This is a genomic window from Ruegeria denitrificans, from assembly GCF_001458295.1.
In the GTDB taxonomy this organism is placed as follows: Bacteria; Pseudomonadota; Alphaproteobacteria; order Rhodobacterales; family Rhodobacteraceae; genus Ruegeria; species Ruegeria denitrificans.
Window position 1 is genome coordinate 1 of record NZ_CYUD01000009.1, and the last position, 111,135, is coordinate 111,135.

121 protein-coding genes and 1 pseudogene (1 of these 122 only partly in view) are annotated in these 111,135 nt (G+C 58.8%); 56 read left to right on the top strand and 66 right to left on the bottom strand.

Annotated elements, in window-relative coordinates; translation table 11 throughout:
• From RUE5091_RS23440 to RUE5091_RS14100, 5 genes are all read left to right on the top strand, one after another.
• Positions 1-181, top strand: a 181-nt coding sequence (locus tag RUE5091_RS23440) for a hypothetical protein (RefSeq protein ID WP_207383739.1), incomplete at its 5' end; no start/stop codon positions are given.
• Between the two features lie 211 nt (positions 182-392).
• Positions 393-1,043: a histidine phosphatase family protein gene (locus RUE5091_RS14085; RefSeq protein ID WP_058282578.1), complete on the top strand. Its 651-nt coding sequence runs from the start codon at positions 393-395 to the stop codon at positions 1,041-1,043.
• Between the two features lie 17 nt (positions 1,044-1,060).
• Positions 1,061-1,675, top strand: coding sequence for a glutathione S-transferase family protein (locus tag RUE5091_RS14090; RefSeq protein ID WP_058282789.1), 615 nt, complete (start codon positions 1,061-1,063; stop codon positions 1,673-1,675).
• A gap of 14 nt (positions 1,676-1,689) precedes the next feature.
• Complete coding sequence (locus tag RUE5091_RS14095; protein ID WP_058282579.1) at positions 1,690-2,742, top strand: saccharopine dehydrogenase; 1,053 nt, start codon at positions 1,690-1,692, stop codon at positions 2,740-2,742.
• A gap of 3 nt (positions 2,743-2,745) precedes the next feature.
• A complete protein-coding gene (locus tag RUE5091_RS14100; RefSeq protein WP_058282580.1) occupies positions 2,746-3,891 on the top strand; it encodes a saccharopine dehydrogenase family protein in 1,146 nt (381 codons plus the stop codon).
• Positions 3,892-3,942: 51 nt separating this feature from the next.
• Here RUE5091_RS14100 and RUE5091_RS14105 read toward each other — a convergent pair whose 3' ends face one another.
• The 5 genes from RUE5091_RS14105 to RUE5091_RS14125 all read right to left on the bottom strand — a co-directional run bounded on the left by RUE5091_RS14105 (position 3,943) and on the right by RUE5091_RS14125 (position 7,039).
• Positions 3,943-5,001, bottom strand: a complete 1,059-nt coding sequence (locus RUE5091_RS14105) for a tetratricopeptide repeat protein (RefSeq protein WP_131726318.1) — start codon at positions 4,999-5,001, stop codon at positions 3,943-3,945.
• A gap of 163 nt (positions 5,002-5,164) precedes the next feature.
• Entirely contained in the window at positions 5,165-5,365 is a 201-nt protein-coding gene (locus tag RUE5091_RS14110; protein ID WP_058282582.1) for a DUF1127 domain-containing protein, read from the bottom strand.
• 34 nt (positions 5,366-5,399) lie between these two features.
• Positions 5,400-5,636, bottom strand: a complete 237-nt coding sequence (locus RUE5091_RS14115) for a DUF1127 domain-containing protein (RefSeq protein ID WP_058282583.1) — start codon at positions 5,634-5,636, stop codon at positions 5,400-5,402.
• Positions 5,637-5,861: 225 nt separating this feature from the next.
• A complete protein-coding gene (locus RUE5091_RS14120) occupies positions 5,862-6,179 on the bottom strand; it encodes a DUF3775 domain-containing protein (RefSeq protein WP_058282584.1) in 318 nt (105 codons plus the stop codon).
• 86 nt (positions 6,180-6,265) lie between these two features.
• On the bottom strand, positions 6,266-7,039 hold the full coding sequence (locus RUE5091_RS14125; protein ID WP_058282790.1) for a DUF1365 domain-containing protein: 774 nt from the start codon (positions 7,037-7,039) through the stop codon (positions 6,266-6,268).
• A gap of 146 nt (positions 7,040-7,185) precedes the next feature.
• Between RUE5091_RS14125 and RUE5091_RS14130 the strand changes: the two genes are divergently transcribed.
• The 3 genes from RUE5091_RS14130 to RUE5091_RS14140 are packed head-to-tail and all read left to right on the top strand — an operon-like array spanning position 7,186 to position 8,963.
• A complete protein-coding gene (locus RUE5091_RS14130; protein ID WP_058282585.1) occupies positions 7,186-7,842 on the top strand; it encodes a sigma-70 family RNA polymerase sigma factor in 657 nt (218 codons plus the stop codon).
• 10 nt (positions 7,843-7,852) lie between these two features.
• Positions 7,853-8,503 carry a ChrR family anti-sigma-E factor gene (locus RUE5091_RS14135; RefSeq protein ID WP_058282791.1) on the top strand — a complete coding sequence of 217 codons (651 nt, stop codon included), beginning with the start codon at positions 7,853-7,855 and terminating at the stop codon, positions 8,501-8,503.
• Positions 8,504-8,558: 55 nt separating this feature from the next.
• Positions 8,559-8,963, top strand: a complete 405-nt coding sequence (locus RUE5091_RS14140; RefSeq protein ID WP_058282586.1) for a hypothetical protein — start codon at positions 8,559-8,561, stop codon at positions 8,961-8,963.
• A 3-nt stretch (positions 8,964-8,966) separates the two neighbouring features.
• Here RUE5091_RS14140 and RUE5091_RS14145 read toward each other — a convergent pair whose 3' ends face one another.
• The 6 genes from RUE5091_RS14145 to RUE5091_RS14170 form a co-directional block, all read right to left on the bottom strand.
• The gene (locus tag RUE5091_RS14145; RefSeq protein WP_058282587.1) at positions 8,967-10,196 is read right to left on the bottom strand and encodes a DNA recombination protein RmuC; all 1,230 of its coding nucleotides are present in this window, start codon (positions 10,194-10,196) and stop codon (positions 8,967-8,969) included.
• Between the two features lie 52 nt (positions 10,197-10,248).
• The gene (gene mutL / locus RUE5091_RS14150) at positions 10,249-12,111 is read right to left on the bottom strand and encodes a DNA mismatch repair endonuclease MutL (RefSeq protein ID WP_058282588.1); all 1,863 of its coding nucleotides are present in this window, start codon (positions 12,109-12,111) and stop codon (positions 10,249-10,251) included.
• A gap of 283 nt (positions 12,112-12,394) precedes the next feature.
• Entirely contained in the window at positions 12,395-13,324 is a 930-nt protein-coding gene (locus tag RUE5091_RS14155) for a metal ABC transporter permease (RefSeq protein ID WP_058282589.1), read from the bottom strand.
• A complete protein-coding gene (locus tag RUE5091_RS14160; protein WP_058282590.1) occupies positions 13,321-14,526 on the bottom strand; it encodes a metal ABC transporter permease in 1,206 nt (401 codons plus the stop codon). The genes RUE5091_RS14155 and RUE5091_RS14160 overlap by 4 nt, the downstream gene beginning before the upstream one ends.
• A gap of 3 nt (positions 14,527-14,529) precedes the next feature.
• Entirely contained in the window at positions 14,530-15,333 is an 804-nt protein-coding gene (locus RUE5091_RS14165; protein WP_058282792.1) for a metal ABC transporter ATP-binding protein, read from the bottom strand.
• Positions 15,334-15,336: 3 nt separating this feature from the next.
• Positions 15,337-16,290, bottom strand: a complete 954-nt coding sequence (locus tag RUE5091_RS14170) for a metal ABC transporter solute-binding protein, Zn/Mn family (RefSeq protein ID WP_058282793.1) — start codon at positions 16,288-16,290, stop codon at positions 15,337-15,339.
• Between the two features lie 198 nt (positions 16,291-16,488).
• Here RUE5091_RS14170 and deoC point away from each other — a divergent pair, with 198 nt between their 5' ends.
• Genes deoC through RUE5091_RS14185 form a run of 3 tightly spaced genes read left to right on the top strand, consistent with a single transcriptional unit; the run spans position 16,489 to position 20,672 of the window.
• Positions 16,489-17,487, top strand: coding sequence for a deoxyribose-phosphate aldolase (gene deoC, locus RUE5091_RS14175; protein ID WP_058282591.1), 999 nt, complete (start codon positions 16,489-16,491; stop codon positions 17,485-17,487).
• A gap of 11 nt (positions 17,488-17,498) precedes the next feature.
• Positions 17,499-19,832, top strand: coding sequence for an aldehyde dehydrogenase family protein (locus tag RUE5091_RS14180; RefSeq protein WP_058282592.1), 2,334 nt, complete (start codon positions 17,499-17,501; stop codon positions 19,830-19,832).
• Positions 19,833-19,856: 24 nt separating this feature from the next.
• A complete protein-coding gene (locus RUE5091_RS14185; RefSeq protein WP_058282593.1) occupies positions 19,857-20,672 on the top strand; it encodes an SDR family oxidoreductase in 816 nt (271 codons plus the stop codon).
• A 22-nt stretch (positions 20,673-20,694) separates the two neighbouring features.
• Here the strand turns inward: RUE5091_RS14185 and RUE5091_RS14190 are convergent, their stop codons facing one another.
• The 7 genes from RUE5091_RS14190 to RUE5091_RS14220 all read right to left on the bottom strand — a co-directional run bounded on the left by RUE5091_RS14190 (position 20,695) and on the right by RUE5091_RS14220 (position 29,162).
• Positions 20,695-22,005: a M16 family metallopeptidase gene (locus tag RUE5091_RS14190; RefSeq protein WP_058282594.1), complete on the bottom strand. Its 1,311-nt coding sequence runs from the start codon at positions 22,003-22,005 to the stop codon at positions 20,695-20,697.
• Positions 22,002-23,342 carry a M16 family metallopeptidase gene (locus RUE5091_RS14195; protein ID WP_058282595.1) on the bottom strand — a complete coding sequence of 447 codons (1,341 nt, stop codon included), beginning with the start codon at positions 23,340-23,342 and terminating at the stop codon, positions 22,002-22,004. The genes RUE5091_RS14190 and RUE5091_RS14195 overlap by 4 nt, the downstream gene beginning before the upstream one ends.
• A gap of 82 nt (positions 23,343-23,424) precedes the next feature.
• Positions 23,425-23,943: a DUF3035 domain-containing protein gene (locus tag RUE5091_RS14200; RefSeq protein WP_058282596.1), complete on the bottom strand. Its 519-nt coding sequence runs from the start codon at positions 23,941-23,943 to the stop codon at positions 23,425-23,427.
• A gap of 50 nt (positions 23,944-23,993) precedes the next feature.
• The gene (lspA, locus tag RUE5091_RS14205) at positions 23,994-24,464 is read right to left on the bottom strand and encodes a signal peptidase II (RefSeq protein WP_058282597.1); all 471 of its coding nucleotides are present in this window, start codon (positions 24,462-24,464) and stop codon (positions 23,994-23,996) included.
• Entirely contained in the window at positions 24,464-26,053 is a 1,590-nt protein-coding gene (purH, locus tag RUE5091_RS14210; protein WP_058282598.1) for a bifunctional phosphoribosylaminoimidazolecarboxamide formyltransferase/IMP cyclohydrolase, read from the bottom strand. The genes lspA and purH overlap by 1 nt, the downstream gene beginning before the upstream one ends.
• Before the next feature lie 22 nt (positions 26,054-26,075).
• Complete coding sequence (locus RUE5091_RS14215; RefSeq protein WP_058282599.1) at positions 26,076-27,815, bottom strand: heparinase II/III family protein; 1,740 nt, start codon at positions 27,813-27,815, stop codon at positions 26,076-26,078.
• Between the two features lie 90 nt (positions 27,816-27,905).
• The gene (locus tag RUE5091_RS14220) at positions 27,906-29,162 is read right to left on the bottom strand and encodes an RsmB/NOP family class I SAM-dependent RNA methyltransferase (RefSeq protein WP_058282600.1); all 1,257 of its coding nucleotides are present in this window, start codon (positions 29,160-29,162) and stop codon (positions 27,906-27,908) included.
• 89 nt (positions 29,163-29,251) lie between these two features.
• Between RUE5091_RS14220 and RUE5091_RS14225 the strand changes: the two genes are divergently transcribed.
• Positions 29,252-29,446 carry a DUF1674 domain-containing protein gene (locus RUE5091_RS14225; protein WP_058282794.1) on the top strand — a complete coding sequence of 65 codons (195 nt, stop codon included), beginning with the start codon at positions 29,252-29,254 and terminating at the stop codon, positions 29,444-29,446.
• A gap of 4 nt (positions 29,447-29,450) precedes the next feature.
• Here RUE5091_RS14225 and RUE5091_RS14230 read toward each other — a convergent pair whose 3' ends face one another.
• A complete protein-coding gene (locus tag RUE5091_RS14230; protein WP_058282601.1) occupies positions 29,451-30,305 on the bottom strand; it encodes a LysR family transcriptional regulator in 855 nt (284 codons plus the stop codon).
• A gap of 99 nt (positions 30,306-30,404) precedes the next feature.
• On the opposite strand from RUE5091_RS14230, the gene tmpA reads away from it, so the two are divergent.
• From tmpA to RUE5091_RS14250, 4 genes are all read left to right on the top strand, one after another.
• The gene (tmpA, locus tag RUE5091_RS14235) at positions 30,405-31,541 is read left to right on the top strand and encodes a 2-trimethylaminoethylphosphonate dioxygenase (protein WP_058282602.1); all 1,137 of its coding nucleotides are present in this window, start codon (positions 30,405-30,407) and stop codon (positions 31,539-31,541) included.
• Positions 31,538-32,128, top strand: coding sequence for a (R)-1-hydroxy-2-trimethylaminoethylphosphonate oxygenase (gene tmpB, locus RUE5091_RS14240; RefSeq protein ID WP_058282603.1), 591 nt, complete (start codon positions 31,538-31,540; stop codon positions 32,126-32,128). The genes tmpA and tmpB overlap by 4 nt, the downstream gene beginning before the upstream one ends.
• Positions 32,125-32,793 (top strand): ureidoglycolate lyase, encoded by a 669-nt coding sequence (locus RUE5091_RS14245; RefSeq protein WP_058282604.1) that lies wholly within the window; start codon positions 32,125-32,127, stop codon positions 32,791-32,793. The genes tmpB and RUE5091_RS14245 overlap by 4 nt, the downstream gene beginning before the upstream one ends.
• Positions 32,794-32,890: 97 nt before the next feature.
• On the top strand, positions 32,891-33,748 hold the full coding sequence (locus RUE5091_RS14250; RefSeq protein WP_058282605.1) for a hypothetical protein: 858 nt from the start codon (positions 32,891-32,893) through the stop codon (positions 33,746-33,748).
• Between the two features lie 6 nt (positions 33,749-33,754).
• Here RUE5091_RS14250 and dapB read toward each other — a convergent pair whose 3' ends face one another.
• Positions 33,755-34,564, bottom strand: a complete 810-nt coding sequence (dapB, locus tag RUE5091_RS14255) for a 4-hydroxy-tetrahydrodipicolinate reductase (protein ID WP_058282606.1) — start codon at positions 34,562-34,564, stop codon at positions 33,755-33,757.
• A gap of 89 nt (positions 34,565-34,653) precedes the next feature.
• Here dapB and rbfA point away from each other — a divergent pair, with 89 nt between their 5' ends.
• The 6 genes from rbfA to rpsO all read left to right on the top strand — a co-directional run bounded on the left by rbfA (position 34,654) and on the right by rpsO (position 38,801).
• Entirely contained in the window at positions 34,654-35,049 is a 396-nt protein-coding gene (rbfA, locus tag RUE5091_RS14260) for a 30S ribosome-binding factor RbfA (protein ID WP_058282607.1), read from the top strand.
• Positions 35,046-35,789 (top strand): phosphodiester glycosidase family protein, encoded by a 744-nt coding sequence (locus RUE5091_RS14265; RefSeq protein WP_058282608.1) that lies wholly within the window; start codon positions 35,046-35,048, stop codon positions 35,787-35,789. The genes rbfA and RUE5091_RS14265 overlap by 4 nt, the downstream gene beginning before the upstream one ends.
• 54 nt (positions 35,790-35,843) lie before the next feature.
• Positions 35,844-36,749 (top strand): tRNA pseudouridine(55) synthase TruB, encoded by a 906-nt coding sequence (gene truB, locus RUE5091_RS14270; protein ID WP_058282609.1) that lies wholly within the window; start codon positions 35,844-35,846, stop codon positions 36,747-36,749.
• Between the two features lie 21 nt (positions 36,750-36,770).
• A complete protein-coding gene (locus RUE5091_RS14275; RefSeq protein ID WP_058282610.1) occupies positions 36,771-37,274 on the top strand; it encodes a DUF1643 domain-containing protein in 504 nt (167 codons plus the stop codon).
• 94 nt (positions 37,275-37,368) lie between these two features.
• Positions 37,369-38,388, top strand: a complete 1,020-nt coding sequence (locus RUE5091_RS14280; RefSeq protein ID WP_058282611.1) for a calcium-binding protein — start codon at positions 37,369-37,371, stop codon at positions 38,386-38,388.
• 143 nt (positions 38,389-38,531) lie between these two features.
• Positions 38,532-38,801, top strand: coding sequence for a 30S ribosomal protein S15 (gene rpsO / locus RUE5091_RS14285; RefSeq protein WP_058282612.1), 270 nt, complete (start codon positions 38,532-38,534; stop codon positions 38,799-38,801).
• Positions 38,802-39,026: 225 nt separating this feature from the next.
• Here the strand turns inward: rpsO and RUE5091_RS14290 are convergent, their stop codons facing one another.
• Positions 39,027-39,497 (bottom strand): aminoacyl-tRNA deacylase, encoded by a 471-nt coding sequence (locus RUE5091_RS14290; RefSeq protein WP_058282795.1) that lies wholly within the window; start codon positions 39,495-39,497, stop codon positions 39,027-39,029.
• A 347-nt stretch (positions 39,498-39,844) separates the two neighbouring features.
• The gene (locus tag RUE5091_RS14295; RefSeq protein WP_058282613.1) at positions 39,845-41,446 is read right to left on the bottom strand and encodes a BCCT family transporter; all 1,602 of its coding nucleotides are present in this window, start codon (positions 41,444-41,446) and stop codon (positions 39,845-39,847) included.
• 714 nt (positions 41,447-42,160) lie between these two features.
• On the opposite strand from RUE5091_RS14295, the gene RUE5091_RS23850 reads away from it, so the two are divergent.
• From RUE5091_RS23850 to RUE5091_RS14305, 3 genes are all read left to right on the top strand, one after another.
• On the top strand, positions 42,161-42,439 hold the full coding sequence (locus tag RUE5091_RS23850) for an excalibur calcium-binding domain-containing protein (RefSeq protein WP_370732349.1): 279 nt from the start codon (positions 42,161-42,163) through the stop codon (positions 42,437-42,439).
• Positions 42,440-42,625: 186 nt separating this feature from the next.
• Positions 42,626-44,776, top strand: coding sequence for a polyribonucleotide nucleotidyltransferase (gene pnp / locus RUE5091_RS14300; RefSeq protein ID WP_058282614.1), 2,151 nt, complete (start codon positions 42,626-42,628; stop codon positions 44,774-44,776).
• 124 nt (positions 44,777-44,900) lie between these two features.
• Positions 44,901-45,239 carry a putative quinol monooxygenase gene (locus RUE5091_RS14305; RefSeq protein WP_058282615.1) on the top strand — a complete coding sequence of 113 codons (339 nt, stop codon included), beginning with the start codon at positions 44,901-44,903 and terminating at the stop codon, positions 45,237-45,239.
• 53 nt (positions 45,240-45,292) lie between these two features.
• Here RUE5091_RS14305 and RUE5091_RS14310 read toward each other — a convergent pair whose 3' ends face one another.
• Positions 45,293-45,928: a DUF1326 domain-containing protein gene (locus tag RUE5091_RS14310; protein WP_058282616.1), complete on the bottom strand. Its 636-nt coding sequence runs from the start codon at positions 45,926-45,928 to the stop codon at positions 45,293-45,295.
• A 239-nt stretch (positions 45,929-46,167) separates the two neighbouring features.
• Between RUE5091_RS14310 and RUE5091_RS14315 the strand changes: the two genes are divergently transcribed.
• The 4 genes from RUE5091_RS14315 to RUE5091_RS14330 all read left to right on the top strand — a co-directional run bounded on the left by RUE5091_RS14315 (position 46,168) and on the right by RUE5091_RS14330 (position 48,628).
• A complete protein-coding gene (locus RUE5091_RS14315) occupies positions 46,168-46,440 on the top strand; it encodes a PepSY domain-containing protein (RefSeq protein ID WP_058282617.1) in 273 nt (90 codons plus the stop codon).
• 23 nt (positions 46,441-46,463) lie between these two features.
• Positions 46,464-46,985 carry a helix-turn-helix transcriptional regulator gene (locus tag RUE5091_RS14320; protein ID WP_058282618.1) on the top strand — a complete coding sequence of 174 codons (522 nt, stop codon included), beginning with the start codon at positions 46,464-46,466 and terminating at the stop codon, positions 46,983-46,985.
• 150 nt (positions 46,986-47,135) lie between these two features.
• Positions 47,136-47,825 (top strand): outer membrane protein, encoded by a 690-nt coding sequence (locus RUE5091_RS14325; protein WP_165590785.1) that lies wholly within the window; start codon positions 47,136-47,138, stop codon positions 47,823-47,825.
• A 71-nt stretch (positions 47,826-47,896) separates the two neighbouring features.
• Positions 47,897-48,628: a glycosyltransferase family 25 protein gene (locus RUE5091_RS14330; protein ID WP_058282796.1), complete on the top strand. Its 732-nt coding sequence runs from the start codon at positions 47,897-47,899 to the stop codon at positions 48,626-48,628.
• Between the two features lie 71 nt (positions 48,629-48,699).
• On the opposite strand, the gene RUE5091_RS14335 is transcribed toward RUE5091_RS14330, so the two are convergent.
• Positions 48,700-49,350, bottom strand: a complete 651-nt coding sequence (locus RUE5091_RS14335) for a peroxiredoxin (RefSeq protein ID WP_058282620.1) — start codon at positions 49,348-49,350, stop codon at positions 48,700-48,702.
• Positions 49,351-49,532: 182 nt separating this feature from the next.
• Between RUE5091_RS14335 and RUE5091_RS14340 the strand changes: the two genes are divergently transcribed.
• Positions 49,533-50,972, top strand: coding sequence for an aldehyde dehydrogenase family protein (locus RUE5091_RS14340; RefSeq protein ID WP_058282621.1), 1,440 nt, complete (start codon positions 49,533-49,535; stop codon positions 50,970-50,972).
• Between the two features lie 53 nt (positions 50,973-51,025).
• Here RUE5091_RS14340 and RUE5091_RS14345 read toward each other — a convergent pair whose 3' ends face one another.
• Complete coding sequence (locus tag RUE5091_RS14345; protein WP_058282622.1) at positions 51,026-51,877, bottom strand: methylated-DNA--[protein]-cysteine S-methyltransferase; 852 nt, start codon at positions 51,875-51,877, stop codon at positions 51,026-51,028.
• 132 nt (positions 51,878-52,009) lie between these two features.
• On the opposite strand from RUE5091_RS14345, the gene RUE5091_RS14350 reads away from it, so the two are divergent.
• The 3 genes from RUE5091_RS14350 to RUE5091_RS14360 are packed head-to-tail and all read left to right on the top strand — an operon-like array spanning position 52,010 to position 54,482.
• Complete coding sequence (locus RUE5091_RS14350) at positions 52,010-52,810, top strand: methyltransferase domain-containing protein (protein WP_058282623.1); 801 nt, start codon at positions 52,010-52,012, stop codon at positions 52,808-52,810.
• Between the two features lie 41 nt (positions 52,811-52,851).
• Complete coding sequence (gene nth, locus RUE5091_RS14355) at positions 52,852-53,496, top strand: endonuclease III (protein ID WP_058282624.1); 645 nt, start codon at positions 52,852-52,854, stop codon at positions 53,494-53,496.
• On the top strand, positions 53,493-54,482 hold the full coding sequence (locus RUE5091_RS14360) for an adenosine kinase (protein ID WP_058282625.1): 990 nt from the start codon (positions 53,493-53,495) through the stop codon (positions 54,480-54,482). The genes nth and RUE5091_RS14360 overlap by 4 nt, the downstream gene beginning before the upstream one ends.
• A gap of 9 nt (positions 54,483-54,491) precedes the next feature.
• Here RUE5091_RS14360 and RUE5091_RS14365 read toward each other — a convergent pair whose 3' ends face one another.
• From RUE5091_RS14365 to RUE5091_RS14385, 5 genes are all read right to left on the bottom strand, one after another.
• Positions 54,492-55,328, bottom strand: coding sequence for a DUF547 domain-containing protein (locus tag RUE5091_RS14365; protein ID WP_058282626.1), 837 nt, complete (start codon positions 55,326-55,328; stop codon positions 54,492-54,494).
• Complete coding sequence (locus RUE5091_RS14370; protein ID WP_058282627.1) at positions 55,325-56,698, bottom strand: radical SAM protein; 1,374 nt, start codon at positions 56,696-56,698, stop codon at positions 55,325-55,327. The genes RUE5091_RS14365 and RUE5091_RS14370 overlap by 4 nt, the downstream gene beginning before the upstream one ends.
• A gap of 71 nt (positions 56,699-56,769) precedes the next feature.
• Positions 56,770-57,480: a glutathione S-transferase family protein gene (locus tag RUE5091_RS14375; protein ID WP_058282628.1), complete on the bottom strand. Its 711-nt coding sequence runs from the start codon at positions 57,478-57,480 to the stop codon at positions 56,770-56,772.
• A gap of 64 nt (positions 57,481-57,544) precedes the next feature.
• On the bottom strand, positions 57,545-58,084 hold the full coding sequence (sigZ, locus tag RUE5091_RS14380) for an RNA polymerase sigma factor SigZ (protein ID WP_058282629.1): 540 nt from the start codon (positions 58,082-58,084) through the stop codon (positions 57,545-57,547).
• A gap of 6 nt (positions 58,085-58,090) precedes the next feature.
• Positions 58,091-58,576, bottom strand: coding sequence for an RNA pyrophosphohydrolase (locus RUE5091_RS14385; RefSeq protein ID WP_058282630.1), 486 nt, complete (start codon positions 58,574-58,576; stop codon positions 58,091-58,093).
• A gap of 137 nt (positions 58,577-58,713) precedes the next feature.
• Here RUE5091_RS14385 and RUE5091_RS14390 point away from each other — a divergent pair, with 137 nt between their 5' ends.
• Both RUE5091_RS14390 and RUE5091_RS14395 read left to right on the top strand, forming a co-directional pair.
• Positions 58,714-60,741, top strand: a complete 2,028-nt coding sequence (locus RUE5091_RS14390; protein WP_058282631.1) for an NADPH-dependent 2,4-dienoyl-CoA reductase — start codon at positions 58,714-58,716, stop codon at positions 60,739-60,741.
• Positions 60,742-60,836: 95 nt separating this feature from the next.
• Complete coding sequence (locus RUE5091_RS14395) at positions 60,837-61,748, top strand: AEC family transporter (protein WP_058282632.1); 912 nt, start codon at positions 60,837-60,839, stop codon at positions 61,746-61,748.
• Between the two features lie 24 nt (positions 61,749-61,772).
• On the opposite strand, the gene RUE5091_RS14400 is transcribed toward RUE5091_RS14395, so the two are convergent.
• Entirely contained in the window at positions 61,773-62,213 is a 441-nt protein-coding gene (locus tag RUE5091_RS14400) for a DUF4399 domain-containing protein (RefSeq protein ID WP_058282633.1), read from the bottom strand.
• A gap of 228 nt (positions 62,214-62,441) precedes the next feature.
• On the opposite strand from RUE5091_RS14400, the gene RUE5091_RS14405 reads away from it, so the two are divergent.
• A complete protein-coding gene (locus RUE5091_RS14405) occupies positions 62,442-63,353 on the top strand; it encodes a LysR family transcriptional regulator (protein ID WP_058282634.1) in 912 nt (303 codons plus the stop codon).
• A gap of 24 nt (positions 63,354-63,377) precedes the next feature.
• The gene (locus tag RUE5091_RS14410) at positions 63,378-64,703 is read left to right on the top strand and encodes a methyltransferase family protein (RefSeq protein WP_058282635.1); all 1,326 of its coding nucleotides are present in this window, start codon (positions 63,378-63,380) and stop codon (positions 64,701-64,703) included.
• Positions 64,704-64,877: 174 nt separating this feature from the next.
• On the opposite strand, the gene RUE5091_RS14415 is transcribed toward RUE5091_RS14410, so the two are convergent.
• Genes RUE5091_RS14415 through RUE5091_RS14435 form a run of 5 tightly spaced genes read right to left on the bottom strand, consistent with a single transcriptional unit; the run spans position 64,878 to position 68,561 of the window.
• Positions 64,878-65,597 carry an SDR family NAD(P)-dependent oxidoreductase gene (locus tag RUE5091_RS14415; protein WP_058282797.1) on the bottom strand — a complete coding sequence of 240 codons (720 nt, stop codon included), beginning with the start codon at positions 65,595-65,597 and terminating at the stop codon, positions 64,878-64,880.
• Between the two features lie 48 nt (positions 65,598-65,645).
• Positions 65,646-66,548 carry an OmpA family protein gene (locus RUE5091_RS14420; RefSeq protein ID WP_058282636.1) on the bottom strand — a complete coding sequence of 301 codons (903 nt, stop codon included), beginning with the start codon at positions 66,546-66,548 and terminating at the stop codon, positions 65,646-65,648.
• Positions 66,545-67,117, bottom strand: coding sequence for a peroxidase-related enzyme (locus RUE5091_RS14425; RefSeq protein ID WP_058282637.1), 573 nt, complete (start codon positions 67,115-67,117; stop codon positions 66,545-66,547). The genes RUE5091_RS14420 and RUE5091_RS14425 overlap by 4 nt, the downstream gene beginning before the upstream one ends.
• Complete coding sequence (locus RUE5091_RS14430) at positions 67,114-67,842, bottom strand: GNAT family N-acetyltransferase (RefSeq protein ID WP_058282638.1); 729 nt, start codon at positions 67,840-67,842, stop codon at positions 67,114-67,116. The genes RUE5091_RS14425 and RUE5091_RS14430 overlap by 4 nt, the downstream gene beginning before the upstream one ends.
• Complete coding sequence (locus RUE5091_RS14435; protein WP_058282798.1) at positions 67,839-68,561, bottom strand: competence/damage-inducible protein A; 723 nt, start codon at positions 68,559-68,561, stop codon at positions 67,839-67,841. Before RUE5091_RS14435 ends, RUE5091_RS14430 begins: the two co-directional genes overlap by 4 nt.
• Positions 68,562-68,613: 52 nt before the next feature.
• Between RUE5091_RS14435 and sfsA the strand changes: the two genes are divergently transcribed.
• Positions 68,614-69,312 carry a DNA/RNA nuclease SfsA gene (gene sfsA, locus RUE5091_RS14440; RefSeq protein WP_058282639.1) on the top strand — a complete coding sequence of 233 codons (699 nt, stop codon included), beginning with the start codon at positions 68,614-68,616 and terminating at the stop codon, positions 69,310-69,312.
• A 114-nt stretch (positions 69,313-69,426) separates the two neighbouring features.
• Positions 69,427-70,569, top strand: coding sequence for an amidohydrolase (locus tag RUE5091_RS14445; protein ID WP_058282640.1), 1,143 nt, complete (start codon positions 69,427-69,429; stop codon positions 70,567-70,569).
• A 37-nt stretch (positions 70,570-70,606) separates the two neighbouring features.
• On the opposite strand, the gene RUE5091_RS23610 is transcribed toward RUE5091_RS14445, so the two are convergent.
• From RUE5091_RS23610 to RUE5091_RS14455, 3 genes and pseudogenes are all read right to left on the bottom strand, one after another.
• The gene (locus RUE5091_RS23610; RefSeq protein WP_058282641.1) at positions 70,607-70,879 is read right to left on the bottom strand and encodes a hypothetical protein; all 273 of its coding nucleotides are present in this window, start codon (positions 70,877-70,879) and stop codon (positions 70,607-70,609) included.
• Positions 70,880-70,929: 50 nt separating this feature from the next.
• Positions 70,930-71,082: pseudogene (locus tag RUE5091_RS23855) on the bottom strand (sulfotransferase); the annotation flags it as partial.
• Positions 71,083-71,352, bottom strand: coding sequence for a sulfotransferase family protein (locus RUE5091_RS14455; RefSeq protein WP_082643669.1), 270 nt, complete (start codon positions 71,350-71,352; stop codon positions 71,083-71,085).
• Between the two features lie 432 nt (positions 71,353-71,784).
• Here RUE5091_RS14455 and map point away from each other — a divergent pair, with 432 nt between their 5' ends.
• On the top strand, positions 71,785-72,597 hold the full coding sequence (map, locus tag RUE5091_RS14460) for a type I methionyl aminopeptidase (protein WP_058282643.1): 813 nt from the start codon (positions 71,785-71,787) through the stop codon (positions 72,595-72,597).
• Here map and RUE5091_RS14465 read toward each other — a convergent pair.
• The 4 genes from RUE5091_RS14465 to RUE5091_RS14480 form a co-directional block, all read right to left on the bottom strand.
• Positions 72,585-72,764, bottom strand: a complete 180-nt coding sequence (locus RUE5091_RS14465) for a hypothetical protein (protein ID WP_058282644.1) — start codon at positions 72,762-72,764, stop codon at positions 72,585-72,587. The genes map and RUE5091_RS14465 overlap by 13 nt on opposite strands.
• 24 nt (positions 72,765-72,788) lie before the next feature.
• Positions 72,789-73,424 (bottom strand): HAD family hydrolase, encoded by a 636-nt coding sequence (locus tag RUE5091_RS14470; protein WP_058282645.1) that lies wholly within the window; start codon positions 73,422-73,424, stop codon positions 72,789-72,791.
• An 86-nt stretch (positions 73,425-73,510) separates the two neighbouring features.
• Positions 73,511-74,068, bottom strand: coding sequence for a 16S rRNA (guanine(966)-N(2))-methyltransferase RsmD (gene rsmD / locus RUE5091_RS14475; protein ID WP_058282646.1), 558 nt, complete (start codon positions 74,066-74,068; stop codon positions 73,511-73,513).
• Positions 74,065-75,276 (bottom strand): NAD(P)/FAD-dependent oxidoreductase, encoded by a 1,212-nt coding sequence (locus RUE5091_RS14480; RefSeq protein WP_058282647.1) that lies wholly within the window; start codon positions 75,274-75,276, stop codon positions 74,065-74,067. Before RUE5091_RS14480 ends, rsmD begins: the two co-directional genes overlap by 4 nt.
• Positions 75,277-75,375: 99 nt before the next feature.
• On the opposite strand from RUE5091_RS14480, the gene RUE5091_RS14485 reads away from it, so the two are divergent.
• The 4 genes from RUE5091_RS14485 to RUE5091_RS14500 all read left to right on the top strand — a co-directional run bounded on the left by RUE5091_RS14485 (position 75,376) and on the right by RUE5091_RS14500 (position 76,897).
• Positions 75,376-75,861, top strand: coding sequence for a peroxiredoxin (locus tag RUE5091_RS14485; protein ID WP_058282648.1), 486 nt, complete (start codon positions 75,376-75,378; stop codon positions 75,859-75,861).
• 104 nt (positions 75,862-75,965) lie between these two features.
• Positions 75,966-76,211: a glycine zipper 2TM domain-containing protein gene (locus tag RUE5091_RS14490; protein ID WP_058282649.1), complete on the top strand. Its 246-nt coding sequence runs from the start codon at positions 75,966-75,968 to the stop codon at positions 76,209-76,211.
• Positions 76,212-76,222: 11 nt separating this feature from the next.
• A complete protein-coding gene (locus RUE5091_RS14495) occupies positions 76,223-76,570 on the top strand; it encodes an EF-hand domain-containing protein (RefSeq protein ID WP_243470790.1) in 348 nt (115 codons plus the stop codon).
• A gap of 15 nt (positions 76,571-76,585) precedes the next feature.
• Positions 76,586-76,897: a hypothetical protein gene (locus RUE5091_RS14500; RefSeq protein ID WP_058282651.1), complete on the top strand. Its 312-nt coding sequence runs from the start codon at positions 76,586-76,588 to the stop codon at positions 76,895-76,897.
• Here the strand turns inward: RUE5091_RS14500 and RUE5091_RS14505 are convergent.
• Genes RUE5091_RS14505 through RUE5091_RS14520 form a run of 4 tightly spaced genes read right to left on the bottom strand, consistent with a single transcriptional unit; the run spans position 76,894 to position 79,636 of the window.
• Positions 76,894-77,187 (bottom strand): 4a-hydroxytetrahydrobiopterin dehydratase, encoded by a 294-nt coding sequence (locus RUE5091_RS14505; protein ID WP_058282652.1) that lies wholly within the window; start codon positions 77,185-77,187, stop codon positions 76,894-76,896. The genes RUE5091_RS14500 and RUE5091_RS14505 overlap by 4 nt on opposite strands.
• A complete protein-coding gene (locus RUE5091_RS14510; RefSeq protein WP_058282653.1) occupies positions 77,184-78,371 on the bottom strand; it encodes a GNAT family N-acetyltransferase in 1,188 nt (395 codons plus the stop codon). Before RUE5091_RS14510 ends, RUE5091_RS14505 begins: the two co-directional genes overlap by 4 nt.
• 45 nt (positions 78,372-78,416) lie before the next feature.
• Entirely contained in the window at positions 78,417-79,184 is a 768-nt protein-coding gene (locus tag RUE5091_RS14515; protein ID WP_058282654.1) for a glycerophosphodiester phosphodiesterase family protein, read from the bottom strand.
• Positions 79,181-79,636, bottom strand: a complete 456-nt coding sequence (locus RUE5091_RS14520; protein WP_058282655.1) for a RidA family protein — start codon at positions 79,634-79,636, stop codon at positions 79,181-79,183. The genes RUE5091_RS14515 and RUE5091_RS14520 overlap by 4 nt, the downstream gene beginning before the upstream one ends.
• 337 nt (positions 79,637-79,973) lie before the next feature.
• Between RUE5091_RS14520 and RUE5091_RS14525 the strand changes: the two genes are divergently transcribed.
• Positions 79,974-80,744, top strand: a complete 771-nt coding sequence (locus RUE5091_RS14525; RefSeq protein ID WP_207383740.1) for an MlaA family lipoprotein — start codon at positions 79,974-79,976, stop codon at positions 80,742-80,744.
• Positions 80,734-81,342 (top strand): MlaC/ttg2D family ABC transporter substrate-binding protein, encoded by a 609-nt coding sequence (locus tag RUE5091_RS14530; protein ID WP_058282656.1) that lies wholly within the window; start codon positions 80,734-80,736, stop codon positions 81,340-81,342. The genes RUE5091_RS14525 and RUE5091_RS14530 overlap by 11 nt, the downstream gene beginning before the upstream one ends.
• A gap of 59 nt (positions 81,343-81,401) precedes the next feature.
• On the opposite strand, the gene RUE5091_RS14535 is transcribed toward RUE5091_RS14530, so the two are convergent.
• The 4 genes from RUE5091_RS14535 to RUE5091_RS14550 are packed head-to-tail and all read right to left on the bottom strand — an operon-like array spanning position 81,402 to position 85,569.
• Complete coding sequence (locus RUE5091_RS14535; RefSeq protein ID WP_058282657.1) at positions 81,402-82,499, bottom strand: ABC transporter ATP-binding protein; 1,098 nt, start codon at positions 82,497-82,499, stop codon at positions 81,402-81,404.
• A gap of 3 nt (positions 82,500-82,502) precedes the next feature.
• Positions 82,503-83,402 (bottom strand): carbohydrate ABC transporter permease, encoded by a 900-nt coding sequence (locus RUE5091_RS14540; RefSeq protein ID WP_058279072.1) that lies wholly within the window; start codon positions 83,400-83,402, stop codon positions 82,503-82,505.
• Positions 83,395-84,267, bottom strand: coding sequence for a carbohydrate ABC transporter permease (locus tag RUE5091_RS14545; protein ID WP_058275014.1), 873 nt, complete (start codon positions 84,265-84,267; stop codon positions 83,395-83,397). The genes RUE5091_RS14540 and RUE5091_RS14545 overlap by 8 nt, the downstream gene beginning before the upstream one ends.
• 57 nt (positions 84,268-84,324) lie before the next feature.
• On the bottom strand, positions 84,325-85,569 hold the full coding sequence (locus tag RUE5091_RS14550) for an ABC transporter substrate-binding protein (RefSeq protein ID WP_058282800.1): 1,245 nt from the start codon (positions 85,567-85,569) through the stop codon (positions 84,325-84,327).
• A 218-nt stretch (positions 85,570-85,787) separates the two neighbouring features.
• Here RUE5091_RS14550 and RUE5091_RS14555 point away from each other — a divergent pair, with 218 nt between their 5' ends.
• Both RUE5091_RS14555 and RUE5091_RS14560 read left to right on the top strand, forming a co-directional pair.
• Entirely contained in the window at positions 85,788-86,525 is a 738-nt protein-coding gene (locus tag RUE5091_RS14555; protein ID WP_058282801.1) for a response regulator transcription factor, read from the top strand.
• Complete coding sequence (locus RUE5091_RS14560) at positions 86,522-87,973, top strand: sensor histidine kinase (RefSeq protein WP_058282658.1); 1,452 nt, start codon at positions 86,522-86,524, stop codon at positions 87,971-87,973. The genes RUE5091_RS14555 and RUE5091_RS14560 overlap by 4 nt, the downstream gene beginning before the upstream one ends.
• Positions 87,974-87,977: 4 nt before the next feature.
• On the opposite strand, the gene fliP is transcribed toward RUE5091_RS14560, so the two are convergent.
• From fliP to fliF, 4 genes are read right to left on the bottom strand one after another with little or no spacing between them, the layout of a single operon-like run.
• The gene (gene fliP, locus RUE5091_RS14565; RefSeq protein WP_058282659.1) at positions 87,978-88,709 is read right to left on the bottom strand and encodes a flagellar type III secretion system pore protein FliP; all 732 of its coding nucleotides are present in this window, start codon (positions 88,707-88,709) and stop codon (positions 87,978-87,980) included.
• On the bottom strand, positions 88,709-88,996 hold the full coding sequence (locus RUE5091_RS14570) for a FliM/FliN family flagellar motor switch protein (protein ID WP_058282660.1): 288 nt from the start codon (positions 88,994-88,996) through the stop codon (positions 88,709-88,711). Before RUE5091_RS14570 ends, fliP begins: the two co-directional genes overlap by 1 nt.
• On the bottom strand, positions 88,989-89,585 hold the full coding sequence (locus RUE5091_RS14575) for a FliH/SctL family protein (RefSeq protein ID WP_058282661.1): 597 nt from the start codon (positions 89,583-89,585) through the stop codon (positions 88,989-88,991). The genes RUE5091_RS14570 and RUE5091_RS14575 overlap by 8 nt, the downstream gene beginning before the upstream one ends.
• Complete coding sequence (gene fliF / locus RUE5091_RS14580; protein WP_058282802.1) at positions 89,585-91,174, bottom strand: flagellar basal-body MS-ring/collar protein FliF; 1,590 nt, start codon at positions 91,172-91,174, stop codon at positions 89,585-89,587. The genes RUE5091_RS14575 and fliF overlap by 1 nt, the downstream gene beginning before the upstream one ends.
• A gap of 119 nt (positions 91,175-91,293) precedes the next feature.
• On the opposite strand from fliF, the gene RUE5091_RS14585 reads away from it, so the two are divergent.
• From RUE5091_RS14585 to RUE5091_RS14605, 5 genes are read left to right on the top strand one after another with little or no spacing between them, the layout of a single operon-like run.
• Positions 91,294-91,791: a flagellar basal body-associated FliL family protein gene (locus tag RUE5091_RS14585; RefSeq protein WP_082643675.1), complete on the top strand. Its 498-nt coding sequence runs from the start codon at positions 91,294-91,296 to the stop codon at positions 91,789-91,791.
• Positions 91,792-91,800: 9 nt separating this feature from the next.
• On the top strand, positions 91,801-92,313 hold the full coding sequence (locus tag RUE5091_RS14590; protein WP_058282663.1) for a hypothetical protein: 513 nt from the start codon (positions 91,801-91,803) through the stop codon (positions 92,311-92,313).
• Positions 92,310-92,885, top strand: a complete 576-nt coding sequence (locus RUE5091_RS14595) for a MotE family protein (protein ID WP_058282664.1) — start codon at positions 92,310-92,312, stop codon at positions 92,883-92,885. The genes RUE5091_RS14590 and RUE5091_RS14595 overlap by 4 nt, the downstream gene beginning before the upstream one ends.
• A gap of 38 nt (positions 92,886-92,923) precedes the next feature.
• Complete coding sequence (gene motA / locus RUE5091_RS14600) at positions 92,924-93,793, top strand: flagellar motor stator protein MotA (protein WP_058282665.1); 870 nt, start codon at positions 92,924-92,926, stop codon at positions 93,791-93,793.
• Positions 93,790-95,934, top strand: a complete 2,145-nt coding sequence (locus RUE5091_RS14605; protein WP_058282666.1) for a hypothetical protein — start codon at positions 93,790-93,792, stop codon at positions 95,932-95,934. The genes motA and RUE5091_RS14605 overlap by 4 nt, the downstream gene beginning before the upstream one ends.
• Positions 95,935-96,000: 66 nt before the next feature.
• Here RUE5091_RS14605 and RUE5091_RS14610 read toward each other — a convergent pair whose 3' ends face one another.
• From RUE5091_RS14610 to betB, 3 genes are all read right to left on the bottom strand, one after another.
• Positions 96,001-97,344 carry an MmgE/PrpD family protein gene (locus tag RUE5091_RS14610; protein ID WP_058282667.1) on the bottom strand — a complete coding sequence of 448 codons (1,344 nt, stop codon included), beginning with the start codon at positions 97,342-97,344 and terminating at the stop codon, positions 96,001-96,003.
• Positions 97,341-99,782, bottom strand: coding sequence for a GcvT family protein (locus RUE5091_RS14615; protein WP_058282668.1), 2,442 nt, complete (start codon positions 99,780-99,782; stop codon positions 97,341-97,343). Before RUE5091_RS14615 ends, RUE5091_RS14610 begins: the two co-directional genes overlap by 4 nt.
• A 146-nt stretch (positions 99,783-99,928) precedes the next feature.
• Positions 99,929-101,383: a betaine-aldehyde dehydrogenase gene (gene betB, locus RUE5091_RS14620; RefSeq protein WP_058282669.1), complete on the bottom strand. Its 1,455-nt coding sequence runs from the start codon at positions 101,381-101,383 to the stop codon at positions 99,929-99,931.
• Positions 101,384-101,565: 182 nt separating this feature from the next.
• Between betB and RUE5091_RS14625 the strand changes: the two genes are divergently transcribed.
• On the top strand, positions 101,566-101,895 hold the full coding sequence (locus RUE5091_RS14625; protein WP_058282670.1) for a hypothetical protein: 330 nt from the start codon (positions 101,566-101,568) through the stop codon (positions 101,893-101,895).
• A gap of 4 nt (positions 101,896-101,899) precedes the next feature.
• Here RUE5091_RS14625 and RUE5091_RS14630 read toward each other — a convergent pair whose 3' ends face one another.
• Positions 101,900-102,403, bottom strand: coding sequence for a potassium channel family protein (locus tag RUE5091_RS14630; protein WP_058282671.1), 504 nt, complete (start codon positions 102,401-102,403; stop codon positions 101,900-101,902).
• A gap of 75 nt (positions 102,404-102,478) precedes the next feature.
• A complete protein-coding gene (gene trhO, locus RUE5091_RS14635) occupies positions 102,479-103,384 on the bottom strand; it encodes an oxygen-dependent tRNA uridine(34) hydroxylase TrhO (RefSeq protein ID WP_058282672.1) in 906 nt (301 codons plus the stop codon).
• Positions 103,385-103,476: 92 nt separating this feature from the next.
• Between trhO and pncA the strand changes: the two genes are divergently transcribed.
• Complete coding sequence (pncA, locus tag RUE5091_RS14640; protein WP_058282673.1) at positions 103,477-104,070, top strand: bifunctional nicotinamidase/pyrazinamidase; 594 nt, start codon at positions 103,477-103,479, stop codon at positions 104,068-104,070.
• On the opposite strand, the gene RUE5091_RS14645 is transcribed toward pncA, so the two are convergent.
• Entirely contained in the window at positions 104,067-104,603 is a 537-nt protein-coding gene (locus tag RUE5091_RS14645) for a hypothetical protein (protein WP_058282674.1), read from the bottom strand. The two genes, pncA and RUE5091_RS14645, sit on opposite strands and share 4 nt — an antisense overlap.
• A 166-nt stretch (positions 104,604-104,769) precedes the next feature.
• On the opposite strand from RUE5091_RS14645, the gene pncB reads away from it, so the two are divergent.
• Positions 104,770-106,062 carry a nicotinate phosphoribosyltransferase gene (gene pncB / locus RUE5091_RS14650; RefSeq protein ID WP_058282675.1) on the top strand — a complete coding sequence of 431 codons (1,293 nt, stop codon included), beginning with the start codon at positions 104,770-104,772 and terminating at the stop codon, positions 106,060-106,062.
• A 3-nt stretch (positions 106,063-106,065) separates the two neighbouring features.
• Here pncB and RUE5091_RS14655 read toward each other — a convergent pair whose 3' ends face one another.
• The 5 genes in view from RUE5091_RS14655 to RUE5091_RS14675 are tightly spaced (at most 40 nt apart) and all read right to left on the bottom strand, a layout consistent with a single transcriptional unit that may run on beyond the window.
• Positions 106,066-107,517 carry an aldehyde dehydrogenase family protein gene (locus tag RUE5091_RS14655; protein WP_058282676.1) on the bottom strand — a complete coding sequence of 484 codons (1,452 nt, stop codon included), beginning with the start codon at positions 107,515-107,517 and terminating at the stop codon, positions 106,066-106,068.
• 31 nt (positions 107,518-107,548) lie between these two features.
• Positions 107,549-109,147 carry an ABC transporter ATP-binding protein gene (locus tag RUE5091_RS14660; RefSeq protein WP_058282677.1) on the bottom strand — a complete coding sequence of 533 codons (1,599 nt, stop codon included), beginning with the start codon at positions 109,145-109,147 and terminating at the stop codon, positions 107,549-107,551.
• Positions 109,144-109,959, bottom strand: coding sequence for an ABC transporter permease (locus RUE5091_RS14665; protein WP_058282678.1), 816 nt, complete (start codon positions 109,957-109,959; stop codon positions 109,144-109,146). Before RUE5091_RS14665 ends, RUE5091_RS14660 begins: the two co-directional genes overlap by 4 nt.
• Positions 109,956-110,903: an ABC transporter permease gene (locus RUE5091_RS14670; RefSeq protein WP_058282679.1), complete on the bottom strand. Its 948-nt coding sequence runs from the start codon at positions 110,901-110,903 to the stop codon at positions 109,956-109,958. Before RUE5091_RS14670 ends, RUE5091_RS14665 begins: the two co-directional genes overlap by 4 nt.
• 40 nt (positions 110,904-110,943) lie before the next feature.
• A protein-coding gene (locus RUE5091_RS14675) for a ligand-gated ion channel (RefSeq protein ID WP_058282680.1) crosses the window boundary here: on the bottom strand, positions 110,944-111,135 show its end. It continues 876 nt past the right edge of the window; only the last 192 of its 1,068 coding nucleotides appear in the window; its start codon lies beyond the right edge, outside the window; its stop codon occupies positions 110,944-110,946.

The following is a 111,135-nucleotide window of genomic DNA, read 5'->3' on the forward strand; positions in this document are numbered from 1 at the left end:
GCTTACCTCCCAACTCAACATGGAGATCGTAAAGGGGGGTGCGTTTCGGTTCGGTGCTCATAATCAGGGCCTTTCCAATGCTGTATTTAAAGATCGCCGTGTGGTCTGCAAAGGCAACCCTTCAACCAATCGATACCAAGGTTCCCAGGACACTGTTACGAGTCAACAGGATTTGGAGTGATAACAGGCACAAAGCGTATACAGCCGCATGCAGCGGCCATGTATCCTATAGGAAACAATTTTCCGTTAGGCAACATTGGAGGCTTGTTATTCCGCTATCGGCTGCACGCTGATCAAACCCTTGCGGACGGCCGGTTTTTGCCCGCCCCCTGACAAACGCCTCTGGCCCCGGCCCGAATCCTGCCCTAAGACTTCGCCCAAGAGGAACCGCAATGTCACATATTACACTGGTGCGTCACGGCCAGGCCAACACCACTGCACGAGATGAAGAAAGCTATGACAAGCTCAGCGATCTGGGCCATCAGCAGGCCCGCTGGTTGGGGGCACACCTGCGAGACACGCGCGCGCATTATCCAAGGGTCTATTGCGGCACCTTGCAGCGACATGCGGAAACCGCGGCCAGTATGGGCCTGCCTGATCCAATCCAAGACGCCCGCCTGAATGAGATCGAGTATTTCACCATCGCGCAGCTGTATGAACAGCAGCACGGCGTGGCGATCCCCACCGACAGAGAAGGCTTTGTCGAGCACCTGCCCCGCACCTTTGCCGCCTGGGCCCGGGGAGAGATCACGGACACGCCCGAAACCTTTGCGGAGTTTGAAACCCGTGTCTCGGACGCGCTGCGCGAGATTGGAACCGAGGGCGGGCCGGCCATCGTTGTAACCTCGGGCGGGTTGATTTCGATGGTGGTGCGGCAGGCAATGGGGCTGGATATCCCTGCGATGGCGCGCGTGGCGCTGGCCATCATGAACACGTCACTGCACCGATTGCACCCGATCGGCCCGCAGCTGAGCCCGGTTCTGTTCAACGCGGTGCCACATCTGGAAGCGCCGGACCGGCAATTCGCGCAAACCCACCTGTAACCTCGGAGACCCATATGATGCAGCTATACTATGCCCCCCGCACAATCTCGGTCGCCGTTGCCATCGCATTGGAAGAGGCCGGGCTGGAATACGAAGCGATCCAACTGGACTTTGCCGGGGGTGAACAGACAAAACCGGCCTATAAGCAAATCAACCCCAAGGGCCGCGTTCCGGCATTGGTGGTTGAAGGCGGTATTCTGACCGAAACTGGCGCTTTGTTAGAATATATCGCGGCCAAGGCACCCGAAGCCGGGTTGGTGCCCACTGATATGGTCATGGCCGCCCGGATGCGCGAGGTGACGTTTTACCTGGCCTCGACTATGCATGTGAACCACGCGCACAAGCTGCGCGGGGCCCGCTGGGCCGATAAGAAATCCAGCTGGAAAGACATGACGAGCAAGGTTGCACAGACGATGACTGCGTCCTGCGACTACATCTCCTCTAACGGGCTGCGCGGGCCCTTTGTTCTGGGCGAGGCGGTCTCGCTGGCGGACGCTTATCTCTATGTGGTTTGCAGTTGGCTGGAAGTCGACGGCGTCGACGTCTCGGCCTTTCCCAAAATTCTGACCTTCCGCTCGGCGATGGAGGCACGTTCTTCGGTTCAGGCGGTGCGGGCCGCCGGAATGCTCTGACAAAAGGATAACGCATGACACATCTCTGGGTCCGGGCAGAACAGCGCCCGAATGAGGAACGGGTCGGGCTGACCCCCGAAGGCGCCGCCGATTTGATCGCCGCAGACATTCGCGTAACGGTCGAGGACTGCCAGACCCGCGCCATCCCGATTGACGGCTACAGGGCCGCCGGGTGTGAGATCGCGGTCGAGAATTCCTGGCCCGACGCACCACTGGAGGCGGTCATCTTCGGCCTGAAAGAGCTGCCCGAAGATGGCACGCCCCTGCCCCACCGCCACATTATGTTCGGCCACGCCTATAAGGGCCAGCATTCGGGCCGTGCACTGTTGCAGCGGTTTAAGGCCGGGGGTGGCACGCTGTATGATCTGGAATATCTGGTGGCTGAGGATGGCCGCCGGGTTGCGGCCTTTGGGTATTGGGCGGGGTATGCCGGTGCGGCGGTGACGCTCAAAACATGGGCGGCACAGCAACGGGGGCAGGAATGTCCGCCCGTTGGTGTTTATCCGGGTAAGGATACGCTGAACGCGGAATTGCTAGCAGAGTTGGACGCCACCGGCTCCCGCCCCAGTGCCATCGTCATCGGTGCATTGGGTCGCGTAGGCACGGGGGCCGCTGATATGTGCGAGGCGATGGGCGTTCAGGTGACCAAATGGGATATGGCCGAGACCGCCTGCGGCGGGCCGTTCCCGGAAATCCTTGACCACGACCTGTTCCTGAACTGCATCTTCGCCCGCCCCGGCACCCCGGTCTTTGTTCCGCAAGAGTCATTGACCGCGCCGCGCAAGTTGACTGCCATCGGCGATGTGGCCTGCGACCCCGACAGCGACTACAACCCGGTGCCCGTTTATGACCGTGCCACCACCTGGGACGCCCCTGCCCTACGTGTGGCGGCTGATCCGGTGATGGACGTGATGGCCATCGACAACTTGCCCTCGATGCTGCCGGTCGAAAGCTCGCAAGACTATGCCGCGCAATTGCTGCCCTCGCTGCTGACCCTGACCAATCTAGATTCCGGTGTATGGGGCCGGGCGGCGGTGACCTATAACACTCATATCGAAGGACTCTGAGCGATGACGATTCATTGGTGTGGCACCGGCCTGTCGGCCATCCCTGGCCTGCGCCGCCTGATCGAAGGCGGGCATAAGGTCACCGTCTGGAACCGAACCATCGACAAGGCCAAGGCCGAGGTTGGAGACCTGACGGACGACATCCGCACCTTCGACATCGAAGCGCTGGGTGTGGTTCTGGTAAAGGGCGACGTGATCGTTTCAATGCTGCCGGGTGACTGGCACGTACCGCTGGCCAAACTGGCCATCGCGAAAGAGGCCAATTTCGTCTCGTCCTCTTACATCGCGCCCGAGATGCGCGCACTGGACGACAAAGCCCGCGAAGCCGGCGTGGCGCTGGTCAACGAGGTTGGCCTGGACCCGGGCATCGACCACCTGATGGCCCATGCGCTGGTCGATGACTACCGCGCCTCGGATGTGTTCGATGCACAGAACCACCTGAGTTTCATTTCGTATTGCGGTGGTATCCCGAAGAACACCAACCCGTTCCGCTACAAATTCAGCTGGTCGCCGCTTGGTGTGCTCAAGGCGCTGCGTTCGCCGTCCAAATCGATCCGCGACTATGCTCCGTTGGACGTGGCCCGCCCCTGGGACGCGATCACCAGCTATATCGCGCCGCTGCCGACACCGGAAAGCTTTGAAGTTTACCCCAACCGCGACTCGATCCCGTTCATGGAGCAGTACCACTTTGAAAAGCACTGGCCGGTCAAGGAATTTGTCCGCGGCACCCTGCGCTTGAACGGTTGGGCCGATGCGTGGTCAGAAGTGTTCCGCGAAATCGAAACCCTGTCGGGGCCTGAAGGTGACGCGCGCCTAAAAGAGATGTCGGACCAGTTCTGGGAGGAAAACGCCTATGACGAGGGCGAACCCGACCGCGTGGTCCTGTGCGTTGGGCTGAAGTCGGAAAAAGACGGCATCCCAGTTTGGCACAGGACCTATGTGATGGACGCCTGGGGCGACGCACGCGGCACCGCCATGGCGCGACTGGTGTCGATCCCGGTATCGCTGGCGGTCGAGGCCGTCCTGAACCGCGCCATCCCCGCTGGCGTTCACGCCGCCCCCAGTGACCCGAAACTGGTACAGGACTGGATGGCCGAAATCGACACGCTGGCCCAGCATCTGCAGGTGGTGGATCACACACAAGCCTGAGCCTTGCTAACACAAGTTAAAAGGGAACCGGCTCAGGGATCAGAGCCAAATCTATTGAGCCAGAACCATATGTGCTTTTTGCATTAGGTTCTGGCGAATCTGACTTGGAAATACGCGCTCGATACCTTGCTCCACCTCCAGCTCAAGAGCGTTTTTCGCTCGCCCTATCTGCGCTTCATGAATGCACGCCATCGCACCGTCTAAGCCGATGAACCTTTCAGCATCTGACTCTTTTGTATTTTTCTCCAAATCCGTCATCGCTCGGTAGAATGCAAAATAGACGCCGCTTTGCAGGGGGGGCGTTCCATACAAATATTGTTGAAGGTCAGCATATCCATTCCCCAAGGCCCGCTGTGATTCCCAATCTGGAAAGATCGTAGTGAGGTATGGGAACACCTCGTCGCAGCTCAACTCTGCTGACTGCCTTTGAATATCAGAGAAAAGTAGGGGGCATTCTGTACCAGCTGATCTGCAAGCCTTAAAAAACTTGCGATAACTGTATTTGTCGCTGATTTTAAGTTCCAGCGACTTTGCAAACGACTCGGCAGCAGCTGCGTAATTATTTTCGCGCAATTGCAATCGGCCCGATTGGCGATAGATCCAAAAGCGGTCCGGGTGACGCTTCTTCAATTCGTCAATAAAATGATACGCGTTTGAGATTTCATTGCCATGAATCAATAGTTCCAATTTCATTCTTTGGCTGTAGTCGTCTTCAGGTGAACGTTCTAAAGCAGTGTCAATTGCGGCACGGGCAGCGGAATAATCTTTCATCTGTACGAATACGTGACTCTTAAGCGCCCAAGACGTCGCACCGTCGGGATAAGCAGAGATCGCACTTTGTGCGTCTTCCAACGCGTCTGGCAACTTCTTCAGGGCCAGATTGGCCCTGCTTCTGTTCCGATAAGTCAAAGACAGAAGATCGTCCGACATAGGCCAGTTGTGGATCAACCGATCACAGGCTTGAATTGCGTCCAACGGGTCGGGTCTTGGGCTGTCACAAATTCCATAATCCGCAGCAAATTCGGCCTTTTTCTGCTTTTGCTGGAACAACAAAAAGGCCGCTGCCAAAATCAGGCACGCAGCCACCAGCCTTATTATTCGTCCGCTCAATAGCCTGCCTTTGAATACGCAACAATCAACTTAAACGCGTACTTTCTGCCATGATGGCCAACTTATTGCCAGATACATTATCAGAGGGCAGAACAGGCGACACAAAGGTTATAAAGCCATCCCGAAACATCGAGATGGCTTTGGTTCTTTGCAGTGCAAACTTTCAGATATAGCGCTCGATGACGTTTTCGATATCGCTGCGGTTGATACCCAACTCGGCCAGTTCGTTATCGGACAGGCTGTTCAGTTCCTGTGCGGCACGCACAATGTTCGAACTGATCGCCTGCAACCGCATTGCCCGGTCGAATAACAACACCGAACTGGCGTTAATCGACATATCTTGGTTTGATCTTACATCCAGCATTCTTTCCTCCATGAACTCTGAAATGGCGCGCAGATCAGTGCACTTTCTGCGCGTAGGGTTGATTGTGATAAACGCTCTGATAGGCGCGTTGCTTGATCTCGCTGCGCGGAATGCCAATGTCTTCCAGTTGCCGGTCACTGAGCTTTTCCAGCGCCCGAACGGATTGGGCAAAGATATCACGGCGGTAGTTTTCGACCCGTGCTTCGGCGTAATCCGAGAACAGACCGAAGAAGAGCCCTTTCTGCGTGGTAACCGTTTGTGCATATCCCATGACTTTCTCCTCTTACTCTGAATTGCGTTCATCGTTGAAACAGAGAAAAGAAGTCGGGATTAATAGTGTCAGTAGGGGGAATTAATTCTGCTTAATGAAGTGATTTCCGGATGATCGCTCGAGCCAAAAAGGCGCGTATTACTGCAGATCTAGAACAGGTCACGAGCACAGATCGCCGAACAAGACTGAAAAAGTACGGCGATTGCTAGGTTCCGGCCAGATGGACTACATAAGATCGTTTTCCACGTCTTCAGCCGAAATTCCCAACGCATCCAGTCCATTTTCAAGGTGATCCGACAGGTGCGGCGTGCCGATCAGATAATCAGCGCAGGGGGTCGAGGCCTCGGATTTGGCGGTTGCGACAGCTTCGGCCAAATCCTCGGCAAAAAAGCTTTCGCGTCCGATCCACATGACCGCCACCAACTCGGCCTGCTCGTCCTCGCCCATTCGGTCGATAAAGGCGCGTAGCTCGCCCTCGGCGCGGTTCAGTTCACGCCCCATCATGGCGACCTGGGCGATTTTTCTTGCCGAGATTTCCAACATGACCCAACTCCTCGTGTTCGCGGTTTCATCCTAGCACAACCACCCCACAGGGCCTGAGTCTTTGATCTTACGCAAACAAGGGAATGTTATGGCTCGCGAATGCGGGAAACCGGATGGTCGGGCACGGGAGCCGTGCGAAACGGGCGGAACCGGGCCTTTTTCACCCACAGTTTCAGCGCCTGCCACACAATCAGGAAAAACGCACGGCGAGCACCGAAGGGTCGGCGCAGCAGCGACCATAGGATGGTGCGATCAGTCAACGGGGCCCGCCGTCCGGTTAACGTGGCGATCAGTCCACCGCCTTCGCGCCCGTAATCGATCCAGACGCCCACCCGATCCTGGCGGTAGTCGAACCGAAAGGTGTAGGACCCCTCGATCTTTTGAAACGGTGAGACGTGCATCAGCTTATCCGCAACAATCCTGTCCGAGGTCTGGATCGGCGCAAAGTTGGGCGTGTGGCACAGGTAGCTGTGGCGCGTGCCATAGGTGTTCGTGACCTCGGCCACCACCGCGTAAAGCTGATCATCGACATCGAAGCAGAACCAGAAGCTGACCGGATTAAACACATGGCCAAGCACACGCGGTTGGGTCAGCAGGGTAATGCGATCCGGCTGGGTCACACCCATCTTGTTGAACTGGTCCCGCAGCCAGGCCGCACCGCGCCCCTGCCGTGGCTCACCGCCATGATCGCTATCTCGCCAATTGGTGACATTGGCCCTGTTCAGAGAAAACAGCGTCGGTGTGTTCGGTTGGCTTTCCGGGTCTAGCAAGATGTAATCGACAGAATAACGAAAGGCGTTTCGGATCGCGCCTTTGCGCCCGTGAAAGGTGTGGCCTGCAATATGGTCAACCCTGTTCACGGTGTATTCTCCAATCTGCCTGTAAACCGCTCCAGCGGCATTCTTTTCCGTGTCTTCTTGTATCAAATACTACGAAAATTAGCGCAACCCGGATCAAAATCAGCGAATATAGTGATCCGGGTTGGGCCGATCCGCGTATTGTGGTTATGTTTACCGAGATCGATACCGTGACCTTGGATGAACCGGCGGCCAGCGGGCCAGCACTGAAACCTTGGCGCGCAAGCAAACGCATCAGGGGCAAGCCGGTGACCAAAGCCAATGGCAGCTGCGACACCAGAACTGAGTGGGTAAGCCACGTCAGACGCATTCGGGACGCGCAGGATCAGGCGGCCTTCGCTGAACTGTTCCAGCACTTCGCGCCACGCATTAAGGCGTTTCTGATCAAGTCAGGATCCGATGCCGCATTGGCCGAGGAATGTGCGCAAGAGGTGATGGCGACCTTGTGGCACAAAGCCCATCTGTTCGATCCGACCCGCGCGACCGTGGCCACGTGGGTGTTCACGATCGCAAGAAACAAGCGCATCGACGTCCTGCGCAAACAACGCCGACCAGAACCCGAGGACCTATGGTGGGGACCCGAGGCGGAACCGGATCAGGACGACGTGGTCGCGCTGCAACAGGAAACCGCGCAGCTGCGCGACGCCATGGCGGCGTTGCCCGAGGCGCAAAGACAACTGATCGAAAAGGCCTATTTCGGCGATCTGAGCCATCGCGAAATCGCATCCCAAACCGGGTTGCCGTTGGGTACGATCAAATCACGGATACGGCTGGCGCTGGACCGCTTGCGCCATGCAATGAATTGAGATGACGAAGATGAGAAACGATATCAAACATCACCTGACAGACGATCTGTTGATGGCCTACGCCGCGGGCAACCTGCCCGAAGCGTTCGACCTGATGGTCGCCACGCACCTGTCCCTGTGTGACCTCTGTCGTGCCCGGGCGGAAAGCTTTGATGCTGTGGGCGGATGCGTCCTGCAAGAACAGGACAGCCCGACCAGCATGAGCGAAGGGTCTTTGGCCGCAACCATGGCGCTGATCGCTAAGGGTGCCCCGTTTGCAAAACCCGCACGTCCGGGATGCGCGGTTCTGCCCGCGCCTCTGCAGGATTACGTGGGCGGCGATGTGAATGACATTAAATGGCGGTCTATCGGCATGGGCGTGAAACAGGCAATTCTGCCCACCACGCGCGAGGCCACCGCCCGTCTGCTGTTCATTCCTGCCGGCGCTGCGGTACCTGACCACAGCCATAACGGCATGGAGTTGACGATGGTGCTGCAAGGCGCGTTCTCGGATGAGGTCGACCAATTCGCGCGGGGCGACGTCGAGATCGCGGATGAAAGCCTGCACCACACGCCGACCGCCGATATCTCAGAGGATTGCATCTGTCTGGCCGTCACCGACGCGCCCCTGAAGTTCACCAAGCTGATGCCACGACTGTTTCAGCCATTCTTACGCATCTGAAACGCTGGGGCCGTTTGTGCTACACTAACACTTTAGTTGGTTGGGAAGAGGTTTCATGAAAAGTCATCTGATTATTGGTGGATTGATTGCTGGACTGGCCAGCGCAGCCTGGGCGCAGCGCACGGCAGAAGTGAAATTCGAACCCGGCAATTTTGGCGCGATGGTGAACGGGACGATCACAGGAAACGAGTATTTTGACTACAAGCTGGGCGCGCAGGCGGGCCAGGAAATGTTCGCCGATCTCAAGGTCAGCGATACCAACGGCAATGGCGTGATTTACTTCAACATCTTGCCACCCGGCAGTGATGGCGTTGCGATCTACAACGGCTCGATTGATGGCAATACCGCCCGTATCGACCTGCCCGAAGACGGAGATTATACGATCCGCGTTTATCTGATGGGCAATGATCGGGATACTGATAAGACGGTCGGCTACAATCTGGATCTGTCAATCCAGTAGGGCTCAGCCTTCGGATTTTCCCAACGGCACCACATTGGTGTGATCGTCCGGGGCAAGCTCTTCGAAATCGAAGTTATCCAACCGCTGCGCCCGGCGCCCGGCTTTTTCGGCGCTGATCTTGATCTCGGATATATCCTTGGCCGCCTGTCCGAAATGCCTGTCGAGATTACCGACCCTGTCGCCAAGCCGCTCAACATCCTTGTGCAGCAGGCCAAGTTCCTTGCGGATCGCGCCCGCCTGTTCACGCATTCGCGCGTCCTTCAAGATCGCACGCATCGTGTTCAACGTCGCCATGCAGGTGGTGGGGGAAACGATCCAAACACGCTTGCTGAAACTCTCTTGCACCAGTTCCGGGAACTTGGCGTGCAGCTCGGCATAGACCGCCTCGGACGGCAGGAACATCAGCGCACCATCTGCGGTTTCCCCATCCAGAATGTACTTCTCAGCGATATCGTTGATGTGCTTGCGCACTGTGCTGCGGAACATCTGCACAGCCGCTTTCAGTTCGGCGTCGTTGGTCGAGCCAATTAACGCTTCATAGGCTTCCAGCGGGAACTTGCTGTCGATCACAATCGGCCCCGGCGGGTTCGGCAGGTGAATCAGGCAATCCGCACGACGTCCGTTCGACAGGGTGGCCTGCAATTTGAAACTATCCGAAGGCAGCGCCTTGGAGACGATATCGTTCAGTTGAATTTCCCCAAATGCGCCACGTGTCTGTTTGTTTGACAGGATATCCTGCAACGACAACACATCGCCCGACAGTTTGGTGATGTTGTCCTGCGCCTTGTCGATGGCGGCCAGACGTTCCTGCAACTGCGTCAGCGAGGTCGCGGTCTGTTTCGACGACCCATGCAGCGATTCCTTCATTCGCTCTTGCATTTCGGCCAAAGCGCGGGCCGATTTCATCGCGTTGTCCGCCAGCCTGTCATTCATTTGCTGTTGCACCGAGGAAAGGCGGGATTCAACCGTCTGGATCACCTGAACCTGTGCATTAGCCTGCGTGTCCGAAACATGTTGCAAGCCACCGCGCAGTTGTTCCTGACCCTGCCCCAGCTGCTGCACGTGCTGGCCCAGATGCGCCATCTGTCGCGCCAGTGGTTCCGCCATTCGGGCGGAAAGGTTGGCCGCTCGCAAGGACAGGAACAGCAGCAACAGGATCAATGCTACCACCCCACCTGCGATCAGCACCACAGGGTCGTTCAAAGCCATTTCTGTGCCAGCAATCTCGATCATATCGCCTCAGATGTTCTTGTTTTATTCTTCATAACCCGGTCAAGCGCCGGGATCAACTGCGCCCGAACAGACGTTCGATGTCGCTTAGCTTCAGTTCCACATAGGTCGGTCGCCCGTGGTTGCATTGGCCGGAATGGGGCGTCGCCTCCATCTCGCGCAGCAGGGCGTTCATTTCCTCGGCCCGCATGCGCCGACCGGACCGGACCGAACCATGACAGGCCACCCGGCTGAGGATCGCCTCGATCCGCGCCTGTACCGTCTGGCTTTCGCCCTGATCGGCCAGTTCATCCAGAATATCCAGGATCATCGCGCGAGCATCGACCTTGCCCAGAATGGCAGGCGTTTCGCGCACAACGATGGCCCCACCGCCAAAAGGCTCCAACGTCAGCCCTAGGCGCGACAGGTCATACGCGACCGCCATAAGACGCGCGCAATCCCCTTCCGAAAGCTCAACGATTTCAGGGATCAGCAGCGCCTGCGCCGCGATGCCATTCTCGGCCATCTGGGTCTTCAGTTTTTCATAGACCAGGCGTTCATGCGCGGCGTGCTGGTCGACAATCACCATGCCATCGGCGGTCTGAGCGATAATGTAATTCTCGTGCACCTGCCCGCGCGCCGCACCCAGGGGCAGGTCCTGCACCGGTGGCTCTTCCACCGTAGCCGGGGCCTCCATTAGGGCAGGCTCAACAATATTACCGCTATAGTCGCGCGAAAGTTCGGCAAACCCTGGTGCCTGCGCACGATAGGCCGCCTGCCGTGCTGCGGGCGAAGGGCGGTCCATCTGATACACCCGCGCCGGTGTAGGCTGCGCCGGTTCGGGCCGCATCGCGCCCAGTGTTGCATTCGCGACGGTGCTCGATGCCCGATGCCCTGCCTCGGCCAACGCGTGCCGTAGGGCCGAGACGATCAGCCCGCGCACCACTCCGGGATCACGGAACCGGACCTCGGATTTGGCGGGGTGAACATTCACATCCACCAGCGTTGGATCACAGTCGATAAACAGCGCCGCCGCCGGATGCCGGTCACGGCTGAGGAAATCGAAATAGGCCGCCCGCAGCGCGCCGGTCAGCATCTTGTCTCGCACGGGTCGACCATTGACAAACAGATACTGCGCCACCGCAGCGCCGCGCGAATAGGTCGGCAAGGCGGCATAGCCATACAACCGAATGCCCTCTCGCGTGGCGTCGATCTGCAACGCGTTTTCCGCGAATTCACGCCCGATCACACGGGCCAGACGGGCGTGCAGCGCGTCGAACAGATCGCCATTTTCGCGGTCGGCTCGGAAGGTTACGCGCCCCTCACCCCCGCCTGAGACGTCGCGTAGGGTAAAGGTGATGGCGGGTTCGGCCATAGCGAGCCGTTTGACCGTGTCGGTGATCGCCTGTGCTTCGGCCCGATCGGTGCGCATGAATTTCAGCCGAGCGGGCGTGGCAAAGAACAGGTCGCGCAGTTCCACCACCGTGCCCACACGCAGGGCGGCGGGTTTCACCGCCTCCATCTTGCCGCCCGATACGTAGACCTGCGCCGCTTCGGCCTCCGGCATCCGGCTGGTGATGGTCAGTCGCCCGACCGCGCCCAGCGACGGCAGCGCCTCACCCCGAAAACCAAACGTGTGAATGTTCAGCAGATCCGACCCGTCGATCTTTGATGTCGCATGGCGCGACAGGGCCAGCGGCAAATCCCCTGCCGAAATCCCGCATCCATCGTCCGTGACGCGAATCAACGTCTTGCCGCCGTCAGCGATGTCGATGGCAATCCGGGTCGACCCGGCGTCGATGGCATTTTCCACCAGTTCCTTGACGGCCGAGGCCGGTCGTTCCACCACCTCACCCGCAGCAATGCGGTTGATTGCAGCATCGTCAAGCTGACGGATTACGGGGCGGTTTTCGCTGATATTGAGGTTTGCCTGCACCATACTACCAGACCTAGCATACGCGCGCACGATTCTGCCACTGATTTGGCAGCCCTATTTTTAGGAGGGAGGGGGCGTTCGAACAATCGTGCCGCGCCGATGTCAACAGACGGCAAAGTTGGTCACGATTGTCCGAACGATCCAAGTGAGTGGTGGTCATTCAGAAATTTATTGCGGGGGAACTAACACGAAATGCCGCGTAACAATCATTAACTCTGCCCATACCGGGCGTCTGGGCGAATTTCAGCCGACATCTTGCATCCGCCAACAGCGGGAAAATGCCATGTCAAGTGGCTTGGGGGGCTCCGGCGCGGGTGCGACATGGACCCCACAACGCGGCGCAGGCCAGGATCAGACCGGACATGGTCGCGATCATGCCCGCCGCGCTGACAGCATCTGCTCCGCCCACCCAAAGTGGCCCATATCCCGCCAGCACATAGCCGGAAATTGCGGACACGCTAGCGAAAATGACGCTCCAGGTGATCTGGGTTTCCAGCCGATTGGTCATCATCCGCGCCGCCGCCGGGGGGCAGATGAACATGGCGATCACGATGATCGAGCCCACTGCGTCAAACGCGGCCACGGCCGAGATTGCGGCCACGATCACCAAAGCCATGCCCAGCGCACCGGTGCGAATACCGATAGTGCGGGCGAAGCCTTCGTCAAAGGTCGAGATTTTCAGAGGGCGCCAGAACAGCCAGATGAACAAGATCACCCCAACCAGTGTCAGCGCAATCCGAGGCAGTTCCGGTGGCAACCCGGCCAAGGCTGTCAGCTCCAGCAGCGACGACCAGCCCACGGCGTCCAGCCAGATCAGGCTTTCCAGATTGCCATACAGCGCATGTTCCACGTCCAGATGCACGGTCGAGGTGTCGGTCTGTTCCAACAACAGCACACCGCCTGCGAACATGGTGGTAAACACCACGCCCATAGCAGCGCCCGGTTCGATCTGACCCAGCCGCCGGATCGCCTCGATCATCACGACAGCGACTATCGCAGCACCTGCCGCGCCCAACATCATGGGCCAGGTCGAAATCGCTCCGGTCAGCAGAAAGGCCACCACGATGCCGGGTAGTACCACGTGGCTGATTGCATCCCCGATCAGGGCCTGTTTGCGCAACACCAGGAAATTTCCCGGCAAGGCACATGCGACGGCGGCGAAAATCCCGATCAATAACGGCGTCAGGGAAAGGGGGACAAACTCTTCACCGTTCATGGCCGGATCTCCTGTGGACCGCCGATCAGACGGTCGATTTCCGCGATCTGATCGCGGGTCAGCACCGTTTCGATATCGCGCAGCCCGTCATAGAGCGCCGCCGTCGCCTCGTGCGCCTGGTCCGCGCGCACGAATTCCCACCGTTTTTCGTCGCGCAATGCCTTGGCAGCGCGGGCCTTGCCTGCCTCTGTGGCAACGCCGTCGGCGCGGGCTAATCCGGCACGTTTCAGCAGGCGCAGAGTTAACGGTTCATAGATTTTCTGACCTTGCGCCAATGCCAGCAAACCTTGTCGGATATGTACTCGGCGCTGGAATTTCAGATGTTGCAACACCGCCGCCAGAACACCCCGAACCGGTGCAAACAGAAGGGACAATGCGAAAAATCCAAAGCTGACCAGCACGATGATCGGACCGGTCGGCAGGTTCGGGGCCGAGGCCGACAGAGCCGCGCCCAGATACCCGGCCAGGCCACCCGTCAGACCGGCCAGCAGGACAACCCGATCCGAACGGTCAGTCCAGAACCGCGCGGTCACAGGGGGGATGATCAGCAACGCCACGATCAGGATCAGCCCGACGATCTTCAGGCCGACAACAGTGACGGCCATCACCAATCCCATCATCGCCAGGTCGATCCGATGCACCGGAAGCCCGCGCGCCGCGGCATATTCCGGGTCAAAGGCCACCATGGTCATCGGACGGCGAATGATCATTACCAGAACAAGCGTTGCCGCCCCACCAATTGCAATGATCAGGGCATCCGCCCACAGCATTCCAGCCGTGGAGCCCAGCAAGAACCCCTCAAGCCCCGCCTGACGACCGACACCCATGGTCTGAATCACGGTCAGCAGAACGATGCCAAAACCAAAGAACACGGACAGAACCGCGCCGATGGCTGCATCTTCGGCCAGCCGCGTGCGCCGGGTCAGCCAATTCATGCAAAGCAGGCCGATCCAAGCTGAGATCGCCGATCCGGCCAGCAGACCGATCAGATTGCGCCCATCCCCGCCAAAGGCAACCAGTGCCATAAAGGCCAGGCACACGCCCGGCAGGGTCGCATGGCTAATCGCATCGCTGACCAGCGCGCGTTTTCGCAGAAACAGAAAGGTGCCGGTCACCCCGGCGGATACGCCCAGCAAGGTCGCACCAATAGCGACCAGCGTGGCATTATAGCCAAGCTGCAGGCTCAGAGCATCCCAAAGCATGATTTACCCCAGCGCGCGTGAAATCTGGTCGATCTGGGCGGTGGCCAAACGACCCCCATAGGCCGATTGCAGCGTTTCGGCTGTGAAGGCTTCGGCCACTGTTCCCTCGGCCACCTTGCGGGTGTTGATCAGGAAGACGTGGTCGAAATAGTCGGTGACAGTTGCCAGATCGTGATGCACGACAACGACGGTCTTGCCCGCCTCTTTCAACGATTTCAGAACCGCGATGATGGCCTTTTCCGTGGCCGCATCGACCCCGGCAAAGGGTTCGTCCAGCAAATAAAGATCAGCCTCTTGCGCCAGAGCACGGGCCAGAAACACCCGTTGCTGCTGCCCGCCCGAAAGCTGGCCAATCTGACGATCCGCGAAATCGCGCATACCGACGCGGTTCAGACAATCCATGGCGCGCGACATATGACGAACACGAATGCGGCCCAACAGGCCTAACTGCCGCGACAGACCCATCAGCGCCACGTCGATCACGCGAGTCGGGAAATCCCAATCCACACTGGCGCGCTGTGGTACATAGGCGATGCGGGCACGTTGTTGCTCCAGCGGTTTACCATACACAGTGACCTGCCCGGATAAAGGCGACAAGATCCCCAATGCAGCCTTGAGCAGAGTCGATTTCCCCGCGCCATTAGGTCCGATGATCGCCGTCATACCACCGGGCTGCACGGTCATATCCACCGAGAACACAGCAGGTTTCTGCCCGTAGGAAACGGTCAACCCCCGAATAGCCAGGGGGCTATCGTCCAAGTTGCTGTCAGCAATCGAAACACCCTGATCTGCGGCCAGTTCCAGCATCATTCAAAACCCCGCCGACAGTTTGCCGTTCATGCCGCGATCAGGAACATCTGCCCCCAGTGCACCGGCAATTACGGTGATGTTATGATCCAGCATGCCGACATAGGTGCCCTCATACGTACCGGGTTCGCCCATAGCGTCGGAATACAACTCTCCACCCACGCCTACGTCATGACCCTTGGCTGCGGCCCCCTCGATCAGCGCGCGCATCGACCGGTCAGAGACCGAGCTTTCCACGAAAACCGCTGTCAGCTGCTGATCGACCAGCGTATCCACCAGCTCTCCGATCCGGTTCAATCCGGCCTCGGACTGGGTCGAGATGCCCTGAATGCCCATCACGTCATATCCGTATGCCGCGCCGAAATAGCCAAAGGCGTCATGCGCGGTGACCAATACGCGGTTGTTTTCGGGTACCGCCGCCAGCGCCTGATCGGCGTAAGCGGTCAGCGCATCAAGCTCGGCCAGATGGATCTGCGCATTGGCGGCAAAGACATCCGCGGCTTCGGGGCGCGCGGCGGTCAGGGCCTCTTGCACTTCAACCACCACATCGCGCCACAGGGCCGGGCTCATCCATACATGCGGGTCGTATTTGTCAGCATAATCGTCATGCGCGCGCAGCTTGGACTTGTCGACACCCTCAGCCACGGCCACCACGGTACGCTTGCGGCCGAGGTCGTGGAAAAAGCCCTCCATCTGCGCTTCCAGATACAGGCCATGCCAAAGGATCAGATCCGCACGGGTCATCGCAACGATATCGCTGCGAGTCTGGCGATAGGCGTGCGGATCGACGCCGGGGCCCATCAGGCCCTTCACCTCGACCTGATCCCCCCCCACCTGACGCGCGGCGTCAGCAATCATACCGGTGGTTGCAACCACTTTCAGTGGAGTCTCGGCCCAGGCCGTCAGTGGCAAAGCAGCCGCGAAAGTCAGCGCTGCGAGAAAGCTGCGACGAATCATGTCAGATCCCGATTTGGTTTCCAGTTGAGGATAAATATGCGAACCATTCGCAACTAAGTCAATGCTATTGCGAATTACTCGCAAGAAAATGCCTAATTTGTCCATTTGGTCAAAAAACTTTTGGATCACCCCTTGCTATGCCTTCCCTTTACGCGTCGCCCGTGCGATTTTGGCGCAAACCTCCCAAAGGACGTGACTATGGATACGCAGAGCTCAGAAAGCCCCGTGCGCACCGCGCATCTGCCGCAAGTGACCGAGCCCAGAAACCCCGGCATGGATCTTGATCTGGACTGGGTACGCGCCGTGCAGGTCAATACTTCGGCCATTGAACGCCGCGCCGCGACCCTGCCCGGTCGTCGGTCGGTAAAAAAGGAGTATCAGGCTGCATGGCTGCTGAAAGCGGTCACGTTGATCGACCTGACTACATTGTCTGGCGATGACACGGTTGGTCGGGTCCGCCGTCTGTGTGCCAAGGCGCGGCAGCCGGTTACGCCTTCTGTATTGCAGGCCCTGGACATGCCGCCGATCACTACCGGGGCGGTCTGCGTCTATCACGACATGATCGAAACGGCAGTGGATGCACTGCATGGCACCGGCATCCCTGTTGCCGCAGTATCCACCGGCTTCCCGGCAGGTCTGTCGCCATTCCATCTGCGCGTGGCTGAGATCGAAGAAAGTGTGAAAGCCGGTGCCGAGGAAATCGACATCGTGATTTCCCGCCGCCATGTACTGTCTGGCGACTGGCAAGCCTTGTATGACGAGATGAAGGCGTTCCGTGTGGCCTGCGGTGATGCGCATGTCAAAGCCATTCTCGCCACCGGCGAACTGGGCAGCCTGCGCAACGTTGCGCGTGCTTCGCTGGTTTGCATGATGGCCGGGGCGGATTTCATCAAGACCTCGACCGGCAAAGAAAGCGTCAACGCCACCTTGCCTGTTTCGCTGGTCATGATCCGCGCGATCCGCGACTATTATGACCGCACCGGATACCGGGTCGGCTACAAACCGGCAGGCGGCATCTCGAAAGCCAAGGACGCGCTGGTTTACCTGGCGCTGATCAAGGACGAACTGGGCGACCGCTGGCTGGAGCCGGATCTATTCCGTTTTGGCGCGTCGTCCTTGTTGGGCGATATCGAGCGGCAGTTGGAACACTATGTAACTGGCGCATACTCCGCCGGTTACCGTCACTCCATGGGCTGAGGACAAAAACAATGACAGTCAAAGAGATATTCGAAACCATGGATTACGGCCCTGCCCCCGAAAGTGCCGCCGAGGCTCTGGCCTGGCTGGTCGATCAGGGCGACAAGTTCGGTCACTATATCGATGGTGCGTTCACCAAACCCGGCAAAGGGTTCGACAGCCGCAACCCGGCGACCGGAGAGGTTTTGGCCAAGCTGACGCAAGCCAAACAGGCCGATGTGGATACTGCCGTTTCTGCCGCCCGAAAGGCGCAACCGAAATGGGAGAAGCTGGGCGGTGCAGGTCGTGCGCGGTACCTCTATGCCATCGCGCGCTTGTTGCAGAAGCATTCGCGCCTGTTTGCGGTGCTTGAGAGCCTCGACAACGGCAAGCCGATCCGTGAATCACGCGACATCGACATCCCGTTGGCGCAGCGTCATTTCTACTACCACGCGGGCATGGCGCAGCTGATGGAAAGCGAACTGCCCGATGCTGAGGCGTTGGGCGTTTGCGGGCAGATCATTCCGTGGAATTTCCCGCTGCTGATGCTGTCGTGGAAGATTGCTCCGGCCCTGGCCATGGGCAACACGGTAGTTCTGAAACCGGCCGAGTACACCTCGCTGACCGCGTTGCTGTTTGCTGATATCTGTTCGCAAGCCGGACTGCCGAAAGGCGTGGTCAACATTGTTACCGGAGACGGTGCGGTGGGTGAGATGATCGTGAACGCGGACGTGGACAAGATCGCCTTTACCGGCTCGACAGTTGTGGGCCGCCGCATCCGTGAAGCAACCGCGGGTTCCGGCAAGGAACTGACATTGGAGCTGGGCGGCAAGTCAGCCTACGTCGTCTTTGATGATGCCGATATCGACAGTGCCATCGAAGGTCTGGTCGACGCGATCTGGTTCAATCAGGGGCAGGTCTGCTGTGCCGGCTCGCGCCTGTTGGTGCAGGAAGGCATCGCTGATCGCTTCCATCACAAGTTGCGCGCACGGATGGACAAGCTGCGCATCGGCGATCCGCTGGATAAGTGCATTGATGTGGGCGCGGTTGTTGACCCGGTCCAACTGCAAACCATCAAAAGCATGGTCGAAAGCAACACCGCTGGTCACGTGCACCAAGCCGCGTGCGATCTGCCGGCAAACGGGTGTTATTACCCCCCGACGCTGATCTCGGGATTGGAAACATCCGACCCGCTGATGCAGGAAGAAATCTTTGGCCCGGTGCTGGTGTCCTCGACCTTCCGCACGCCGGAAGAGGCGGTCGAGCTGGCCAACAACACCCGTTACGGGTTGGCTGCGACCGTGTGGACCGAGAATGTGAACCTTGCACTGGATATCGCGCCCAAGCTGGTCGCGGGCGTGGTTTGGGTGAATGCCACCAATCTGTTCGATGCGGCCGCTGGCTTTGGCGGTGTGCGTGAAAGCGGCTTTGGTCGCGAAGGCGGTTGGGAAGGGCTGACAGCCTATACCAAGCCCAAGGGCAACGCCAAGCCGCTGGCAAAGGTCGATGCGACCACCGGCGAAGGTGCCCCTGTCGACCCAATCGACCGCACTGCCAAGATGTATGTCGGCGGCAAGCAGGCGCGGCCTGACAGCGGCTATTCTAAACCTGTCTGGGGCAAGTCCGGTCTGCTGGGCCACGTGGGCCTCGCCAATCGCAAGGACGTCCGCAATGCGGTTGAAGCTGCGGCAGGGGCCAATGGATGGTCCAAGACCACCGGCCATCTGCGGGCACAGATCCTGTACTACATCGGCGAAAACCTCTCGGCTCGCGCCGACGAGTTTGCCGCTCGCATCGACGCGATGACCGGCAAGAAAGACGGTGCGAAAGAGGTCGAAGCTTCAATCCAGCGCCTGTTCACCGCCGCCGCCTGGGCCGACAAGTATGACGGTCAGGTGCACGGCGTTCCGATCCGTGGCGTGGCGATTGCCATGAAGGAATCCGTGGGTGTCATCGGCGCGCTTTGTGCGGATGAGGCGCCACTGTTAGGTCTGGTCTCGGCCATGGCCCCGGCGATTGCGATGGGGAATCGGACAGTCCTGGTGACCTCAGAGCCCTACCCTCTGGCAGCGACTGATTTCTACCAGATCCTTGAGACGTCTGACGTCCCCGCTGGCGTGGTCAATATCTTGACCGGCAGCCATGCAGAGCTGGCAAAACCGCTGGCATCGCACCTGAACGTCGATGCTGTCTGGTCCTTCTCGTCCACCGATCTTTCAAAAGAGATAGAGGTCGTCTCGGCCGGGAACCTGAAACGGACCTGGGTGAATAACGCGACGGCAATCGATTGGGGCGTGGACCATTCGCGCCGCTTCCTGCAGGCTGCAACCGAAGTGAAAAACATCTGGGTGCCCTACGGCGAGTAGGGCTCCCGCTTTAGGGAGGCCTACATGGATTTCTCAGGACAAACCGTCATCGTCATTGGCGGCACCAGCGGCATCAACCGAGGCATTGCCGAGGCCTTCGCGGCCTCGGGTGCCAAACTGGCCGTTGCAAGCCGGTCGCAGGATAAGGTGGATGCCACGCTTGTCGCGTTGAAAGAGGTCGGTGCAGCCGAAGTTGTCGGCGCGGCCTTTGATGTGCGTGACGCGCAAGCAGTGGCGGACGGGCTGAAACAATTCCACGACGCATTGGGCGATTTCGACGTTCTGGTCTCGGGCGCGGCGGGGAATTTCCCGGCGCTGACATCCGAGATGTCAGTCAACGCATTCAAGACAGTGGTGGACATCGACCTGATGGGCACGGTCCATGTGATGAAAGGCGCGTACCCCTATTTAAAACGCCCCGGCGCCAGCATCATCAACATCTCGGCCCCGCAGGCGTTTCTGCCTTACGAAGGGCAAGCCCATGTCTGCGCTGCCAAGGCAGGCGTCGATCAAATCACTCGTACCTTGTCGATGGAGTGGGGGGTCGAGGGCATCCGCGTAAACTCAGTCGTGCCGGGCTTTATCGAAGGGACCGAGGGCGCACGGCGCCTGGCACCGACGGAAAATGCCCATGAAGAGCTGCGCCGCGATGTGCCGCTGGGGCGTTGGGGGAACACAAAGGACGTCGCCAATGCCTGCCTGTTTCTCAGCTCGGATATGGCCAGCTATATCAGCGGTACGGTCCTGTCCGTGGACGGCGCGCTGTATCAGCGCGGGTCAGGCAAGTTCGGGCAGATGATGGGACAAATGCTGCGTGGCGCAGCGGGAAAAAAGGGCTGAGCACCGGCTCAGCCCCCTTTGATCAGTTTGTGGTTTCCAAGCCTTCGGGTTTGCCGACAACGGTAAAGTGTAGCCCTTCGGGGTCGAGCAATTCACTTGCGACGCGATTCACATCTTCCAGCGTCACCGCGTTCACCTTGTCATTGCGGGTGGCAATGTAGTCGATGGGCAGGTTCTCCATCTGCATACCAACCATGATCCCGGCAATCGGACCATTGCCATCGAACCGCAGCGGATAGGCACCAGTCAGATAGGTCTTGGCGTCGTCCAGCTCTTTCTGGGTCACGCCTTCGCTCGCAGCACGGGCCCATTCGTCGCGGATCACTTCCACGGCTTCGGCTATACGGTCATTGGCCGAGGACACCGAGCCCAGATAGACCGAGGCCAGATCCTTGGGCACCAGATAGGTCGCGACCCCATAAGTCAGGCCACGCTTTTCGCGCACCTCCTGCATCAGACGACTTTCAAAGCCGCCGCCACCAAGAATGTGGTTCAGGACAAAGGCCGCAAAGAAATCCGGATCATCACGGTCGATCCCCGCATGACCGAACAAGGCGACGGATTGCGGTGTATCGAACTCGACCACGCTGACACCGCCCGCGATATCCACATCAGCTCGGTCCGGAATGGGTTTTCCAACCTCAGGCAAGCCTGCCAGCAGCTTGTCCAGCAGAGCGCCCAGCTCTTCTGGGGAAATGTCACCCACCGCGCCGACATAGAGGCGGTCCTTGGCGAATACATTGTCATAGGCGGTCACTACGTCATCGCGCGTCAGCGCAGACACGCTCTCGATTGTTCCCTTGCCCTCGGACCCATAGGGGTGATCGCCATAGGCCATCTGTGCAAAGTTGCGCCCTGCAATGTCATTGGGATCGGTCTGGTCCGAACGCAGGCCGGACAGAATCTGCGCTTTCACCCGCTCGACCGCATCCTCATCGAACCGCGGTTCGTGGATGGTGGTGCGCAACAGGTCGATGACCTCATCCCGGTTCTCGGTCAGAAACTGCGCGGAAATCGACACCGAGTCATCCGAAGCATTGTACCGGAACGAGGCCGCCAGTGACTCCAACTCGCGCGCATAGGTGCGGGCGTCCATGTCACCTGCGCCTTCTTCGATCAGACCGCTCATCAGATAGATGGCGCCGCGTTTGCCGGGCTCATCCAGCGAGGTACCACCGCGAAAACGTAGTTCCAGCGCGGTGAAGGGGATCGAGTGATCCTCGACCAGCCATGCGGTGATTCCGCCGGGTGAGGTGACCTCTTCGATCTCGATCTCAGCCCAGGCAGGCAGCGCGATGACAACGGCGATCAGGGTTGCAAAAATCCGTTTCATTGCGTCACCTCATCGTCGCGCATCAGCCATCCGGTGACCGACGCCTCGGGCTGTAGAACCTCACGGGCGGCGGCGATGATTTCTTCCCCGGTCACGGCCTGCAGGATATCGGGCCACGCCTGTACATCCTCGACCGTCAGGCCGCTGGTCAGGGCACGGCCATAGCGATTGCCGATCCCGTCCACATTGTCACGCGCATAGGTTTGGGCCGCGCGCAGCTGCATCTTGATCCGGTCAAGGTCTTCTTCGTTCACACCTTCAGCGATGAAATCGGCCACGGCTTGATCCATCGCATCCTCGGCTTCTTGCAGCGACACGCCCTGGGCCGGAACGACCAACAGATCAAAGGTCGTGTCGTCCAGCGACACGCCGCGATAGAAGGCACCGGTATAAACGACCTTCTGCTGTTCGAATTGCAGTTTTTCGTTCAGGTAGGACGTGGTGCTCCCCCCTAGCAATTCGGCCAGTAGGAATAGCGCGGCGGCTTTTTCCTGCGCACCCGTATCCCGTTCAGGGGCCAGATAACTGCGCTGCACATAAGGCTGTGAAACGCGCGCGTCCTTGAAGGTCAGGCGACGCTCGGCCGTTTGTGGCGGTTCTTGCGAACGCACCCGTTCGGGCAGGTCCGGATTGGCGGGGATGACGCCGTAATATTCTTCAGCCAGCATTTTGACTTCGTCCGGCTCCACATCGCCGGTCACCACCAGAATGGCGTTATTGGGCGCGTAATGGGTCTGATAGAAGGACAGTGCGTCCTCCATATCCAACGACTCCATCTCGTGCTTCCAGCCGATGATCGGCACGCCGTAACGGTGGTTCAGATACTGCGCCGCGCTCATCTGTTCACCGAACAGAGCCCGCGGGCTGTTTTCGGTACGCTGGTTACGTTCTTCGAGGATCACGTCACGCTCAGTCACGATATCCTCTTCGCCCAGGCGGATATTGCGCATCCGATCCGCTTCCATCCGCATCATCAGCTCCAGCCGGTCGGCGGCGACACGTTGGAAATAGGCGGTGTAGTCGTATGAGGTGAACGCGTTGTCATTGCCGCCATTGGCCGCAACGGTGGCGGAAAACTCGCCAGGTGCCAGCGTATCGGTTCCCTTGAACAGCAAATGTTCGAGGAAATGCGCCACACCGGAGGAACCGACGGGCTCATCCGCCGATCCGGCACGATACCAGACCATGTGCTGCACGACCGGGGCGCGGTGATCTTCGATCACGACGACATCCATGCCGTTATCCAGCGTGAAAGTGGTGACCGCCTCGTGCCCTTCCTTGGCCAGCAAAGGGGTGGCGGCGAACAGGGCGACAGACAATGCAAGGGCCCGAACCATGGGGCGTCCTCCGTTTCGTTTGATGGTGTTCAAACTACGGTTGTGGTGCGCAGGTTCAAGGCCGATGACGGAAAGTTAAGATTTATTCATCAGCCGGTGGCGCCGAGGGAGTTTCAACCCCGGCCCGACGCGCTGATTCGTTCTGCTGATTGGCATCAAGAGTTTCGCGTCGGTAAACCTGCGAATAGCGGTCCACCTTGAACAGGCGCAAGCGGGTCAAACGGCCCTGCTTTCTGCGGAACTCGGCATCCTCGGTGTCAACGACCTGACGCGTGTTGGACGGTACGCCGTAGCGGCTGGAGGCCGTCACCAACGCGCCATCCGACGCAGGGATTGCCGCATTTGGATTCAGCGCCGCCTCGCTGCCGCCCAGTGCCACCACGGCATCGGCTTTGGGGTTCGGATCGGTCAGGTTGGCGCCACCCGGCGTGGGCGCGGGCAGGAACTGGTAATCTTTGGGCTGGGTCAGCGGTTTGACCGGCATGACCGAAAACTCATCCGGGCCGTCCCCCGGTGCCTCAAGATGGCGCAAACCGATATTCGAGCACCCGGCAACCGCAAAGGCCAATGTCACAGCAAATATGGAACGCGGCAACCGCATCAGAGTCTCCAGCCAGTTTCAGGCGCTTTTATCGCATATCACCCGGCGCGTCACGAGGGCTTTTTGCCATCGAACAACACAAGTCCGAAAGCACCGGCAAAGATGAACACGTCGGCCAGGTTGAACACAAACGGATTGTTGATGCCGCAGCAGGACATGTTCAGGAAATCTAGAACATAGCCGTACAGCACCCGGTCCACCACGTTCCCAAGCGCGCCGCCGATCAGCATCCCGCCGCAGAACAGCGCCAGCTTTGACGGAACCGTGCGCAACAGCCAAATCAGCACACCGACCGACACAGCCAACGAGATACCAATCAGCACCCACCGGGCAGTGTCGCTGTCGCCCTGAAACAGGCCGAAATTGATGCCCCGATTCTCGCCGTATTTGAACACCAGCAGCGGTGGCAGCACGTCGATATTGCCCTCGGCCACGCGCATCACGTGAACGACCAGATACTTGCTGATCTGGTCGATCGCAAACGCGGCCAGCGCGGCCCAGAGCAGAAGACGCGAGCGCATCAGTGGCGGAAGTGGCGCATGCCGGTGAAGACCATGGCCAGACCAGCCTCATCCGCAGCGGCGATCACCTTATCATCGCGCATCGAGCCACCGGGCTGGATAACGCAGGTCGCGCCTGCCTCGGCAGCCTCCATCAGACCGTCGGGGAAGGGGAAGAACGCGTCCGAGGCCACGGCAGACCCGATGGTCAGTGGTTGCGGCAAGCCGAGCGCGTCAGCCATGCGTTCGGCTTTCTTCGCGGCAATCATGGCCGAGTCCAAGCGGCTCATCTGACCCGCACCGACACCCACGGTCGCGCCGTCCTTGACGTAGACGATGGCGTTGGACTTGACGTGCTTGGCCACTTTCCACGCGAACAGCAGGTCGCGCATTTGCTCCTCGGTCGGGGCTTTTTTGGTCACGACCTGCAGATCATCCATGCCGACGAACCCGTTATCCTTGTCCTGCACCAGCAGGCCCCCGGCCACCTGACGCACGGTTTTGCCACCAGCGGTCACATCCGGCAGGGCTTCGGTGGTTAGCAGGCGCAAGTTCTTCTTGGCTGCAAAGATCGCCTTGGCCTCGTCCGAGGCACCCGGGGCGATCACAACCTCGGTAAAGATGCCGGTAATCTCTTGCGCGGTTTCTGCGTCCAGCGGCTGATTCAACGCGACGATTCCGCCAAAGGCAGAGGTACGGTCGCAATCAAACGCGGCCTTGTAGGCCTCAAGCAAGGTCGCACCTTTGGCCACGCCGCAGGGGTTGGCATGTTTGATGATGGCGCAGGCGGCAGTGTCGCTCGGGTTGAACTCGGCCACCAGTTCGAACGCCGCATCCGTGTCGTTGATATTGTTGTAGCTCAGTTCCTTGCCTTGATGCTGCACGGCGGTCGCCACGCCGGGGCGGTTCGTGCCATCGGTATAAAAGGCCGCCTGCTGATGGCTGTTCTCGCCATAACGCAGGGTCTGCTTCAACTCACCGGCAAAGGCGCGACGGCGCGGGGCCTCAGCGGCCAGCGCATCGGCCATCCAGTTCGACACGGCGGCGTCGTAGGCGGCGGTCCGGGCATAGGCCGTTTGCGCCAGGTTCTGACGGAACGCGTAAGAAGTCTGGCCATCATTGGCCGCCAGTTCAGCCAGCAGCGCGTCGTAATCCTGAACATCCACCACCACGTTGACAAAGGCGTGGTTCTTCGAGGCCGCGCGGATCATGGCCGGGCCGCCGATATCAATGTTTTCGATGCAGGTGTCGTAATCGGCACCTTTGGCCACGGTGGCCTCGAACGGATAGAGGTTCACAACCAGCAAGTCGATCGCACCGATGCCATGTTCATTCATCGCAGCCACGTGGCTGTCATTGTCGCGCAGCGCCAGCAGGCCGCCATGCACCATCGGGTGCAGCGTCTTGACGCGGCCATCCATCATCTCGGGGAAGCCGGTGATCTCGCTGACATCCTTGACCTCTAGCCCTGCATCACGCAGCGCCTTGGCGGTACCGCCGGTCGACAACAGCTCGACCCCGCGTTCGGCCAGGGCCTTTCCCAGCTCGATCAATCCGGTCTTATCGGAAACGGAAAGTAACGCGCGGCGCACGGGGTGAAGATCAGTCATGGGTCCAAAGGTCCTTTTGGCGTCAGTCAAACTCGGGCTCGTCCCGGTGCAAGTCGCGCACGGCATAGGCTGTATCCTGAGCCTTACTCAGCGTCCACCGGATGCGCGTCGCATACTCCATTGCGCGCCCGGATAGAACGATCTGTTTTGTCGCGCGAGGCTTTAAACGTCCTTTTTCAAGGTAAACACTTGGTTCAACTGATAATTTTCCCACACCATCATGACGAAACACCCAGATTTCACCGCTTTTAAGCGCCATCGACACCGCCGCGCCCCCCAGATCAATGGCTGCATCCACGTCAGGATGCAGGTGAAACCGGATGTCAAACCCCACCCCATTCAGGCCCGAAGCGTCCAGCGCCCGGTCAAACTGCCGCTTGGCCTTGTCAGTGGCGGTCAGCAGAATATCCTCCCCGGTCAGTTCTCGCCCATCAAAACGCAGCTCGAACGTGCGCGCATGGGTCAGGCCGAACACTTTGGTGTAACCGTCATGCCCAACCATGAAGCGAGCCCCTTCGAAGGCGTCTTCGAAATCAGTCGGCACGTCTTCCGGCGCATCGACCAAAGCCTCTCTTTCGCCACCATTCCCCGCCGGTGCCAGACGCGCGCTGGAATATCCGTCCAGGCATAGGGTCGTATGCGAAGGCGTCGCGCGTCCGGCCCGCCGCCATTCCGTGCCGAAACTTTCGCCCGATCCACAGTTCACAATCAGCGGCCGCCGCCCCGAGGTCACCTCGAACGCCAAGGTCGAGGCATGAGCATTATAGGATGCCGCCCCTTTTGGCGGCACACTGGCATCGACGATCACACTGGTTCGGGCCGCATAGAGCCGCGCAAACCCCATCGCCAGCCCGGTCGCGTTCTGCGGGCGAACCCCGCTTTGGGCCAGCGCCTGGTCCAACCGCCCTTCGACCCCGCGCCCACCGCCATGAAAGCGGGCCAGCGCGCCGTCGGAATGGCGCAAACTGCGCAAGGTCGGTGCCATGCGTTTGATCGCATCGGCTTGCGCACCGGGGGTGCCCCGTCCCTGATCGCTCAGCGCGGCTGAGGTCCAGGACAGCAGAGTAAACACCTCAAGCAGCTCTTCAGGATTGCGGGTGGAGATGCCGCCCTGTGCGTCGATCTGCCTTTCGCATTCCCTTCCCAGTGCGCGCAGGGCCGGGTCAGCCATCTGCTCCAGCCCCTTCAGCGCCAGACCGGCCTGAACCAGACCGGCCAGAGCCTCGAACCGGGGCAGTCCCGGCGTGGCTGCGGACCAGCGTTTGGACAAGAACCAGGTTTGCTGCGCCAGTGCGCGAAAGAACACAGCGGTTTGCTTGTCGTCCATCCCGCGCAGAAGGAAAGCAGCGTGATTGATCCAGCGCATCACCCGGCGACCGGTCAGATCGGGCGCCCAGCCCGGCCCCTGCCCGCGGCCATGCGTGTCGATCCAGCCCCACACCCAACGCTGGGCCTTTTCCCGCGCGCGCATATCACCAACGGCGGCCAGATCGTCCAACCAAGCAAAACCATGGCGTTCATTGTCAAAGCCGGTACTGGGTGCGGTCACGTCCCACAGGCCAGTATCCTCTGCCTCGACCAGATATCCGGCAAACAGTAGATTTCCGGCAACAAGCTGCCGCCCTCGGGCAAACGATCCCACTGTGCGCGGTTCGGGCTCGGTCACGAAGCCGATGAAGGCCTTGCGCCGCTGGCTGAGCCGCGCATACAGGCGGTTCTGAAACCGCGTCCACCGGTTTGTCATGGTATCTGAATTTGACATGACGCTCGTTACTCTGCCTCTCGCGCTCTCCTGGCGCCTGAGACCCAACGATAGACCGGTGCGCGCGTCAAGTCATCGAAAAGCGTGCCGTCAGGCGGATTTGTTCAGGCAGGCGATATAGAACCCGTCCATGCCACCGCGATCCACCCAATAATCGGGCCGCAGACGCAGGCCGCCTTCTTCGGTGATCCAGCTTTGATCCACCCCGGTCACGCCCAGCGCTTCGTGCTCGATACTCATGTCGGGATATTGATCCAGCGCTTCTTCGATCTGTACCTCGCCTTCGTCGGGCAGCAGGGAACATGTGCAATAGACCAACCGCCCACCGGGTTTGAGCAGAGTCCAGGCATGGGCTAGCATCTGCGCCTGCAGTTCGATCAACCCGCCGAATTCAGAACCGTCCTTGGCAAAGGGCAGGTCCGGGTGGCGTCGAATGGTGCCAGTGGCCGAACAGGGCGCGTCCAGCAGGATGGCGTCGTACTGGCCTTGATGTTCCAGCGCGTCGCCCGCGATGACCTGCGCCTTTAAGCCAGTGCGATTGAGGTTCTCGCGCACCCGTTCCAGCCGGGAATCCGAGATATCCAGAGCCGTCACCTTAGCCCCGGCAGCCGCCAGTTGCAGTGTCTTGCCCCCCGGCGCGGCGCAGAGGTCCAGCACGGTTTCCCCAGCCTTCGGCGCCAGAATACGCACCGGCAAGGCCGCCGCCGCGTCTTGCACCCACCAATCGCCCTGATCAAATCCCGGCAGGGCCGAAACCTGCCCCGGGTCCTGTATGCGCATCGAGCCCGTCGGTAACGCCTCACCCGGCCCCGATGCCCCCGGTTTCAGCGTCAGGTCCAGCGGTGCACCTGAGAAATGTGCCTGTTCCATGCTTGCAACGGCCTCAGCGCCCCAGGCCATAATCAGCGGCCCGCGCAGCCATTCCGGAAGGCGCGGCACCCGCATTTTGGGCCATGCATCCGGTCCTTCGGCGGCAACCTTGCGCAGCACGGCGTTGACCAGCCCTTTAAGCCGACCATGCTTGCGCGACCGCCCTACGATCTCGACCATCGAGTTGACGACACCATGCGCGGCCTCTCCGTGGCACAACTCAACCGCGCCAAGGCGCAGGGCGTTGTGGACCGTTAGCGCAGGTGTCCGGTTCAGGTGATTGTCCAGCAGACGGTCAGCACGTTCCAGCCCACGCAGAGTTTGCAGGGCCAGACGCTGCGCCCGCGCGCGGTCTTCGGGGCCCAGCCGATCCAGCGCCCCTGCGGCCAGGCATTCCGACAATAGCCGTCCCTCGCCCAAAATCTGATCCAGCAGATAGATCGCGCTGCGTCGCGCCGCCGTTGCGTTGTCGGACATGGAACCGCCTTTGAATTATCTTCCGCCTGCATTGCCAAGGGCGGACGCGGGCGTATATCAAGCCCGTGCACGGAAAGGAACCCGATGTCATGCCCGACACCACAAATGACGCCCGCAAAGACCTGCCGCCTGCCGCCCAGCGCGCGCTGGCCGAAGCCGAAGAGCGTCGCAAAAAGGCAGAAGTTGAGGCAGAAGAGATGCCCAAGGAACTGGGTGGGCGCGACGGCCCTGACCCGGCCCGCTTTGGCGATTGGGAGAAGAAGGGCATCGCAATAGACTTTTAAGCGCTCAGGCCCGCAGCACTTGAAGGAAATCGGCAATCAAAGCGCGCTGTTTCTTGGATTTTGCGCGCTCTTCGGGCCAGGTCAGCCAGTACCCGTCCCGCGTTTTCAGCTCTGGCAGATCCAACTTGCGCAAACGCCCGGCCTGCAGATCCGCCTTGGCCAAGGGCACCGATCCCAACACTACACCCATCCCCTGCCGGGCCGCTGACAGAGCGTGCTCCATCGAATCGAAGCTTATGTTGGACAGGGTCACTTCTCCCTGCCTCATCTTACGTGACCAGTCTCGCCAACCGGGCCGCTCACCGCGCAGATCAATCAACGACGCGCCCCAGTCCACATCTGGTGCAACCATCGGCACCAAAACTTCGGGCGCTATCAATTCGGCATCCCGCCCCGGCCAGGCTCCGCGCCCATACCGGATTTGCAGCCAGGTTCGTTCCTCGTCCAACGACGACCGGCGCGCCACGGAATCGGTCACCACTCGCACATTCGGCTGCACAGCCTGAAACCGCGCCAGGCTTGGCACCACAAGCGCGTGAATATTCGAGGCCAACCCGGCTACTCGCAGTTCACGCGGGGATTTTCCGAACAGGTCTTCGGTATTGCGTTCAAGCGCCTGCAAGCTGTCCTGCACCAGCGGAAGATAGCTTTCACCTTCGACCGTCAGCGACACGCCCCGCGCCTCGCGCACGAACAGCGTGCGGCCCAGCCAGGCCTCAAGGTTGCCGATGCGCTGACTGACCGCCGCCTGAGTCAGCCCGAACTCTTTCGCCGCTGCCGAGAACCCGCCCAGTCGCCCGGCGACTTCGAATACGCGCAACCAATCCAGCGGCGGCAATCCGACCTTTTTCTTAGCCATAAGTTTTTCCAAGCCTCAGCAGAAAGAAGGATTAATTGTCTTAATGCCACGAGGCGCTTATTTCCTCAACCAAAGCCCGCGCTGAACAGGAGACCCCCCATGCTGCGCTCTGCCATCCATGACGCCTCGGTCGTAACCGTTGAATTTGACACCGGCACCCAGGCCCGGTTCCACGCCATCTGGCTGCGCGACAACGCGCTGGACCCCGACACCCGCGCGCCCGGGAACGGGCAACGCCTGATCACCATCGGCGATATTCCTGCCGATGTGTCAGTCAGCACCGCCGATGTCATTAATGGCGATCTGAGCGTCACCTTCCAGCCAGAAGGCAAGACCGCGACCTTCCCCGCCGATTGGCTGGCCGATCACGTTTATGATTGCGACAGGGCGCAAGACACCGGGCGCATCGCCCCGGGCATCACCACCTGGGAACGCGGCATCGGCGCACCCAGCGGCGACTGGACCGAGGTCCACGCCAAGCCCGCCGCCAAACGCGACTGGCTGGCCGCTGTGGCCGAATTCGGCTTTGCCAAGTTGACCGGCGGCCCGACCGAACCGGAATCGCTGCTGAAGGTGGCCGATCTGTTCGGCTATGTCCGCGAAACCAACTATGGCCCCTATTTCGAGGTCCGAACCGAGGTGAACCCGACTAATCTCGCCTATACCGGTCTTGGCTTGCAGGCCCATACCGACAACCCCTATCGCGATCCGGTTCCAACGCTACAAATCCTTTATTGTCTGGAGAACAGCGCCGAGGGAGGCGATTCAATCGTCGTCGACGGGTTCCGCGCCGCTGAAAAGCTGCGTGATCAAAACCCCGAGGGCTTTGCCTTGCTGACCGGTTACCCGGCGCGATTCGAATACAAGGGCTCGGACGGGGTTTGGCTGCGTTCGCGCCGCCCGATGATCGAATTGTCACCAGATGGTGAGTTGGTCGGCATCCGCTTTAACAATCGCTCGTCCGCGCCTTTTGTTGACGTGCCCTTTGATCAGATGGAGGCCTATTACGCCGCCTATCGCCAACTGGGCGAGATCATCGACGATCCAGCCATGGGCGTGTCGTTCAAGCTGGAACCGGGCGAGAGCTTCATAGTCGACAACACCCGCGTGCTACACGCGCGGCTAGGCTATTCCGGGGCCGGTTCACGTTGGCTACAGGGGTGCTACGCCGACAAGGATGGTTTGCTGTCCACATTGGCCGCAATGGAGATGGCGCAGCCGGAGGCGGCGGAATGAAACCTGATTTCTCGACCCTGAACCGCGCAAATATCGTGGCCTTTATCGGGGATATTTTCGACCGCCGCGGCGGTGAGGAATACCTGGGTGAGCCGGTGACGATGGCCGAACACATGCTGCAAGGTGCCACCATTGCCGAACAAAACGGCCAGTCCGAGGAAATCATCGTCGGCGCATTGCTGCACGATATCGGCCATTTTACCTCCGAGTTCGGCACCTATCACCCGGATGACACCGAGGACCGTCATCACGAGGATGCAGGCGCTGAGGTGCTGGAACAGTTCTTCCCCTCGGTCATCACCGATTGCTGCCGCTATCACGTGGCGGCCAAGCGGTATCTCTGCGCCACCAAGCCTGAATATTTCAACCGCCTGTCCACCGCTTCGGTCCATACGCTGGAATTGCAGGGCGGGCCGATGAGCGCTGAGGAGGTCGCAGAGTTCGAAGCGAATCCGAACCTGAAGGAAATCATTCAGGTGCGTTACTTGGATGAGGCAGGCAAGCGCGCGGATATGGACACGCCTGATTTCACCCATTTCGCGCCGATGGTGCAGCGCATGGTCGACAAACATCTGGGGACGGCATGAACGCCCCCGAATATATCTTTGAGGCCAGCACAAAACCGTCCCTGCCCTGGCACGAAGTGCCTCTAATCCGGGCCACAGACGCATCGGTCAACGGTTATGGCTGTCTGGTCGATGATCCGGACAGCTTCGAGATCGAAATCGCTCGCTGGCCCCAACAAGGTTGGCGGCCGATTGACGAAGGCACCGGGGATGAAGGCGGCTGGGTCGAAGGCACATTCAAATGCGATTGGCAGGGCGACGTGCTGTACGGTGAGAACGAGGCGGTCAAAGGCCACTACGTTTTGGGCTGGTCCGCCGACCCACAACAGGCACAGACCGACCAGCAAACCGCGCCACGTGATCAGGTGCTGCTGTGGCATATGAATTATCACCCAGATGGCGGACAGATGTTCTGGCCGCTGGACAACAAACCCTTCATCGTTCCCGCAGCGCTGCCCGGCGACAACCTGACGCCGGACAAAGTAGTGGCTTTCTGGTGCGATGGCTCGCGAGGTCTCTATATCCATCCCGGCATCTGGCATGAGGGGATTTTTCCCGTCGAAGACAATCAACGGTTCCTCGACCGGCAGGGCCGGGTCCACGCCCGCGTCAGCGCCGATATCGGCACGGAATTCGGCGTTTATCTGGCCTGTCCACTGCGTGAAGATAGGATCAAGGATCTGTAACTGCTCTTCCGGAAAACTGTCTTCAGAAACCCTTAACCCTTAGCCGAAACATCTGTGATACTCTGATGCCACGTCCAACAGGCACGGGAGGTATCCGATGGGATGGAACAGGCGCAAAGTTGTCCAGCTGGGAACCGCAGCAACGGTCGGAACCTTGTTACCGCGGGTTGCGGCAGCGGCGACAGACCAGAATGAGGCGTTCGAACAAGAATTCGGCAAAACGATCGATCATCTGAGAAAAACGTTCTTGGGGCTTGGTTTCAACGAAGCTGCGCCGCTTTCCATTGCCTCCGGACGCGATGATTTTAACGAGGGGCTGCGGCATGATTTCGATCAATCCGCGCTGCCCTCGAACGCCTTTGTCATTCAACCGCTGGCGCGGGTTGCCGATGTGGATGAAAAATCGCGTGCCGACGTTTTGCCCCTGTTTCATGAGGTCGGCTGTCACCCTGCGGACGCTGATGGTCAGACCACGACGCGCCTGATGTTGCGCATTTTGACCGAAGGGTTTGACCTTGATCCAGCCCGCATTGCCTTTGTCAGCGTACCGCAGTCTGAGGACATGCGCGCGGTGCTGGACGAGATGGCCCTGCCCTTTACCGAAAAAGTTCTGCTGCGCGATGAGGCCGAGGCCCTGGCGGCCCGCGATGCCTCGGGCTTTTTCTTCCCGGATCCGTTTGGCGATGCCTACATCGTGACGATGGGTGTCTATTACCGCGTCGGTGGTACAAATGAATCCGCCCCCGCCGCCTATCCCCCGTCAGCCAACTGGACCGAGATCGGCGAGATCGTGATCGGAGGTGAGGCTGCCCCCCTAGGCATTTCCATCGGGTCCGAGCGCCTTACCTATGCCCGAACCGGCCAGTACCCGACATGGGATCAGCGATTGGGGCTTCTCTTTGCAGCGGCAGAACAGGACGGCGCAGAACCGCCCGGTCTGACCGCATTTCGCTGAACGGGGTTACAGCCCCAGCACATCCACCATGTCATACTGACCGGGGGCCTTGCCCTGCCCCCATAGCGCCGCTTTTAGGGCACCGCGAGCAAAGATGGCGCGGTCGGTGGCCAGATGGCGCAGCACAATGCGTTCACCTGGGGCGGCGAACAGCACGTCATGCTCACCTACGATGTCTCCACCGCGAATGGCGTGAAAGCCGATGTCACCGCGTTTACGGGCCCCAGTGATGCCGTCGCGCCCTCGGTCGGACACGTCGGCCAGATTGACCCCCCGTCCTTCGGCAGCGGCCTCACCCAGCATCAGCGCGGTGCCCGAAGGCGCATCGACCTTGTGGTGATGGTGGCCTTCGATCACTTCGATGTCGAAATCCTCATCCAGTGCAGCCGCAACTTTCTTGGTCAGTTGCACCAGCAGGTTGACTCCAAGGCTCATGTTCCCTGCGCGCACGATGACAGCGTGGCGCGAGGCCGGTTCCAGCGCCGCAATTTGCTCGTCAGACATTCCGGTGGTGCCGATCACGTGTACACAACGCGCCTGCGCTGCCAGCGCGGCAAATTCCAGCGTCGCCTCGGGCGCAGTGAAATCGATCACCGCCTGCGCCTGCGAGAACGCCTCGAGCGGGTCATCGGTGACGGTGACGCCCACCGCCTGACCACCCATCGCCTTGCCCACATCCTGACCGATCCAGTCATGGCCCTTGCGCTCGACCACACCGACCAGACGCGCCTGGTCGCTGTCAGTGACGGTCTTGATCAGCATCTGCCCCATACGGCCCGAAGCCCCTGTGATGACGATCCCCGGTATATGGGTCATAGCGCTGGTCCTTTCTAAAGTCGGCTCAAAGCCTCCTAACCCGTTCGCGCCCGCTTGGCAAAGCCCTGCTTTGGGCTTAGATCGGGGTTATGGCAAAGAACAAATTCCACGATGGCCCCGGCCCGTCCCAACGACAACTGCGTGTCGGCGAACTGATCCGCCGCACTCTGTCCGAGGTTCTGGCACGCGGAGATGTCCACGACCCCGACCTGAACCGCATGTCGATCACTGTGGGTGAGGTGCGCACCTCGCCCGATCTGAAGATCGCCACTGCCTTTGTGCTGCCGCTGGGCGGCAAAGGGCAAGAGGACGTAATTGAACTGCTGGCCCGCAACAAGGGCGAGTTGCGGCGCATGGTCGGCAAGAAGCTTAACCTGAAATTCTCGCCCGATTTGCGGTTCCGTCTGGATGACACGTTTGACCGACTGGACGATACCCGCCGCATGTTCAGCCAGGACGCGGTGCGCCGCGATCTGGACGAGTGATCCGCACGCTGGCCACGCTGGGCGCGGTCCTTTGGGCTGCGCAGGCTGGGGCGGTCACCTGCGAAAAGCTGACGCACGAGGATAAGCGGTACACCGTTTGCGAGGTGGATGCCGCCAGTGAAGACCTGCGCCTGTTTCTGAACGATGAAAACGGTGACCTTCTGGGGCATTTCTCATCGGTGAACGAGGCGCTTGAACCCGGTGGCAAGCGTCTGGCCTTTGCGATGAACGCGGGCATGTATCACGACGACCGATCACCTGTCGGCCATTATGTCGAAGAGGGCGAAGAGGTCATGCGCGTGATCCCGAACCCCGGCCCCGGCAATTTTGGCTTGCTGCCCAATGGCGTGTTCTGCATCCGTGACGGTCGCGCCGATGTGTTCGAAACACTGGATTTCGTCGATCAGGCCCCCGACTGCCGCTTTGCCACCCAATCCGGCCCGATGCTGGTCATCGACGGAGAGCTGCACCCGCGTTTTCTGCCCGATTCGACCTCGCTTTATGTGCGCAACGGGGTGGGCACCAGCGCTGACGGCTCGCGCGCGGTGTTTGCGATTTCTGAGGATTACGTCACCTTTCACGAATTCGGCAGCCTATTCCGCGATGTGCTGGAAACGCCGAATGCGCTATTCTTCGATGGCAACATCTCACGGATGTATGACCGGGCCAGCAACCGCTCTGACGTTGGCTTTTCGCTGGGGCCAATCGTGGGTGTGGTCGAAGAGACGCCCGGAAATTGACAGGAACCGGGTGATCCGTTAGGTCGCGCGCCTCAGCAAAGGGCAAGGTGCAAGATGGGACGTAAACGCAAGGGTCGTGACATTTCCGGCTGGCTGGTGGTGGACAAGCCTGCGGGCATGACCTCGACCGCGGTGGTCAACAAGGTGCGCTGGGCAATGGATGCCAAGAAAGCGGGCCATGCGGGCACACTGGACCCCGAGGCGACCGGCGTTCTGGCTGTCGCTCTGGGTGAGGCGACCAAGACCGTTCCCTACATCACCGATGCGCTGAAAGCCTACACATTCACCGTGCGTCTGGGTCAGGCCACCAACACCGACGATGCCGAGGGTGAAGTGATTGCACAAAGCGATGCGCGCCCCTCGGATGACGACATCAAACAGGCACTTGCCCCATTTCTGGGCGATATCATGCAGGTTCCACCCAAGTTTTCAGCCGTGAAGATCGACGGCCAGCGCGCCTATAAATTGGCCCGCGATGGTGAGGATGTGGAACTGACCGCGCGTCCCTTGTGGGTTGAGGAACTGATCCTCGTCGACCGCCCTGATGAAGACCACGTTGTTCTGGAAATGACCTGTGGCAAAGGTGGCTATGTCCGTTCGATCGCCCGCGATTTGGGGGCAACGCTGGGATGCCATGGCCACGTCAAGGTACTGCGCCGCATCTGGTCCGGCCCATTCGAGGCCCAAGACGGGCTGAGCATCGAACAGATCGACGAGATGGCGAAGACCACTGCGCTGGACGACTACCTGCACCCGCTGGAAACCGGTCTGTCGGATCTGCCCGAGCTGAAATGCACCCCCGAAGGCGCAACCCGCCTGCGCAATGGCAACCCCGGCATGGTGCTGGCGTCCGACGTGGAATACGGCGATGAGGCGTGGGCCTCGCTCGATGGCAAGGCGGTCGCGGTGGGCATCTACAAATCCGGCGAATTGCATCCCAGCCGGGTGTTCGTCGCCTGAACCACGTGTTAGGCGGTGGGCATGATCACCCGTTCCCATACCAAGGGCGATGCGCCCTCGACCGCCATTTATTCTGACTGCGAGCACTATCGCTATAGCCTGACCCGCATCTGGGACGCGTCAGGGCGCAAGGCGCTGTTCGTGATGCTGAACCCCTCGACCGCGACCGAGGTGCAGAACGACCCCACGGTGGAACGCTGCGAACGCCGCGCGCGGGCGCTGGGCTTCGGGGCGTTTCAGGTGACCAACATCTTTGCCTGGCGCGACACCGACCCGCGCAAGATGCGCGCCGCTGCTGACCCTGTGGGCCCCGCGAATGACGCAGCGATTTTGGACGGCGTTGAATGGGCTGATCAGGTCATCGCTGCCTGGGGCACCCACGGCACCCATCTGGAGCGCGGCCCGGCGGTTGAAACCCTGCTGCGCGATACCGGCCAGCCGCTGTTTCATCTGGGGCTGACCAAGGGCGGGCATCCGAAACATCCGCTCTATATCGCCTATACCCAGCAACCCGAACCGTGGTGACAAAAGGTTAACCACAAGATCAGCTTGGCTTTGACCAAGCGCTTGATCGCATGAGATATTTACCCTCGGGGCAATACGTTCACGGAGGGTTCCCATGTTTCTGATCGGATTGCTGGGTCTGGCCGCCGTTGGCGGCGCGGCGTATGCCATAAGCGACGCGTTTGTCCCCGATGACACGCCCGAGGATGACGACAGAATCGATGATCAGCCCGACGCCGTCTCTGAAGACAATTTCCTCGAGATCGACGAAGATCCGGCCCTGACCGAGATCGCCGCGGAAGATCCGGAACCATCTACCGGAACCCTCCTATCCGAATTCGAAGGCGATCTGGTCATTGCAGGAACCGAAGAAACAGACGTACTGACAGGGCAGGACGGGGATGACCAAATCAACGGATACGGCGCGGACGACACCATCAACGGCGGTGCCGGAAATGATGTGCTGTATGCCGGTGACGGCGTCGATATCGTCTCGGGCGGTGAGGGTGACGACATACTGCATGGCGAGGACGGGGATGACTTGCTGGCCGGGGATGAAGACGACGATACCCTTTATGGTCATTTCGGCGCGGATCGACTGGAAGGGGGCGAAGGTGAAGACACGCTCTATGGCGGGCAGGACGATGACACCCTTGAAGGTGGCGAAGGCGATGATGCGCTGCACGGTGGTTATGGCGACGACATCCTGGACGGTGGCACGGGTGAGGATGTTCTGTTCGGGGGCGAGGGCGACGACATTCTGACCGGTGAAGAAGAGGATGACGCCGTCGATTTCCTGAATGGCGGTGCCGGGGATGATACGATTTTGGCCGATAGCGGCGACATTGTCACCGGAGGCGTCGGCGCGGATGACATCATCCTCACCCCCGAGGCCGAGGATGAAGCGGTGACCGTGATGGATTTCCAACCCGGTCAGGATAAGCTGTTCGTATCATGGGACGGTCCGGAAGACCCTGATATCCAGATCGAAACGGATGCTGAGAACGAGAACCTGACCCATGTGCTGATCGACGGGCAGGATGTGGCGCAGCTGCTGGGGGTTGAAGGCATGACCGCCGACGACATCCAACTGATCGCCGAAGCCGAACTGGCGCAATTGACCGCCTTGGGGTAGGCCGACAGAATCCTTTTGCTATTTTCCGAGAATACGCTTATACGCGCCCATCCGCATCGGAATCGGTGCGGTTTTCTCCATGGGCCTGTGCTGGACGACATCCCGGCCTGCGCCATCAACTCTAACCTTTAAAGGAGACCCCGATGTCGATTACTGCCGCTGAAAAAGCACGCGTCATGAAAGAATTCGCAACCAAGGATGGCGACACCGGTTCGCCTGAAGTCCAGGTTGCTGTCCTGACCTCGCGCATCACCACCCTGACCGAGCATTTCAAGACCCACAAAAAAGACAACCACGGTCGTCGCGGTCTGCTGAAAATGGTCGCCCAGCGCCGTAAACTGCTGGACTACCTGAAGGGCAAGGAAGAAGCGCGCTATCAAGACCTGATCAAAAAGCTGGGCATCCGCCGTTAAATTCGGTTCCTGCCGCTATTAGATTTCAGACGCCCGCCATTTTGGCGGGCGTTTTTTTAGAAATGCCACAGAACTGCTCTTCGCGGTATAAGCAGCACCAGGGCCTGATAACGGCATCTAACCCGTATTGATGAAGCTGTTATCGCGCCAAAGATACCTGGCATGTTAAAAATAGTGAAAAACCCCGCTTTGGCGGGGTTAATCAGTGAAGAAGTACACCGGAGCCTAGTGCATGCAGCAGAAAGCGCCGTGCTTAACGTCTTTCATCATCATGTCGAAATCCTTGCCGCGCATCTCAATCAAAGTTTGGTGGTCCCCCGCTTCGAACCAAACCCTGTCGAGTCCAGTGAGACTGTTGTCCACAACGGTCGGCAGATCATAAGCATCACCCACAGGTGGTATCGCGCCGAGCGCGCAATCATCAAACAATTCGCGCATTTCGGATTCAGGGGCTAAACCAAGACGGCGATCCATCATCGATTGCAGAGCGCTGAGGTCGACTTGATGGTTGCTGGGCAGAACTGCGAGAAGCGGACCCTCCTCCATGTGTATTACAACGGATTTTGCAAGGTGATCGCCGGGAACATGTGCCGCTTCAGCACATTCGCTTGCAGTGGCGGCATAGGGATGCGGGACAGTGTCAAAAGGAATCCCTTGGCTGTCGAGATGGTGCATTAGGCGAGATGCAATAGTCATGGTGCCCTCCATATCATAGAAGGCGTCCCGGACGCGGAGCGTGTCACGGTGCGCACCCAGGGCGCAATTTGGTGTATGAGTTCCTATTGTGCGCCCAATGAGCGGATCGGGCAAGGGGGGCGGGATCGCTGCCTACCTTTGCTGCCTAAGTCTCTGAAAAGACATTTCATAGCATAGACAGAAAGTTCGGTAACTTACCCAAGGTTCCGCACCAATAAGACAGCAACCAGCTCCATGTAATCGCGGTGCACGAGCAATTCTGCAATGCCAGCAATGTGCTCAACGCTAACCCAGCACGAAAAACGCCCGCCGACGGGCGGACGTTTCAATCATTTACTGCAAATATTCTACATCTTCGCTTTCTCTGATTTCAGCGCCAGCCACAAGCAGTAGCACATGATCAGAACCACCAGTGTGAAGGGGATGCCGGTTGATACCGCCGCGCCTTGCAGGGCGGCGAGGCCACCTCCGAGCAGCAGTGCGATGGCGACCAGACCTTCGAGCGTGCACCAGAACACGCGCTGGATGACCGGGGCGTCCATCTTGCCGCCTGCAGTGATCGTGTCGATCACCAGCGAGCCCGAGTCCGACGAGGTAACAAAGAACACCACGATCAGGATCAGGGCGATGGGGGCCACGATACCATAAAGTGGCAGCTCTTTCAGGAAGCCAAACAACGCACCTTCGGGGGCGTAGCTGTCGATCACCGTAGCGCGGACGCCTTCTGCTCCGCCTGCGTTCAGCATGTCGATGGCGGCTCCGCCAAAGGTCGACATCCAAAGGGCACAAACCGCCGTCGGTGCCAAAAGCGCACAGATGACGAATTCACGCACCGTTCGACCCTTGGAGATGCGGGCGATGAACATACCCACGAAAGGCGACCATGCAATCCACCAGGCCCAGTAGAAGGTGGTCCAGCCATGGAAGTAACTGGTATCTTCGCGCCCGAACGGGTTGGACAGCGCTGGCAGGTGCAGCACATAATCCGTCATCACGTTGAAATACCGAGAGATGGCAGTGCCAACTCCGGTGACAACGATCACGAAAATGAACAGCCCTACGGCCATGATCATGTTGATCTCACTCAGCCGTTTGACGCCTGCATCCATACCCATCAGAACCGAGCCCAGTGCGATCATGGTGATGCCGATGATCAGCAGGACAACAACGGTCGGGCTGGATTCGATGCCGAACACCTCGTACAGCCCCGCCGCAACCTGCTGCGCACCAAGACCCAGCGAAGTGGTCAGGCCGAACAGGGTGGCAAAGACGGCCAGCGTATCGATGAAATGTCCCCACCAACCCCAGACACGTTCGCCCAGGATCGGGTAGAATGCCGACCGCAGAGTCAGCGGCAGTCCAAGGTTATAGCTGAAGATCGCAAGGCTGAGGCCGACAGCGGCATAAACCGCCCAGCCCTCAAGCCCCCAGTGGTGGATGGTGCCGACGATACCGGCATATTCATTGCCCGGCACTGCGATATCAATGCCTAGCGGCACGGCGTTACCGTCTTCGGCAAAGTTGTAATAGACCGGCTCCATCACGCCAAAGAACAGCAGGCCGATGCCGATCCCGGCGGCGAACATCATCGCGATCCAACCAGCATAGGAATAGTCGGGCTTGGCGTCTTTGCCGCCAATCCGGACCTTGCCGACGGGCAGGATGATCAGCACCAGGCAGAACAGGGTGATCGCGTCCACGGACAGAACCAAGAACCAATCAAATGTACTGGTCAGCCAGGGGCGTAGCCAACCAAAGAACGTGGCTGCGGCCTCTTGGTTTGCCAATGCGATCAGAACAAAGGCAAAGATCAGGATACTTGAGATCAAAAAGACCGGGTTGTGGATATCCAGACCAAAGGGCCGGACGTTATCCTGCCCAAGCTCATATTCGGTCTCGAAATCATAGATCCGCGGATCCGGATCCAGCATTTTCTTGGTTTGAGACATTCGACTTTCCCTCAGTTTGCTGCGTGCAAACGCCAAGGTCTTCGGCCGACTGACGGATATGAGTATGTAACCCCCTTGGCGCGCTTCCGTCTTTTCAACCGCGGGTTCAGTGTTAACATCCTATACCGGCATCGAAATTTCACAAAACCCATTCATTATTCAGAATGTTAGCGCTTAATTGTGGACGAGGAACTGCGGCATTCGAAGTCACTGCAAACTACAGCGCCTATCAAAACAAGGGGTGACTTTTTTGACCGCCGCCTATCGTGCCAGCGTCGCGTTGGCCTTTATCTCGAAAATCCGCCTCATGTGCGTCGACGCGCCTCTTTCAAAAGAGTTCTCAAGGGGCTAATCGTTCCTCAAAAAATCTAGATTTAGGCATTCCAACCAGTCGCCCCGAATAACTCCACCCAATATTTAGCCCTATTGAGAACTTTTATGCGTGTCCTGCTCTATTTAGCGATGATGCTACTAACAGCCTGCACCGCTGATTTGCTTTCGCCCGCAGCACTATCGTCCAAAGTCGCTCAGGCTTCGACTTCAGAATTGTGCGCTGCCTATTTTCAACCCCGCACTACGTCCCGTGGTAAACTCATGATTGAAGCGGAACTGGCGGGACGCAGGGTGAACCAATGTGTTCTGGGCAACTACGGTCACCACAGCCTGTCGACCTTAGGAGAGACTGTATATGCCAGGCCTACTACAACCGATTTGATGACAGGTCTGGATAGCTATGATTGTAGTGACTTTCCAAACGGTGCAGCAGCCCAGAAGTTTTTTCTAGCCTCTGGGGGGCCGATCACTGACCCTCGTAACCTTGATGGCGATGGCGACGGCCTAGCCTGCGAGTGGCGCGCGCAGATCCTAAAGATGTCTACGTATCGTCGACCTGCGCCAGCCGTCAGGCGATCCTATTCTAACTGTTATACAGGCCCGCGCGGCGGAACCTATACGATCACAGCAACCGGCAACAAGAACTACGGCGGCTGCTAAGCCGCGCGTTTCCCGCAGCCTTATCCCTTCCCTTTGGTCGCGATCTCATGTATGCGCGCGATATCTGAGACGTTGTGCCCTGACCCCGGCACTCAGACGAAAACAAAAATGGGGTCGGCGGCAATGGGGCCGCCATGCAAACGGGAGACCCGGAGGGCCGGGAGTGCTCCCATCTAGGATACGCATATGTTTGATGTAACAAAGAAATCGATTCAGTGGGGCGAAGAAACGCTGACACTGGAAACTGGCAAGGTTGCCCGTCAGGCCGACGGCAGTGTGATTGCCACGCTGGGCGAAACCAGCGTCATGGCAAACGTGACCTTTGCCCGCGCTCAAAAACCCGGTCAGGACTTTTTCCCGCTGACCGTACACTATCAGGAAAAATACTATGCCGCCGGTAAGGTTCCGGGTGGCTTCTTCAAGCGCGAAGCGCGCCCGACCGAAAAAGAGACGCTGACCGCGCGTCTGATCGACCGTCCGATCCGCCCGCTGTTCGTTGACGGCTTCAAGAACGAAGTTCTGGTGATGTGCACCGTACTGTCCCACGATCTGGTCAACGACCCCGACATCGTTGCGATGATCGCCGCCTCTGCTGCGCTGACCATTTCCGGCGCGCCGTTCATGGGCCCGATCGCCGGTGCCCGTGTTGGTTTTGAGGATGGCGAGTACATCCTGAACCCGACCGTCGACGACATGCAGGACCTGCGCCTGAACCCTGAACAGCGTCTGGACCTGGTTGTTGCCGGTACCAAAGACGCCGTGATGATGGTGGAATCGGAAGCATACGAGCTGTCCGAGGCGGAAATGCTGGGCGCGGTGAACTTTGCGCATGAGCAGATTCAGCCGGTCATCGACCTGATCATCTCGCTGGCCGAAGAAGCCGCGAAAGAACCGTTCGATTTCCAGGCGCCTGATTATTCCGAACTGTCCGCTGCTGTCGCCGCCGCCGGTGAAGAGCAGATGCGCGCCGCCTTCGCGATCACCGACAAGCAGGAGCGCACCGCCGCTGTTGCCGCTGCCCGTGAAGCGATCAAGGAAGCACTGACCGAAGAGCAGCTGGAAGACGGCAACCTGGGTTCCGCGATGAAGAAGCTGGAAGCTGGCATTCTGCGCGGCGACGTCGTCAAAGGCGGCAAGCGGATCGACGGTCGTTCGACCACCGATATCCGCTCGATCGTTGCAGAAACCTCGATGCTGCCGCGTACACACGGTTCCGCCCTGTTCACCCGCGGTGAAACACAGGCGCTGGCCGTGACCACGCTGGGCACCGGAGACGACGAACAGTTCATCGACGCGCTGCATGGCAACTTCAAATCGAACTTCCTGCTGCACTATAACTTCCCTCCTTATTCGGTTGGTGAAGTTGGCCGCGTTGGTGGCCCCGGCCGTCGTGAGATCGGCCACGGCAAGCTGGCATGGCGCGCCCTGCAGGCGGTTCTGCCTGCGGCGACCGACTTCCCCTACACGATCCGCATCGTGTCGGAGATCACTGAATCCAACGGCTCCAGCTCAATGGCGTCGGTCTGCGGCGGTTCGCTGTCGATGATGGATGCAGGTGTTCCGCTGAAAGCACCGGTTGCCGGTGTGGCCATGGGTTTGATCCTGGAAGATGACGGCGATTATGCCATCCTGTCGGACATTCTGGGTGACGAAGATCACCTAGGCGACATGGACTTCAAAGTGGCCGGTACCGAAAACGGCATCACCTCGCTGCAGATGGACATCAAGGTCGCAGGCATCACGCCTGAGATCATGGAGAAAGCCCTGGCACAAGCCAAGGACGGCCGGATGCACATCCTGGGTGAAATGGGCAAAGCCCTGTCCGAGACCAACGAGTTCTCGGTCCACGCCCCGCGCATCGAGACCATGAACATCCCAACCGACAAGATCCGTGAAGTGATCGGCTCGGGCGGTAAGGTCATCCGCGAGATCGTGGAAACCTCGGGCGCCAAGGTCGACATCAACGACGATGGTGTGATCAAGATCGCCTCGCCCGACGGTGAATCGATCAAGAAGGCCTATGAGATGATCCACTCGATCGTCGCCGAGCCGGAAGAAGGTCAGGTCTACACCGGTAAAGTGGTCAAGATCGTCGACTTCGGCGCCTTCGTGAACTTCTTTGGCAAGCGCGACGGTCTGGTCCACGTGTCCCAGATCGAAAACCGCCGCCTGAACCATCCGTCGGATGTTCTGAAGGAAGGTCAGGAAGTAAAGGTCAAGCTGCTGGGCTTTGACGATCGCGGCAAGGTACGCCTGTCGATGAAAGTGGTCGATCAAGAAACCGGCGAAGAGATCGTTCCCGAGAAGAAAGAAAAGAAAGAGGAAAGCGCAGAGTAATCTGCCCTTCTCTTTCAAAACAGGAAAGACCCCGATTTCAGTCGGGGTCTTTTTTATTTGGACTGCTATTGAAACGCCTCCGAACCAAGCCGACAGTCAAAGAGGTGTTCTGTGAGGAAATACAATGATCCTGGAAATTCGTCACTACACGCTGAAACCCGGTCTCCGAGAAGAGTTTATTGCGTTCTTCGAAAAGCATAACCGCTCTGCTCTGCGCGAAGCAGGCATGCTTGTTTTCGGGCCACTGAGGGATCTGGAGGATGCCAACAAAGTACACTGGATGCGCGCCTTTCCCTCTCTGGAAGCACGAGAGCGGATAAAGAATGATTTCTACGAAGGGCCAGTCTGGCACGAGCAGATTGAGCCCATCGCAATGTCAATGATTGCCCATTACGATGCAGAGCTGACCGAGACAACCAATGGGTTTGAGACCTTCAAAGGTGCTCGGACACTTGACATGTAGTGGGAAACCGCGCCGCAGTTCGTATTTTGGACAAATGCAGTGCAGTCCGAAATTCAGTGCGCTATCCCCGTTGGCCCGTGCTTCATGACATGCCATTGGCCATAACTGTCGTTCAGGTCCAGTGTGATCGCCGCATCTGCCTTGGTCGATGCGCTGCCGATCTCAGCCAACGTAAACTCGATACCGCCGGGGATGTCGATCCTCACGCGATGCGGACCACCGCCATGTGGTGCCTGAATCGGCTCACCAGTCGATTGTAGCACGTCCCCGATGGTGACCTGGGCTGTACGCCCCTCCATGTCCATCTCAAATTCAATCGGCACATACAGAGTCTCGTGAACGTTATCGCACATCGTACGGAAAACGTGCCAATGGGTCGCCATTTCCTCGGTCTCTTCACCATGAAAGACTTTTTCCAATGCGGCGCGTTGCGCGCCCGAGGCGATTGGGTCGATGATCACCTGCATCTCGCCGCCGCCCTCAAATATCGGACCCGGCCAGGCATAGATCAGAGCGGCCTTCGTACCACTTAGATCGATCTCGCCAAAATATCCCTTTGTAATCTCCAACACCTCGAACCCGCGGCAATGCCCATGGGTCGGCAATTCCTCGAACTGGCAGGGGCATGCATACCCGCAATTGCAGTTCCCAAAAGCATCCCCTTCAACATACCAATCTGTAAATGCCATCGTCTTCTCCTGTTCAAAACAGTCTGAAATCCCGACGTCGCTGGTTAAATGCCTGTTGATTTACCCCTGCGACAGCCTAACACACATCGCCCATATTCAGAACCTTGTGCCGGAAATCGCCTTATGAGCGGCATAAACTTTGGTTCAATTTGCCCCGGTTCAACCAAAGACCAATCGCAGCGCAGCGCGCCGGGCCCCAGTTCGACCGTATCGCCACAACTCAAAAAAGGAGATGCGAAATGGAAACCCTGAAACTGCTGACTCTGACCGGATTGATCGCAACCGCACCAGTCCTTGCGCTTGCCAATGTCGGGCTGGGCGACAAACTGGGCACCACCGAGGCCGACATCCGCGCCACCCTTGAGGCGCAGGGATACCAGATCGAAGAGATCGAGTTCGAAGATGGAGAGATCGAGGTTGAACTTGTCAAGGATGGCGTGGAAACTGAACTGGTCCTGTCCGAGACGGATGGCGAGGTGACCGCCATCGAAATCGAAAAAGACGACGACTGACCGCGCGATATCAAAGGAGCGCCATGAAGATCTCTCAAACGTCTTTACTCTGGCTCCTTCTGGTGGTGCAGGCCCTCTGCGCCGCCTTTTTCATGACCGATGCGGCGCTGGACTGGACCGGCAAAGAAAGCGCGGGGTTCCGGCACCTGCACGCGTTCGAACTCGTTCTGGCGCTTGCCCTTGTTGGCGGTCTGATCGCCACGATCGCCCTGATCCGTGCCCAGACCCGGCGGGTGCAGGGCATGCAGAGGCAATTGCACGTGGCGCAAGGCGCCTTTGCTCAGATCATCGAAAGCCAGTTCGCTGAGTGGCAGCTCAGCAAAGCCGAGCGTGACGTTGCCCTGCTTTCAATCAAGGGCCTGTCCATCGCGGAAATCGCGGCACTGCGGCAAACCAAAGAGGGAACGATCAAAGCGCAAAGCGCGGCAGTCTATCGCAAGGCAGGGGTCTCGGGGCGGCTGCAGTTGCTCAGTTTCTTCGTCGATGAGTTACTGTCCGAACCGCTTATCAAAGACGTCTCCAACCGCTCAGACCCAGTGGCTTGAAATTGCGGCAATAGCACATTCCCAGCGTCAGACCTATTCACTCACGTCCCCCTAAAAACCTGTGACTCAAGGTGAAGGCCCAAAACCTTCCTTTCCGGCCTGCATAGCCCACATGGGTGTCATGCAAACACCGGAACAAAGGACATGTTTATGTTTACGCGCCTCATACTTGCCTCGACTGTTCTGACGATCAGCGCATCGGCGCTGGCTGCGCAGAACTTGGCGGACGGCCTTTATATTCAGGGCTTCGCGGGCTACAGCCAATTGCAGGACACTGACTTTGGCGGCACGGTCAACGGCGTGCCCCAGTCCGTGGATACCGATTTCGACTCGGGTTTTGGGTTAGGTGTCGCCGTCGGTACCGAAATCCCGCGCTGGTCGAATGACCGGATCGGCACCAGGGTCGAGCTGGAACTGTCCTACCGCGACAACGACGTGGACGGCGTCAACTTCTCGGGCAACGGACCGGGAAATGAGGGCAATACATCGGGCGACATCACGCAGACCTCGCTGTTTGGCAATGTACTGTTCGACATCAAGCAAAACAGCGCTTTCACACCCTATGTGGGCTTGGGTCTAGGCGTCACCTATTCCGATATCGATATCTCTTACGGGCCAGGCGTCCGGCTGGACGACAGTGAGACGAACTTTGCGGCCCAGGTCATTGCCGGCGTGGCCTATGAGGTCAACGAAACCACCGCATTGACCCTCGATACCCGCTACTCTCGCGCCTTCGACGTCTCAACCAACCGCGTGGCACCCAACGGGGCCTCTACCGGCTCGGTCGAAGACGATATCGACACGTTCAGCGTCAATGTCGGCCTGCGCTACGGTTTCTAAATTCAAACGGGGGCAGAGTTTCTATCCGGTTCCTCTTCCCCCGCATGGTCCCGTGTTCTATGCACGGGATCATGCGATCCTTTATCATCCATATGCCCTCCAGCACGGCGCGGCGACCCAATGCCGACAAGCTATGTACTGATCTGCCCAATGCTGAACTGTTCGAGGCCGTGAACGGCCGTGATCCTGATCAGATCGCAGGGGTTCAGCTTCATCCCGGCAATCTGCACCGGCCGCATTACCCCTTTGCACTGCGCCCGGCTGAAATCGGCGTGTTCGAAAGCCATCGCCGTATCTGGCGCAAGCTGGTCGACGAAGAGATCGATCTGGCCATCATCACCGAAGATGACCTGCGTATCGACCCCGCCCGCATGGCCGAGACGCTCAAGGTTCTGGCCCCGATCGCCACACCCGACCACTATATCCGCATTCCGGTAAAGCAGCGCGAGGTCCCGGTTCAGACTCTGGCCGAACAGAATGGTTTGCGGCTGATCCTACCCAAGGTGATCGGGTTGCAATGTGTCTGTCAGATGGTGGGAAGGCACGCAGCCAAACGGTTGCTGGCCGCCACCGAACAGATTGACCGCCCAGTAGATACGTTCATGCAAATGCACTGGCTGACGGGCCAACCCATCCACGCCCTGCTGGGTAGCGGCAATCAGGAAGTGGCGCGCGAAATCGGCGGCTCAACCATCCAGACCAAGCCGCCGCTATCCGATAAACTGACACGTGAATTCAAACGCGCGGCCTATCGGGCAAAGCTGCACCTGCACCCGCAGCGCCCGCCTGCTTCATCTGGCTAAAAATATCCTCGGGGGGAATCGCGCCCCATGGCGCGATGGGGGGCAGACCGCCCCCCTGACCCGGCCCCGCTTTACGCAGGTGCCTTAGTCTTGCGCAGATAGGGAAAGATCGTTTCGAACTCGCCGAACTTTTCTTTCGCTTCGTCATTGGACACGGCGGGCGGGATGATCACGTCTTCACCCGGCACCCAGTTGGCAGGTGTCGCAACACCTTTGGCCGACATCTGCAACCCGTCCAGCGCGCGCAGAATCTCGGCGAAGTTCCGGCCCACGGTCATCGGATAGGTCATCGACAGTTTTAGCTGCTTGTCCGGCCCGATGATAAAGACCGACCGCACCGTGGCACTGTCCGCGGGCGTACGGCCATCGGGCAGATACGCCTCGGCCGGCAGCATGTCGAAGGCCTTGGACACGGCCAGTCCGTCATCGGCGATGATCGGAAAGCCGGGGTTGGCGTTGCCGTAAGCCTCAATGTCTTTTTTCCACTTCTTGTGATCCTCAACCCCGTCGACCGATACGCCCAGAACCTTGGTATTGCGGGCCGCCCATTCGTCATTCAGTTGCGCCACGGCCGAAAACTCGGTGGTGCAGACAGGGGTGAAGTCCTTGGGATGCGAGAACAGGATGGCCCAGCTATCACCGATCCAATCATGAAACTGAATGGTGCCCTGATCCGTTTCTGCGGTAAAGTTCGGAACCGTATCATTGATGCGCAAACCCATGGCGAATCTCCTTTATTGTGAAAAACCGAGTCGGTTGCCGTAAACCTAAACACTTTGCGCAATTGTTAAACCACATAAGGGCGTCAAATAATTTGATCAAATTTTTCCTTGCCGCGGCCTTGTCCCGGTGACAAAGTGGCCGCGATTCCCGACTTCGGGCTGTTGGCACAGGAGGATGCGCCATGATCGAAAAACGCGATTTCTATATCAACGGTCAGTGGGTCGCCCCCTCGGCGGCCAATGACTTTTACGTGATCAACCCCTCGACCGAGGAACCCTGCGCTGTGATCTCGCTGGGCGGCCAGGCCGAAACGGATGCCGCCGTCGCTGCGGCCAAGGCGGCTTTGCCCGGCTGGATGGCCACTCCGGTTGCGGAACGGATCGCGCTGATGGAAAAACTTGTTGAAGTCTACCAGACCCGCTCGGAAGACCTGGCACAGGCCATGTCGCTTGAAATGGGCGCGCCGCTGGATATGTCGCGCAGCTCGCAGGCGGGTGCGGGGATCTATCACCTCAAGAACTTCATCCGTGCCGCAAAGGATTTCCAATTCGAGCACCCGCTGGGCGACCATGCCCCCAATGACCGCATCATTCACGAGGCGGTCGGCGTTGCGGCCCTGATCACTCCGTGGAACTGGCCGATGAACCAGATTACGCTCAAGGTCGGTGCGGCGGCGATTGCGGGCTGTACCATGGTGCTGAAACCGTCCGAGCAAAGCCCACTGAACGCGATGATCTTTGCCGAGATGATGGACGCCGCAGGCTTTCCGCTCGGCGTGTTCAATCTGGTGAACGGCGATGGCGTGGGCGTCGGCTCGCAGCTCTCAGCACATCCGGATGTGGATATGGTCAGCTTTACCGGATCGACCCGCGCCGGAACGGCGATCTCCAAAGCGGCGGCTGAAACGCTGAAGAAAGTGCATCTGGAGATGGGCGGCAAGGGCGCGAATGTGATCTTTGCCGACGCCGATGAAAAGGCCGTCAAACGTGGTGTGCTGCACATGATGAACAACACCGGCCAAAGCTGTAACGCGCCCAGCCGCATGCTGGTCCAGCGCCCGATCTATGATCAGGCGGTGGAAATAGCGGCGGAGGTGGCCAATAAGATCACCGTTGGTCCGGCACTTGAGGAAGGTCGCCATATTGGCCCTGTGGTGAACGAGGTCCAGTGGAACAAGATTCAAGACATGATCCAGCAGGGCATTGATGAAGGCGCTCGTCTGGTCGCTGGTGGCACCGGTCGGCCCGAGGGTCTGAACAAGGGCTATTACGTGCGCCCCACGGTCTTTGCCGATGCCAACAATCAGATGACCATGGCGCGTGAGGAAATCTTCGGCCCGGTCCTGACTATGATGCCCTTCGACACCGAAGAAGAGGCCATCGAGATCGCCAACGACACGCCTTATGGTCTGACAAACTATGTCCAGACGCAGGACGGCGCGCGCGCCAATCGCATGGCACGGGTGCTGCGGTCGGGCATGGTTGAGATGAATGGCCAATCGCGCAGCGCAGGATCGCCCTTTGGGGGGATGAAGCAATCCGGGAACGGGCGTGAAGGCGGCGTTTGGGGATTGGAGGACTTTCTGGAAGTCAAATCCATCGGCGGCTGGGCCGCAGAATAATCAGGTTTGGATTAATCCAATTGTGAGGCACCTTGCGGTGCCTCGCTTTGTTTTCAGGCTTCCGCCTGCGCGGCTTCATAAGCCAGCATGGCGCGTTTGACAGGCAGGCCCCAATGGTAACCGCCCAAACCGCCGGATTTCCGCAGCGCACGGTGACAGGGGATCAGCCAGCTGACCGGGTTGCGGCCCACCGCCGTCCCAACAGCACGCACCGCTTGTGGGGATCCCACCCGCTGCGCGATTTCCGAATATGTAGTGACCTGACCCGAAGGGATATGCATCAGCGCCTCCCACACTTTGATCTGCAGGGGTGAGCCAATCAGATATAGCGGGGTCGGCTCCAACCGATCACTGACCGATCCAAACGCGCCTAGGGCCCAGGGGCGCAGGCGCATCGGGTCCTCGACAAAGTCCGCCTGTGGCCAGCGCGACAGCATATCCTCCATCGCGTCTTCTTCGCCGGTCTCAGCGCCGAAAGCCATGCCGCAGATACCTTTGTCAGTACCCATCACCAGCGCCGGGCCAAAGGGGCTTTCGAACCAGCCCCAATAGATCGTCAGACCTGCTCCTTTGCGGGCATATTCGCCGGGGCTCATGGATTCCCATTTCAGGAACAGATCATGCAGGCGACCAGAACCGGACAGGCCGACATTATGAGCGGTTTCCAGCGTCGTGAACCGCTCGTGCAGCAGCGCCTTGGCGTGACCCAGCGTCAGGTATTGCTGATACCGTTTCGGCGACACGCCCGTCCAACGCGAGAACAGGCGCTGGAAATGCGCCGGGCTCATGTCCATCTGGCGGGCCAGCTCATCTAGGCTGAGGGGTTCTCCGCCCTGATCAATCAGCTCGATCGCGCGCCGCATGACGTTGTAGTGATAGCCGGTCTCAGGGTTCTGGACGTTCATGTCGCACCTCCTTCATTGCATTGATCTTAATCCCTCTGATGCGGTCAGAGCGACCCGGAACTTGCGCAACCAGCCATTAGTTTGTCGAAAAGGCCATGCCTTGGTACTTTGCACCCTTTCAGGAGCTTGCCGATGTCGCCAGTTGATGCCTTTCGCCTTTCCGATGCAGCAGCACGTAAATACCAAGATCACTCGGTGCCCGCGATGTTCGCCCCATTGGCAGATGCCACGGTCAAGCGACTGAATTTGCCTACGGACGGACATGTTCTGGACGTTGCCTGCGGAACCGGAGCGTTGACACGCGCCATAATAGAGCATTTGCCCGGGCAAGGCTGTGTTGTCGGCACCGATCTGAACCAATCAATGATTGATATCGCTCAATCCATGACCGCGCAGACGGAGCATAATGTGGAATGGGTGGCGTCGGATGTCACCGAGTTGCCCTTTGATGCTCAGAGTTTTGATCTGGCTTGCGTCCAACAGGGATTGCAATTCTTCCCCGATAAGCCTGCAGCCCTGGCCGAGATTTTCCGGGTGTTGAAATCGGGCGGGCGCCTGAGCCTGACATGTTGGCGCGCCATCTCTCCTTTTAACGATGCGCTTGCCGAAGCACTCGCAATCCATGTCAGTGACGACGCGGCGCAGAAAGCCCGCGCACCATTTTCGTTCCGGGACGGAGATCTGATCACCTCTTTGCTACAAGACGCTGGCTTCTCAATCACGACGCATGATGGGATCGTGTTGCAGCGTCGATTTGAAGACCTGAGGGCTCAGGTGCTCGCGCTACCGGTCGAGCAGGATATGCGTGCCAAAGGAGAGGCCGCTATTGATCAGGTATTAGAGGACATAGCCGCCCGGCTTGCCCCTTATGCACAGGGCGGCGTGTTTATCGTGCCGCAGGAAGCGCATTTCTTTATCGCAACCCGACCCTGACGCCCTTTACCCTGTGGCCCGCACACGGCATTAAGGCCCGGATGGCAAAGCAACTCGATTATCACACGATCCGCGAGATCTTTACGCGTTTTCAGGACGCCGACCCGGAACCCAAGGGCGAGCTTGAGCATGTCAACGTCTACACGCTGGTCGTAGCCGTGGCGCTGTCGGCACAGGCGACCGACGCGGGCGTCAACAAAGCCACGCGTGAGCTGTTCAAGATCGCAGACACACCGCAAAAGATGCTGGATCTGGGCGAAGAGGGTCTGACCGTACACATCAAGACCATCGGCCTGTTCCGCCAAAAGGCCAAAAACGTCATAAAACTGAGCCGCATTCTGGTCGACGACTATGGCGGCGAGGTGCCCAATTCCCGTGCAGCCTTGCAATCGCTGCCGGGGGTGGGGCGTAAGACGGCGAATGTGGTGCTGAACATGTGGTGGCGGCAACCGGCACAAGCGGTCGACACCCACATCTTTCGCGTCGGTAATCGCAGCGGTATCTGCCCCGGTAAAAACGTGGATGCTGTCGAGCGGGCCATCGAAGACAATATCCCGGCTGATTTCCAACTGCACGCGCATCACTGGCTGATCCTGCATGGCCGCTATCACTGTAAGGCCCGCAAACCGATGTGCGGCACCTGTATCATCCGCGATCTCTGCGAATTTGAGGACAAGAACCTATGAAAACCTACCAGCTTGTTGGTATCGGAAACGCCGTTGTAGACGTGATTTCCCAGGCCGATGACAGTTTCCTGGAACTGATGGGGATCGAGAAAGGCATCATGCAGCTGATCGAGCAGGAACGCGGCGAAGTGCTGTATGCCTCGATGGAAGGCCGGGTGCAGACCCCGGGCGGGTCTGTGGCCAACACCATCGCCGGAGCTGGCGCGCTGGGTCTAGATTCCGCCTTTATCGGACGGGTGCATGATGACGCATTGGGCCGGTTCTATGCGGATGCGATGAACGAGGATGGCGTGGATTTCGTCAACCCGCCGGTGCCTGGCGGTGAACTGCCAACGTCACGCTCGATGATCTTTGTCTCGCCCGATGGCGAACGGTCGATGAACACGTATCTTGGGATTTCGTCCGAGCTGTCTTCGGCCGACGTCTCTGCTGACGTGGCGGGCAACAGCCAGCTTATGTTCCTTGAGGGCTATCTGTTCGACAAGGAAAAGGGCAAGGCGGCGTTTCTTGAGGCCGCCCGGACCTGCCACAACGGCGGTGGCAAAGCGGGTATCGCCATTTCCGACCCATTCTGCGTGGAACGTCACCGGGTCGATTTCCTGCTGCTGATCGAGAATGAGCTCGACTTTGTCATCGGCAACGAGGCCGAGATAAAATCGCTGTTTGAAACCGACGATTTGGAAGAAGGGCTGGCGAAAACTGCTGCGATCTGCCCGCTGGTCGTGTGTACGCGGTCGGGCGACGGTGTGACGGTTCTGCATGACGGTCAGCGCATCGACGTGCCGGTGGAGAAGGTGGTGCCGGTGGACGCAACCGGCGCGGGCGACCAGTTTGCCGCCGGGTTCTTGTATGGCATGGCAACAGGCCGCGATTACGAGACCTGCGCCCGCATCGGCAACGTTTGCGCCCGCGAGGTAATCAGCCATATCGGCCCACGCCCCGAGGCCAATATGCAAGAGCTGCTACGCGCTGAAGGTTTGCTGTAAGCGCTGTCCTCAAAACCCAGTGGCAGCATCGTTTAAGGCCCAATCGTATTTATAGCCTGTGACGCGCGGTGCTGCCTGCACCCGCGTACGCAGGGCAGGTGCGGCTGCCGTCTCAATATAGTCCAGAACTGCTTTTTCATCCGGTCCGAAATCCTCGCGGAACCAAATGTAGATTTTCGACAGGACCAGTCCCCCGCGATCACTGAAACTGACACCGCGTGGGTCATTGATATAGGCGTGCTCAGCCGCGGCAAAGTCCCGTTCCAGCGTGTCCGCCCGCCAAGCGCGGTCCATTAGGTTGGGACAACCTACAGCCGCGCAGTTCAAGGCGTAGTGGATACGGGGCTCATTAAAAGTGGGCCGGATGATACGATGCTCGATATCGTTCAGGGTCAGCGTCTGCCCCGTGACCTGCACCAATGGCCGGGTCCAGGGGCCGATTGACAACGGCCCGTCCTTGATGTCGCGGATCGAAGTAATGGGATAGCTTTCAAGAACTACATCCACCGTCACCGCATTGTACAAGTTGATCCAGTAGGCCAGCTGCTGATTGCGGGCCAATTGCGTCGGGTCAATGGCCTGCAAGTCGGCCAGATAGCCATCCAACCGCGCCCGATCCGCTTGTGTCACCTGCGCATAGGCAACCCGGTTCACGCCCTGCGCGTCAGGTGCCACATAACGGGACAGAAAGGCCGTCCAATCGCCGTGGTCAACCCGCTGCCCGGGGGGTGGCGCGTAACTGGTCAGGACCTTTCCCGGCAACGGCTCGGGCGCGGGCAGTGCCAGACGTTCGACACTGGCGCAAGCCGCCAGCAAGGGTAGCAACAAGATCAACAGGTATCTCATGACGCGTCCTTCCGGGTCTGGCGGAGGGCGCGCATCTGACCTTTGAGCCGTTTCAGCGGGGCCAGCGAGGGGTCGCCAATCTCGGGCAGATCCGGACCGCCAGACAGACGCGGCACGGCGGGGTTCCACCAGCTTGGGCCAGTGGGGCCGTCAATCCTGTCCGGGCTGGACAGATGCATATCGCGCTGTGCATTGTGCGCGCACATCGATAGCGGACCATTCGCCGTCGCAACCATGAACACGCATGAGGCGCAACGATCTTCCTCAAGCGCGTCCGCCGCCATGAAGTTATGGATGAACACTGTCTGTCGCCGTACCGAACCACGCATCAACCCCGGCCCCAGACGCATCACGCTTAACGCCAGGTGGCCAAGCGCCCGCAGAGCCAACAGAGGATGCCGCCGGATCATGCGCCGACTCTTGGGACGAATACGTATATGTGCGTCCTGTTTGTCGTCGACACCCTCAAGCGCGTCGATCACCCGATGCACCAGCCGCTTGTTCGACAGCAACGAGACCGCGCGGCCTCCTGCGGTGACCACGCTGGCGTAGCGGTTGCATTTGGAATGCCCAACAGCCGCCGTACCGAAATGCAGCGGGGTGCCGTAACCTGCCTCAATCGCATGCGTCACACTTTCTTGTGTGATCGCATCGGGCCGCGCCCGCAGCACACCACGCCCGGTATCGGCCTGCATCTGAAACGACACAAAGGCAACCTCGGCACGATCACGCAGAAACCGTGCCAACTCGGGCAGCTCGTCAAAATTGCCTGCAAACACGGTGGTATTGAACAGGATGCGCAGTCCCAAACCGCGCGCGCGACGGATATAAGCGCGGCGCACAGTGTTCAATTCGACCTCGGAGCTAAAACCCTTTCGTTCCTGGGTCAGGTCAACGTGAAAGGCGACATCGTCCAGTCCCGCTGCTGCCAGCCGCGTCAGAAACGCCCTGCTGGCGCGGATACCATTGGTCATAAGGCAAGATCGCATACCCAGACGGCGGATCTCGCGGCTCAGGGCCTCAAGATCCTCGACCTTGCGCAGAGTCGGGTCGCCGCCCGTCAGCTGTACCGAGACACCGGTGCCATAGTGGCTGCGGATCGTGGCGAGCCGTGCAAACAGAACCGAAAGCGGTGGGTCAAAGGTCATCTCGGCTCGGTCCGAGAGGTAGCATAGCGTGCAATCCAGATTGCAGTGCTGGGTGACCTCAAGCGCGACGCAGGCGATGGGGTAAAACCGCCCCGCTGTCTGTCCCGCACCAAATTCACCGCAACTTAGCAAACCACCACGCAAGGGGGCACGACGGTCGGTACCTGCGAACTTGCGTCCGGCGGGGGCAATGGCGGGCTGGGGATGCGCGGTGTCTTTCATACGCACCAAGCTAGAGAGGGCTCGGACATGCGACCACGCCCTCTCACGCCAACGTGCGGGCCGGTGAACGATCAGCCGCAGCAGCCACCGGATTGTTTCACTTCGGTCGCCGACGGAGCCTCGTTCACATTCGCACCCCGACCCAGCCAGGTGCGTTCGGCCAGATAGAAATCGGTGAAGCGGTCGTGAAAGTCGTCGGACACGGATTTCTGCGGAATGCCCGTGGCCTGTAGGGCCCGCTGCCACGCTTTCACCTTGGGATAATCGGCCAGCATGTCGTGCCCACTGTGATCGGCGACAATCGCAGCGCGGTGCAACAAGGGCAGCCATGCCATATCCACATTGCCCAGCGTTTCCCCTGCAAAGAACGGACCATTGCCCAGTTGTTTTTCCGCCTTGGCAAAGGCGGCGTTCAATTTGGTCACGCGTTCACCAAATACCGCGCTGTCCGCACTTTGCATGGTGCTGCACTGAACCAGATAGTGCTTGCTGGCCTGATAGCTCCACGCTCGGTTCAAGGCGCGCTGTTCGGGCGTCAGATCGGGTTGCAGCGGGGCAGCAACTTCATCCAGATATTCGGCGATTGCGTCTGACTCGAACAGCGGCGTGCCGCCTTCGGTCACCAGCACGGGAACTTGGCCTGTGGGCGACAGCTCAAGAAACCAATCAGGCTTGTCGCTAAGGCTGATGAAGTCAATTTGATAGGGCACCTGCTTGGCCTCAAGCAGCGCCGTGACGCGCTGAACGAAGGGGCAGATTTTAAAGCTGATGATACGGATCATTGGTCTTTCCTTTTGGATGCTTCACCTGTCAGACGAAGGCCACGCCAAAAAGACGACGATCAGATCAACATTTTTTGCAATTGGCGGATTTTTCCTGCACGTCCGAGATGTTCCCCCGCACATCCATCGAGATATTGCAGCAATCTTCAAACGCCGTGCGCAGCTCGGCCCGGCCTTTCTGAACGCGGGACTTGAGTGTCGAATAGGACAGCCCATGCGCCTGCGCATAGTCGCGTTGAGACATGCCGTTGATGTCGATGGCCATCAGCATATCTGCGGTCTCGGCGGGCAAACCCCGAATGAAAGGTTCGACACAGCCTTCAAGATCCTGACGGGTTTCGGGGTTATCGCGATGATACCACAGATCATCCGGATGCGCCTGCGCACGGCCCGATTTGCGATAGTAGTCAATGATGGTGCGATCCGCCGTCTGGAATAGCCAGGGCTGCAGCCTGGCCGGGTCTTTCAAATCAGGCAGGCCGGTGAAGACCTTGACCGAAATCTCTTGCAGCAGATCATCCACATCCGCCGCATTGGACACGCGCGAATGCAAAAACGCCTTTAGACGAGCGCGATATTTCGGCCAAATATCTTCGATCTGCATGCTGGTTTATGACAGGTAATCGGCGAACGCGTCCACCACCTGCTGATAGACCGTACGCTTGAAAGGTACGATCTCTTCGATCAGCTTGCCGGGGTCCTGCCATTTCCAGCGGGTGAATTCCGGGTGGTCGGTAGCGATATTGATCTGATCGTCGCTGCCGGTGAAGCGCAGCAGGAACCATTTCTGTTTTTGCCCACGATAACGGCCTTTCCAGATGTTGGGCACGATCTCATGCGGCAGATCATAAGGCAGCCAGCCATCGGTTTCGGCCACAACCTCGACCAGATCGGCGGTGACGCCGGTTTCTTCCCACAACTCACGCAATGAAGCATCGCGGGGGTCTTCGCCCTTGTCCACGCCGCCCTGCGGCATCTGCCACGCATCCTTGTGGCGGTCATTGCGCTGGCCGACGAATATCTTGCCCTCGGCATTCATCAGCATCAGCCCGACGCAAGGGCGATAGGGCAGTTTGGCGATTTCTTCCGGGGTCATGCGCGGCCTCATGGGGTTGTTCAGGCAACCTCTAACAAGCGCGACAAGGCCCGCAAAGGGGGTGACGTTAGGTTTCGCGTGACAAAGTTTACGCGCACGTCAATTTAGAGTGCAAATTCGTGAGGGAGAGTTTCGCCATGACTGCGTACCCAAACATGCTGTTCCCGCTGGATCTGGGCTTTACCACGCTGAAGAACCGCGTGCTTATGGGCTCGATGCATACTGGGCTTGAGGAAACGGGCGACTGGAACCGTGTGGCTGAGTTTTATGCCGACAGGGCGCGGGGTGGCGTGGCGCTGATGGTCACCGGTGGCATTGGTCCGAACCTTGAAGGTTCGGTCCTGCCGGGTGCCTCGATGATGACCAACGACAAGGAAGTGGCGAACCATTCTATCGTGACGCAGCGCGTGCACGAAGCCGGTGGCAAGATCGCCATGCAGATCCTGCACGCGGGCCGCTATGCATATGGTCCGAAATGTGTGGCCCCTAGCCCTGTGAAGTCGCCGATCTCGCCGTTTCCGCCGAATGAATTGGACGAAGACGGCATCGAAAAACAGATCAGTGATATCGTCAACGCAGCCCGATTGGCACAGAAGGCGGGTTATGACGGGGTCGAGATCATGGGCTCTGAAGGGTATTTCCTGAATCAGTTCCTGGTGACCCACACCAACAAACGCACTGACCGTTGGGGCGGCTCGTACGAAAACCGGATGCGGCTGCCCATCGAAGTCGTACGCCGCACGCGCGAGGCGGTGGGGACTGACTTCATCATCATCTACCGCCTGTCGATGATTGATCTGATCCCCAATGGCTCGACCCATGATGAGGTGGTGGAACTGGCGCAACGGATTGAACAGGCCGGGGCCACGATCATCAACACCGGCATCGGCTGGCACGAGGCGCGGATTCCGACGATTGCGACCAGTGTCCCCCGCGCTGCCTTTGCCTGGGTGACAAAGAAACTTATGGGCAAGGTCTCGATACCCGTGATCACCTCGAACCGGATCAACACGCCGGAAGTGGCCGAAGAGGTTCTGGCGACTGGTTGCGCGGACATGGTTTCGCTGGCGCGTCCGATGCTGGCGGACGCGGAATTCGTAAACAAAGCGATTGCCGGGGACGGGGCCAAGATCGCGCCCTGTATCGCCTGCAATCAGGCCTGTCTGGATCACACGTTCAGCGGCAAGCTGACCTCATGCCTGGTCAACCCACGCGCCTGTCACGAGACCGAGCTGGTAATCCGCAAAGCCGAGACCCCAAAGGCCGTCGCCATCGTGGGCGCAGGTCCGGCTGGACTGTCCACCGCCATGACCGCCGCACAGCGCGGCCATGACGTGACCCTGTTCGACCGCGCCAGCGAGATCGGCGGTCAGTTGAACATGGCCAAACAGGTGCCGGGCAAAGAGGAGTTCTGGGGTCTGGTCGACTGGTACCGCACGATGATGGCAGATTTGGGTGTGAAAGTGGAACTGAACCGCGAGGTTTCCGCAGACGACCTGACCGGCTTTGACGAGGTGGTCATCGCCACCGGCGTCACCCCGCGCGATCCACAGATTCCGGGGCAGGATCGCAACAACGTCCTCACCTATGTCGACGTGCTGCGCAACAAAGCCGAAGTCGGAGCATCCGTCGCTGTCATCGGCGCGGGTGGTATCGGCTTTGACGTGTCCGAATTCCTGATCGAAGACGGCCATAGCCCGACGACCGATCTGCCCGTTTGGATGAAGGAATGGGGTGTGACTGACCCCGAAGAACACCGCGCGGGCCTGGCCCCTGAAGGGCCACAACCCGAGGCACCCAAACGGCAGGTCACCCTGTTGCAACGCAAGAAACAAGTCCACGGCAAGGGGCTGGGCAAAACCACCGGCTGGATTCATCGCGCGACGCTAAAGATGAAGAACGTCAATTTCGTGGGTGGCGTGAACTACGAACGTATCGACGACAACGGCCTGCATATCAGCTTTGGTGAAGGGCGCTCCGACCCCACAGTCATAGCAGCGGATACGGTTGTTCTGTGTTCTGGTCAGGTATCCGAGCGCAGCCTTGCCGACGCGCTGGTTGATCGCGGCATCACCCCACACGTGATCGGCGGCGCGGACGTGGCCGCTGAACTGGACGCCAAACGCGCGATCAATCAAGGCACACGACTGGCAGCAGGATTGTAAAAGCAGTCAATTTCGACACCAGCATGTCGGTTACCGTCTTGCCTGCGACGGGCGGCCAACTAGAGTGGCAGCGCTGAATGTAGGGACGGCCTGTCATGGTCTTTGCCACCATATTATCTGGGCTTGCCCCAAGTTTTCTGATGGTCGCGTTGGGCGGAGTAATCCGTGCGCGCTTGTCCGAGAATGCATGGCAGGGTCTCGACAAGCTGAACTTTGAAATTCTGTTTCCCGCACTGCTGTTTGTCGCGGCCTGCAAACGCCCTATCGCTGTGGCAGATGTATTGCAAATCGGCCCGGCTGTTTGGGCCATATTGATTTTTGCGATGCTTTTGGGCTGGGCAGCGCGGCCAATTGGCCCGGACCGGTTTCTGGATTTTGCAGGTGGCTGGCAAACGGTGTGGCGTTTTAACTCGGCAATCGCACTGGTTGCATCACAAACCCTCGGGCCAGCCACAATCGGTCAGATGGCCGTTGCTATCGGCATGGCGGTACCTGTCGCCAATATGCTTGCGGTTTTGGTACTGTCAAAAGGCGGCAGCCTGAGCATTTTGCAAACCCTGTCCAAAGTAGCACTGAACCCCTTTTTACTGGCAAGCGTTCTGGGTGTGACCGTCGGCCTGTCCGGCATTTCTATTCCTGCGCCCATTCTGGCCCCGCTGGAAATGGTCGCGGCGGCGGCAATTCCGATTGCACTGATTTCAATCGGCGCAACTATGAACTGGGCTGCTCTGGCAAAGATGGATCGGTTCAGCGGGTATGTTTGCCTTACACAACTGGTTCTAGTGCCGGGCGCTACGTTTCTTGTCTGCGCACTTGCAGACGGGGCAAACGGGCTGGCCCCGGTTTTGATCCTATTTGCAGCCTTGCCTACCGCGTCCGCTGCACATGTTCTGGCGTCTGGATTCGGGGCAGACAGAAAGCTGGTGGCCACGCTGATCGCGCAATCAACACTTCTCAGCGCAGTGACCCTGCCATTGTGGATACTGGCGGCAAGAGCTGTATTTTAGAGATTGCCTTGGCGCCTGAACACCCTACTCAACCGTAATCGTTATCACCTCGGATACAATCGGCGTCGCATGTGGCACGTGGCCTGCATCGCCCAGCACCAATTGCAGCGTGTGCTCGCCCGGGGCGAGGTCCAGCGTCACTTCTGTCTGGCCGCCACCGAAATGCAGGTGGTTGTCATCTGCGGGCAGACCATAGGCCAGTTCATCCGCGCCATCTTCACCCTCACCCAAGGGTGGACGGTCAATCAGCAGGTGGTGGTGACCGGTATTTTCTTTCTCGGTCCCGGCCGGGGCCACCCCCATGCCGCTGAGGCCAAAGACCACCGTCAGCGGGGACTGGACCGTATCCCCGTCCGACAGATTTGCGAAATAAACCTTGGCTTCGGGATTTGATGGCGTTTCACCGCCAGCCAGCGCAAAGGTCGCGGACAGGCACAGGGCAACAAGGGCGAAAAGGGATTTCATGATCTCCTCCGTGGTCACAAATTTGCCACTCTCATCATAACATATTTGCGCCAAAGCCCCAAAATTCCTTCTCTTTTTGCGGGCGTGGCCACTTTGGAAACCATTGTTTCCGCGTTTCCCATCTGCAAACGATCCCAATTAAATCCCTGATATTATCCCATGTCTGCCCAGTTTCCGCCCAGATTGGGCGTCACAGTCAGGCAAGGAAAAAGCACCCGGGGAACGAGAATGGATCGACTGACCGAAATGGAAGCATTTGCCAACGTGGTAGACCAGGGTGGGTTCACCGACGCGGCCAAGAAGATGGGAATTTCCAAATCTGCCGTGTCAAAGCACGTATCAAGCCTTGAGGCGCGGCTGGGCGCGCGGTTGTTGAACCGCACCACACGCCGGGTTTCCCCAACCGAGATTGGGTTGGCTTATTACGACCGCGCGCGCCGTGTGCTGAATGACGCAGGCGAAGCAGACGCTCTAGTCACCTCAATGCAATCAGCGCCATCCGGATTGCTGCGAATCAGCGTAGCGACGGATTTCGGGGTAAATCATCTGTCACCAGTACTGTCGGACTTTCTGGCCGCATATCCGGATATCACCGTAAACATGGTTCTGAACAACCGGTACGTGGAACTGATTTCCGAAGGGTTCGACGTCGCCGTGCGCATTGGCGAGCTCGAGGACAGCACCCTGCGTGCACGCAAATTGACCGAAACCGTGAAGCGGATGGTCGCCGCACCCAGCTATGTCGAGAAATACGGACGTCCGCAGAAAATCGACGATCTGAACGAACACAAGCTGCTGCATTACTCTAGCCAGTCTTCGGGCAATGTCTGGCGGCTGACCGCACCGTCAGGCGAAAAGAGACAGGTTCGCACTGCCGGTTGGCTGAGTGTGAATGACGGTCAGTCGTTGTTGAATGCGGCGATCTCGGGGCTGGGGATCGCATATCTGCCCAGCTACCTGTATGCTGATGCGCTGAAGTCCGGTGCGGTTCTGGATGCGATGCCGTCGCTGCCGGATGAAGTGCAGGGGATCTATGCCGTCTATCCCCCCGGTCGCTTTACGCAACCCAAAGTCCGCGCTTTCATTGATTTCCTGGTCGAATCCTTTGCGGAAAAAGGCCTAATGGACTGGGTAGATTGACACGTTGATCAACGGGGTGGCGGAATGAATACAGCTATTCAGACTGAAGGCAGCGCCGGACAGGCTGATGGCACTTCACGTCTGGCACCCGCGACGCAGTCGAAAACACCTCCGGTTTCTGCCGTAAGTGAATTCACTGGGCTTGTCGGTGTATTTGGTCTTTTAGCTGCAACATTCGCGGCCATCTATTTTGACACCGCGTTAATGCAATCCATTCAGTTATTGCTGGCCGGGGCCGCATTGCCAATGATTGCGTCTTCGATCCTTCTGGACAGGGTTCATTTGCGTGCTTCAACAGGGCTGGATTATGGGCTGAGAAGGGACACATCCGAGGTTGCCTCAATCACGGTCACGAAAACCCTTGGCCTGGGCGTGACCCTTTTCGTCATCGCCATGGCCTACCAGATCATTCCAACGTACAGCACATCGGATTACGAACTGGTCCGGGCGCTGACCCTTTCCTTTTTTCCTGTGTTGTGGATTTTGTCACCAGCCTACATTGCATTTACCACTCGCCACATGGTCGAACCGCGTGACGAACTTTGGCACGTAGGCAAGCTTGTTACCCTGCAGTTTTCAGCCGTTGATCCTGAAAAAATTAAGGATCATTGCAGGGCGTGGCTGGTCAAAGGGTTTTTTCTGGCCTTTATGTTGACGGTGCTGCCGAAGATTGTCGATTTCGTCATTAACGCCAATCTCGAAGCGTATTTTGCAAATTCGGTGTCAATCGTTCTGTACTTGGTTCAGGTTTCATTTCTGGTCGATGTGTGCATTGGGGCTATTGGATATTTCTGCACGTTCCGAGTTCTTGATTCACATATTCGAACTGCCAACCCATTCCTGTCTGGCTGGATCGCAGCCCTGGCGTGTTACCCTCCCTTCGCGCTGATGGCGACCGGCGGGCCGCTCGATTATCGCACGGGTACTCAATCATGGACGGTTTGGCTGTCGGATCAGCCTGTGCTTTTGAGTGTTTGGGGCGGCGCGATTCTGCTGCTTGCGATAATCTATGCTTGGGCGACCGCAGCGTTCGGGCTTCGGTTTTCGAACCTGACCCATCGCGGGATCATCACAACGGGGCCCTTCCGCTATTTCAAGCACCCCGCCTATCTGTCCAAGAACATCATGTGGTGGATGATCCATTTGCCTTTTCTTTCGGACATCGGGTCCACGGCAGCGCTTCAAAGTTGCATTTTGTTGTTGGGTGTTAACGCGCTGTATTACGTGCGCGCCAAGACGGAAGAAAAGCACCTTATGGCAGACGAAGACTATCGCGCCTATGCGGGTTGGATCGCAGCAAATGGCTTGTTTGCACGTTTGCGAATGCGCAATCGTCGTCAGAAACAGTAAGAACCGGCCTTCACCAGCTTTCGGCAAAAATCGGTCGAATAAAGAACACAGACTGTCTTCGTTACGTCAACAAATAGTCGCTATTGCCAGGGATAGTGTGAGTAACTGGAAATATCTCCCCGGTGAACCTCGACGGCCCGCACCTTTGTGCGGGTCTTTTTTCGTTTTTGTCTGTCAAAACCTCTCGACCCATGGGCGCAGGGTCAACTCGTTGCTCCAGGCGGATCGGTCCTGATGCACCAGATGCATGTATTCTCGGGCGATGGCGTCGGGGTCCAGCATGCTGTCGGGATTGTCGTCGGCTTCAACCCGTTCCGGGCGGGATGCATTGCGGATACCGCCGTCGATATTGACCCAGGCGACGTGGATGCCCTTGGGGTGCAATTCGCGCGCCATGGATTGCGCTAATCCGCGTTGCGCGAATTTGCCCATGGCAAAGGGCGCGGACAGTGGAAAGCCTTTGACACCGGCCGAGGCACCGGTGAACAGGATCGTTCCGCGCCGGTTGTCCCGCATTGGTTGATCTAGCATACGGCGAGCAGCGGCCTGCCCCAACAGAAAGGCTCCATGCGCCGTAACTTCAACTGCCTTGCGTACGATCTCAGCGTCCAGCTCGATGATTGGACCACGCTGCCGGGCCGAGGGGTTGTAGCAGGCCACGCGCAATTCACCCGGCAAATCGGCAACCAATTCCGCCACGCCCTTGGCATCGGTGCCGTCCACCTGATGTAGTACCGCACCCGTTTCGACGGCCAGAGGTTCCAGCTTCGCGATATTGCGCGCGGTCAGGTGCAGCGCGTAGCCATCCTGCGCCAATGCCCGCGCGAACGAAGCCGACAGACCTGCCCCCGCGCCTATGATCAATGCCTGAGGTTTTTGCGTCTGGTCAGCCATGGTGGGCTCCTTCACTCCTGATCCTCTCACTGACCTATGTCACCGAGATCAATTGACCAGCAAAACCGCCTCAACCCGGCGATTCAAGTCACGGCCTTCGGGAGTGGCGTTCGACGTCAGCGGTGCCAGATACCCGATCCCGCGCGCCTCAAGCCGATCAGCGGCAACACCGTGCGCCTCGATCAAGCGGGTGCGCACCGCCTGCGCCCGGCCCGTACTGACCGAGATATTGGCGTCCAGCGCGCCAGTGTCATCTGTGTGACCGACAAGCGCCAAACGCGTACCCGGATTATCGGTCAGATACCCGGCAATCAATTCCAGCGAGGTAAAAGACCCGTCGCCCAGTGCAATTTCTCCGGTACGGAAATGCAGGTCGTCTAGGATGACATGCCCGTTCTGGGCCAATTCAGTCAGCAAGCCGCCCGATGCGTTGACTGTTTCCTCGATCACCAGCGGGGGCGGAGTTTCGGCGTCAACGGGAGTGACGCGGATCATCTGCACATAGCCGCTGGGTGGGTTGCGGCTGACCAGCAGGCTCAGCACCTCGTCGCCGCGCGTGGCGGCCAGAAAGCGGTAATCCTGAATGGACACGTACATATCGGGGGTCGGCACCACCTCGGTTCCGAACCGGAAATCGAACCCGCCGCAGGTCCGTGCCTCGCATTCGAACAGCACCTCATAACCCTGCGCGATAACCTGTTCGCGCAAAGGTGCCAACAGTTGCAACGTCGTGCTGGAGCCCGATTGCACGCGCCATGTGATCCGTTCGACCCGCCCTTCGACGTGGCGCAAGGGTAGACTGTCATCGGCATAGGGACCGGTGGGCAGGTCGTAACTATCCAGCGGGCTGACACGATCGCTAAGCTGACGCGCGCCAGAGGGCAATGTCAATTCCTGCGCCGCAAGCGGACCGGCCAGAAACAACAGGATCAGAAGGGTAATTCGGGTCATCGGGCCTGCGCGTGATAGTCGTCGTTCGGGGTCATGGCCGTGGCGCTCGCAACCCGGTTCGACATGTTGAAAAAGCCGGTGACATTGGCGAGGTCCCAGATATCCCGGTCACTCAACCCCGCATCCCGCAGGCGTTGGCGATCAGGTTCTTCGATCTCGGCGCTAGCGGTGGTCATCTTTGCGGCGAAATCCAGCATGGCGCGCTGGCGCGGATCCAGAGGGGCCACGCGGTAGTTCATAATCAACATCTCGCCCAGTTGCGGATCACCCGACAACTGCCGCACCGCCGCGCCATGAGCCACAAGGCAGTAAAAGCATTTGTTGATCGCCGATACGACCACAGCGATCATTTCCCGTTCCAGCTTGGTCAGACCGCTGTCGCCCAACATCAGGTCGTTATACGTGGCCGTAAAGGCGTTCAGCTTGTCGATATCAAACGCATAAGCCCGCAGAACATTCGGTACAAAGCCCAGCTTTTCCACACAGATATCAAAGTATTTCTGCGTTTCGGGCGGCAGTGGGTCCACCATCGGCAAGTCCAGCGCGGTGGGCTTCTTTTCGTTTGTCACTTCGGGCTCTCTCCTTGGACAAGCTGACGGTAGTGGTATTCTCCGACAATCTCCATCCCAAGTGCGTGATAAAGCCCGTTGGCCGCCGTATTCGCCTTGGTGCAGATCACGCTGAGCGTGTCCGCTCCGTTTTCCTGCGTCCAAAAGGCCGCGGCGCGCATTGCCCAGACCCCCAGCCCGTGGCGGCGGTGATCGGGCAGAACCTCAAGCGCGTGCACCATCGCAACACCGTCCTGTATCGCGATAAAAACGGTACCGGCAGGCTGATCGTCGTGGCGCAGCAGCAGCCCGGTTTTTGGGCCGCTCACCCGCTCCATCACCGCAACCCGTTCCGGACCAATCCCCCCCTGCGTCCAGATTTCACGCATGATCGCCAGCGGCTCGGGCGTGGAAAAGACCATCACGCGCGGGATCGGCTTATCGGTCAGGTGACCTGCCGGGCAGGCGTAAATGTTGACAGGATCCAGAACCGCGTATCCGCGTGCGGCAAGCTGGGCATCCAGCGCCTCATCCCCCGGGCGCAGGCAAAACAGGCGCTTTTGCCCCATCGCCTGCATCGCAGCCTCGGCAGCGTCGATATCAGCCTCAGTCACCGGCCCCAGCGCATTGGCCGCAGACACTCGTGACCCACCCCCCTGCCCTTGTCGCAGCTGAAACGGCCCCAGCCGCTCATATCGTGCGGCGGGCCAGGTGCCATCGACGATGTCGGGCCAGTTGACGCTCACAGATCAAGTTCTTTCGCCAATCGGGTGACGGCCGCATCGATCAGTGCCCCGTCGGTGCCGCGCACAACCACGTTTGAGCCAAACACGCCGTTGACCTGGTACGGATAGCTGCCAATGGACAGATCGGAAAAATCGTCTGCCAACGCGGACAGAGGCCCCGCGATATCGCCCTCACCCCGTTCCACGCGCAGGGTTTGCGACAACAACGGGCTGCCACCAGTCAGGCCGGGCAACACGCTGGCGACCATCGCCTGAAACACCGAGGGCACCCCGGCCATCACATGCACATTCTGAATGGTGAACCCTGGCGCGATCGAAACCGGATTTTCGATCAGTTCCGCCCCATCCGGAATTCGGGCCATGCGCAAGCGGGCCTCGTTCAACTCCTGCCCGGATTTGTCATAGCGGGCCTGTAGCAGGGCGCGGGCATCCTCGCGTACATCGATTGGAGTATCGAAGGCGCGCGCGATGCAATCGGCGGTGATATCGTCATGGGTTGGGCCGATCCCGCCGCTTGTAAAGACATTGTCATGAGCCTCTGACAGCGCCTTGACCGCCGTTTCAATGGCAGACGCTTCGTCGCTGACAATGCGCACCTCTTTCAAGTCAATACCATGTTTGGTCAGCTCACTGGCGAGATAATGCATATTCGCATCCCTGGTGCGGCCTGAAAGGATCTCATCCCCGATCACCAGCATTGCAGCGGTTGGATTGGCCATGGCGCGTGCCCCCCTCTTGATCGACCTTTGGGGCAGGTATAGGCCGGGGGGCATGAAATTTGAAACCCCCCTTGTCCCCGCCCGCCTGATCCGCCGCTACAAACGCTTTCTGGCCGATTGCACGTTAGAGGACGGGCGTGAGGTAACTGCCCATTGCGCCAATCCGGGTTCAATGATGGGGCTGGCTGAGCCTGGTGAGAAAATCTGGCTTGAGCCCAATGACGATCCGAAGAAGAAATTGAAATACGGCTGGCGGCTGGTCGACCATGAAAATGGGCACTTTGCGGGGGTTGATACCTCAGTCCCCAACAAAGCCTTGCGCGCGGCGTTGAAAGCCGGAGAAGTCCCCGAACTGGCTGCCTATGAAACCATCCGCCCCGAGGTGAAATACGGCGAAAACAGCCGCATCGATTTTCTGCTGACCCAGCCAGACCTGCCGGACGCCTATGTCGAGGTCAAAAGCGTCACCCTGTCCCGCGAACCCGGTCTGGCCGAATTCCCCGACAGCGTCACCGCCCGCGGCACCAAACATCTGGGCGAACTGGCAGCTATGGCGGCGCAGGGTCATCGGGCGATCATGCTGTATCTGGTGCAGCGCACCGATTGCGACCGGTTTGCGCTGGCCGCCGATATCGACCCGACCTACGCAGCTGCGTTCAAAGCCGTGCAGGTACAGGGGGTCGAGCGGCTGGTTTACCGCACGCGTATTTCGCCCAGTGAAATCACCGTCGGCGAAAGGATTCGGGTGTAATCCGAATAAGGTCGGAAATTATCGATCGCACCCGTTGCCATTTCCGCGCCCGCGCGTTTGACTACGCACGGGTCATCAGCACCAGCGATATACCAGCCAGTCAGGGGAAAGCACTTGGAGTCAAATCAAGCAAAGCTCGTTGCCCTCAGGCAAGATTTTCACCGCTTTCCTGAACTTGGTTTCGATGAAATCCGCACCAAGGCCAAAGTGGCAAAATTTCTGCGCGATCTTGGGCTGGACGTGCACGAGGGCGTCGGGGTCGTCGGGGTATTGAAAGCCGGCACAGGTAACCGCGCCATCGGGCTGCGTGCCGATATGGACGCCCTGCCGATCCATGAAACCAGCCAGCACAGTTACGCCTCGGAAACTGAGGGCGTGATGCATGCCTGTGGTCACGACGGCCATATGACGATGTTGCTGGGGGCCGCGCAGGCGCTGGCTGCTGATCCGGGATTCGATGGCACGATTGTGTTCGTGTTCCAACCCAATGAAGAGCACGGGCTGGGCGCGCGAGCGATGATTGATGAAGGCACCCTGGAACAATTTCCTGTGGATGAGATCTATGCCATTCACAACCTTCCCGGTGCCCCTGTCGGGCAGGTATCGACGCGGAGCGGTCTGATCTGTTCCTCAGAAAGCCTGTTCGAGATTGCCATCACCGGTCAGGGTGGTCATGCCTCGATGCCGCAAGCGGGGCGGGATGCGATCACCATTGGTGCGGACATGGTGCAGGCGTTGCAGACCATCGTATCACGCAAACTGGCCCCCGGTGCCGGGGCGGTGGTGTCGGTGACCGAGTTTCTGACGGACGGGCAACGCAATGTTCTACCGGGACATGCAACGCTGAAAGGCGACGTGCGTGCGCGCAGCCCCGAAGATCGCATCAATATCGAAGGCCTGATGCGCGAAATCGCGCGGGGCGTGGCCATCGCCCACGGCGTCTTGGTCGATGTCACATTCAACACGGAATTTATCGAAACGATCAACGCCGAGGAACCGACGCAGGCTGTGGTCAGGGTGGCGCGGTCCATCGGGGCTGAAACCATACCCGACCGCCAACCCATGAGCTTTTCCGAGGATTTCGCCCATTTCGCCGCCGCCGTTCCTGGCTGTTTTCTGCTGATGGGAAATGGCGAAACCGGGCCGCACGGACAACCGCTGCATTCCAGCGACTATGATTTCAACGACGAATTACTATCGTTGGGAGCCGATTTCTGGACCGCACTTGCACGAAATCGTTTGCCCATAAGGGACTGAAGCAAAGCGGCCTCAATGTATGAGGCCGCGACTGATTTCAGGATTTTTTTTCGTCAGCATCCCCGGAATCAGCCAGAAAATCAGCCCATAACTCGGTAGCCAACCCTTTCACGAACGGCTCAAACTGATCAGCTACCGCCTGCCACCCTCCGACAGAAGCGGAATTGACCGGCTTGCGCGCCTGCAGGTTACTGACCGTTTTGATCGCATTCGAAGATTGGTCCGGTGAAAGTATTGCGTCCTCAAAGGGCAGATCGCTAATCCGGGCCAGCTTCTGCGCCGATACCGGTTGGCCTCGGCTGCCATCCATTTCAGATCAAGGGTGTAATACAACCCGCCCGCACTAAAACTCGCACGCCACATAGACAGGACAACATCGCGCGGGTCGCGTAGCACATTGAGAATCACAGCCTTTGGGAATGCCTGCGCAACCTCACCCAGAAAAGCGTAGTTGCCCGGTGCTTTGTCCACAAAGGCCGTGGTACCTTCGATCAACTCGGGCAGTTTGCCCATTTAATATTCGGCCAGTTTCGGGGCCGCACGCGACGCGGACGGTTGTGCTTCGATCTGCCTGATCCCTTGATGGATGGACGCGAATTCACCCAGCCCCTGAACAGTGGAATGCTGGGCCAGAATCCGCTCGACCAGCGTTGTGCCCGATCGGGGCAGACCAATCACAAAAATCGGTCTGGCTGTACCGATGTCAATGCTGCCTTGACTTAGATCCTGTCCAAAATCGCAGCACCGTTGCCGCATCCCCGCCATGTACAAGACACAGGCCATAATTTTGAATCAATTCCGGATTACCCGGATCCAACCGCCAGGCGCATTGGAATTGCACCTGTGCCAGTTTGAAATTGCCCTGTTAAATCGCACTGAGTCCTGCAATTCTTGGTAAGGCCAGTGCATTTGGCCATTTCTTGGCGGTCTTAATGGCCCTTTTTTATGCTTTTTCCAGATTGCCATCTTACAGCAGCTTGCCGACAAGAGAAATTTCCGCAGCCTGCGGATAAAATTTTATCATCATTTTCAACGCCTTAATTTTAAAAATTGCAGGGAAACAAAAAAACCAGCGCACGTAAAAAACCTAAGCAGCCCTAATATTCGCATAGGGTTCGGCATTTTGGGTTTTCAATACGAATTGACGCCCTCTGGTACTTTCTGCACAAGCAGCGTAAAAGGAGTGCTGCGCGAAACATTTGGAGCCTCGCACCGATGAAAGAACATCGTGGCCGTCTGACCAAGGATGGCATCCGCATCTATGAACAGGGTGACTTTGCCGGCATGCATGCGGCAGGGGCCTTGGCCGCGCGGATACTCGACGATATTGCAGAACATGTCTTTCCCGGCCAATCCACTGGTGAAATCGACCGCCTGATCACTCAGATGGTCAAGGATGCGGGCGCGACGTCGGCCACCATTGGCTACAAGGGTTATCAGCACGCAAGCTGCATCAGCGTGAATCACGTAGTCTGTCACGGCATCCCCGGCGACAAGCGTCTGAAGGATGGCGACATCCTGAATATCGACGTCACCGTCATCGTGGACGGTTGGTTCGGCGATACTTCGCGCATGTATGTGGCCGGAAAACTGCCGCGCAAGGCAGAGCGTCTGATTCAGGTGACCCATGACGCGTTGTTCAAGGGCATCGAGATGGTCAAGCCGGGCAACACATTCGGCGATATCGGCCACGCGATTCAGGCCTATGTCGAGGCACACCGTATGAGCGTTGTCCGCGATTTCTGCGGCCACGGGCTGGGCCGTGTGTTCCACGCCCCGCCCAACGTGCTGCACTATGGCCGTCCGGGCACCGGAGCGAAGCTGGAAGAAGGCATGTTCTTCACCATCGAACCGATGGTCAATCTGGGCCGCCCCGAGACCAAGACGCTGGCCGACGATTGGACTGCCGTGACCCGCGACAAGTCGTTGTCGGCACAGTTCGAACATTCGGTGGGTGTGACGGCAGATGGGGTTGAGATCTTTACCCTGTCACCGGGCAACAAGTTCCACCCGACCTATTCGTCCTGATCGGCGGCCTGATCGCGCATCAGTTTCAGTAGCAATGTCTCATCCCTCCACGGCGTCACGGCGTCGTGGATGAACACCGGCGCGCGCATGATTTTGCGTTCGGGGCCGGTGGCCGATTCTGTATCCTTTGAAAGGGTCCAGATCGGGGGATTTAAGGTACGGTCCATGCCCCGGATGCTAGCACGCACGGGTCAGATTCCCAAAAGCGTCGGAACCTCGGCCATGTCAATAAAGACTTCGGCCCCAAATTCCGCCAACTTGTCACCCTGTCCGTGCGGCGCATAGGCCAGGCATCGCATACCCGCGCGTTTGGCTGCCATCACGCCGTTTTGACTGTCTTCGATCACCACCGGAGCGGTGGCTCCAAACTGATCGGCAGCCGTCTGAAACATAACCGGATCAGGCTTGGCTGTTCCCAAAACATGAGCCGAGTACATCGCCTCGCTAAAACGCTCCCACAACCCATTCTGTCCCAGAGTGATCTTCATCTTGTCCGGGCTGCCATTCGAGGCGACGCAGAAAGGGATGCCCTTGCTGTCCAGCGCGGTCAGCAGTTCCGGAATACCCCGCACCAGATCCACGCCCTGTCGTAAGCGGTCATAGGTTTCCGCATAGACCTCATCGACCCAATCATCTGGCAGGTTCGCACCTAACGCGCGCGCCTTGTCGCGAACCCCGGTCATCGTGCCGCCAAGGAAGAATGCAATACTGTCTTCCAATGTCAGGTTCAGCCCGTAACGCCCAAGGTTGTCGACCAGCACCTGATTGGACAGCGGCTCACTGTCCACAAGAACGCCGTCGCAATCGAAAATGACCAGATCGTGCATCTCTGCCCTCGTTGTTTTGCACTGTGCCTAGCCAACCGCACGCGCAGGTGCAAATCGGGCGTCAGCGTAACCTTGCCCGCAGGGTTTCAGCCTGAAACATTCCGCCACATCAGTGAGATATGTGTGTCGCCATACTTTCGGCTGTCATGCAAATCGAACCCCTGCGGCGCTGTCATGGGGCTGTTTTCCTCCCACACGATCAGCGCATCGTCAGCAATCCAGCCATTGGACAGGGCGGCGATGGCCTTTTGCCCCAGAGATTTCCCATAAGGCGGGTCCAGAAAGATCAGATCATAAGGCGTGCCTTGGTTTTCGCCCAGACGCGTGACATCGCGGCGGATTAGATCAGTACGGTCAGCACTGCGGGTCAGGTCAATATTCTTGCGGATCAGTCCCTGCGCCACGCGCCCGTCATCCACGAACGTCACATGTGTGGCCCCGCGCGACAACGCCTCGAGCCCCAGCGCGCCGGTTCCTGCGAACAGGTCCAGTACGCGCAGCCCGTCAAAGTCGATCTGGTGGCCCAGCACGTTGAACAGGCTTTCGCGCACCCGATCGGTGGTGGGGCGCAGATGTGCGCCCGCATCCCCTTTGCCGATGGACGCCAAGGCCCGGCCCCGGAACTCTCCGGCGATAATCCTCACGCCTTGAGCAGCGGTTTCAGATCCGCGCCCGGATCGGCAACAACGGTTGGATCAGCGGTTTTGCCCATCTCGATCAGGCGTTTTCCGACCATATAGGCGCGCGGGTCATTCATCGCGTCCACCGCGATCAGCTGATCACCGTTGTAATACCAGAAAGACACGGTCTGGCCCTCACCCTGACGGGTCACGACGCGGTCATAGCCGGTGTTCAAGCCCGCGATCTGCAGTTTGACGTCATACTGATCCGACCAAAACCACGGCGTCGCCACATAATCCTTGGCCGCACCCAGCATGTTCTGGGCCACAATTTCGGCCTGATCAATCGCATTTGGCACGCTTTCCAGACGAATGCGAGCACCGGCATGCGGGAATGACGCGCAATCGCCCGCCGCCCAGATCGACGGATCAGACGTGCGGCCATGCGCATCGGTCTTGATACCGTTCTCCAGCTCAAGCCCTGCCATTTCGGCCAGTTGGGTTGATGGGACGATGCCCACGCCAACAACAACGAATTCAACCTCAAGCTCGGAGCCGTCGGTCAGAACTGCGCCGACCACCTTGCCGTTGTCGCCAAGCAACCGGTCCAGCCCGACGCCTTCGCGAATATCGGCGCCATAGTTGCTGTGCAGGCTGCGGAAGTAATCGCTGGTCTCGGGCGCTGCGACCCGTTGCAGGATACGGTCGGCCATCTCAACCAGAGTTACCTTGACCCCGCGCTTGGCGCAGACCGCCGCGGCCTCAAGCCCGATATAGCCACCACCCACGATCAGGGCGCGCGCGCCATCTTTCACGCGGGGCTCCATCTCGTCGATATGGGCTAGATCGCGCACCACGTGAACGCCTTCAAGGTCGCCGCCAATTGCGGCAGGCAGGTAGCGCGGGTCCGACCCGGTGGTCAGGGCCAGCTCGTCATATGCGATGACCTCATCCCCTAGGGTCACGGTTTTGGCCTGTGGATCAATCGCCGTCACGCGCTGCCCCAGACGCAGGGAGATGTTGTTCTCAGCATAGAAGCTTTCGGGCCGCAGGAACAGGCGCTCCAGCTCCATTTCACCCAGCAAATAAGCCTTGGACAGCGGCGGGCGCTGATAGGGCAAATGCGGTTCGGCCCCGATCAGGGTGATGTCCCCTTCGAACCCGTCTTTGCGCAGCCTGGCAACAAGCGACGACCCCGCCTGCCCCGCACCGATCACGACAATATGGCCCATGTTCCTCCCGCCCTGTCGAATTCCCGTGGTCTCATCCACGTGACCACCTATATTGCGGCTAAGCCCGACTCTGCAAATCCAAACGACAGGAGCTTAAAAATGATTTCAACAGGTGACACACTGCCCGACGCCACATTGACACAACTGGGCACAGACGGCCCCGAAGAGGTGAGGATTTCTGACAAAACCAAAGGCCGCAAAGTGGTGATCTTTGCCGTACCCGGTGCCTTCACGCCAACCTGCCATTCGGCCCATGTGCCCAGCTTCATTCGCACCAAGGATCAGTTCACTGCCAAGGGCGTGGATGAGATCATCTGCGTTTCGGTCAACGACCCGTTCGTGATGAAATCCTGGGGCGAGGCGACAGGCGCGTCTGACGCGGGCCTGACCATGTTGGGCGACGCCTCAGCCGAGTTTACCAAGGCCATCGGCATGGAATTCGACGCCCCGCCCGCCGGGCTGTACGCCCGGTCCAAGCGCTATGCCATGCTGGTCGAAGACGGCAAGGTCACCGCACTGAACCTGGAAGAAAGCCCCGGTGCCTGCGAGGTTTCGGCGGGCGAAGGCCTGTTGGACACGATCTGATCCAGTCTGCGGCCCTGGGTTAGCTCGGGGCCTTGAGTGCTATTTAACTTGATGCAACGCCCTGATCAGCCAATAGTTGTGACATACAATCAGGGAGTTCATTGATGAAACTGAAGGTATTCACCCTATTATTGGGCACGGCGGGGGCACTGGCTGCCTGCGGCCCGGCGCCCACCCCTCAGCAACAGGCGGCGCGGCAGCACGAAATCGCATGTCTCAGCGGATCACTGGGCGGCGCGCTGATCGGCGGCGCCATCGGCAATCAGTTTGGTGGCGGGTCAGGCAAATCGATCCTGACAGCGGCAGGCGCAGCCGCTGGCGCCATTGAAGGCAACAGATACGCATGCTGAGGAGAGCCAAGATGACACGTGGAATTTTGATTGCTGCGGCGCTTATGCTAGCCGGTGTGGCCACGGCTGAAACCGTCAGCGAACTGCATGAAAACGAGCTGAATGCTATCGACAAAAACAATGACGGCTTCCTGTCGCGGGATGAGTTCAACGCCTTTTCCGATTACGCCTTTCAGGAAATGGATGAGGACAAGAACGGCACGCTGGGATTGGACGAGGCCAAGCCGTTTCTGGACATAAAACAGTTTCAGAACGTAGACCGCAACAATGACAACTCTATCTCCAGGGCAGAATACGACGCGCAGATGAGCGACGATTTCAACGCAGCGGACAAAAATGGCAACGGCCAGCTAGACTAGCAACAGGAGCGCACTATGAACAAGTGGATCGTCTTGAGCGCGCTTACACTGCTGGCGGCCTGCGATGTGCCGCAGGCGCCTGTCGTGACCGGGCCGGACGGGCAGACGTTTATCCAGATCAACACCTCCGGGCTGACCTGCTACAACACCAAATGCCTGGACATTAATCCTGCGGCCCGCAGTGTGCGCCAGATCGGCAATCGGAGGACGCAAATTCCCGGCAATATCAACGTCAGTGACGGAACCGTGACACCTGATGAATTCCGGCAATTGGGTATTGCTGCATCCCTGGCCGGCGGCGAAGGATCACAAAGCGACAGAGGCTAAACCAAGCTGTCCATCTTGCGCGCCAGCTTGGCGTCCAGTGCCGATATGCCGCCAACATCATGGGTTGCCAGCGTCACCTCGACCGTGCGGTAGACGTTGCACCATTCGGGATGGTGATTCCACTTTTCGGCAAAAATCGCCACCTGCGTCATCCAGCCAAAGGCATGCACGAAATCTTCGAAGATAAAGGTCTTGGTGATCGCATCCCGATCATCGACCATGGTCCAGCCGTTGTCGAACAGAGGGTCCAGAAGCGGTCCGCGGGTCTCGGGCGACAGTAGTTCGGTCATTGCTGTTCCTCCGGGTTCGATTTCCTGAACGGACCATATTCCGTCAGAATCTCAATCTCTTGTCCCACTGCGTGGGCCTCGGCGTCCAGATATTTCTTGATCGCATCGGCAAAGCCGGGGTCGGCGACCCAATGCAAGCTATGCGTGCGCATGGGCAGATAGCCTCGCGCCAGCTTGTGTTCACCCTGCGCGCCGGCCTCAACACGGGCCAATCCTTGCGCAATGGCAAAGTCGATCGCCCTATAGTAGCACAATTCAAAATGCAGGCAGGGGTGATGTTCGACGCAGCCCCAATAGCGGCCATAAAGCGTCTCGCGCCCGATGAAATTCAGCGCCCCGGCAATCGGATAACCATTCCGTTCCGCCAGAACCAGCGCCATATCATCGGCCATGGTTTCCTGCGCGATATCAAAGAATTGCCGCGTCAGGTAAGGCGATCCCCATTTCCGCGCGCCGGTATCCTGATAGAACCGCCAGAACGCGTCCCAATGTTCCGGACGCAGATCATCGCTGGTCAGCGTGCGAATTTCCCCACCGAAATCGCAAGCCTGCGCGCGTTCTTTGCGGATATTCTTGCGCTTGCGCGAAGACAAAGCCGCCAGAAACCCGTCAAAATCCGCATATTGGTTGTTAAGCCAGTGAAACTGCTGCGACTGGCGCAGCAGCAGGCCCATTTGCTCACCCGCCAGCGCCTCATCCTCGGTGCAGAAGGTGGCATGAACCGAAGATACCCGGTTACCGGCTGCAATCTGTACAGCCCCCTGCACCAGAGCCGACATTCCCGGAACCTCGTATCCCGGCCGCACTAGAAAGCGCCGCCCGGTGGCAGGTGTGAACGGCACCGCGATCTGTAGTTTGGGGTAATACCGCCCGCCCGCGTTTTCATAAGCATGGGCCCAGCTGTGGTCGAAGATATATTCGCCCTGACTGTGGGATTTGGCGTACATCGGCGCGGCCGCGATCATCATGCCATCCAGATATGCGGTCAGGTACTGCGGCTGCCAACCGGTGCCGCGCCCGACCGAGCCGCTGTCTTCAAGCGCCAGCAGGAATCGATGCGTGGTAAAGGGATCAAGCGGCCGCCCACCATCGGTGGCCTCGGGGCAGGCGCAGGCGTCCCACTCGGCTGCAGGAATCTGCGAGAGCGATCCCAGAACCTGAACTTCGATTTGCGCCTGATCCATGTGCCCTCCGTGTCTGATCTTTATCTGTGACACCGGGAACCGGGTTCAACCCGAATACGATGCCAAATACCCTTCGAAGGTCACGTTATCGGCAACCGTGCGGGCCTGAGCCTCTTGTTCCGGCGAGCGTACAGTCCAGCACAGAACCGGCACACCGCGCGCCTTCAACTCGGCCACGCGGGGGCGGGACAGGTCGTCAACCTCATGGCTGATAAAGCTGGCGCCCACGCGGTCGAAATCAGGAATTTCGCGCAGGTGATCGCAGACTTTCTGCGGCAACAGCTCGACCTTGGGTTGGTACGAACAGGTCACCAACCCGCGCGGCAGATGCGGGGCAAGGCGCGCCAGTTCGGCAACGCTGTTGGGGTTGAACGACATCAGCGCCACCGGCCCATCATATCCCTGCAAGGCCCGCACAGCGTCGGCCTCAAGCGGTCCGACATCGGGGCCCATCGCGCCGTCCTGATCCTTGAGCTCGATCAGCAGGGGTACCTTGCCGCCGACCATCTCCAACACTTCGTCCAGCGTCGGGATACCGTCATCGCCATGCAACAACTGCGTCGCCTGTGCCTGTGTCGCAGACACTTGCTGAATAGGGCCAGGCTGACCAGTCAGGCGAGTCATGTCATAGTCATGAAATACCATCGCCCGATTGTCCAAGGTCCGTTGCAGATCAACTTCGACCCCATACCCGGCCTCGACAGCGGCATGGATGGCCGCCCGGCTGTTTTCCGGGCGGTTATCCGAGAGGTCATGCAGCGCCCGATGCGCAATCGGGGCCTGCAGGAACGCGGACGGCAGAGGCGGTCTCATTGCACCTCGAAAATACCTTCGATTTCGACGGCCACGCCCAGCGGCAATGCCGCGGCGCTGACGGCGGAGCGGGAGTGGCGTCCAGCCTCACCCAGCGCCTCAACCAGGAAATCCGAAGCCCCATTGATCACCTGCGGTTGCGCAGTGAAATCAGCGGTCGAGTTCACGAAACCGGTCAGCTTGATCACTTTCACCAGCTTGTCGATGTCACCACCACAAGCGGCCTTGACCTGCGCCAGCAGGTTGATGGCGCAAACCTTCGCCGCCGCTGCACCGGCTTCGATTTCCATGTCATCGCCCAGCTTGCCGGTAATCAGATCGTCATCCTTGGAAATCTGACCCGAGACATAGACGATGTTTCCTACCCGAACGAAGGGCACATAGTTCGCCGCCGGTGCAGGCGCGTCCGGCAGGTTGACGCCCAGGCTTTCCAGTTTCGCTGCGATGCTCATAAGGTTTCCTCCAAAAATTGAGTCGCCGCGAAGCTAACGGGGAAGACCCGGATCGGAAAGTGCGAATAACGGGGATGGACGGTCCAGAACGGTAAGCGTAACTCTTCCTATGCCGAACAGTTGAACCTGTGCCACTTTACGTAAGTACGTCGCACAGGTTAAACGCTTTTTGTTTCATACAGGAAGTGAAACGTATATGTGACGTCGGATTAGGCCGTTCTAAATGGCCACAGGCAGTATTGATTGATAGTTCGGGTCAAAAGAACCCGAACTTTTAGGAGTGGCAAAAACCGTGTTGAGCAGACCCCGCCTGAAGCACCTGATCGTCCTGTCCCTGATGACAGTTCTTGGCGCCTGCGCCACGCGGCCCCCGGAAGGCGCGCCGCCGGGCGAGGTGTTTGATCCCTATGAAAACACCAACCGGGGCATTCACAAGTTCAATCTGGGTGTCGACCGATTCCTGTTCCGCCCGGCATCGAAAGGTTACGTTAAGATCGTACCCGATCCGATGGTCACCAGCTTCAACCATTTTGCAGAAAACCTAACGATGCCGGGGCAGGCACTGGACTATCTGTTGCAGGGCAATGTCAAACAATCCGGCAACGCATTGCTGCGTTTTGTGGTCAATACCACGGTGGGCGGCTTAGGCTTGTCTGACCCCGCCGACGAGTTGAACCTGCCGCCTGTGGATACCGATTTCGGCGAGACCCTGCATGTCTGGGGCGTTGGCGAGGGCGCCTATGTCGAACTGCCCTTCTACGGCCCGTCCACCCAGCGTGACGCGATCGGTGTTGTGGTCAACTTGTTTTCGAACCCGATCAATTTCACCCCGGTGCGTCCGGTCGATAATATCGGTGTCTATGCCGAGGTTGTCCGCCGGATGGGGGATCGGGGCCGGTTCTCGGACACGGTGGATTCGATCCTGTATGAAAGCGCCGACAGCTATGCGCAGGCACAGACAATTTTCATTCAGAACCGCCGCTTTGAACTGGCACGCGATGATGAGGACGCCTATCTGGGTCTGTATGATGACCCTTATGCAGATATCGGGACTGACCCAGTCAGGGACCCCTACCTAGACCCCTACGAGGACCCCTATGCCGAATAACAATCTGAATAGACGCGGTTTTATCGCCACTGGCCTAGCCGGTGCGATGCTGACCGCCCTGCCCGCATTCGCTCAGACAGAAGCCAGCGCCAAGGCGTTGGTTGTCAGTGTCGTGGATGACATCAACCGCGTGATCGCCTCGGGCAAATCTGAAAAGGCAATGATCCGCGATTTTGAAAAGATCTTTGTGCAATATGCTGATGTGCCGATCATGGCACGTTATGTGCTGGGGGCCGATGGCCGATCAGCCAGCCCGTCACAGATCAAGCAATTCACCAGTGCGTTTCAGGGCTATATTTCCAACAAATATGGCCGCCGGTTCCGCGAATTCATTGGCGGTCAGGTCACCGTGCGCAATGCCCGCAAAATCAAAGCAGGCTATGAGGTGCGCACCTCGGTCAAGCTGCAGGGGTCTTCCCCGTTCGAGGTGACCTTCCTGGTGTCGGACAAATCGGGCCGTGACAAGTTCTTCAACATGTTCATCGAAGGGGTGAATATGCTGTTGACCGAACGGACCGAAATCGGCGCCATGCTGGATGCGCGGGGCGGTGATCTGAACCGTCTGATCAAGGATATGAAAAAGAACCGGGTCAGCTGATCCGGCTCACGACCTGCAAAAGAGGGCCGCGCGATTGGGTTCGCGCGGCCCTCTTTTGTTTAGTTCAGCCGTTCGCCGGTTTCCTTGGCGAAGTAAGACACCTTGCTCATGTCAAACGCCAGGTTCAGCATTTGGCCCGCCTGCGCGCTGGTTTCCGCGTGTAGGCGCGCAGTGACCTGCTTGCCGCCCAGTTCCGAGACCACATAAGTATCTGCACCTGCCGGTTCGACCATGTCGACCATGCAGGCGGCCTGTTGCACACCGTCGCCTGCACGGAAGCCGGCCTCGGCAATGTCTTCCGGACGCAGGCCAAGGATCACATCCTCGGGCAGTGACAGGTCGCGAGCATCGTTCAGGACCAGCGTCTCACCGGATTCGCGGGCAATGGCGATCTGCGTGCCCGGCCCGGTCTTGGACGCCTGCGCCGGGATCAGGTTCATCGCGGGCGAGCCCATGAAATCGGCGACAAACAGGTTGGCCGGATTGTTGTAGATCTCGGCCGGGCTGCCAATCTGCTGCACGATGCCGCCTTTCAGAACCACGATCTTGGTCGCCAGCGTCATCGCCTCGATCTGGTCATGGGTCACGTAGACGATGGATGCATCCAGCGTCTGGTGCAGTTTCTTGATCTCGGTCCGCATCTCGACCCGCAGTTTGGCATCGAGGTTCGACAGCGGCTCGTCAAACAGGAACAGCTTGGGATCGCGCACCAGCGCCCGGCCCATCGCCACCCGCTGACGCTGACCACCCGACAACTGGCTGGGGCGGCGGTTCAGCAGCGGCTCTATTTGCAGCAACGACGCGACATCTTTGAGCTTAGCGTTCTGCGTTGCCTGATCGACCCCGCGCACTTTCATGCCGAAAGTGATGTTCTTCGCCACCGACATGGTCGGGTAGAGCGCGTAAGACTGGAACACCATTGCGATGTCGCGATCCTTGGGGCTGACATGAGTCATGTCCTTGCCACCGATGGACAGCGTACCGCCGGTGATTTCCTCCAGCCCTGCAATACAATTCAGCAGGGTGGACTTGCCGCAACCCGAAGGGCCGACCAGTACCAGGAAATCGCCCGGCTCGATCGAAATGTTGATGTCCTTCAGAACCTCGGTCGCCCCGTAATTCTTGTACAGATTGTTGATATCGAGGATGGGAGCCATGGGTTATCCCTTCACTGAGCCAGCGGTCAGACCGCGGATGAAATACTTACCGGCGACGACATAAACGAGCAGCGTCGGCAGCCCCGCGATGATCGCGGCAGCCATGTCGACGTTGTACTCTTTGACGCCGGTGGTGGAGTTTACGATGTTGTTGAGCGCAACGGTCACGGGCTGCGTCCCCGCCTGGCTGAACGACACGCCGAACAGGAAGTCATTCCAGATCTGCGTGAACTGCCAGATCACGGTCACCACGATGATGGGCAGCGACAGCGGCAGGAAGATCGACCAAAAAATCCGCAAAAAGCCTGCCCCATCGACCCGGGCGGCTTTGGTCAGCTCGGCTGGGATGGTGACATAGTAGTTGCGGAAGAACAGCGTGGTGAAGCCCAGCCCGTAGATCACGTGAACGAAGATCAGGCCCGGAATGGTTCCGGCGATCCCCATCATGCCCAGCAGCCGCGCCATCGGCAGCAGCACGACCTGAAACGGAATAAAGCAGCCAAACAGCATCAGCGAGAAGATGATGTTCGCGCCTTTGAACCGCCACTGCGCCACGACATAGCCGTTCAGCGCACCTATCAGGGTGGACAAAAACACTGCAGGCACCGCGATCAGGACCGAGTTCCAGAAGTACGGCCGCAGACCTTCACACTGGATACCGGTACAAGCCCCGGACCATGCGGTTTTCCAGGCGTCGAAGCTGACTTCGCGCGGCAGAGAGATCAGGGACCCGGTGCGGATTTCCTCAAGGCTTTTCAACGATGTCGTCAACATCACGAACAGCGGCATCAGGTAATACAGCGCGAACAGGCCCAGCAGGACATAAAGCAGCCAACGAAGGGCAATCTTGCCGGTGGCGCTCTGCGAGCGGGTTTGGGTTTGGGGCATCGACAGATCAGTCATTTTTCGCCCTCAGTTCTGAGTAAAGGTAAGGAACCACGATGGCAAAGACGACCAGCATCATGATCATCGCGGAAGACGCCGCCTGACCGATATCGCCGCGTGAAAAGGCCATAGCGTACATGTAGGTCGCGGGCAGATCAGTTGCGTAGCCCGGACCGCCGCCTGTCAGGGCGATGACAAGGTCAAAGCTTTTGATTGCGAGGTGCGCCAGCACGATGAAGGCGGACAGGAAGATCGGTGCCATCGACGGGATAATGATCGCCGTATAGATGCGCCATGTGGGGATACCATCGACCTGCGCGGCCTTGATGATCTCTCCATCCACCGAACGAAGCCCGGCCAGAAACAGCGCCATCACAAAGCCCGAGCTCTGCCAAATCGCGGCAATCACAATGGTGTAGATGGCGTAATCGGGGTTCACCAGCCAGTCAAATTCAAAATTCGGAAAGCCCCAGCCCTGCACCATGGATTCAATGCCTAACCCTGGGTTCAGGATCCACTTCCACGCGGTGCCAGTCACGATCATCGACAGTGCCATCGGGTACAGGTAGATCGTGCGAATGACCCCTTCGACGCGGATCTTCTGATCCAACAGGATGGCCAATAGCAGGCCCAGCACCATCGCGATCACGATAAACAGCGCGCCAAAGATATACAGGTTGTTGATTGCCGTATCCCAGCGGGGGGAATCGAACAGGCGTTCATACTGAATGAAGCCATGGATCTCGTATTTCGGCAGTAGTTTCGATCGGGTCAGCGACACCCATGCGGTCCATCCGATAAATCCGTAAACAAAGATCAGTACGGCGATGAACGACGGTGCCAGCACCACCTTGGGCAGGTGGTTTTCCAGCCATTCGGACATTTTTTCCTCCGGGGAAAGGTGCTCTGCCCCGCAGTATAGGGGGCAGAGCGTGTTGGATCAGTAGCTGTTGGCCACTGCGTCCGCCAGTTGCTGAACTGCGTCAGCCGAGGACATATCCGAGTTGAAATGTGCGGTCACAACATCCGTGATCGCACCGGCCTGCGAGCCACGCAGTGCCATGCCATGTGCATAGGACGGCAACAGCGAGCCACCCGCCGAAGTCGAACCCATATCTTCGGCCGAGATCTTGGCGCAGATGTCAAAGGCATCCAGCGACACGTCCGTCCGTGCCGGGATCGAGCCTTTGTTCAGGTTGAACACTTCCTGAAACTTTGGTGCTACGATTAACTTGGCCAGCAATTCCTGACCGGCGCGGTTGTCGTCGCCTTCTACTTCGAACATGGCAAAGCTGTCGACGTTGTACAGATACCCGTCACCGGGGGTCGAAGCGCACAGGAAGTCTTCACCGGGTTTCTTGCCGGCCGCCAGAAACTCGCCCTTGGCCCAGTCACCCATGATCTGGAATGCGGCCTCGCCGTTCATGACCATAGCGGTGGCAAGGTTCCAGTCACGACCCGAGAAGTTTTCGTCCACATAACCACGCAGGGTGCGCATCTGGTCAAAGACCTGCACCATAGTGTCCGAGGTCAGCGCTTCGGGGTCCAGTTCAACCAAAGCTTTCTGATAGAACTCGGGTCCACCCAGCCCCAGCACAACCGCTTCGAACACGGTGGCGTCCTGCCACGACTGACCACCATGGGCCAGTGGGATGACACCAGCATCCATCAGCTTGACGGCAGCGGCATTGAATTCATCCCAAGTGGTCGGCATTTCAATGCCATTGGCGGCCAGAACGTCCGCGTTCGCCCAGATCCAGTCGATGCGGTGGACATTCACAGGTGCCGCACACCAAGTACCATCGCACTGCATGTGACCCGCGATCGAAGCGGGCAGGACATCGGCCCAGCCTTCGGCCTCGGCCACGGATGAGATATCGGCCAGAACGCCCTCTTCGTACCATTCCTGAATGGCGGGGCCTTTCAGTTGAACGGCAGTCGGCGCGTTACCGGCAAGAACGCGGGCACGCAGCGCGGTCATGGCCGCATCACCACCGCCACCGGCCACCGGCATATCCGTCCAGGTGCCACCGTTCGAGGCGAACTCTTCCTGAAGAACGGCGACTGATTTGGCCTCGCCGCCCGACGTCCACCAGTGCAGAACTTCGGCCTGTGGCTCGGCCGCGACCGAAGACCCGGCCACAACGGCCAGCGTCGATACCGTGGCAAATGCAAAACGCTTCATTTTTTTCTCCTCCCTCGAGAACTCTTTGACTGCTGATGCAGCGATGCCCGCCATTCTGAGACTAGATCACCATCTGGCAACGCTGAATTCGCGCCACAGACACACAACCACCTAAAAATTCACTGCTTTTGTTACAGCGTGTTACGTTGACATTGAATCTGTTTCCGTTCGTTACAATGAACGATACCGGAGGCCTTGAGGATGGGAGGACAAACCGCGTGAGCATTCCGCGACTTTTGGTGGTGGATGACGACCCTGAAATGCGGTCGATGATGACCCAGTTCCTGCATCAAAACGGGTTTATCGCGCTACCCGCCCGATCCGAGGTTGAAATCCGCAACCACCTGACATCGGGACGGATCGACCTGATCCTGCTGGATGTAATGCTGGGGGATGAAAACGGGGTCGAGATCTGTGCCCGCCTGCGGGCCGAACAGGACGTGCCGATCATTCTGGTCTCGGCCCTGTCCGCCGACCATCAACGCATGGCGGGGTATGAGGTCGGGGCCGACGACTATATTGCCAAGCCGTTCAATCCCCAACTGATGCTGGCGCGGGTCCGTGCGGTGATGCAGCGCGCCCGACGCACACCGTCGCTGGCCTATCGCCGTCGCACACACAGCTTTCGGTTCAACGACTGGGCCTACGACGGCAAGCGGGATGAGGTGCATTCGCCCGAAGGGTATCTGGTTCCCCTGTCGCAACGGGAAACCGCGCTGCTTAAGGTTTTGCTGGCCAATCCGCATATTCCCCTGACCCGGGATGAGATCGCCGCTGCGCTGGACGTCACCGGCAGCACCGACAAGCCCGAGGCGCAGGGTCGGGCCATCGACATGCTGGTCGGCCGGTTGCGATCAAAGATCGAGGCCAACCCGAAGGACCCGCAGATGCTGCGCACCGAACGCGGGCTCGGCTATGTCTTTGCCGCTGAAGTGTCGGTGGAAGAAGACGCATGACCACGCGCGCGCCGCGCCTGCGCAGCCTTGGGTGGATTTGGGCCGGAGCAGCCTTTGCCTCGGGGATTTTGGCCGCCGGACTATGGTTTTCCTCGGCGCGCGCGTGGGACGACTTTCTGACACGCGCCTATGTCGCAGGGTTTGCCGTCTATGAAGAATTGCGGGTCAGCAAAACCCCACCACCAGGGATCCGCATCACCCCTTTGACGCCCGAAGCCACGCAATTGGCCGACGCGGGGCGGTTCGAACAGCTACCCGGGCTGTCGGATCGCAGCTTTGTCACTAATCTGTCGATCCTGACCGACAATACCGCCCCCCTTGCAGGGCGCGAGCTGACGCTGGCCGTGATGTCCGAGCGGCTGGTTTACCCGGTCTCTGACATTCTGTCCCGAATAGACCAAACTGGGGCCGAAAAGATGGGTAATCTGACCCGCCTTTTGGCCACCTATTGCAGCGAGCCCATTCTGATCGCCCGGTTCGGGCACAGGGGCTGGCAGCAAGTGGACGGCACCGATATCTGGGGTTGCAAGGCCGCCCCTTCTGACCTGCGCCTGCCGGCCATTCTGGCCGCCATCGTGGCATTGGCGGTCATCCTGACTTCGATCGGCAATGTCTCGGACAGTTTCACCCGGTTTTCCAACGCCCTGCGCGATCGTAAACGTCGCGGCGGGCCAAATAGCTATGATGCAGACGGCCCGGCGGAACTGCGCGAAATCGTGTCTGCCGTGAACGACCATCTGGATGCTGAACGCACGCAACTGGAGAAACGCGCCACCGTTTTGTCCGGCGTCAGCCATGATCTTGGCACCCCCGCCACACGGGTCCGCCTTCGCGCCGCCCTGATCGCAGATGACGAGCTGCGCGAAAAGCTTGAGGCCGATGTAGATCAGATGACCGGCATGATCGAAAGCGTGTTGACCTATACGCGCTCGGAACTCAGCGTCGAAGAGCCCCGCCAGATTTCACTGACGGCACTCGTCGAGTCTCTGGTTGCCGATTATCAGGACATGGACCTGCCGGTGACCCTGAAGAAAATCGCCCCGGTCGCGGTCAAAGGCGCGCCCTCGCTATTTATGTCTCGGCGCGGGCACGGGTCGCTACCGGAAACACGGCGGATGCTGGTGATGGGGCGGCCAATCTCATTGAAACGGGCACTGACCAATTTGATCGACAACGCCCTGAAATACGGTCGCCATGCCGAGGTGCAGCTGGAAACCGACGCCCGCACTGCAACCATAACTGTCGAGGACAAAGGCACTGATCTGTCGGTCACTGATATCGAAAATCTGATGACGCCGTTCCGGCGTGGTTCGAACACCGGATCCTCAGACGGTTTTGGCCTGGGCCTGACAATCGTTGCCACGATCGCCGAACAGCATGGTGGTTCCCTCAGTTTCGAGGCTGGAGACCAAGGGCTACGCGCACGTCTGCAGATTACCCGGCAATAACGATTTACGTCATATAGCTGCGCACCAGCGCTCCGGCGATCAGCGACCAGCCATCCGCAATAACGAAAAACGCCAGTTTGAACGGCAGCGAGACGGTCGCAGGCGGCACCATCATCATTCCCATCGACATCAGCACCGCCGCCACGACCAGATCAATGATCAGAAACGGCAGGAAAATTAGAAAACCAATCTGAAAGGCGCGGGCAATCTCGGACAGCATGAAAGACGGCATCAGGATCGACAACGGCGCCTCAGGAGTCAGAGCGATGGCATCACCACCCGGTCGCAAGGCTGCCATGGCGTGAAACGTATCCGGGTCCAGCCGCGCGGCCATAAATGCGCGAAAGGGTTGAATGGCGATCTGTAGCGCCGGTTCAACCTCCACGGTTTCTTCGACCATCGGCCGGATTCCAGTGACCCAGGCCTTGGAAAAAACCGGCTCCATGATGAAATAGGTCAGGAACATCGCCAGGCTGACAATCAGCATGTTCGGTGGTGATTGCTGCAGTCCGATTCCCTGCCGCAGAATGGCCAGAACGGTGATCAAAAACGGAAAGCAGGTGACCATGATTGCCAGCCCCGGTGCAAGGCTAAGGATCGTGATCAACAGGATCAGCTGGATGGTCCGCGCCGAGATCGAACCGCCCTCACCCAGCGAAAGCGACAACTCCTGCGCCACAACCAGAGACGGGGACAGCGTCGCCAGCGCAACAACCAGCCAAAGCAAAACCCGCATCAACCGATCCCGTTCTGCAGATCCGCAATCTCTGTCAGGCGCACGGCAAGCTGCCCGGCCTGATCGCCTTCCATTTCTTCCAGCAGACCGCGGGCAACCAGTTGGTCGCCTACGTACAGGTCAACCGGGTCTTCGATCCGTTTATCAAGTGTCAGCACCGCGTTCTCGCCCATATTCAGCAGGTCGCGGATCAAAGGACGCGCTCGGCCGACCGAGACCGTGACCTCAATCGGAACGGCCTCGAACGGGTTGGCTTTTTCGGGTTTCGGAGATTGGGGGTCATTCATGGTTCACTGCCTCTTTTGCCTCAAATACATATGCATCAAATGCCCCTGCGACCGAGGCGAGCAGACCGCTGCAATCCACCTCGCGCTGGGTAGTGCCGACCTGTAACCGGGCCTGACCGGGTTCCATCGCGGGGTCTTCGACCACGCGAGTGGGTGAGGACAGCTCTTGCGGCAGCAGTGCCTCTACCTCAGCCGCGCGACCCTTGGGCACGAAAATCTGCATGGGCTGGCCGATCTGTTCCCGCGCCATTTCGATCAGTTGTTCGGCCAGCTGGGCCGCAAACCCGCGATCCAGCGTTTCGGGCAGGACCGCGTTCACCAGACTCTGGAACATCGGTTCTAACGACAGGGTCATGCGCGCGACCGCCTCATGATAGGTAAAGGACATGTCCTCCAAAGACCTGGCTAATCCGTCCGAGACCTGACCCCGGCTTTGTTCCTGCGCCTGAACCGCATCTTCCCAACCTGCACTGTAACCTTGTTCGAACGCGGCCAGCCGCTGTTCCTCTAGCGCATCTTCGTCCAGCAGGTGCAATTTTCCGCCCCCCGCCTGCAGCGTGAAATCTTCAAGAAGATGAGCAATCGACATCAGACACGCTCCTCACCTTCTTCGAGCCAGCTGCGCAGGATCTCGACGGTTTCTTCCTGTTTTTCGCCAATCATCGCCCGCAACCGGTCGACCGGATCCGCCCCCGGCTGCGCAGCCAGCGCCGGGACGTCGCCAACGGCGGTCTGGCCCGGCAGCGCGGCGAATTGCCTGGTCTCGTCAGTCGCGAGTTCACCAGTCAGAACGGCCTCGGGTTCAGGAGCCACCCCGGCGGGCAGCAAAGCCGGAGCTATAGCCGGTTTGGTCAGGATCGGACGGATCACGAACAACCCAAGCACCAGCGAAACAACCGCCAGCACCGCCATCTGGATCAGAGACATCGCGTCGAAATGCACCTTTTGCCAGATTGAGGTGGCGGCCAACGTTCCTTGCGGTTCAACCACCGGCAGGTCCAGCGATTTCAGAGTAATGACATCCCCCCGCTCGGCATCGAACCCCACAGCCGAGGCCACAAGTTCCTTCAACGCATCCATCTCGGCCTCAGGCATCGGCTCAAAGGTTTCTACCCCAGCCGCATCCACCAACCGCGTCCCATTGACCAGAACCGCAACCGTCAGGCGTTTGATTGCGCCGGGGGCATTGTGAACCTCCAGCTCGGTTTCCGAGACCTCATAATTCACCCGTTCGCGTGTCTGTGTCGCGTTCGAATTCGATTCGTCCCCACCCGCGCCATCCCCATCCGGCAGGTTCGAGGCCACTGTGACATCGGCAGATTGGTTGCGGGCACTGTCCGAGCGTTCCTCGACATCAGTGCTGATGGCAACGCGGCCATTGGGGTCAAAACGGCGTTCGCGGATTGATTCGGTCTTTGTCACCGTATCGACGCTGACCTCAACTACCGCATTGCCCGTGCCGACGCGCGCCTCGACCAGTCGCATCACGCGTTCGCGCAGCTGACGCGCCTTATCATCTGCGGTGTCGGCGGCAACGGCGGTTTCCTGAGCGCCGATCACCGCTCCATTTGAATCAATCACCGTGACGTTCTCGGGCGCCAGGCCGCTAACCGCCGAAGACACCAGAAATCGGATCGCCTTAGCCTGGTCGGATGTGACCTGCGCCCCCGACGGTACCAAATAGACCGAGGCCGTCGGAGCCACGCTGCGCTGAAACGGATTGGTTGATCCGTTGGCGATATGAACACGCGCCTGACTGATATGTGGGCCGCCAACGATGGTGCGGGCCAGCTCGCCTTCTTTCGCGCGCCAATAGGCGGCATCGAACATCTGCGATGTGGTCCCAAACCCGCTAAGCGAATCCAGCAGCTCATAGCCTTGATTGCCGTTGGCGGGCAGCCCCTCACTGGCCAGTGTCATGCGCAGTTCATCCCGCTGCGATCCAGGCACATAGATCGAGCCGCCCCGAATCTCATAAGGAACCCCGCGCTGATCCAGCGAGCGGACGACATCCCCCGCCGCACCGCTTTCCAGCCCGGCATATAGCAAGGTCATCGACGGCGCTGTGACCAGCCGCGACATCGCAAGGACCCCAAGAAAAACCAGCACGACTGCACCGGCGACGATGATTTGTTTACGCCTGTCCAAACTTGCCCAGACAGTTCCGATCTGCTGCACGCTCACCTCCGACTCGCCGACATTCTGCCCGGCGCATCCCTTGTTTGAACGATTGCCCTTAACAATCGGTTAGTCCCTGCCGGGTTATGACGATTGCAGAACGGACAAATGAGGACGTCATGACTGACGCGACTGCAGAACAGGCAGAAGTACCAGAAAAGTCTGGGAAAAAAGGGATGATCATGGGGGTGATTCTGGCCGTGGCCGGGGCGGCTGGTGGCTATTTCCTGACCACCTCCGGTTTACTTCCATTTGGTGGCAAACCCGCGATGGAAGAGGCCGAGGAAAAGGATAAGGGCAAGGCGGTAAAGGCTCTGCCGCAGGTGGGATTCATCGACCTACCACCGGTGATCGTGTCGGTGAACGCGGGCGATTCGCGGCATCTGAAGTTTCACGCTCAGCTTGAGGTGAACAGCGAATACGCCGCCGATGTGGAAAAGATGAAACCCCGGATCATGGACATTTTGAACGGGTATCTGCGCGCGGTCGAAGTGTCGGATCTTGAGGATTCGCTGGCCCTGATGCGCATCCGCGGCCACTTGCTGCGCCGCATTGAAATCGTCGTCGGAGAAGGCCGTGTGCGCGACGTTCTCGTGATGGAATTCGTATTGAATTAGGAGGCGAAGTTGGAGCTGATTGCAGATATTTTGCTTGTCGCCGGCGCGCTGGGTGCGGGTCTTTATTGTTTCGTGCTGTCCCGGCGGTTGAAGCGCTTTACCGATCTGGAAAAAGGCGTGGGCGGTGCGGTCGCCGTTCTGTCCACTCAGGCGGATGAGTTGAAAAAATCTCTGGGTGCAGCGCGAGACGCCTCAGATCAGTCCGGCGAGGTTTTGGAAGAACTGACGCAACGGGCCGAATCAGTTGCGCAGCGGTTAGAGTTGATGATGGCGTCCATGCATGACGTTGTTCCGCCACAGGACACAGTTACGACGCCGACCGAGCCTGCGGTGACCACGGAAGACACCATCGCCACTCTCTCAGACCCTGTAGAAACCACCGCTACTGAGCCAGAAGAGGTTGCGGAAGTGGCCGAAACGCCAGCTGCACCTGAAAAGGAAGCACCCCCGGCACCGACCAAGCGGCCCGGCGGTTTGATGTTCTTCCGGCACGATCGCTCTCAGGGTGAGGCAACGACATGACTCGCCGAAAATCCGATAGGCGCCCAAAGGGGGGGGTGCTGGCGGTCATCTCATTGCTGATGATCGGGTCAGCCGCGATCCGTCTTGGGCTGGAAGCGGGGCCCGCGCTGGCAAAGACAGCAGAAACATCAACCCCAAAGGCCAAACAAGCACAAACCGACTTGTCTGGGGCACAGGTTCTGCTGACCGAGTTGCTGCGCCGTGAAGTGGCGCTGAAGCAGCGTGAAGCCGCAGCGCTGGACAAGGAAAAGGCGCTGGCTATCGCTGATCAGGCGATCGAAACACGGCTGGTTGCCCTGCAGGAGGCTGAAGAAGCCCTGCGCGCGACGCTCGCCATTGCTGAAAAAGCGGCCGAAACAGATCTGACGCGCCTGACGGATGTCTACCAAAGCATGAAGCCCAAAGATGCCGCAGCCCTGTTCGAAACGATGGAGCCAAGCTTTGCCGCTGGCTTCCTGGCGCGCATGCCGCCGGACGCGGCCGCTGGTGTGCTGGCCGGGTTAAGCCCCGAGGCCGCTTATACCATCAGCGTCATAATGGCTGGCCGCAATGCTGCGGTCCCGCAGGAATAACGTTCTAACCCCGCACAGGACTATGCTGGAGATCACTCATGATCGGATTAATCGGAATTGTCGTCATTTTCGTCATGGTGTTCGGCGGCTATCTGGCTGCTGGCGGCAAGATGGCCATTATTATGAAATCGCTCCCTTTTGAGATGATGATGATCGGCGGCGCCGCTGTTGGCGCCTTTCTGATCAGCAATGACATGAGCGCCGTCAAACACACCGCCAAAGACATGGGCAAGGTGTTCAAAGGGCCAAAATGGAAACCTGAGGATTACCGCGACCTGCTGTGCCTGCTGTTTTCGCTGATCCGCATTGCCAAGGCCAACCCGGTCGAAGTGGAACAGCACATCGAAGACCCCGAAAATTCATCTGTATTCTCGACCTATCCGAAAATCCAAGCTGACAAAGAGGCGGTCGACCTGATTTGCGACACGATGCGCTCGGCCTCGATGAATTACGACGACCCGCATCAGGTGGAAGAAGTTCTTGAGAAACGAATGGAGGCAAACTTCCACCACGCTATGCATTCCAGCCACGCCTTGCAGACGGTTGCAGATGGTTTGCCGGCCCTGGGCATCGTGGCAGCCGTGCTGGGCGTGATCAAGACAATGGGCTCGATTGACCAACCGCCAGAGGTTTTGGGAAAATTGATCGGTGGCGCGCTGGTGGGGACTTTTCTGGGGGTGTTTCTGGCCTATGGCCTCGTCGGCCCTTTCGCGGGCAAATTGAAAGCTGTCGTCGAAGAAGACAACCACTTCTACCAGCTGATCAAAGAGGTTCTGGTTGCCAATCTGCACAACCACAACGCCGCCATGTGTATTGAAGTCGGGCGTCAGAACACGCCAACCCATAACCGCCCTAAATTCACCGAGTTGGAAGAAGCACTGAAAGAACTCAAGCAGGCCGCAGCATGATCCGGTTCGCGTTTCTTGTCGCCACTTTCATTACCGGGGCAACCGGGGCCGCTGCCCAAGATTTGACAGTGCGCTCGGGCGAGCATGAAGGCTATACCAGACTGGTGGTTCAAGTGCCGCCAGATACCGGCTGGGTTTTGAAACAGAAAAAAAATGGCGCGCGCCTGAACGTCGCACTGAAGGATGCCACATTTCAGACCGGGTCGGTGTTCCAGCGCCTGACGCAAAACCGACTGGCCGCCATTTCACAGGCAGAACCCGGCGGAGTGTTGGAACTGGAATTTGGTTGCGATTGCGTCGCGTCCGCCTTTCTGTTCAAGAACACGATGATTGTCGTCGATATCGCACCCGGCACATTCCTGCCGCCGCTCACCAGCGATATTCCGGCCCCAATCTTTCCTAAAAATTTAAAGGAAAACGAAAAGTCTGCCCCGAAGCAATCCATTGATGCACTGGCCCTGCCCTTGTTGAACCTGAACGCAAACGGGTTCGAAGACCAGCTTTCGGCCCGGCTGCTGCAGGGGGCAGACCGCGGAATTGTTGATCTCAACATTTCACCAGTGGGACCTCGGGCTTCCGCTGGCAATCAAAGCCAGTTTATGCCGCCCGAGGTTGAGCTAAATGTACAGGTAACCTCGATCCTGGATGAACTGAACGGGCTTTTGGGCCCAGACATTCCAATGGTAAAAAGGCGACCGCCCTGTATATCCAGTGCCGAACTGGCCTTTGACGATTGGTCAGATGACCGCCCGTTTCCCGAGCAGGCTGCGCAGCTTCGGTCTGGCTTGTACCAAGAGTTCGATGCCATCGATAAAAAGCGTGCGCTGAAACTGGCAAAGCTCTATGCCCACTCTGGGTTCGGCGCCGAAGCGATCAGCGCACTGGACTTACTGGGTGAGCAGTCTTTGGAAGCCAAACGCATCGCTGCCATTGCCCACGTTCTGGACAAGGGCCCGTTGACCGAGGACAACCCGTTTCAAGGCCTGCAGAGATGCGACGGCGATGCGGTCCTGTGGGCGGCGCTGAGCGAAGGCCACTTGCAGGAAGACGCCAATTTGACAGCGATTGAGCAGAGCTTTGCCCGACTACCGGACCACCTGAGACGCCACACCGGCCCTGCCTTGTCGGACATCTTGGTGAGTGGAGATAAGTTGGAAGCCGCGCGACGCGTTTTGCGCTCGGTGGATCGTGTCAGGACTCAGACCAGCGCAAGTGTCGTGCAGGCCAAGGCCAAGATTGCAGCGGCAGAGCGTGACGCCCTCCGCACCGCAAACTTGCTGACCGAAGTGATCGAAACCTCCGACGCCACGCTCGAGGCCCCGCTGGCACTGGCCCGGCTAATCGATAAACGCTGGTTGGAACGCGGTTCTGTCTCGCCACAGGAGCTGGACTTGGCCGAATCTTACACTGTTGAGTTCCGCCGCGCCGACATTGGCCCTATGATGCAACGAACGCACGCCGTGGCGCTGAGTCTAAGTCAGGAATTCGATGCATCGTTGGAATTGGTGACCGAGTTGCCAGAGGATGCGGAGTCTGCCGATGCCTTAAACCGTGTGGTGTCTATTTTGACCGAACGTGCTGACGACGCCACTTTTTTGCACCGAATCCTGAGTTTGCCTGCCGCGCAATCCCGAGGCCTGACAACCGACACGGCCATTGCCGTTGCAGACCGGTTGATCGCACTTGGTTTTTCAAGGCAGGCATATGCTTTGGCAAAGCGCCCACAGGACCGGCTCAGACGGGGTAAACGTGCCCGTCTAAGGGCCAAGGCGTTGCTTTTGGATCAGCGTCCACATCAGGCCCTTCTGGAGCTGGCCGATAACCAGACGGATGAGGCGAATATGTTGCGGGCTGAGGCCTTGATCATAGCTGGAGACTATGCGGCAGCGGGCGATTTGATACGCAGTTCTGGCCTTGTTGACGATGCAAACCGCTTGTTCTGGTTGGCCGATCAACCGGATCATGCGGATCTGGAGATCAACGCTAAATTCAACCAAGTGGTGGTAACCACGCAGCATCTAACGGATGGCACGGCCCGATTGCCTGAAACGCCTTTGGCCGATGCTGAAAACCTGCTGCGGGACAGTGCTGAGACCCGCCAAAGGATTGCAGATTTATTTGCGATTTTGAGCCAGGACTAAACGCAGCTCAAATGAAAGCAATGTGCAGAGAACCCCTTATTCAACCGGCGCTGACGGGCGTTTGCACTAAGGATCAAAGATCAATGGTGAGAGATCAGAGACCCGCGTGCCTGGTGTGATCCAACCCAAAATGGCATCACGGATGGCCTCGGCGCGCGCCGGGCCGATGACAGGGGTTGTGAATTCCATGTATTTGGTGATCACCTCTTCCCGGCTGATTGGGGCCTCGGGGCCACCACGGGCATGGACATCCCCCGAGGCGAACACCTGCCCATTCGTGGTTTCGATGCTGATATCGGCCCACCGCCCGTTGGGGAACCGGGCATTGTGACGGTCGGATTCAGCCACGTGAATACGAGATATCAACTCGGCTACAGCCGGGTCTGACAGGCCGGAACCCGAAATATGTTCCACCCCAATCCGCCCATATAGTGCCTGAGCGGCCACCGCAAAGGGCAGCGAATATTGAGCCTGAGAGGTGGTGCTGGGCATTCCGGCATACAGGCAGGCCCCCTGGTGGAATGTATTGATTTGAATGGATCGGATCTGTGAGTGGGTTAGATCTTTGCCCCGCATCACTGCCCGAACACCGTCGATGGCAGCATGGGCCCAGCGGCAGATCGGGTAGGGCTTCACATATTGATGCTCGACCTGCCAGAACTGGCCCAAATCTGCCCAATGGGGTGCTGCTGCTGCAGCTTCGATCGTGATGGCGGGTGCACCGGTAAATCCACGCTCGGCCAAAATCGCAGCGGAAATTCCGACCAGCGCACCCCAACCCGACCCGTCGTGCAACATCGTGGGGTTGGCAATCTCGCGCATCATCTGACTGCGGGGTCCGTGATATTCAGCGATGCCCATCGCCTGGCGCATCTGATCCTGCGTATGACCACGCAGCCGGGCGGCCATCGCCACCACGCCCAACGCATTCCACGCGCCCGACGTATGATAGTCACTGACCGAGGCGTGCAGCGACAGGCCCGCGCGCCCGGCGATTTCATAACCGGTGATCACAGTGGCTAGTGCTTCGGGGCCCGTCAGGTCCGGGCGATGTGCCGCCAGAGCGATCAGCGCCGGCAGAACTACAACGCCAATATGCCCCTTGGTCGGGTTATAGCCGTCATGCCCGTCTAGATTATCGGTCTGGGTAGCCCCCGCATATGCTGCCCCGGCTATGCTGACCGCCCGCCCATCGAACATCATCCGGGCGCTGTAACCCGGATTGGAGCTGGCATAGAGCAGCGCCGCTGTGTCGCGCGCGATCACCCCGGCCTCCATCGGACCCGAGGCAATCAGGATGCCCATCGTGTCCAGCATCATCAGCGCGGCCGCTTCCTTGGCGCTGTCGGGCATCTGTTCAGCAGGCAGGTTCAGCGCAAAGTCAGCAACGCGGGTGAAGATTTCGGTCATGACACCCCCTCGGCGACCGGTTGTATGTCTCGCAGTTTATGACCCCTGGGATCAAATGGCGGCGCCGAGAGGATTCTGGCGCTGTGTGGCTTGCCCAGAATGTAGATTTCGACCGTATCACCGGGGCGGGCCATTTTGGGATCGGCATAGCCAACGGCCAGTGATTTACCCACCGAATAGCCATAAGCGCCCGAGGTCACGCGACCCACAGGCCTGCCGTCGGGCGTGAAAATTGGCTCGCCCCCCGTGGCGTCGGCTTCTACCGCATCGACCTCAAAGATCGAAAGCACTTCGCGGGCTGGATTGTCTTTGACGGATAAGTAGGCCTCTTTGTGCAGGAAGTCCTTGTCCAGCTTGATCAATCCGGCCAACCCGACTTCTTGCGGCCAATACTCCTGAGAATACTCCCGGCCCCATGATCCGTACCCTTTTTCAATGCGCAGTGACCCCAACGCGCGTCCACCGACCGGGCCACCATTCAGCTCTTTTGCCGCGTCCAAAAGCGAGGAATAGAGCCTGATCTGATCGGATTCCGCACAGTGCAATTCCCATCCCAGATCACCGGTGAACGAAACGCGGATGGCAAGACAGGTCACTCCGGCCACCTCGATGGTTTGTGACCGCATAAAGCGGAACGTCTCATTCGACAGGTCGGCGTTGGTCAGCCGTTGCAGCAAATCGCGCGATTTTGGCCCGGCCACGTTGAAGCCAGCGATACGATTAGTGGCAACTTCGAACGTGGTGCCTGCGGGCAGTTCAACCATGTTGAAAAAGCGCTGATGATAGCGTTCGGCCATGCCTGAGCCGATCATCATATATTCATCTTCGGCCACCTTAGTGATGGTGAAATCACCGGCCACGCCACCCCGGACCGAGATCAACGGTGTCAGACAGGACCGACCCACTTCGGTCGGCACCCGATTGGCCACCAGACGATCCAGCCAGTCATATGCGCCCGGCCCCTTGATCACGTAGTTGGCAAAGTTCGAGATATCGATGACGCCCACATGATCGCGCAGCATTTGCACTTCGCGTCCCACAGGCTGCCACCAGTTCTGACGGGTGAAGCCATTGGTTTCGACCGCGCCGGGCTGATCAGCGAACCAAAGCGGGTGTTCCCAGCCGCAGTTCAGGCCAAAGACGCAGCCCATATTCTTTTGCATCTCGTAAGCCGGACGCACACGGGCCGGGCGGCCTGCGCTGCGTTCTTCGTTCGGGAAATGGATCGCGAAACGGTGGGTGTAGACGTCTTCGACTCGCGCTTTGGTGAATTTCTTGTCAGCCCAATCGCCGAACCGCGCCAGATCCCAGGCGAACATGTCATAATGCGGCTCACCTTCGACCATCCATTGCGCCGCCAGCAGCCCAAGGCCGCCGGATTGCGAGAAGCCGGGGATGATGCCGGTGCAGCAGAAATAGTTCTGCAACTCTGGCACTGGCCCCCAGATCGCGTTGCTGTCCGGCGACCAGATCATCGGACCGTTGATCACTCGTTTGACGCCCGCCGTTGCCGCAACTGGCACACGCTCGGTGGCGCGGATCACGTTTTCCATGATCCGATCCAGATCGTCAGGGAACAGGTCATGGGCGAAGTCCAGCGGCGTGCCGTTTTCTGCCCAGAACCGCATGTCTTTCTCATAGGCTCCGATCAGCAGCCCGTTACCTTCTTGCCGGAAGTAATATTCCCCGTCGCGGTCCGCGATCGAGGGCAGACGACGGCCCAGATTGGCGACCTCATCAATCGCTTCGGTGACGAAATACTGATGCTCGGTCGGTTGCAGCGGCAGTTCGATCCCGGCCAGCGCCGCGACTTCTCGCCCCCACAGGCCCCCGGCATTGACCACCCATTGCGTGTGAATGTCGCCCTTTTCGGTGCGGACAATCCACGAGCCATCAGGTTGCTGTTCAGTCCCTATTACGGGGCAAAACCGCTCAATCGTGGCCCCAAGCGCGCGTGCCCCGGCGGCGTAGGCCATAGTCACCCCAGAGGGGTCCACATTGCCCCCATCGGGTTCGTACATGATACAGCGAATGTCATCGAACTGCGCCAGCGGGTGCAGTTCCTTGGCCTGCTCGCGGCTGATCTCGTGGAAGTTCAGGCCGTAGAATTTTGCTTTGGCCTCTTGCAGTCGCAGCTGATGCTCGCGGTCCTCGGTCTGCGCCAGATACAGAGACCCCGGCTGAAACACGCCACAGCCCTGTCCGGTTTCCTTCTCCAGCTCTTTATACAGGTTCATCGTATAATGCTGGATGCGCGTGATGTTGTTGTTGTCGTGCAGCCCGTGAATATTCGCCGCCGCATGCCAGGTCGAGCCCGAAGTCAGTTCATCCCGTTCCAGCAACACCGCGTCGGTCCAGCCAAGCTTGGCCAGATGGTAAAGGATCGAACAGCCGACAAGGCCACCTCCGATCACAACGGCCTGGGCGTGGGTTTTCATGGGTGTGACCTCCTGCTGGTGGGCGCATGAACGGCACCCTGTCAGGAAAGTCAGCCACAGGTCAAAGGTGGCTTATGCTCTGTTCCCGACGCGAAATGTCGGGAACAGAGTATTCTCGGCTTGAATAATTTTCACGCTGAGATGAGTTAGTAAGGGGCCTCGACGTCGTTCATCGAGACATAAACTGTCTTCATCTCGCTGAAATGGTTGATCGCCAGCTTTGAATTCTCACGCCCGACACCCGACATTTTCGACCCGCCAAAGGGGGCCTCGACCGGGGCGAGGTTATACGTGTTTATATAGCAGGTGCCCGCCTCGAACCCGGCCACGATGCGGTGGGCGCGGGTCAGGTCGTTGGTGAACACACCTGCAGCCAGCCCGAATTCGGTGTCATTGGCGCGGGCCATGACCTCCTCTTCGGTATCGAAATCTAGCACCGACATGACCGGGCCAAAGATTTCTTCACGCGCGATGGTCATATCGTCGGTGACATCGGCAAACACGGTGGGCTGCATGTAGAAGCCGTCGGCTTCGATGCGCGCGCCACCATAGACCAGACGTGCGCCCTCGGCCTTGCCCTTATCGATGTAGCCCAGCGCGATATTCATCTGGTTTTCACTGACCATGGGGCCGAAATTTACCTCTTCATCCAGCGGATCACCAATTTTCGCGCTCGCCAGACGTTCGGACAAACGGGACAGGAAGGCCTCTTTGATGCCTTTCTGCACAAACACACGGGTGCCGTTGGAACAGACCTGGCCCGAGGAATAGAAATTGCCCAGAATCGCACCAGACACGGCGTTTTCGATTTCGGCATCGTCGAACACGATCATCGGGGATTTTCCGCCCAATTCCATGGTCACGTGCTTCATGCCATCCGCCGCGGCGGCATAGACCTTGCGACCGGTCGGCACGGACCCGGTCAGCGATACCTTGGCCACGCGCGGGTCGGTCACCAGCGACGCACCCACATCACCATAGCCCTGCACCACGTTGTAGACGCCTTTAGGCGCGCCGGCTTCGATCAGGATCTCGGCCACCTGCAAGGCCGACAGGGGTGTAGTCTCGGAGGGTTTGAACACCATCGCGTTGCCACAGGCCAGCGCCGGAGCCCCTTTCCAGCAGGCAATCTGGGTGGGATAGTTCCATGCACCGATACCGACGCAGACACCCAGCGCCTCGCGAATAGTGTAGACGAAATCGCCTCCGCCCAGCGGGATATGTTCACCCGTCAGCGACGCCGTCAGCCCGCCGAAATATTCCAGCGCATCCGCACCACTAGTTGCATCGGCCACCAAGGTCTCTTGCAGGGGTTTTCCGGTGTCGTGGGTTTCAAGGATCGACAGCTCGCGGTTGCGCTCGCGCATGATATCGGCGGCGCGGCGCAGAACCCGCCCTCGCTCGGTTCCGGACATCGCGGTCCACGCGACCTGCGCCGCTTTGGCACTGTTTAGAGCCTGATCTACGATCTCAGGCGTGGCGGAATGCAGCCGCGCGATCACTTCGCCAGAGGCTGGGTAGATGACGTCGATGGGGGCGCCATTGGTGTCTTCGACATATTCGCCATTGATGAAATGGCTGGCCTTGGGCTGAAACTTCATGCCGCGTCCTTTTCTTGATTGCACCCGCGTCGGGCAAAGAGCGTTGTCTGCGGATTTAACTTTTATTGATTGGTCAGTCAATAAAAGCAATAACAGGCAATATCCCGCCGAGTCGCAGCCCCCTCTCTTGAAATGAAAAGTTAATGTTCCATTTATGTTCTACATAGTCAGGGGAACATCCGATGGCCCAGAACTTGCGAAATTCCGCCCTGAGCGGCCCGTCAAACGACTATCACCTGCTGCCCGTCACGGACCGGCAGATGCGCTATGCCCGCGCCATTGCCGAACAGTCGGCGCTGGAAATCCCGGTCGAGGCTCAACGCGACCGGCGGTCGATGTCAGCCTGGATTTCGGCTCATAAACAGCACGACCCGTCACCCTTTGCGAATTATCCCTCTGGTAAGCAGGTGGCTTTTGCGGAGCAGATTTCACGCAGCAAACGCAGGCCGATCCCGCCTGAGTGCTTCCGTGACAAGCAATCGATGTCTTTGTGGATAGATCACAACAAGTAACCGCTCAGTTCTGACTGTGTCCGCGTGCATATACGCCCACCGCCGCCGCAACGAAAAGGCCTAGCAGGATATATCCGGTGAGCGCCTCGGCCACGGCAAGACCGCGACACAGACCTGCCGGATGCAGATCCCCGAAACCGACCGTCGTGAATGTGACGTAGGAAAAATACAGAACGTCTGATGGTCCTTTTGCCCCCACCACGCACAGATCGAAATACCCAAACGAGCCATAGACGGCTGCAAACAGGAAGGGCACGACCTGAATGAAGGAAATCCCCATAAGCAACAGTTGATGCTTTGGGGATTTCACTTGGGTCATATAATACCAGGTCTGCGACACCAGCCAGATCATCAGCAGCACGGTCGTCGCTGTGCCGATCTTGTCACCGGCGGTGGTTTCACTCAGCCGGGACAGGCCATACCAGGCAACAAAGCTGACGACGACCAATCCCAGGACGGCAACCAAAGTCGATTTCCACTCTTCCAGAGTTGTCGGCTTGCGGCGCATGAAACCTCCGATACAGCGTTGCGGACACAATGATCAGCATTCATGCCCGTTCCTGCAACCATATTTATCAGAGGTTTAGTCGGTGCCCAGATGCTCTTGCCCGCGCCGGCGCGCCAAGCCGATCTGCTTCTGCCGTTCGCGGAATCGCATTTTGTCGGCCTCGGAAGTTTCGTTGACACACCGATGGCAGGACACGCCATGTTCGTATTCAGGGCGTTTCACATCCTCGGGCAGGATCGGGCGACGGCACCCGTGGCACAGTTTGTGCGGCCCCTCGACCAACCCGTGCCCGACGGAAACACGGTTGTCGAACACAAAGCAATCCCCTTGCCAGGTGCTGTTCTCGGCGGGCATTTCTTCGAGGTATCGCAGGATGCCACCTTTCAGGTGATACACATCCTCGATCCCCTGTCCCAGCAGGAAGTTGGTAGATTTCTCACAACGGATACCGCCAGTGCAGAACATGGCAACGCGCTTGTTATGGAAGCGCTCTTTATTGTCTTCCCACCAGGCTGGGAATTCACGGAAACTGGCTGTTTCAGGGTCTATTGCGCCTTCAAACGTGCCAATAGCCACCTCGTAATCGTTGCGGGTGTCGATCACTACCACATCATCCGAGCGGATCAGATCGTTCCACTCTTCGGGTTCGACATAGTTGCCGACACGGGCGCGCGGATCCACATCCGGCTGACCCATGGTCACGATCTCTTTCTTCAGGCGCACCTTCATCTTGCCAAAAGGCGGATGATCGGCGGTGGCCTCTTTCCAGTCCAGATCGGCACAGCCCGGCAGCGCCTTAATATGCGCCAGAACCGCGTCGATCCCGGCGCGGGGACCAGCGATGGTGCCGTTGATCCCTTCTTTCGCCAGCAGCAACGTGCCTTTGACCGATTGCGCGCGGCATAGTTCCAGCAAAGGCTCACGCAAGGCAGCGTGATCCGGGAAACGGGTGAAGTGGTAGAGAGCAGCGATCGTATACATGCGGGCGGTCTAAACCCGCTGACGCAGAGTCGCAAGGGATCGGATTGACGCCCCCCGCGCGGCCCCGTACCGATAGATCAAAGGAGACTGCTATGCCTCATGCCTTGCTTGTCATCGACGTCCAGAACGATTTCTGCCCCGGCGGCGCGCTGGCCGTACCCGGAGGGGATGAGATTGTGACCCAGATCAACGCCATGATGGATAATTTCGACGCTGTGATCCTGACGCAGGACTGGCATCCGGCGGATCATTCTTCCTTCGCCAGTTCGCATGACGGGAAAAACCCGTTCGACATGACTGAAATGCATTATGGCCCACAGGTGCTTTGGCCCGATCACTGTGTACAGGAGACGCAAGGCGCTGCCTTTCACCCAGATCTGCGCACCGATTGCGACCTGATCATCCGCAAAGGGTTTCGCAGCGCTATCGACAGCTATTCAGCGTTTTTCGAGAATGACCAAACCACGCCGACCGGGTTGGAGGGATATCTGAAAACCCGCGGAATCGAGAAATTGACGCTTGTCGGGCTGGCAACCGATTTTTGTGTCCATTTCTCGGCCGTGGACGCAACGCGGCTTGGGTTTGACGTGACCGTTCTGACCAAGGCCTGCCGAGCCATTGATCTGGACGGATCTTTGGCCGCCGCAGAAACCGCGATGCGGGAAGCAGGAGTTACCCTGACTTAGGGGGCTGTGCCCTCAGACGCCAGATATCTGAGCACCACAATCACAACCACGGCCAACCCAAGAGCAAACCCAATACGCCCCTGAACAGAACGCCGTTTTGGTTTGTTCTCGGCACGTGGGTGTGGCGTCGTCGGGGCGGGGTCTTGCGCCTTGCGGGCCGCGTTTGCCCGGGGGCGAGCCCGCCTTACATCGTCCAGAAAATGCCAGAAGTCGAATTCACCGCAATATTCTCCCTGAACGCCCATATTGCGGATATTTGCAAACAGACGTTTCAGGATACGTTCACGATCCTGGGTATCTTCTGACAGAAAAACCCCATGAGGCAGGCTGTGGCCCTTGGGTTCCAGACTGAATCCTGATTCCAAGAATATGCGCTGAATTTTGGGGGATGCGCTGTGCAATGCCTCAACGGCTTGAACATTGCGAAAGGACGCGCGAACGGCACGGTGACCTGTCACGGCGGCCATGCCGTGTTCAGGATCCACTTCATCCGGTGCAATCGCTACAATATCAAAGTCGTACTCGAGACCCATTCACCAACTAAACCTTGTTCTTCCCACCCCTTCTTTTCACTAACCAATGAAAAGACCACATAATATGCTCGATTTGTGACCTCACCTTGTCATTGTCTTCAATCTAGCGACTCTTGCCAATCCGTGCACCTATTGATCTAACAACGGAAATCGCAGGAGTTCTGCCATGGTCGATATTGCGACACGCGTGTACAATCATAAATGGAAAATTGACCCGATTGTACGGTCTTTAATCGACACAGACTTCTACAAACTGCTGATGTGCCAGTCAGTGTTTCGAAATAAGCCCCAAACGGATGTGGTTTTTTCACTGATCAACCGGTCGAATCACATACCTTTGGCGAATCTCATCGACGAAGGCGAGTTGCGCGAACAGCTGGATCACATCCGTTCGCTGAGCCTCAGCAGGGGTGAAAGCACATGGCTGCGCGGCAATACCTTCTATGGAAAACGGCAGATGTTCCGCTCGGATTTCATGGAATGGTTCGAAAACATGCGCCTGCCGACCTATCATCTGGAGCGCAAGGGCGATCAGTATGAACTGACCTTCGAGGGCAAGTGGCACGAGGTCATGCTGTGGGAAATACCGGCGCTTGCGGTGTTGATGGAGCTGCGGTCCCGTGCGGTCCTGAACAATATGCGTCGTTTCGAGTTACAGGTGCTTTATGCCCGCGCCATGACCCGCGTGTGGGAAAAGATCGAACAACTGCGCAGCATCGACGGTCTGGGCATTGCCGATTTTGGCACTCGTCGGCGGCACTCCTTCCTGTGGCAGGACTGGTGCGCGCAGGCAATGATCGAAGGACTGGGACCTGCGTTTACCGGCACCTCGAACTGCCTGATCGCCATGCGACGCGAGGTCGAGGCGATTGGCACCAACGCCCACGAACTACCCATGGTCTATTCCGCGCTGGCCGAGTCTGACACCGAACTGGCGCAGGCCCCTTATGAAGTCCTCAGCGACTGGCACGAGGAACATGACGGCAATCTGCGCATCATCCTGCCCGACACCTATGGTACGCAGGGCTTTCTGGATAATGCGCCCGATTGGCTCGCGGGTTGGACCGGCATCCGTGTCGACAGTGGCGATCCGGCTACAGGTGCCGAAATCGCTATCAACTGGTGGAAATCGCGCGGCGAGGACCCAATGGAAAAACGGGTGATTTTTTCTGACGGGCTGGACGTGGACAAGATCCGAGAGCTGCACAGTCAGTTCGCCCATCGCACCAAGGTCTCATTTGGTTGGGGCACTTTGCTGACCAATGATTTCCGTGGGCTTGTCCCAAATGACACGCTGGCGCCGTTCTCGCTGGTCTGCAAGGCTGTTTCAGCCAACGGCCGCCCAACCGTGAAACTGTCGGACAACCCTGAAAAAGCGATGGGTCCGAAAGATGAGATCGAGCGCTATAAACGCGTCTTTGGCGTCGGCGCGCAGCCGTCGATCGAAGTAATCGTTTAGACCCTAACCATGGTAAGCTGCCACGGTCTTCACTTGTGAGAACCCATACAACGCTTCGAACCCCTTTTCGCGGCCATGACCGGATTTGCCGACACCACCAAAGGGCAGTTCCACTCCACCACCCGCGCCATAGTTATTGATGAATACCTGACCCGAACGCAGCCGCTTGGCCAATCGCATCTGCCGCGCCCCGTCCCGGGTCCAGATACTGGCAACCAACCCGTATTCGGTGGCATTGGCAATTTGGACGGCCTCATCCTCGGTCTCGAAGGGGATCAGAACCTGTACGGGGCCAAAAATCTCATCCCGTGCCAGAACATGATCTGGTGGGACGTCCGCAAAAAGGGTTGGCTGCACATAGGCCCCCTCGCTGGGCGCGTGATCAATGATGCGCCCCTGCCCTGCGATTTCAAGATCCGCGCCTTTGGCCAGAAACCGCTCGACGATCTCTTTCTGACGGGCCGAGATCAGGGGACCGACCCTTAAATCTTCGGACGCCGGACCAACTGTCAGGTCAGCATATGCGGCTGCCATGCAGGCCTTGACCTGTTCATAAACCCCACGCTGCACCAGAATGCGGGATGAGGCCGAACAAGTCTGCCCGGCATTTTGGACACCCGCATTCACCAAAAATGGTAACGCGGCGTCCAGGTCGGCATCGTCGAACACCAGTTGGGGCGATTTGCCCCCCAGTTCCAGCGTAACAGGCACAACGTTGCGCCCTGCCGCTTGTTGCACCTGCGCGCCGGTAGCTACTGACCCAGTGAACGAGATATGCTGCACCCCCGGATGCGCCGACAGAGCCGCCCCGGCCTCGACCCCTAATCCCGGCACAACGTTCAGCGCCCCGGCGGGCAAACCGGCCTGTTGGGCCAGATGGGCAAAGGCCAGCGCTGTCAAACACGCCTCTTCCGCCGGTTTCAGCACACAGGCATTGCCCATCGCCAAAGCTGCCCCGACGGATCGGCCGATAATTTGCATCGGATAGTTCCACGGCACAATGTGCCCGGTGACCCCGTGCGGTTCACGCAGGGTATAGACGGTGTAGCCGTCCAGATAAGGGATCGTCTCCCCCATCACCTTATCTGCCGCACCGCCGTAGAACTCACAATACCGAGCAAGCGCCACGGCATCCGCACGCGCTTGCGTCAGCGGCTTGCCCACATCCATCGCCTCAAGCTGCGCAAGATCCTCCACGCGTTCCAACACCAGTTGCCCAAGCCGGGTCAGGATGCGGCCACGCTCTAACGCTGTTTTACGTCCCCAATCACCGTCTAACGCCGTTTGGGCGGCCTGTACTGCGAGGTCAATATCCGTGGCATCTGCGCGGACGATCCGGCAAATCTCGGACCCATCCGACGGATTGATTATCGGTATATTTGCATTTGACACGGCGGCAATCCACTCGCCACCGATCAGGCAAAGGCTGGGATTAAACCAGAGTGGATTTGACATATTCGCCTCCAGTTGTGGCTCTAATATTGGTTCATGCAACACTTGTACCGATATCCGGCAAAACCGGTGCGGCATCTATCAGGGTTCGGGTGTACGGGTGCTGCGGGTCAGAGAACACCTGTTCGGTTTCACCCTGTTCTACGATCTTACCCGCCTGCATCACCATCACTCTGTCCGTGATTGTACGCACGACACTCAGATCGTGGCTGATGAAAAGATACGTCAGGTTATAGGTGGTGCATAGCTCGGCCAGCAGGTCCAAAATCTGCGCCCGGACCGATACATCCAGGGCCGAGACGGCCTCATCAAACAGGATTAGTTCGGGGCGGATGATCAGCGCGCGGGCGATAGCTATCCTCTGCCGCTGCCCGCCCGAGAATTCATGAATAAACTTGCCTGCATCATCAGGTCTGAGGCCCACAGCGGTCAGCATTTCGGCAATGCGGTCCTGCCGCTCGGGCCCGCTGGGCGGGGTATCCAGCAGGTGAAATGGTTCGGTGATCAGGCGGGCGACGCGGTGACGAGGATTGAAACTGCCATAGGGGTCTTGAAACACCACCTGCATCTTTCGGCGCACAGCTGGGTTTGGCTTATGACCGGAAAAGACAGGCTGGCTGTCCAGTCGTATATCCCCGCTTTGCGTTTCTTCCAGACCCAGAATAGCCTTGGTTAGGGTCGATTTTCCACATCCTGATTCTCCGACCAGCCCCAACCGCTCACCCCGATTGAGGGTAAAGCTGACCTCATCGACTGCGCGGTTGTGCCCGGATCTGCCGAACAGGCTCTTTCGGGGCAGGCGATAGTCTCGGATAACATTTTTCACCTCGAGCAACGGCTGAGGCTCTGGAGGATCAGGTAGCGATACCTGATGACCCGAAGCCTGAAAGAGCATCCGCGTATAAGGATGCTGCATATTGTTCAGCAAATCAGTGGTCGCGCCGCGTTCCACCACCTCACCTTGACGCATCACAACGATCTGATCGGCCATATCTGCCACCACCGCCAGATCGTGTGTGATCATCAGCAGACCCATGCCGTATTCACGCGCCAGACCTTTGAGCAATTCAAGGATCTGCGCCTGCGTCGTCACATCCAGCGCGGTTGTCGGCTCATCCGCGATCAGCAGTTTGGGGCGCAGGGCGATGGCCATGGCAATCACGACGCGCTGCCGTTGACCGCCGGACAGTTCATGCGGATAGCGCGACAGCGGGAAACGGTCAGGAGGCAGGCCAACACGGGTCAGAACCTCTTGTGCGCGGGCCCACGCCTTGGCGCGGGGCATAGCCTTATGGATCAGAATGGTCTCAATCACCTGATCGCCGATGGTTTTGACCGGGTTCAGCGCGGTCATGGGTTCTTGAAACACCATCCCGATCTCAGCCCCGCGCAGGGCGCACATGTCGCTTTCCATCAGGGGCAACAGGTTCCGCCCATCCAGCAGGATCGCGCCATCAGCCTTCGCCCCGTTTGGCAGCAACCGCATCACGGCCAGCGCGGTCATCGACTTCCCCGATCCGCTTTCACCGGTCACGGCTACGATCTGACCGGCATCGATGCGCAACCTGATCCGTTTCAGAATCTCGGTCTCGTGGATGGTCAGAGACAAGTTATCAATCTGTAGCAAGCTCACGCGCGCGCCACCCGTATTCTGGGATCAAGCCAATCGCGCAGACCGTCGCCCAGCAGGTTCAACCCCAGCACCGTGACAATGATCGCCAGCCCCGGAATCAGAGCCAAATGCGGGGCAAAACTAACCATCGTCTGCGCGTCGGCCAGCATTCGTCCCCAACTGGGTGTTGGGGGCTGCGCGCCCAGACCGACATAGGACAGGCCCGCCTCGGCCAGGATACCCAGGGAAAACTGGATAGTACCTTGCACGATCAGCAGGTTCGCCACGTTGGGCAGTATGTGTTCCGCAGATATCCGCGCCGCGCCCTTGCCCGAGACACGCGCCGCCAGAATGAACTCGCGCTCCCACAGGGACAGAGCCGCGCCACGGGTGATGCGGGCGAAAACGGGGATGTTGAAAATGCCGATGGCGATGATGGCATTGATGGCCCCCGCCCCGAAAACAGCGGTGATCAGGATGGCGATGACTAATGAAGGAAAGGCAAAGACCAGATCGTTGCCGCGCATGATCACCTCGTCCAGCCACGATCCCTTGCGGGCCGCTGCTGTCAGGCCTAGTGGCACACCCAGCGCCATACCGATCCCCACCGCCACCAGCGCCACGGCAATAGATGTGCGCGCACCGACCATGATCATCGAGAACATGTCGCGCCCAAAATGATCTGTGCCAAACCAGTGCTGTGCATTGGGCGGTTGCAGCTTGTTGGGAATATCCAGCGCCGCATAGTCATAGGGCGTCCAAACAAAGGACATCAGCGCCGCCAGCAGCACCAGCGACGACAACACCGCGCCAAGGATCAGGTTGCGGCTCATGACCGGCCTCTCAGCCTTGGGTCGACGCCGGCATAGGCGAGGTCGACCAGAAAATTCACGGTGATGACAGCAAAGACAAGCAGCATGACCACCGATTCCACCACGATCAGATCGCGGGCCGAGATCGCCTGAAACACCAACCGCCCGAGGCCGGGCAGATAGAAAACCTGTTCGATGATGATCGAACCGGCCAACAGAAACGAGAACTGCAACCCGATGATGGTCAGAACCGGGATCAGCGCGTTGCGCACACCGTGCCGCCACAGTGCTTGACGGCGTGACAACCCCTTGGCACGAGCAGTACGCATGAAATCTTCGCCCAGTATATCCAGCAACGAAGACCGCATGACCCGTGCCAGAATTGCCGCCTGCGGCAGGGCCAACGCAATGGCGGGCAAAGTCAGCGAATGCAGGCCGGTCCAGACACCTTTGTCCCACCCCGCGAACCCGCCAGCACTGAACCAGCGCAGTTTGATGGCGAAGATCAACACCAGCATCATCGCGAACCAGAAATTCGGCACCGCAATACCCAGCTGCGTCGCCCCCATCACCGTCAGATCCCCCGGCTTTCCCCGGCGGGCGGCCGCGTAAATCCCGGCAGGAAAGGCAATCAGGGTCGACAAGGTTAACGCATAAAGCGCCAAGGGCAGGGACACCCACATCCGATCTGCAATCATCTGCGACACCGGCGTGCGATAGGTGTAAGAGGTCCCAAAATCCCCCACCAGCATACCGCTAACCCAATTGAAATAGCGTTGGATCTTGGACCCGTCCAACCCCAGCTCGGCGCGCAGCGCGGCCAAAGTGTCCTCTTGCGCGTTCACTCCCAGCATGAACGAGGCCGGATCGCCCGGCGCCACCTCAATCACCGCGAAGATGACCACCGAGGCGACCACGAGGCTGATAAACAGCGATATCAGGCGTTTGAGGGCATAGCGCAGCATTGAAGCCACGTTAGGATCACATATCGCGCGGGTCCAGCACCTAAGGCACCAACAGATAGGCAAAAATCGCGTAACCGACGATGGCCGCATAGCCCAGCGGGTAAATCCACTTGATTGCGTAATTGTCCAGTTTTCTGGCCCCGTCCTCATGCCCCGACACTTTCAGTTTGCGCAAAGCGACGTTGAACACGATCAAGGCCCCGGTCATCAGGAACATGCATTGCAGGATAAA

Coding starts and splice junctions, on each gene's coding strand:
- RUE5091_RS14085 (WP_058282578.1), top strand. CDS start 393: ATGTCACATATTACACTGGTGCGTCACGGCCAGGCCAACACCACTGCA.
- RUE5091_RS14090 (WP_058282789.1), top strand. CDS start 1,061: ATGCAGCTATACTATGCCCCCCGCACAATCTCGGTCGCCGTTGCCATC.
- RUE5091_RS14095 (WP_058282579.1), top strand. CDS start 1,690: ATGACACATCTCTGGGTCCGGGCAGAACAGCGCCCGAATGAGGAACGG.
- RUE5091_RS14100 (WP_058282580.1), top strand. CDS start 2,746: ATGACGATTCATTGGTGTGGCACCGGCCTGTCGGCCATCCCTGGCCTG.
- RUE5091_RS14110 (WP_058282582.1), bottom strand. CDS start 5,365: ATGCTGGATGTAAGATCAAACCAAGATATGTCGATTAACGCCAGTTCG.
- RUE5091_RS14115 (WP_058282583.1), bottom strand. CDS start 5,636: ATGGGATATGCACAAACGGTTACCACGCAGAAAGGGCTCTTCTTCGGT.
- RUE5091_RS14120 (WP_058282584.1), bottom strand. CDS start 6,179: ATGTTGGAAATCTCGGCAAGAAAAATCGCCCAGGTCGCCATGATGGGG.
- RUE5091_RS14130 (WP_058282585.1), top strand. CDS start 7,186: ATGTTTACCGAGATCGATACCGTGACCTTGGATGAACCGGCGGCCAGC.
- RUE5091_RS14135 (WP_058282791.1), top strand. CDS start 7,853: ATGAGAAACGATATCAAACATCACCTGACAGACGATCTGTTGATGGCC.
- RUE5091_RS14140 (WP_058282586.1), top strand. CDS start 8,559: ATGAAAAGTCATCTGATTATTGGTGGATTGATTGCTGGACTGGCCAGC.
- RUE5091_RS14145 (WP_058282587.1), bottom strand. CDS start 10,196: ATGATCGAGATTGCTGGCACAGAAATGGCTTTGAACGACCCTGTGGTG.
- mutL (WP_058282588.1), bottom strand. CDS start 12,111: ATGGTGCAGGCAAACCTCAATATCAGCGAAAACCGCCCCGTAATCCGT.
- RUE5091_RS14155 (WP_058282589.1), bottom strand. CDS start 13,324: ATGAACGGTGAAGAGTTTGTCCCCCTTTCCCTGACGCCGTTATTGATC.
- RUE5091_RS14160 (WP_058282590.1), bottom strand. CDS start 14,526: ATGCTTTGGGATGCTCTGAGCCTGCAGCTTGGCTATAATGCCACGCTG.
- RUE5091_RS14165 (WP_058282792.1), bottom strand. CDS start 15,333: ATGCTGGAACTGGCCGCAGATCAGGGTGTTTCGATTGCTGACAGCAAC.
- RUE5091_RS14170 (WP_058282793.1), bottom strand. CDS start 16,290: ATGATTCGTCGCAGCTTTCTCGCAGCGCTGACTTTCGCGGCTGCTTTG.
- deoC (WP_058282591.1), top strand. CDS start 16,489: ATGGATACGCAGAGCTCAGAAAGCCCCGTGCGCACCGCGCATCTGCCG.
- RUE5091_RS14180 (WP_058282592.1), top strand. CDS start 17,499: ATGACAGTCAAAGAGATATTCGAAACCATGGATTACGGCCCTGCCCCC.
- RUE5091_RS14185 (WP_058282593.1), top strand. CDS start 19,857: ATGGATTTCTCAGGACAAACCGTCATCGTCATTGGCGGCACCAGCGGC.
- RUE5091_RS14190 (WP_058282594.1), bottom strand. CDS start 22,005: ATGAAACGGATTTTTGCAACCCTGATCGCCGTTGTCATCGCGCTGCCT.
- RUE5091_RS14195 (WP_058282595.1), bottom strand. CDS start 23,342: ATGGTTCGGGCCCTTGCATTGTCTGTCGCCCTGTTCGCCGCCACCCCT.
- RUE5091_RS14200 (WP_058282596.1), bottom strand. CDS start 23,943: ATGCGGTTGCCGCGTTCCATATTTGCTGTGACATTGGCCTTTGCGGTT.
- lspA (WP_058282597.1), bottom strand. CDS start 24,464: ATGCGCTCGCGTCTTCTGCTCTGGGCCGCGCTGGCCGCGTTTGCGATC.
- purH (WP_058282598.1), bottom strand. CDS start 26,053: ATGACTGATCTTCACCCCGTGCGCCGCGCGTTACTTTCCGTTTCCGAT.
- RUE5091_RS14215 (WP_058282599.1), bottom strand. CDS start 27,815: ATGTCAAATTCAGATACCATGACAAACCGGTGGACGCGGTTTCAGAAC.
- RUE5091_RS14220 (WP_058282600.1), bottom strand. CDS start 29,162: ATGTCCGACAACGCAACGGCGGCGCGACGCAGCGCGATCTATCTGCTG.
- RUE5091_RS14225 (WP_058282794.1), top strand. CDS start 29,252: ATGCCCGACACCACAAATGACGCCCGCAAAGACCTGCCGCCTGCCGCC.
- RUE5091_RS14230 (WP_058282601.1), bottom strand. CDS start 30,305: ATGGCTAAGAAAAAGGTCGGATTGCCGCCGCTGGATTGGTTGCGCGTA.
- tmpA (WP_058282602.1), top strand. CDS start 30,405: ATGCTGCGCTCTGCCATCCATGACGCCTCGGTCGTAACCGTTGAATTT.
- tmpB (WP_058282603.1), top strand. CDS start 31,538: ATGAAACCTGATTTCTCGACCCTGAACCGCGCAAATATCGTGGCCTTT.
- RUE5091_RS14245 (WP_058282604.1), top strand. CDS start 32,125: ATGAACGCCCCCGAATATATCTTTGAGGCCAGCACAAAACCGTCCCTG.
- RUE5091_RS14250 (WP_058282605.1), top strand. CDS start 32,891: ATGGGATGGAACAGGCGCAAAGTTGTCCAGCTGGGAACCGCAGCAACG.
- dapB (WP_058282606.1), bottom strand. CDS start 34,564: ATGACCCATATACCGGGGATCGTCATCACAGGGGCTTCGGGCCGTATG.
- rbfA (WP_058282607.1), top strand. CDS start 34,654: ATGGCAAAGAACAAATTCCACGATGGCCCCGGCCCGTCCCAACGACAA.
- truB (WP_058282609.1), top strand. CDS start 35,844: ATGGGACGTAAACGCAAGGGTCGTGACATTTCCGGCTGGCTGGTGGTG.
- RUE5091_RS14275 (WP_058282610.1), top strand. CDS start 36,771: ATGATCACCCGTTCCCATACCAAGGGCGATGCGCCCTCGACCGCCATT.
- RUE5091_RS14280 (WP_058282611.1), top strand. CDS start 37,369: ATGTTTCTGATCGGATTGCTGGGTCTGGCCGCCGTTGGCGGCGCGGCG.
- rpsO (WP_058282612.1), top strand. CDS start 38,532: ATGTCGATTACTGCCGCTGAAAAAGCACGCGTCATGAAAGAATTCGCA.
- RUE5091_RS14290 (WP_058282795.1), bottom strand. CDS start 39,497: ATGACTATTGCATCTCGCCTAATGCACCATCTCGACAGCCAAGGGATT.
- RUE5091_RS14295 (WP_058282613.1), bottom strand. CDS start 41,446: ATGTCTCAAACCAAGAAAATGCTGGATCCGGATCCGCGGATCTATGAT.
- RUE5091_RS23850 (WP_370732349.1), top strand. CDS start 42,161: ATGACAGGTCTGGATAGCTATGATTGTAGTGACTTTCCAAACGGTGCA.
- pnp (WP_058282614.1), top strand. CDS start 42,626: ATGTTTGATGTAACAAAGAAATCGATTCAGTGGGGCGAAGAAACGCTG.
- RUE5091_RS14305 (WP_058282615.1), top strand. CDS start 44,901: ATGATCCTGGAAATTCGTCACTACACGCTGAAACCCGGTCTCCGAGAA.
- RUE5091_RS14310 (WP_058282616.1), bottom strand. CDS start 45,928: ATGGCATTTACAGATTGGTATGTTGAAGGGGATGCTTTTGGGAACTGC.
- RUE5091_RS14315 (WP_058282617.1), top strand. CDS start 46,168: ATGGAAACCCTGAAACTGCTGACTCTGACCGGATTGATCGCAACCGCA.
- RUE5091_RS14320 (WP_058282618.1), top strand. CDS start 46,464: ATGAAGATCTCTCAAACGTCTTTACTCTGGCTCCTTCTGGTGGTGCAG.
- RUE5091_RS14325 (WP_165590785.1), top strand. CDS start 47,136: ATGTTTACGCGCCTCATACTTGCCTCGACTGTTCTGACGATCAGCGCA.
- RUE5091_RS14330 (WP_058282796.1), top strand. CDS start 47,897: ATGCGATCCTTTATCATCCATATGCCCTCCAGCACGGCGCGGCGACCC.
- RUE5091_RS14335 (WP_058282620.1), bottom strand. CDS start 49,350: ATGGGTTTGCGCATCAATGATACGGTTCCGAACTTTACCGCAGAAACG.
- RUE5091_RS14340 (WP_058282621.1), top strand. CDS start 49,533: ATGATCGAAAAACGCGATTTCTATATCAACGGTCAGTGGGTCGCCCCC.
- RUE5091_RS14345 (WP_058282622.1), bottom strand. CDS start 51,877: ATGAACGTCCAGAACCCTGAGACCGGCTATCACTACAACGTCATGCGG.
- RUE5091_RS14350 (WP_058282623.1), top strand. CDS start 52,010: ATGTCGCCAGTTGATGCCTTTCGCCTTTCCGATGCAGCAGCACGTAAA.
- nth (WP_058282624.1), top strand. CDS start 52,852: ATGGCAAAGCAACTCGATTATCACACGATCCGCGAGATCTTTACGCGT.
- RUE5091_RS14360 (WP_058282625.1), top strand. CDS start 53,493: ATGAAAACCTACCAGCTTGTTGGTATCGGAAACGCCGTTGTAGACGTG.
- RUE5091_RS14365 (WP_058282626.1), bottom strand. CDS start 55,328: ATGAGATACCTGTTGATCTTGTTGCTACCCTTGCTGGCGGCTTGCGCC.
- RUE5091_RS14370 (WP_058282627.1), bottom strand. CDS start 56,698: ATGAAAGACACCGCGCATCCCCAGCCCGCCATTGCCCCCGCCGGACGC.
- RUE5091_RS14375 (WP_058282628.1), bottom strand. CDS start 57,480: ATGATCCGTATCATCAGCTTTAAAATCTGCCCCTTCGTTCAGCGCGTC.
- sigZ (WP_058282629.1), bottom strand. CDS start 58,084: ATGCAGATCGAAGATATTTGGCCGAAATATCGCGCTCGTCTAAAGGCG.
- RUE5091_RS14385 (WP_058282630.1), bottom strand. CDS start 58,576: ATGACCCCGGAAGAAATCGCCAAACTGCCCTATCGCCCTTGCGTCGGG.
- RUE5091_RS14390 (WP_058282631.1), top strand. CDS start 58,714: ATGACTGCGTACCCAAACATGCTGTTCCCGCTGGATCTGGGCTTTACC.
- RUE5091_RS14395 (WP_058282632.1), top strand. CDS start 60,837: ATGGTCTTTGCCACCATATTATCTGGGCTTGCCCCAAGTTTTCTGATG.
- RUE5091_RS14400 (WP_058282633.1), bottom strand. CDS start 62,213: ATGAAATCCCTTTTCGCCCTTGTTGCCCTGTGCCTGTCCGCGACCTTT.
- RUE5091_RS14405 (WP_058282634.1), top strand. CDS start 62,442: ATGGATCGACTGACCGAAATGGAAGCATTTGCCAACGTGGTAGACCAG.
- RUE5091_RS14410 (WP_058282635.1), top strand. CDS start 63,378: ATGAATACAGCTATTCAGACTGAAGGCAGCGCCGGACAGGCTGATGGC.
- RUE5091_RS14415 (WP_058282797.1), bottom strand. CDS start 65,597: ATGGCTGACCAGACGCAAAAACCTCAGGCATTGATCATAGGCGCGGGG.
- RUE5091_RS14420 (WP_058282636.1), bottom strand. CDS start 66,548: ATGACCCGAATTACCCTTCTGATCCTGTTGTTTCTGGCCGGTCCGCTT.
- RUE5091_RS14435 (WP_058282798.1), bottom strand. CDS start 68,561: ATGGCCAATCCAACCGCTGCAATGCTGGTGATCGGGGATGAGATCCTT.
- sfsA (WP_058282639.1), top strand. CDS start 68,614: ATGAAATTTGAAACCCCCCTTGTCCCCGCCCGCCTGATCCGCCGCTAC.
- RUE5091_RS23610 (WP_058282641.1), bottom strand. CDS start 70,879: ATGGATGGCAGCCGAGGCCAACCGGTATCGGCGCAGAAGCTGGCCCGG.
- RUE5091_RS14455 (WP_082643669.1), bottom strand. CDS start 71,352: ATGGCCTGTGTCTTGTACATGGCGGGGATGCGGCAACGGTGCTGCGAT.
- map (WP_058282643.1), top strand. CDS start 71,785: ATGAAAGAACATCGTGGCCGTCTGACCAAGGATGGCATCCGCATCTAT.
- RUE5091_RS14465 (WP_058282644.1), bottom strand. CDS start 72,764: ATGGACCGTACCTTAAATCCCCCGATCTGGACCCTTTCAAAGGATACA.
- RUE5091_RS14470 (WP_058282645.1), bottom strand. CDS start 73,424: ATGCACGATCTGGTCATTTTCGATTGCGACGGCGTTCTTGTGGACAGT.
- RUE5091_RS14480 (WP_058282647.1), bottom strand. CDS start 75,276: ATGGGCCATATTGTCGTGATCGGTGCGGGGCAGGCGGGGTCGTCGCTT.
- RUE5091_RS14485 (WP_058282648.1), top strand. CDS start 75,376: ATGATTTCAACAGGTGACACACTGCCCGACGCCACATTGACACAACTG.
- RUE5091_RS14490 (WP_058282649.1), top strand. CDS start 75,966: ATGAAACTGAAGGTATTCACCCTATTATTGGGCACGGCGGGGGCACTG.
- RUE5091_RS14495 (WP_243470790.1), top strand. CDS start 76,223: ATGACACGTGGAATTTTGATTGCTGCGGCGCTTATGCTAGCCGGTGTG.
- RUE5091_RS14500 (WP_058282651.1), top strand. CDS start 76,586: ATGAACAAGTGGATCGTCTTGAGCGCGCTTACACTGCTGGCGGCCTGC.
- RUE5091_RS14505 (WP_058282652.1), bottom strand. CDS start 77,187: ATGACCGAACTACTGTCGCCCGAGACCCGCGGACCGCTTCTGGACCCT.
- RUE5091_RS14510 (WP_058282653.1), bottom strand. CDS start 78,371: ATGGATCAGGCGCAAATCGAAGTTCAGGTTCTGGGATCGCTCTCGCAG.
- RUE5091_RS14515 (WP_058282654.1), bottom strand. CDS start 79,184: ATGAGACCGCCTCTGCCGTCCGCGTTCCTGCAGGCCCCGATTGCGCAT.
- RUE5091_RS14520 (WP_058282655.1), bottom strand. CDS start 79,636: ATGAGCATCGCAGCGAAACTGGAAAGCCTGGGCGTCAACCTGCCGGAC.
- RUE5091_RS14525 (WP_207383740.1), top strand. CDS start 79,974: ATGACAGTTCTTGGCGCCTGCGCCACGCGGCCCCCGGAAGGCGCGCCG.
- RUE5091_RS14530 (WP_058282656.1), top strand. CDS start 80,734: ATGCCGAATAACAATCTGAATAGACGCGGTTTTATCGCCACTGGCCTA.
- RUE5091_RS14535 (WP_058282657.1), bottom strand. CDS start 82,499: ATGGCTCCCATCCTCGATATCAACAATCTGTACAAGAATTACGGGGCG.
- RUE5091_RS14540 (WP_058279072.1), bottom strand. CDS start 83,402: ATGACTGATCTGTCGATGCCCCAAACCCAAACCCGCTCGCAGAGCGCC.
- RUE5091_RS14545 (WP_058275014.1), bottom strand. CDS start 84,267: ATGTCCGAATGGCTGGAAAACCACCTGCCCAAGGTGGTGCTGGCACCG.
- RUE5091_RS14550 (WP_058282800.1), bottom strand. CDS start 85,569: ATGAAGCGTTTTGCATTTGCCACGGTATCGACGCTGGCCGTTGTGGCC.
- RUE5091_RS14560 (WP_058282658.1), top strand. CDS start 86,522: ATGACCACGCGCGCGCCGCGCCTGCGCAGCCTTGGGTGGATTTGGGCC.
- fliP (WP_058282659.1), bottom strand. CDS start 88,709: ATGCGGGTTTTGCTTTGGCTGGTTGTTGCGCTGGCGACGCTGTCCCCG.
- RUE5091_RS14570 (WP_058282660.1), bottom strand. CDS start 88,996: ATGAATGACCCCCAATCTCCGAAACCCGAAAAAGCCAACCCGTTCGAG.
- RUE5091_RS14575 (WP_058282661.1), bottom strand. CDS start 89,585: ATGTCGATTGCTCATCTTCTTGAAGATTTCACGCTGCAGGCGGGGGGC.
- RUE5091_RS14585 (WP_082643675.1), top strand. CDS start 91,294: ATGACTGACGCGACTGCAGAACAGGCAGAAGTACCAGAAAAGTCTGGG.
- RUE5091_RS14595 (WP_058282664.1), top strand. CDS start 92,310: ATGACTCGCCGAAAATCCGATAGGCGCCCAAAGGGGGGGGTGCTGGCG.
- motA (WP_058282665.1), top strand. CDS start 92,924: ATGATCGGATTAATCGGAATTGTCGTCATTTTCGTCATGGTGTTCGGC.
- RUE5091_RS14605 (WP_058282666.1), top strand. CDS start 93,790: ATGATCCGGTTCGCGTTTCTTGTCGCCACTTTCATTACCGGGGCAACC.
- RUE5091_RS14610 (WP_058282667.1), bottom strand. CDS start 97,344: ATGACCGAAATCTTCACCCGCGTTGCTGACTTTGCGCTGAACCTGCCT.
- RUE5091_RS14615 (WP_058282668.1), bottom strand. CDS start 99,782: ATGAAAACCCACGCCCAGGCCGTTGTGATCGGAGGTGGCCTTGTCGGC.
- betB (WP_058282669.1), bottom strand. CDS start 101,383: ATGAAGTTTCAGCCCAAGGCCAGCCATTTCATCAATGGCGAATATGTC.
- RUE5091_RS14625 (WP_058282670.1), top strand. CDS start 101,566: ATGGCCCAGAACTTGCGAAATTCCGCCCTGAGCGGCCCGTCAAACGAC.
- RUE5091_RS14630 (WP_058282671.1), bottom strand. CDS start 102,403: ATGCGCCGCAAGCCGACAACTCTGGAAGAGTGGAAATCGACTTTGGTT.
- trhO (WP_058282672.1), bottom strand. CDS start 103,384: ATGTATACGATCGCTGCTCTCTACCACTTCACCCGTTTCCCGGATCAC.
- pncA (WP_058282673.1), top strand. CDS start 103,477: ATGCCTCATGCCTTGCTTGTCATCGACGTCCAGAACGATTTCTGCCCC.
- RUE5091_RS14645 (WP_058282674.1), bottom strand. CDS start 104,603: ATGGGTCTCGAGTACGACTTTGATATTGTAGCGATTGCACCGGATGAA.
- pncB (WP_058282675.1), top strand. CDS start 104,770: ATGGTCGATATTGCGACACGCGTGTACAATCATAAATGGAAAATTGAC.
- RUE5091_RS14655 (WP_058282676.1), bottom strand. CDS start 107,517: ATGTCAAATCCACTCTGGTTTAATCCCAGCCTTTGCCTGATCGGTGGC.
- RUE5091_RS14665 (WP_058282678.1), bottom strand. CDS start 109,959: ATGAGCCGCAACCTGATCCTTGGCGCGGTGTTGTCGTCGCTGGTGCTG.
- RUE5091_RS14670 (WP_058282679.1), bottom strand. CDS start 110,903: ATGCTGCGCTATGCCCTCAAACGCCTGATATCGCTGTTTATCAGCCTC.